Origin of the sequence: Candidatus Solirubrobacter pratensis, assembly GCF_000425945.1 — a bacterium.
In the GTDB taxonomy this organism is placed as follows: domain Bacteria; phylum Actinomycetota; class Thermoleophilia; order Solirubrobacterales; family Solirubrobacteraceae; genus Solirubrobacter; species Solirubrobacter pratensis.
Genome location: NZ_KE384480.1, coordinates 633,115 through 748,059, shown reverse-complemented (window position 1 = coordinate 748,059; position 114,945 = coordinate 633,115). Strand labels below are relative to the sequence as shown.

General features: G+C 73.5%; 98 protein-coding genes (1 of these 98 only partly in view). 22 read left to right on the top strand and 76 right to left on the bottom strand.

The genetic code is table 11. The features are described 5' to 3' along the window. The 5 genes from H958_RS0128075 to rsmB form a co-directional block, all read right to left on the bottom strand. Positions 1-752 carry the 5' end (the start) of a sensor histidine kinase gene (locus tag H958_RS0128075; protein ID WP_051324906.1) on the bottom strand. Its footprint begins 994 nt before the window's first position, so 752 of the gene's 1,746 nt are visible here — the first part of the coding sequence; its start codon is at positions 750-752; its stop codon lies off the left edge, out of view. Continuing rightward, positions 749-1,102 (bottom strand): response regulator, encoded by a 354-nt coding sequence (locus H958_RS0128070; protein WP_037411528.1) that lies wholly within the window; start codon positions 1,100-1,102, stop codon positions 749-751. The genes H958_RS0128075 and H958_RS0128070 overlap by 4 nt, the downstream gene beginning before the upstream one ends. 68 nt (positions 1,103-1,170) lie before the next feature. After that, the gene (gene rpe, locus H958_RS0128065) at positions 1,171-1,839 is read right to left on the bottom strand and encodes a ribulose-phosphate 3-epimerase (protein WP_037411526.1); all 669 of its coding nucleotides are present in this window, start codon (positions 1,837-1,839) and stop codon (positions 1,171-1,173) included. Next, positions 1,839-2,066 (bottom strand): YfgJ family double zinc ribbon protein, encoded by a 228-nt coding sequence (locus H958_RS0128060; RefSeq protein ID WP_028061087.1) that lies wholly within the window; start codon positions 2,064-2,066, stop codon positions 1,839-1,841. The genes rpe and H958_RS0128060 overlap by 1 nt, the downstream gene beginning before the upstream one ends. After that, the gene (rsmB, locus tag H958_RS0128055; RefSeq protein WP_255325462.1) at positions 2,063-3,487 is read right to left on the bottom strand and encodes a 16S rRNA (cytosine(967)-C(5))-methyltransferase RsmB; all 1,425 of its coding nucleotides are present in this window, start codon (positions 3,485-3,487) and stop codon (positions 2,063-2,065) included. The genes H958_RS0128060 and rsmB overlap by 4 nt, the downstream gene beginning before the upstream one ends. 301 nt (positions 3,488-3,788) lie before the next feature. Between rsmB and H958_RS44205 the strand changes: the two genes are divergently transcribed. Next, the gene (locus H958_RS44205) at positions 3,789-5,150 is read left to right on the top strand and encodes a hypothetical protein (protein WP_028061085.1); all 1,362 of its coding nucleotides are present in this window, start codon (positions 3,789-3,791) and stop codon (positions 5,148-5,150) included. Between the two features lie 4 nt (positions 5,151-5,154). On the opposite strand, the gene H958_RS47895 is transcribed toward H958_RS44205, so the two are convergent. From H958_RS47895 to priA, 3 genes are all read right to left on the bottom strand, one after another. Further along, a complete protein-coding gene (locus tag H958_RS47895) occupies positions 5,155-6,810 on the bottom strand; it encodes a formyltransferase family protein (RefSeq protein ID WP_081686344.1) in 1,656 nt (551 codons plus the stop codon). 38 nt (positions 6,811-6,848) lie between these two features. Then, positions 6,849-7,445: a peptide deformylase gene (gene def / locus H958_RS0128040; RefSeq protein WP_028061084.1), complete on the bottom strand. Its 597-nt coding sequence runs from the start codon at positions 7,443-7,445 to the stop codon at positions 6,849-6,851. A gap of 98 nt (positions 7,446-7,543) precedes the next feature. Continuing rightward, positions 7,544-9,718, bottom strand: a complete 2,175-nt coding sequence (priA, locus tag H958_RS0128035) for a replication restart helicase PriA (protein ID WP_051324905.1) — start codon at positions 9,716-9,718, stop codon at positions 7,544-7,546. Positions 9,719-9,997: 279 nt separating this feature from the next. Between priA and H958_RS0128030 the strand changes: the two genes are divergently transcribed. Together H958_RS0128030 and galK are read left to right on the top strand one after the other, a co-directional pair. Beyond that, positions 9,998-10,810: a DNA-methyltransferase gene (locus tag H958_RS0128030; protein ID WP_037411522.1), complete on the top strand. Its 813-nt coding sequence runs from the start codon at positions 9,998-10,000 to the stop codon at positions 10,808-10,810. After that, entirely contained in the window at positions 10,801-11,823 is a 1,023-nt protein-coding gene (gene galK, locus H958_RS40905; RefSeq protein WP_037411521.1) for a galactokinase, read from the top strand. Before H958_RS0128030 ends, galK begins: the two co-directional genes overlap by 10 nt. On the opposite strand, the gene H958_RS46915 is transcribed toward galK, so the two are convergent. From H958_RS46915 to H958_RS0127950, 15 genes are all read right to left on the bottom strand, one after another. After that, complete coding sequence (locus H958_RS46915) at positions 11,752-12,156, bottom strand: hypothetical protein (protein WP_156028338.1); 405 nt, start codon at positions 12,154-12,156, stop codon at positions 11,752-11,754. The two genes, galK and H958_RS46915, sit on opposite strands and share 72 nt — an antisense overlap. 3 nt (positions 12,157-12,159) lie before the next feature. Continuing rightward, positions 12,160-13,806, bottom strand: coding sequence for a sodium:solute symporter family protein (locus H958_RS0128015; RefSeq protein WP_028061081.1), 1,647 nt, complete (start codon positions 13,804-13,806; stop codon positions 12,160-12,162). Positions 13,807-13,840: 34 nt separating this feature from the next. Then, positions 13,841-15,070 (bottom strand): methionine adenosyltransferase, encoded by a 1,230-nt coding sequence (gene metK / locus H958_RS0128010; RefSeq protein WP_028061080.1) that lies wholly within the window; start codon positions 15,068-15,070, stop codon positions 13,841-13,843. Positions 15,071-15,082: 12 nt separating this feature from the next. Further along, positions 15,083-16,441, bottom strand: coding sequence for a ribosome biogenesis GTPase Der (gene der, locus H958_RS0128005; protein ID WP_028061079.1), 1,359 nt, complete (start codon positions 16,439-16,441; stop codon positions 15,083-15,085). Beyond that, positions 16,438-17,061: a (d)CMP kinase gene (gene cmk, locus H958_RS0128000; RefSeq protein WP_028061078.1), complete on the bottom strand. Its 624-nt coding sequence runs from the start codon at positions 17,059-17,061 to the stop codon at positions 16,438-16,440. The genes der and cmk overlap by 4 nt, the downstream gene beginning before the upstream one ends. Before the next feature lie 42 nt (positions 17,062-17,103). After that, positions 17,104-19,656: a S8 family serine peptidase gene (locus H958_RS0127995; RefSeq protein ID WP_028061077.1), complete on the bottom strand. Its 2,553-nt coding sequence runs from the start codon at positions 19,654-19,656 to the stop codon at positions 17,104-17,106. After that, a complete protein-coding gene (locus tag H958_RS0127990) occupies positions 19,653-21,440 on the bottom strand; it encodes a copper resistance CopC family protein (protein WP_028061076.1) in 1,788 nt (595 codons plus the stop codon). The genes H958_RS0127995 and H958_RS0127990 overlap by 4 nt, the downstream gene beginning before the upstream one ends. A gap of 6 nt (positions 21,441-21,446) precedes the next feature. Next, positions 21,447-21,902 (bottom strand): hypothetical protein, encoded by a 456-nt coding sequence (locus H958_RS0127985; protein ID WP_028061075.1) that lies wholly within the window; start codon positions 21,900-21,902, stop codon positions 21,447-21,449. Positions 21,903-21,950: 48 nt separating this feature from the next. Next, entirely contained in the window at positions 21,951-22,916 is a 966-nt protein-coding gene (locus tag H958_RS0127980; protein WP_028061074.1) for a multicopper oxidase domain-containing protein, read from the bottom strand. 15 nt (positions 22,917-22,931) lie between these two features. Then, positions 22,932-24,980: a multicopper oxidase domain-containing protein gene (locus H958_RS0127975; RefSeq protein ID WP_196807598.1), complete on the bottom strand. Its 2,049-nt coding sequence runs from the start codon at positions 24,978-24,980 to the stop codon at positions 22,932-22,934. Positions 24,981-24,985: 5 nt separating this feature from the next. After that, positions 24,986-26,338: a multicopper oxidase domain-containing protein gene (locus tag H958_RS40895; protein ID WP_196807597.1), complete on the bottom strand. Its 1,353-nt coding sequence runs from the start codon at positions 26,336-26,338 to the stop codon at positions 24,986-24,988. Between the two features lie 20 nt (positions 26,339-26,358). Next, the gene (locus tag H958_RS0127965) at positions 26,359-31,224 is read right to left on the bottom strand and encodes an SdrD B-like domain-containing protein (RefSeq protein ID WP_028061072.1); all 4,866 of its coding nucleotides are present in this window, start codon (positions 31,222-31,224) and stop codon (positions 26,359-26,361) included. Positions 31,225-31,355: 131 nt separating this feature from the next. Next, complete coding sequence (locus tag H958_RS44200; protein WP_051324903.1) at positions 31,356-32,417, bottom strand: sensor histidine kinase; 1,062 nt, start codon at positions 32,415-32,417, stop codon at positions 31,356-31,358. After that, positions 32,389-33,093 carry a response regulator transcription factor gene (locus tag H958_RS0127955; RefSeq protein ID WP_051324902.1) on the bottom strand — a complete coding sequence of 235 codons (705 nt, stop codon included), beginning with the start codon at positions 33,091-33,093 and terminating at the stop codon, positions 32,389-32,391. Before H958_RS0127955 ends, H958_RS44200 begins: the two co-directional genes overlap by 29 nt. A gap of 182 nt (positions 33,094-33,275) precedes the next feature. Continuing rightward, on the bottom strand, positions 33,276-33,905 hold the full coding sequence (locus H958_RS0127950) for a pyridoxamine 5'-phosphate oxidase family protein (RefSeq protein WP_028061070.1): 630 nt from the start codon (positions 33,903-33,905) through the stop codon (positions 33,276-33,278). A 24-nt stretch (positions 33,906-33,929) separates the two neighbouring features. On the opposite strand from H958_RS0127950, the gene H958_RS0127945 reads away from it, so the two are divergent. From H958_RS0127945 to H958_RS0127935, 3 genes are read left to right on the top strand one after another with little or no spacing between them, the layout of a single operon-like run. Next, positions 33,930-35,213: an aminotransferase class I/II-fold pyridoxal phosphate-dependent enzyme gene (locus H958_RS0127945; protein WP_028061069.1), complete on the top strand. Its 1,284-nt coding sequence runs from the start codon at positions 33,930-33,932 to the stop codon at positions 35,211-35,213. Between the two features lie 22 nt (positions 35,214-35,235). Then, positions 35,236-36,288 (top strand): aminotransferase class V-fold PLP-dependent enzyme, encoded by a 1,053-nt coding sequence (locus H958_RS0127940; protein WP_028061068.1) that lies wholly within the window; start codon positions 35,236-35,238, stop codon positions 36,286-36,288. Beyond that, positions 36,285-36,899, top strand: coding sequence for a cupin domain-containing protein (locus H958_RS0127935; protein WP_028061067.1), 615 nt, complete (start codon positions 36,285-36,287; stop codon positions 36,897-36,899). Before H958_RS0127940 ends, H958_RS0127935 begins: the two co-directional genes overlap by 4 nt. A gap of 13 nt (positions 36,900-36,912) precedes the next feature. On the opposite strand, the gene aroA is transcribed toward H958_RS0127935, so the two are convergent. The 4 genes from aroA to H958_RS0127915 form a co-directional block, all read right to left on the bottom strand. Next, positions 36,913-38,211, bottom strand: coding sequence for a 3-phosphoshikimate 1-carboxyvinyltransferase (aroA, locus tag H958_RS0127930; RefSeq protein WP_028061066.1), 1,299 nt, complete (start codon positions 38,209-38,211; stop codon positions 36,913-36,915). Positions 38,212-38,245: 34 nt separating this feature from the next. After that, a complete protein-coding gene (locus tag H958_RS48545; protein WP_051324901.1) occupies positions 38,246-39,313 on the bottom strand; it encodes a prephenate dehydrogenase/arogenate dehydrogenase family protein in 1,068 nt (355 codons plus the stop codon). Next, positions 39,310-40,338 (bottom strand): 3-deoxy-7-phosphoheptulonate synthase, encoded by a 1,029-nt coding sequence (aroF, locus tag H958_RS0127920; RefSeq protein WP_028061065.1) that lies wholly within the window; start codon positions 40,336-40,338, stop codon positions 39,310-39,312. Before aroF ends, H958_RS48545 begins: the two co-directional genes overlap by 4 nt. A gap of 205 nt (positions 40,339-40,543) precedes the next feature. After that, entirely contained in the window at positions 40,544-43,279 is a 2,736-nt protein-coding gene (locus H958_RS0127915; RefSeq protein ID WP_028061064.1) for an ATP-binding protein, read from the bottom strand. 62 nt (positions 43,280-43,341) lie between these two features. Between H958_RS0127915 and H958_RS0127910 the strand changes: the two genes are divergently transcribed. After that, the gene (locus H958_RS0127910) at positions 43,342-44,697 is read left to right on the top strand and encodes a TolB-like translocation protein (RefSeq protein ID WP_028061063.1); all 1,356 of its coding nucleotides are present in this window, start codon (positions 43,342-43,344) and stop codon (positions 44,695-44,697) included. 105 nt (positions 44,698-44,802) lie between these two features. Here H958_RS0127910 and hisC read toward each other — a convergent pair whose 3' ends face one another. Genes hisC through H958_RS0127895 form a run of 3 tightly spaced genes read right to left on the bottom strand, consistent with a single transcriptional unit; the run spans position 44,803 to position 46,988 of the window. Then, the gene (gene hisC, locus H958_RS0127905) at positions 44,803-45,882 is read right to left on the bottom strand and encodes a histidinol-phosphate transaminase (protein ID WP_028061062.1); all 1,080 of its coding nucleotides are present in this window, start codon (positions 45,880-45,882) and stop codon (positions 44,803-44,805) included. A 45-nt stretch (positions 45,883-45,927) separates the two neighbouring features. Continuing rightward, positions 45,928-46,293, bottom strand: a complete 366-nt coding sequence (gene aroH / locus H958_RS0127900) for a chorismate mutase (RefSeq protein ID WP_028061061.1) — start codon at positions 46,291-46,293, stop codon at positions 45,928-45,930. After that, on the bottom strand, positions 46,290-46,988 hold the full coding sequence (locus H958_RS0127895) for a pseudouridine synthase (protein ID WP_028061060.1): 699 nt from the start codon (positions 46,986-46,988) through the stop codon (positions 46,290-46,292). Before H958_RS0127895 ends, aroH begins: the two co-directional genes overlap by 4 nt. A gap of 21 nt (positions 46,989-47,009) precedes the next feature. Between H958_RS0127895 and rlmN the strand changes: the two genes are divergently transcribed. Next, positions 47,010-47,999 carry a 23S rRNA (adenine(2503)-C(2))-methyltransferase RlmN gene (gene rlmN, locus H958_RS0127890; protein WP_051324900.1) on the top strand — a complete coding sequence of 330 codons (990 nt, stop codon included), beginning with the start codon at positions 47,010-47,012 and terminating at the stop codon, positions 47,997-47,999. Positions 48,000-48,025: 26 nt separating this feature from the next. Here rlmN and H958_RS40880 read toward each other — a convergent pair whose 3' ends face one another. Next, a complete protein-coding gene (locus H958_RS40880) occupies positions 48,026-49,765 on the bottom strand; it encodes an arylsulfotransferase family protein (RefSeq protein ID WP_051324899.1) in 1,740 nt (579 codons plus the stop codon). A gap of 187 nt (positions 49,766-49,952) precedes the next feature. Here H958_RS40880 and H958_RS40875 point away from each other — a divergent pair, with 187 nt between their 5' ends. Further along, a complete protein-coding gene (locus H958_RS40875) occupies positions 49,953-50,882 on the top strand; it encodes a TerC/Alx family metal homeostasis membrane protein (RefSeq protein WP_037411520.1) in 930 nt (309 codons plus the stop codon). On the opposite strand, the gene scpB is transcribed toward H958_RS40875, so the two are convergent. The 17 genes from scpB to murC form a co-directional block, all read right to left on the bottom strand. Continuing rightward, on the bottom strand, positions 50,879-51,454 hold the full coding sequence (scpB, locus tag H958_RS40870; RefSeq protein WP_051324898.1) for an SMC-Scp complex subunit ScpB: 576 nt from the start codon (positions 51,452-51,454) through the stop codon (positions 50,879-50,881). The genes H958_RS40875 and scpB overlap by 4 nt on opposite strands. Then, positions 51,451-52,266, bottom strand: coding sequence for a segregation and condensation protein A (locus H958_RS40865; RefSeq protein WP_156028336.1), 816 nt, complete (start codon positions 52,264-52,266; stop codon positions 51,451-51,453). The genes scpB and H958_RS40865 overlap by 4 nt, the downstream gene beginning before the upstream one ends. 13 nt (positions 52,267-52,279) lie before the next feature. Then, positions 52,280-53,296 (bottom strand): tryptophan--tRNA ligase, encoded by a 1,017-nt coding sequence (gene trpS, locus H958_RS0127865; protein WP_037411519.1) that lies wholly within the window; start codon positions 53,294-53,296, stop codon positions 52,280-52,282. Positions 53,297-53,362: 66 nt separating this feature from the next. After that, the gene (locus H958_RS0127860) at positions 53,363-55,960 is read right to left on the bottom strand and encodes a M14 family zinc carboxypeptidase (protein WP_196807596.1); all 2,598 of its coding nucleotides are present in this window, start codon (positions 55,958-55,960) and stop codon (positions 53,363-53,365) included. Positions 55,961-56,067: 107 nt separating this feature from the next. Beyond that, positions 56,068-56,415 carry a DUF2255 family protein gene (locus tag H958_RS40860; RefSeq protein ID WP_051324897.1) on the bottom strand — a complete coding sequence of 116 codons (348 nt, stop codon included), beginning with the start codon at positions 56,413-56,415 and terminating at the stop codon, positions 56,068-56,070. A 40-nt stretch (positions 56,416-56,455) separates the two neighbouring features. Next, complete coding sequence (locus tag H958_RS0127850) at positions 56,456-61,138, bottom strand: HAD-IC family P-type ATPase (RefSeq protein ID WP_156028335.1); 4,683 nt, start codon at positions 61,136-61,138, stop codon at positions 56,456-56,458. 90 nt (positions 61,139-61,228) lie between these two features. Next, positions 61,229-61,375: a hypothetical protein gene (locus H958_RS46910; protein WP_156028334.1), complete on the bottom strand. Its 147-nt coding sequence runs from the start codon at positions 61,373-61,375 to the stop codon at positions 61,229-61,231. Next, the gene (locus H958_RS40855; protein WP_051324896.1) at positions 61,372-61,635 is read right to left on the bottom strand and encodes a hypothetical protein; all 264 of its coding nucleotides are present in this window, start codon (positions 61,633-61,635) and stop codon (positions 61,372-61,374) included. Before H958_RS40855 ends, H958_RS46910 begins: the two co-directional genes overlap by 4 nt. Before the next feature lie 313 nt (positions 61,636-61,948). Beyond that, complete coding sequence (gene gcvPB, locus H958_RS0127830; RefSeq protein ID WP_081686339.1) at positions 61,949-63,496, bottom strand: aminomethyl-transferring glycine dehydrogenase subunit GcvPB; 1,548 nt, start codon at positions 63,494-63,496, stop codon at positions 61,949-61,951. After that, positions 63,493-64,848 carry an aminomethyl-transferring glycine dehydrogenase subunit GcvPA gene (gcvPA, locus tag H958_RS0127825; protein WP_028061054.1) on the bottom strand — a complete coding sequence of 452 codons (1,356 nt, stop codon included), beginning with the start codon at positions 64,846-64,848 and terminating at the stop codon, positions 63,493-63,495. The genes gcvPB and gcvPA overlap by 4 nt, the downstream gene beginning before the upstream one ends. Positions 64,849-64,858: 10 nt before the next feature. Continuing rightward, positions 64,859-65,245 (bottom strand): glycine cleavage system protein GcvH, encoded by a 387-nt coding sequence (gene gcvH, locus H958_RS0127820; protein WP_028061053.1) that lies wholly within the window; start codon positions 65,243-65,245, stop codon positions 64,859-64,861. Positions 65,246-65,248: 3 nt separating this feature from the next. Beyond that, positions 65,249-66,325 carry a glycine cleavage system aminomethyltransferase GcvT gene (gene gcvT / locus H958_RS0127815; protein WP_028061052.1) on the bottom strand — a complete coding sequence of 359 codons (1,077 nt, stop codon included), beginning with the start codon at positions 66,323-66,325 and terminating at the stop codon, positions 65,249-65,251. A 68-nt stretch (positions 66,326-66,393) separates the two neighbouring features. After that, the gene (locus tag H958_RS0127810; protein ID WP_028061051.1) at positions 66,394-67,134 is read right to left on the bottom strand and encodes a 4-hydroxy-tetrahydrodipicolinate reductase; all 741 of its coding nucleotides are present in this window, start codon (positions 67,132-67,134) and stop codon (positions 66,394-66,396) included. A 22-nt stretch (positions 67,135-67,156) separates the two neighbouring features. Continuing rightward, the gene (locus tag H958_RS0127805) at positions 67,157-69,148 is read right to left on the bottom strand and encodes an HD domain-containing phosphohydrolase (protein ID WP_028061050.1); all 1,992 of its coding nucleotides are present in this window, start codon (positions 69,146-69,148) and stop codon (positions 67,157-67,159) included. A 57-nt stretch (positions 69,149-69,205) separates the two neighbouring features. After that, positions 69,206-70,279, bottom strand: a complete 1,074-nt coding sequence (gene ftsZ, locus H958_RS0127800) for a cell division protein FtsZ (RefSeq protein ID WP_028061049.1) — start codon at positions 70,277-70,279, stop codon at positions 69,206-69,208. Positions 70,280-70,427: 148 nt separating this feature from the next. Continuing rightward, positions 70,428-71,228 carry a cell division protein FtsQ/DivIB gene (locus H958_RS0127795; protein WP_028061048.1) on the bottom strand — a complete coding sequence of 267 codons (801 nt, stop codon included), beginning with the start codon at positions 71,226-71,228 and terminating at the stop codon, positions 70,428-70,430. Between the two features lie 53 nt (positions 71,229-71,281). Then, positions 71,282-72,577: a UDP-N-acetylmuramate--L-alanine ligase gene (murC, locus tag H958_RS0127790; protein WP_028061047.1), complete on the bottom strand. Its 1,296-nt coding sequence runs from the start codon at positions 72,575-72,577 to the stop codon at positions 71,282-71,284. Between the two features lie 20 nt (positions 72,578-72,597). On the opposite strand from murC, the gene H958_RS0127785 reads away from it, so the two are divergent. Beyond that, complete coding sequence (locus tag H958_RS0127785; protein ID WP_037411518.1) at positions 72,598-74,214, top strand: RecQ family ATP-dependent DNA helicase; 1,617 nt, start codon at positions 72,598-72,600, stop codon at positions 74,212-74,214. Here H958_RS0127785 and H958_RS0127780 read toward each other — a convergent pair. Further along, positions 74,193-74,483 (bottom strand): hypothetical protein, encoded by a 291-nt coding sequence (locus H958_RS0127780; RefSeq protein WP_028061045.1) that lies wholly within the window; start codon positions 74,481-74,483, stop codon positions 74,193-74,195. The two genes, H958_RS0127785 and H958_RS0127780, sit on opposite strands and share 22 nt — an antisense overlap. Further along, a complete protein-coding gene (locus H958_RS0127775; protein ID WP_051324895.1) occupies positions 74,480-75,301 on the bottom strand; it encodes an IclR family transcriptional regulator in 822 nt (273 codons plus the stop codon). Before H958_RS0127775 ends, H958_RS0127780 begins: the two co-directional genes overlap by 4 nt. A gap of 59 nt (positions 75,302-75,360) precedes the next feature. Here H958_RS0127775 and dhaM point away from each other — a divergent pair, with 59 nt between their 5' ends. Next, the gene (gene dhaM / locus H958_RS0127770; RefSeq protein WP_037411517.1) at positions 75,361-75,747 is read left to right on the top strand and encodes a dihydroxyacetone kinase phosphoryl donor subunit DhaM; all 387 of its coding nucleotides are present in this window, start codon (positions 75,361-75,363) and stop codon (positions 75,745-75,747) included. Further along, complete coding sequence (locus H958_RS0127765; RefSeq protein ID WP_081686338.1) at positions 75,728-76,078, top strand: HPr family phosphocarrier protein; 351 nt, start codon at positions 75,728-75,730, stop codon at positions 76,076-76,078. The genes dhaM and H958_RS0127765 overlap by 20 nt, the downstream gene beginning before the upstream one ends. On the opposite strand, the gene H958_RS40850 is transcribed toward H958_RS0127765, so the two are convergent. From H958_RS40850 to H958_RS0127710, 11 genes are all read right to left on the bottom strand, one after another. Further along, positions 75,998-77,650, bottom strand: a complete 1,653-nt coding sequence (locus H958_RS40850) for a putative PEP-binding protein (protein ID WP_051324894.1) — start codon at positions 77,648-77,650, stop codon at positions 75,998-76,000. The two genes, H958_RS0127765 and H958_RS40850, sit on opposite strands and share 81 nt — an antisense overlap. Continuing rightward, a complete protein-coding gene (gene dhaL / locus H958_RS0127755; RefSeq protein WP_051324974.1) occupies positions 77,650-78,255 on the bottom strand; it encodes a dihydroxyacetone kinase subunit DhaL in 606 nt (201 codons plus the stop codon). The genes H958_RS40850 and dhaL overlap by 1 nt, the downstream gene beginning before the upstream one ends. 46 nt (positions 78,256-78,301) lie before the next feature. Beyond that, complete coding sequence (gene dhaK, locus H958_RS0127750; protein ID WP_028061040.1) at positions 78,302-79,303, bottom strand: dihydroxyacetone kinase subunit DhaK; 1,002 nt, start codon at positions 79,301-79,303, stop codon at positions 78,302-78,304. A gap of 32 nt (positions 79,304-79,335) precedes the next feature. After that, positions 79,336-80,115 carry an MIP/aquaporin family protein gene (locus tag H958_RS0127745; RefSeq protein WP_028061039.1) on the bottom strand — a complete coding sequence of 260 codons (780 nt, stop codon included), beginning with the start codon at positions 80,113-80,115 and terminating at the stop codon, positions 79,336-79,338. A gap of 221 nt (positions 80,116-80,336) precedes the next feature. Beyond that, entirely contained in the window at positions 80,337-81,512 is a 1,176-nt protein-coding gene (locus H958_RS0127740; RefSeq protein WP_081686408.1) for a UDP-N-acetylglucosamine--N-acetylmuramyl-(pentapeptide) pyrophosphoryl-undecaprenol N-acetylglucosamine transferase, read from the bottom strand. Between the two features lie 10 nt (positions 81,513-81,522). Continuing rightward, complete coding sequence (gene ftsW, locus H958_RS40845) at positions 81,523-82,776, bottom strand: putative lipid II flippase FtsW (protein ID WP_156028333.1); 1,254 nt, start codon at positions 82,774-82,776, stop codon at positions 81,523-81,525. Positions 82,777-82,971: 195 nt separating this feature from the next. After that, complete coding sequence (locus tag H958_RS0127730) at positions 82,972-84,816, bottom strand: hypothetical protein (protein WP_028061037.1); 1,845 nt, start codon at positions 84,814-84,816, stop codon at positions 82,972-82,974. Continuing rightward, a complete protein-coding gene (locus H958_RS40840) occupies positions 84,813-85,121 on the bottom strand; it encodes an MGMT family protein (RefSeq protein WP_051324892.1) in 309 nt (102 codons plus the stop codon). Before H958_RS40840 ends, H958_RS0127730 begins: the two co-directional genes overlap by 4 nt. Before the next feature lie 97 nt (positions 85,122-85,218). Next, positions 85,219-86,184, bottom strand: a complete 966-nt coding sequence (mraY, locus tag H958_RS0127720; protein WP_028061036.1) for a phospho-N-acetylmuramoyl-pentapeptide-transferase — start codon at positions 86,182-86,184, stop codon at positions 85,219-85,221. Then, on the bottom strand, positions 86,177-87,592 hold the full coding sequence (locus H958_RS0127715) for a UDP-N-acetylmuramoyl-tripeptide--D-alanyl-D-alanine ligase (protein ID WP_028061035.1): 1,416 nt from the start codon (positions 87,590-87,592) through the stop codon (positions 86,177-86,179). The genes mraY and H958_RS0127715 overlap by 8 nt, the downstream gene beginning before the upstream one ends. Before the next feature lie 37 nt (positions 87,593-87,629). Beyond that, positions 87,630-89,063, bottom strand: coding sequence for a UDP-N-acetylmuramoyl-L-alanyl-D-glutamate--2,6-diaminopimelate ligase (locus tag H958_RS0127710; protein ID WP_028061034.1), 1,434 nt, complete (start codon positions 89,061-89,063; stop codon positions 87,630-87,632). A gap of 53 nt (positions 89,064-89,116) precedes the next feature. On the opposite strand from H958_RS0127710, the gene H958_RS0127705 reads away from it, so the two are divergent. After that, complete coding sequence (locus tag H958_RS0127705; RefSeq protein ID WP_028061033.1) at positions 89,117-89,881, top strand: GNAT family protein; 765 nt, start codon at positions 89,117-89,119, stop codon at positions 89,879-89,881. A gap of 30 nt (positions 89,882-89,911) precedes the next feature. On the opposite strand, the gene H958_RS0127700 is transcribed toward H958_RS0127705, so the two are convergent. From H958_RS0127700 to H958_RS40830, 9 genes are all read right to left on the bottom strand, one after another. Then, positions 89,912-91,462 carry an acyl-CoA dehydrogenase family protein gene (locus H958_RS0127700; protein WP_028061032.1) on the bottom strand — a complete coding sequence of 517 codons (1,551 nt, stop codon included), beginning with the start codon at positions 91,460-91,462 and terminating at the stop codon, positions 89,912-89,914. Continuing rightward, entirely contained in the window at positions 91,452-92,036 is a 585-nt protein-coding gene (locus H958_RS0127695; protein ID WP_028061031.1) for a TetR/AcrR family transcriptional regulator, read from the bottom strand. The genes H958_RS0127700 and H958_RS0127695 overlap by 11 nt, the downstream gene beginning before the upstream one ends. Before the next feature lie 28 nt (positions 92,037-92,064). Continuing rightward, on the bottom strand, positions 92,065-93,720 hold the full coding sequence (locus H958_RS40835) for a peptidoglycan D,D-transpeptidase FtsI family protein (RefSeq protein ID WP_037411864.1): 1,656 nt from the start codon (positions 93,718-93,720) through the stop codon (positions 92,065-92,067). Then, a complete protein-coding gene (locus tag H958_RS0127685) occupies positions 93,721-94,428 on the bottom strand; it encodes a hypothetical protein (RefSeq protein ID WP_028061030.1) in 708 nt (235 codons plus the stop codon). Next, a complete protein-coding gene (rsmH, locus tag H958_RS0127680; RefSeq protein ID WP_028061029.1) occupies positions 94,429-95,373 on the bottom strand; it encodes a 16S rRNA (cytosine(1402)-N(4))-methyltransferase RsmH in 945 nt (314 codons plus the stop codon). 1 nt (position 95,374) lies between these two features. Further along, a complete protein-coding gene (mraZ, locus tag H958_RS0127675) occupies positions 95,375-95,809 on the bottom strand; it encodes a division/cell wall cluster transcriptional repressor MraZ (protein WP_028061028.1) in 435 nt (144 codons plus the stop codon). 362 nt (positions 95,810-96,171) lie between these two features. Beyond that, complete coding sequence (locus H958_RS0127670) at positions 96,172-96,984, bottom strand: type II secretion system F family protein (protein WP_028061027.1); 813 nt, start codon at positions 96,982-96,984, stop codon at positions 96,172-96,174. 73 nt (positions 96,985-97,057) lie between these two features. Beyond that, the gene (locus H958_RS0127665) at positions 97,058-97,903 is read right to left on the bottom strand and encodes a type II secretion system F family protein (protein WP_231379386.1); all 846 of its coding nucleotides are present in this window, start codon (positions 97,901-97,903) and stop codon (positions 97,058-97,060) included. Positions 97,904-98,009: 106 nt separating this feature from the next. Continuing rightward, on the bottom strand, positions 98,010-99,182 hold the full coding sequence (locus H958_RS40830; protein WP_081686407.1) for a CpaF family protein: 1,173 nt from the start codon (positions 99,180-99,182) through the stop codon (positions 98,010-98,012). A 174-nt stretch (positions 99,183-99,356) separates the two neighbouring features. Here H958_RS40830 and H958_RS40825 point away from each other — a divergent pair, with 174 nt between their 5' ends. Next, positions 99,357-101,276, top strand: coding sequence for a primary-amine oxidase (locus tag H958_RS40825; RefSeq protein ID WP_037411516.1), 1,920 nt, complete (start codon positions 99,357-99,359; stop codon positions 101,274-101,276). Between the two features lie 89 nt (positions 101,277-101,365). Here H958_RS40825 and H958_RS0127650 read toward each other — a convergent pair whose 3' ends face one another. Beyond that, positions 101,366-101,629 carry a hypothetical protein gene (locus H958_RS0127650; protein WP_028061025.1) on the bottom strand — a complete coding sequence of 88 codons (264 nt, stop codon included), beginning with the start codon at positions 101,627-101,629 and terminating at the stop codon, positions 101,366-101,368. Positions 101,630-101,701: 72 nt separating this feature from the next. On the opposite strand from H958_RS0127650, the gene H958_RS0127645 reads away from it, so the two are divergent. After that, positions 101,702-102,223 carry a hypothetical protein gene (locus tag H958_RS0127645; RefSeq protein WP_028061024.1) on the top strand — a complete coding sequence of 174 codons (522 nt, stop codon included), beginning with the start codon at positions 101,702-101,704 and terminating at the stop codon, positions 102,221-102,223. A 19-nt stretch (positions 102,224-102,242) separates the two neighbouring features. After that, entirely contained in the window at positions 102,243-103,253 is a 1,011-nt protein-coding gene (locus H958_RS44195; protein ID WP_051324891.1) for an MBL fold metallo-hydrolase, read from the top strand. Here the strand turns inward: H958_RS44195 and H958_RS0127635 are convergent. From H958_RS0127635 to H958_RS40815, 4 genes are all read right to left on the bottom strand, one after another. Continuing rightward, entirely contained in the window at positions 103,240-104,331 is a 1,092-nt protein-coding gene (locus tag H958_RS0127635) for a ScyD/ScyE family protein (protein WP_156028330.1), read from the bottom strand. The two genes, H958_RS44195 and H958_RS0127635, sit on opposite strands and share 14 nt — an antisense overlap. Before the next feature lie 78 nt (positions 104,332-104,409). After that, entirely contained in the window at positions 104,410-105,078 is a 669-nt protein-coding gene (locus H958_RS0127630; RefSeq protein WP_028061022.1) for an RcpC/CpaB family pilus assembly protein, read from the bottom strand. Then, positions 105,075-106,091 carry a sensor histidine kinase gene (locus H958_RS47890; RefSeq protein WP_028061021.1) on the bottom strand — a complete coding sequence of 339 codons (1,017 nt, stop codon included), beginning with the start codon at positions 106,089-106,091 and terminating at the stop codon, positions 105,075-105,077. Before H958_RS47890 ends, H958_RS0127630 begins: the two co-directional genes overlap by 4 nt. After that, on the bottom strand, positions 106,088-106,477 hold the full coding sequence (locus H958_RS40815) for a winged helix-turn-helix domain-containing protein (RefSeq protein ID WP_051324890.1): 390 nt from the start codon (positions 106,475-106,477) through the stop codon (positions 106,088-106,090). Before H958_RS40815 ends, H958_RS47890 begins: the two co-directional genes overlap by 4 nt. Positions 106,478-107,095: 618 nt before the next feature. On the opposite strand from H958_RS40815, the gene H958_RS0127610 reads away from it, so the two are divergent. The 6 genes from H958_RS0127610 to H958_RS0127580 all read left to right on the top strand — a co-directional run bounded on the left by H958_RS0127610 (position 107,096) and on the right by H958_RS0127580 (position 113,755). Then, entirely contained in the window at positions 107,096-108,307 is a 1,212-nt protein-coding gene (locus H958_RS0127610; RefSeq protein WP_156028329.1) for a hypothetical protein, read from the top strand. Positions 108,308-108,537: 230 nt separating this feature from the next. Continuing rightward, the gene (locus H958_RS46900) at positions 108,538-108,810 is read left to right on the top strand and encodes a hypothetical protein (protein WP_156028328.1); all 273 of its coding nucleotides are present in this window, start codon (positions 108,538-108,540) and stop codon (positions 108,808-108,810) included. A 268-nt stretch (positions 108,811-109,078) separates the two neighbouring features. Continuing rightward, positions 109,079-109,924, top strand: coding sequence for a hypothetical protein (locus H958_RS46895; protein ID WP_156028327.1), 846 nt, complete (start codon positions 109,079-109,081; stop codon positions 109,922-109,924). Next, positions 109,924-110,301: a hypothetical protein gene (locus H958_RS0127595; RefSeq protein WP_156028326.1), complete on the top strand. Its 378-nt coding sequence runs from the start codon at positions 109,924-109,926 to the stop codon at positions 110,299-110,301. The genes H958_RS46895 and H958_RS0127595 overlap by 1 nt, the downstream gene beginning before the upstream one ends. Positions 110,302-111,078: 777 nt before the next feature. Then, positions 111,079-113,229, top strand: coding sequence for an esterase/lipase family protein (locus H958_RS44185; RefSeq protein WP_051324888.1), 2,151 nt, complete (start codon positions 111,079-111,081; stop codon positions 113,227-113,229). Positions 113,230-113,434: 205 nt separating this feature from the next. Beyond that, complete coding sequence (locus tag H958_RS0127580; RefSeq protein WP_028061015.1) at positions 113,435-113,755, top strand: hypothetical protein; 321 nt, start codon at positions 113,435-113,437, stop codon at positions 113,753-113,755. Positions 113,756-114,030: 275 nt separating this feature from the next. On the opposite strand, the gene H958_RS44180 is transcribed toward H958_RS0127580, so the two are convergent. Further along, positions 114,031-114,897, bottom strand: a complete 867-nt coding sequence (locus H958_RS44180) for a Crp/Fnr family transcriptional regulator (protein WP_028061014.1) — start codon at positions 114,895-114,897, stop codon at positions 114,031-114,033. Between the last annotated feature and the right edge of the window lie 48 nt (positions 114,898-114,945).

The window sequence follows — 114,945 nt, the reverse complement described above, 5'->3', positions numbered from 1 at the left end:
GCGAACGGCACCGACGCGAACACGACCTGGCTCGCGAGCGCGAGCGCGTTGGAGACGTTGCCGCCGCCCGTGACGGTCGTGGCGCTGAACGTGCCGGCCACGAGCACCATCAGCGCGACGCCGGACCACAGCAGCGGCGCCATCGCGCGGCGCTGCGGCGCCGTCGCGTCGCGCCAGCGCTCGATCAGCACCCACAGCACGTAGACGACGATGCCCGCGGCGAGCGCGTTGACCGCCGCGTCGAGCGCGTTGCCGAGCGTCACGCTGTCGGAGACGTCGATCACCGAGTTCGGGCAGCGGCACTGTTGGTTGCTCTCGTTGAACCCGAACATGAGCGCCGGGACCGGGCCGAGGATCGCGATCGCGTAGCCGCCGGCCGCCAACCGCCGGCGCGACGGCTTCGACACGCGCCCGTCCGGATAGGCGAGCAGCAGGTGCAGGAACGCCGCGAGGTAGACGTTCGAGAGGAGCACCGCGAGCGTGAAGACGGCCGCGCCGTTGGCCGCGGTGAACGCGTTCAGCAGCCACGCGAAGCCGACCCACGTCATCAGCGCGCCGAAGCGGTTCTCCGGGCGCCGCCACCAGACGTAGAGGCCGGTGCCGATCCAGGCCGCGCCGATCGCGAAGCCGAGCGCGGCGATCGCCCCGCGGTGGTCCAGGTGGTCGGATCCGAGGATCAGCGCAGCGCCGAGCAGCCCCAGCAGGAGGGCGGCGAGCGCCAGCATCGCCAGCGCGCGGTTGAGCGAGCTCAAAGGAGCAATTCCTGGACGCGCTCACCGGACAGCTCGGCCTTCGGCACGAAGCCGCGCGCGCCGGAGCGCGACACGAGCGGGCCGAAGTCCGACGAATCGCGGCTCGACACGAGGATCACGGCGGGCGAGTCAGGATGACCCGTGATCCGCGCCGCGACGTCGAAGCCGTCGATGTCCGGGAGTTGCACGTCCAGGAGCACGAGCTGGGGGCGGAGCCGGTTCGCCTCGGTCACGGCGCTGGCGCCGTCGACCGCCTCGCCGACGACCTGGAAGCCCTCGGACTCCAGCAGCACGCGTGCGCTTGCGCGAAAGGAGGGGTGGTCGTCGACGATGAGGACGGTGCAGTCCACGTTCACGATTCTCGTCAGCGCAGGGACTCCTTCACATACGGCTGGCCGTACATGTGCTGAAGCCCCGCTCATCCGGTGAGGGCGGCGCCGATCTCCTTGACCTTCTGGGCAGGGTCGCGGGCGCCGAACACGGCGGTGCCGGCGACGAACACCGTGGCACCGGCCGCGGCGCAGCGCCGCGCGGTTTCCGTGTCGATCCCGCCGTCGACCTCGATCGCGGGATCCGGCCCGAGCAGCGTGCGCAGGCGCTCGAGCTTGGCGATCGAATGCTCGAGGAACCGCTGGCCGCCCCAGCCGGGGTTGACGGTCATGCAGAGGACCATGTCGAGGTCCCCGGCAAGCTCGCTTGCAGCCTCGACCGGCGTGCCCGGGTTGAGCGCCAGCGACGCCAGGCAGCCCGCGTCGCGCACCGACTGCAGCGCGTATTGCACGTGCGGGGTCGCCTCGGCGTGGACGGTGATCGAGTCCGCGCCGCCCTGCGCGAACGCCTCGATCTGGCGCTCGGGGCGCTCGATCATCAGGTGCACGTCGACGGCCGCGCCGGCGGCATGGACCTGCTCGGCGATCGCCTCCACGGCGAGCGGGCCCATCGTGATCGGCGGGACGAAGTGCCCATCCATCACGTCGACGTGGATGACCTTGGCGCCGCCCGCGAGCACGGTCGCGACCTGCTCGGCGAGGCGGCCGAAGTCGGCGGCGAGGATCGAGGGCGCGACGCCCTTCAGCGGCTCGCGCATCAGATCGGCGTCAGCATCGAGGCCTGGCAGTGGCCGCAGATGTACAGCGCGGTGTTGGACATGCGGACGATCGTGGAGTGCTCGCCGCAGTTCGGGCAGACGGAGCGCAGCTCGAAGCGCTGCAGGCAGTTCACGCAGCGGTAGCGGCCCGGGAGGTTGGTCGGCCGCAGCCAGGGCTCGTGGCAGGAGGGGCAGATTGCCCCCAGATCGACGTCGGGGGTCGTCACCGGCGGGTCAGCCTCGCGATGAAGAAGCCGTCGGTCCTGTCGCGGTGTGGGAGCGTCTGGAGGGCGAGCGGCATGGTGGGATGCTTCCACGCCGGCACGTCACGTGTCAGGTCGCTCGCCTCGAACTCCGCGTGCGAGGCCAGGAAGGCCTCCACGACGCGCTCGTTCTCGGCGGGCGAGATCGTGCAGGTGGAGTAGACCAGGCTACCGCCCGGGCGGACGGCCTCCGCTCCGGCCGCCAGGATCCGGCTCTGGAGCTCCTGCAGCGCCTGCGGCCGGCCGGCCTTGCGCCAGCGCGCGTCGGGTCGCGACGCGAGCGTGCCGAGGTCCGAGCACGGCGGGTCGACGAGCACGCGGTCGTACGCCTCGCGCTCCTGCGGCTGCGACGCGTCGCCGGTGCGGACCTCGACGATGCTCGCGCCCATGCGGCGCGCGGTGCGGCGCAGTGCCTCGGCGCGGCCGGCGTGGCGCTCGACCGCGACGATCTCGCCTTCGTTGCGCATCAGCTCGGCGAGGTGGGTCGTCTTGCCGCCGGGCGCGGCGCACAGGTCGAGCACGCGCTCGCCGGGCGCCGGTGCGAGCGCGCGCGCGACGGCCATCGCCGCGCGCGACTGCGGCATGAACAGGCCCTGTTCCCACTCGGGGCTCGAGAACGCGTCGAACGGCGCGTCGAGGATCAGCGCCTCGCCGTCGACGTGCGCGGGCAGGCGCGCTGCAAGATCCGTTGCGGTCGTGCGCAGTGCGTTGGGACGCAGGACCGCCTCCGCGGGGCGGTTGTCGGCCTCCATCAGCGCGCGCGCCTGGTCAGGGCCGAGCGCGTCGAACCACAGCCGTGCGATCCACTCCGGGTGCGAGTGCTTGAGCGCAGCCTGCTCGGGCGTCGCGTCGGGCAGGGCGGCGACGATCCGGCGCGCCTCGCGCGCGGCGCGCCGCAGGACGGCGTTCACGAGCCCCGCGCCGCGCGGCGCGTCTGCCTTGGCGAGCTCGACGGACTCGCTGACCGCCGCATGCGGCGGGACGCGATCGAGGAAGACGAGCTGGAAGACGCCGAGGCGCAGGGCGGCGAGGACCGGCGGGTCGAGCTTCGCCGCCGGCCGCCGGGACAGGCGCTCGATCACGTGATCGAGCGTCGCGGCGCGCTGGACCGTGCCGTACGCGAGCTGCGTCGCGAGCGCGCGCTCGCGCGCGTCGAGGCGCAGTCGCCGGGCCTCGCCGTGCAGCGCCCGGTCGGCCCACGCGTCCTGCTCGAACACGCGCCGCACGACCGCGTAGGCGACCGCGCGCGCGGTGCCGGATCTGGGTTGCTCCCCTGATTGCGCGGGTACCGCCGACGCGCCAGCCTTTACGTGAGGCCGCCGTTCTGATTGGGTGTGCGCGTCGACGTTCGAATGCTCCGCCAGGGGGGCGGGGCCGCGCCCCACGGACGACGACGATTCGCCCGCCTCGTACAGAGGTCCGTTTTCCGGTCCCAGTCTCAAGTTCTCGAAGTCGGCTGCAACCAGCCGTTTTGCAGGATGCTCAAACGTTCGTCCAGAACAGCTTCAATCGGCTCAATCTCGTCGAACCGGGCTAATGGAACCCGTACAACATGCCGACACTGGCCACGGAAGGGGAAGCCAGATCATGTTGGACACTGACATTCAGAGGGCACAGATAGCGCGCACGACGCGCCCTTCGGCCCTGGGAGACCTTCGTCTCGCAGGCACCGTCGCCACCGGCCTGGTGGCCGGCACGCTCGGCCTGGGCGCGCTCGCCGCGCCGCTGGTCGGCTGGAAGGATTGGCCCTCGGGGCTGCAGGCGTCTGAGCAGGCGGGGACCGCGAAGCTGGCTCATCCGGCGATCGCCAAGGCTCCTCGCGGGAAGTCTCCCGTGCGCAATGGCAAGGGCGCCGCCGGCACGGCGACGCCGCTCCCGGGCGGCGCGACGGCGCTGGCCGGCCTGACGCTGAGCACTCCCGCGGGATCGCCGGTCCTCGGCACCGGCGGCATCACGCTCGGCGGTGGCGGCGGTTCGGCGAACGAGCGGCCGCGCGTGCAGCGCAGGTCGACGAACATCGAGGTCCACGCGTCCCCCTCGACGGACAGCGGGCAGTTCGCGACCCCCGGCTTCAACCCGCCGGACATAACCGACACCGACCAGGACGGCACGCCCGACTTCGTCGAGCCGACCCAGGGCATGAATCCGTCCGACCCAACTGACGGGAATGCCGACGTCGGCAACGGGCTGACAAAAAGCGTCTGGGTCAAGATCGCCAATGCGCAGCTGCCCACGGCGGACAGCAACCATGACGGCGTGGTCGACGGCACCGACGACTCCGATGGCGACGGCATCTCCAACGCCGACGAAGAGAGCCTCGGCACCGACGCCTGGAACGCGGACACCGACGGCGACGGCACTCCCGACGGCGACGACGACGCCAACGGCGACGGCCTTCCGGACAAGACGATCTCCGCGCCGCCCGCCCCGCCGACCGACACCGGCGACACCACGGTGCCGGCGACCGATCCGTCGGTCACGCCGCCCGCCGATCAGCCGCAGGAGGACCCCGGGACGACGCAGCCCGACGCGCCGGCCGCCACGCCCGAGGTTCCGGTCGAGACGCCGCAGACGCCGGCCGATCCGCCCGCGCCCGTCGGCGACGGCACGACGCCGGCCGATCCCGCGCCCGCGCCGGCTCCGGAGCAGCAGGCGCCCGAGGTCTCCGCCCCGGCGCCCGACCAGCCCACCAGCGCGCCCGAGCCGACGTCCGAGACGCCGCCGGCCGATTCCGACCCGGCGCCTGAGGCGGACGCCCCCGACGCGCCGGCTCCGGCTCCGGCCGAGGAGGCTGCGCCCAAGCCGGCCGCCGCGGAGTCCGAGCCCGCCGCTCCCGCTCCCAAGCCCGCGGCTCCCGCTCCGGCGCCCGCGGCTCCCGCTCCGGCGCCTCCGGCTCCGGCGCCCGCGCCCCCCGCTCCGGCCCCCGCGCCTCCGGCTCCGGCTCCCGCTCCCGCCGAGGCTCCGGCGCCCGCCGCGGCCGCGGCCGCGACGCCCGCCGCTCCGGCCGAGCCCGCCGCCGCCGATCCGGCCGCCACGCCGGCCTGGTAGCCCTCTACGTGAACCGTTCGAAGCGGTCGTCGTCCTCGGCGAGGACGGCGGCCGTCTCGTTCAGCAGCCTGCGCGTGTAGACGTCGTCGCGGCCGGGGTGCTCGAGCACGTCGAGCGCGGCGTCCCGGACGCGCGCGTCACGCCGCAGCGCGAGGCCGTGGATCGCCTCCAGCCGCGTGTCGCGATCCTCGTCGTCGACGCGGGCGGCGAGCGCGTCGCGCAGCTCGGGCGTGTCCAGCTCGGCGAGCGTGCCGAGCGCGAACGTCGCCCAGTCGCGCACGTCGGCGTCGGCGTCGCGCGAGAGCGCGATCAGCGCCCCCAGCGAGCCGTCCGCGGCGCGGCCACCGAGCGCGAACGCGACGCCCTCGCGCACGCGTGCGTCCGGATGGTCGCGCTGCGCCAGCAGCCAGTCCTGCCCGTAGGGCTCGCCGAGATGGCCGAACCCGCACGCGATCGCCTCCAGCACGACGGGGTCGTGCTCGCGGACCGCCATCGCCGACAGCGCCGCCGCCTGCTCGCCGGGGTACGCCGGCACCTCGGCGCCGAGCTGGCCGAGCAGGTACGCCGCGAGGCTGCGTACGCCGGGGTCGGCGTCGCGGGCGCGCGCGGTCAGCGCGTCGAGCACGTCGCGCCCGCCGCGCACGGCGAGCGCGCTGACGTACGGGTACCACTCGCGATCGTCGTCACGCCACTCCTGCACCGCGAGCTCGAGCAGCTCCGCAAGGTCGCGGTCGGGCAGCGCGGGATCGAGCCGGAACGTCGTCAGCGCCGGATCGGGGCGGCCGCGCAGCCACTCGCCGGCGCTCATCGGGCGGCCGCCGGGCGGGCGGATCCGCGTCAGCTCGAGCGCGCCGCCGAGGCAGTCGAGCAGCAGCCGATCGCCCTCGGTGCGCACGAGTCCGCCGGCGGGCGCGCGTGTCGGGCCGTCGACGCGCGCGGCGATGACGCCGAGGAAGCTGCCGTCGGGCAGCGGGAGGCGGGCGCCGATGTGCGGCCTGAGCGCGCGCACGCGGCGCTCCTCCTCCTCAGGCGGGCGCGTCGGATCCAGTGCGCGGTCGCGGGCGGTGATCTTCTGCGCGTACGTCACGCCGGCCTCGTCCTGCTCACGCGGGACGGGGCGCTCGTCGAGCGCCCGGACCAGGAGCTCGGCGCCGATCGTCTCCAGCCTGGCGGCAAGTGACGCGTAGTCGTCCTCAGGCGTGATCGGCGTGCGCTCCTGCAGGTAGACGGGGCCGGAGTCCCAGCCCGCGGTCACGCGCATGATCGAGACGCCGGTCTCCGCGTCGCCGGCCATGATCGCGCGCTCCAGCGGCGCCGCGCCGCGCCAGCGCGGCAGCAGCGACGGGTGCACGTTGATCATCTCGTAGTCCGAGAGCAGCGGCTCCTTGATCAGGACCCCGTAGGCGCAGGTCGTGAGGACCTCTGGCCGCGCCGCGGCGATCCGCTCGAGGATCTCCGGCGCGTGCAGCTGCTCGGGCTGGATGACGTCGATGCCGAGCTCGCGCGCGACGGTCGCCACCGGCGGGGGAAGGAGCCGCCGCCCGCGCCCCTGGGGGCGGTCGGGACGCGTGACGACCAGCTGCGGCCGGTGGGCGCTGTCGGCCAGGCGCCGCAGCACCACGGCCGCGAACTCCGAGGTGCCGAGGTAGACGTTGCGCAACTAGCGGTTCGGGACGTGGCTGTCCGCGCCGGCGGGCACTACGCGGCCGCGCGCGGCTCGAGCGCCTCGCGCAGCGCGCGCATCGCCTGCTTGCGCTGGTCGCGCGACGTGCGGTCGAGGATCAGGACGCCGTCAAGATGGTCGATCTCGTGCTGGATCACGCGCGCCTCGAGCCCCGACGCCTCGACGGTGATCGGCGCGCCGCGCTCGTCCTGGGCGCGCACGCGCACGTGGACCGGCCGGTCGACCTCGACGGCGACGCCGGGCAGCGACAGGCAGCCCTCCTCCGCGCTCTCGGTCTCCTTGCTCGACCACTCGATGACGGGGTTCGCGAGCGCGGCGATCACGCCCTCCATCTCGGTCCGGTAGACGAGCAGCCGGTGCACCACGCCCACCTGCGTGGCCGCAAGGCCGATGCCGTAGGCGTCGTGCATCAGCCGGCCCATGCGCCGGACCTCGTCGACCAGCGACGCGTCGAACTGCTCGATCTCCAGCGCCCGGGCGCGCAGCACGGGATCGCCGTACTTGCGCACGTGCTTGAGGGCGGCCTCGCGGCGCGCGCGCGTCTCGGGGTCGAGCCGCTCCTGCGGCTCGGCGACCTGCCCGTGCGCCTCGGTGTGGACGTCGTCCGACATCGCCGATGGAGTTTATTGCGGTTTCGCCCTCCCTTCGTCGAGACGCGCGAGACGGCGCTGCCGGCACGGCCCTCGGTCTCGCCGGACTCCGTGCGACGTCACACGGGGTCCACGTCCACGCTGAAGTTCACCTGCTTGAGCTCCTTCGCGCGCGCGGCGGCCTCCACGGCGGCGCCCGTCGCCGCGATCGCGGCCGGCCGCTCGGTGGTCTTGAGCACGACCTGGAAGCGCTCGCGCTGGCGCAGGCGGAACAGCGGCGCGGGACCGAGCAGCTCGGTGCCGTCCGACGTGCTCTCCGCGATCGCCTCGGCGACGCGCGCGGCGGCGGCGCGGGCCGGCTCGGCGTCGAGGGCGCTGCAGATGATGCGCACGAGGTCGGTGAACGGCGGGTAGCGCAGCGCTCTGCGGCGCTCGAGCTCGCCCTTCAGGAAGCCGTCGGAGTCGTGCGCGGCCGCGGCCTGGATGCTCGCCGCGTCCGGTGTCGAGGTCTGCACCAGCACGCGGCCGCCGCGCGGGCCGCGGCCGGCCCGGCCGGCGAGCTGCGCGATCAGCGCGAACGTGCGCTCCTCGGCGCGGAAGTCGGGGAAGCGCAGGGTGCTGTCGGCGTCGAGCACGACGCCGAGCGTCACGTCGGGGAAGTCGTGCCCTTTCGCGACCATCTGCGTGCCGAGCAGGACGCCGCGCTCGGCGGCGTGGAAGCGCGCGAGCAGCTTGGGGACGGCGTCCTTGGTCGCGGCCGTGTCGGCGTCGAGCCGGAAGACCGGCACGTCGAGCGCGCCCGCCAGCTCGGCCTCGACGCGCTCGGTCCCGGCGCCGTGGCGGGTGACCGAGAGCGAGCCGCAGTGGTCGCAGCGCTGGGGAACGCGGTCGCGGTGGCCGCAGTGGTGGCACGCGAGGAACCCGCCGGCGCGGTGCAGGACGAGCGCGACGTCGCAGTTCGGGCACTCCCACGCCTTGCCGCAGCTGCGGCACGTGAGGAAGTTCGACCAGCCGCGGCGGTTGAGCAGCACGATCGACTTGTGCGCCGAGCCCAGCGCCCGGCGCGTCTCGGGGTGCAGCGCGTGCTGCGCGTCGCGCATGTCGAGCACGCGGACCGGCGGCAGGGCCTGCGCGCCGCCCACGCGCTCGCGCAGGCGGACGCGGGTGACGGCGTGCGCCGTCTCCGGGCGCGGTGTCGCCGAGCCGAGCAGGAGCCGTGCGTGCGAGTATGCCGCGCGGAACTCGGCGACGTGGCGGGCGTCGTAGCGCGGGTCGCCCTCGTGCTTGTAGGAGGCGTCGTGCTCCTCGTCGACGACGATCAGGCCGAGCCGCTCGACGGGCGCGAAGACGGCCGAGCGCGGGCCGACCGCGATCCGCGCCTCGCCGGAGCGCAGCCGGCGCCACTCGTCGTAGCGCTCGCCCTCGCTCAGCGCGGAGTGCAGGAGCGCGACGGTGTCACCGAAGCGGGCGGCGAAGCGCGCGACGGTCTGGGGCGTGAGCGCGATCTCGGGCACGAGCACGATCACGCCCTCGCCCCGCTCGAGCGCCGCCGCGGCGGCGCGCAGGTAGACCTCCGTCTTGCCCGAGCCGGTCACGCCGTGCAGCAGCCGCGCCTCGCCGGGCGCCTCCTCGATCACGCGCAGCGCCTGCGCTTGAGCGGCCGTGAGCTCGACGGGCCGGTCGGGCGCCGGGTTCATGCGCGGCGCGCGGCGCGCGATCCGCTCCGTGATCGTCACGAGCCCGCGCTTCTCGAGCCGCCGCAGCGCGGCGAGATCGTCCCTCGCGGGACCGGGAAGGCGCGCCAGCAGCGCGCGCTGGTTGTCATTGAGCCGCCCGTCGGCGCCGCTCGCCTCCGCCCACAACAGCGTCCTGGTCTTGCCGGGCGGCGGCGCGACCAGGCTCAGCGCGCGCGCCGGAGTCGAGCAGTACTCGGCCGCCATCCACAGCGCGAGCTCCACGAGATCGGCGGGGATCGAGTCGCCCCGGACCTTGGTCGGCGTCTGGAGCCGCTCCTCGGCGAGGTCGGAGCTCTCGGCCAGCTCCACCACGACGCCGTCGAGCGCCTGATGCCCGAACGGCACGCGCACGATCGAGCCGACCTCGACGGGCTGCTCGGGGAGCAGGTAGTCGAAGGGGCCCGTCAGCCGGCGGGTGGTGGTCAGGGGCTCGATGCGCGCGATCACGGGCGGCGAGTGACGATAGGCGCGAGGGCGGTCGTTGCCGGGGGCACGCGCGCCGGCCGCGGGCGGGCGCGCGAACAGCAGGAGCACCTGGCCGCGCGGCTCCCGGGCCACACCGAAAAGCGGCGTGGTCGAGAAGTGGCGCTGTACGCGACTAAGCGACCACACGTGAAACCGGGGCAACGGACCCACCCCCTCGATGCCCGCCGTTCGCGATCACGCCGCCCCGGGGAGCACGGCGACGCGCCGCCGCGCCGGGGAGACGCAGCGACGCGGCTCGGCGGCGCGCGCCCGCCACCGCCGCCGGACCGCCCGGTACGCTCGATCGATGCCCGCCGCCGGGACCGTCGCCGCCCTCGCCGGACCGTGTCGCACGCCCGTGGGCGCGCGCTGATGGAGGGCGTGGTCCTCGGGGACAACCTGCCGCTCCTGCGGGAGCTGCCGGACGGCTACGCGCAGATGGCCTACGCCGACCCGCCGTTCAACACCGGCCGCACCCAGACACGGCGCAGCCTCCAGACCGTCGGTGCGGGCGAGGATGGCGACCGGACCGGATTCGGCGGCCGCCGCTACGCGACGAAGCTGCTCGGCGAGTCCTCCTACCGCGACACGTTCGACGACTACCTCGGCTTCCTCGAGCCGCGCCTGGTCGAGCTGCGCCGGATCCTCCACCCCACCGGCACGCTGTACCTGCACCTCGACTACCGCGAGGCGCATTATGTGAAGCTGCTGCTCGACGAGATCTTCGGCCGCGAGTGCTTCCTCAACGAGCTCATCTGGGCATACGACTACGGCGCCAAGCCGCGCCGCAAGTGGCCGCAGAAGCACGACACGATCCTCGTCTACGTCAAGGACCCGCGCGGCTACCACTTCGACAGCGAGGCGGTGGACCGCGAGCCGTACATGGCGCCCGGCCTGGTCACGCCCGAGAAGCAGGCCAAGGGCAAGCGCCCCGTCTCCGTGATGTGGCACACGATCGTCTCCCCCACCGGACGCGAGAAGACCGGCTACCCCACGCAGAAGCCGGAGGGCCTGCTCCGGCGCTTCGTGCAGGCGTCCTCGCGCCCTGGCGACCTCTGCCTGGACCCGTTCGCCGGCTCCGGCACGCTCGGCGCCGTCGCCGCCAAGCTCGGCCGCCGCTACCTGCTGATCGACGAGAGCCCGGAGGCCGCCCGGGTCATGCGCGAGCGTCTGGGATGCCCGTGACCGCCCGCGGCCCCGGCCGCGTGAACCTGATCGGCGAGCACACCGACTACAACGGCGGCCTCGCGCTGCCCTTCGCCATCGCCCGCGGCGTCACCGTGACGGCCGAGCCGATCGCGGACGGCATCGAGGCCGAGGCGCTCGACCTCGGCGAGACCGACGCCTTCCCGCTCGGCAACCGCGAGCCCGAGAGCGGCTGGCGCGCGTTCACGCGCGGGATCGTCGCCGAGCTGCAGGACGCCGGCTACGGGCTCAAGCCGGCCCGGCTGACCATCGAGGGCGACGTCCCGCGCGGCAGCGGGCTCAGCTCCTCGGCCGCCCTCTCCACCGCCCTGGCACTCGCGCTGCTCGGGCTCGCGGACCTCGCCCCGCCCGAGGACCTCCGCCACCTCGCGAAGCTCTGCTCGCGCGTCGAGAACGAATGGGTCGGCCAGAACACCGGCCTGATGGACCAGCTCGCCGCCCTCCTCGGCTCCGACGACCACGCGCTGCGGATCGACTTCCGCAGCCTCGAGGTGCGCGAGGTCCCGCTCGAGCTCGGCGACTGGCGGCTCGTGACCGTAGACTCCGGCGCCAGCCATACGCTCGCCGCCTCCGGCTACAACGAGCGCCGCGCCGAGTGCGAGCAGGCCTGCGAGCGGCTCGGCATCGCGACCCTGCGCGAGGCGACCGAGGCCGATCTCGAGCGGCTGGACGGCACGCTGAACAAGCGCGCCCGCCACGTGCTGACCGAGAACGCGCGCGTCGACGCGATGGTGGAAGCGCTCCGCGGTGGCGACCTCGAGCAGGCCGGCCGCCTGCTCGACGCCTCGCACGCGAGCCTGCGCGACGACTATGAGGCCTCGGTGCCCGAGGTCGAGGCGACCGTGGCCCGGTTGAAGGAGCTGGGAGCCGCCGGCGCGCGCATGGTCGGCGGTGGCTTCGGCGGCTCCGTGCTCGCGCTCCTACGTCCCGGCTCCGCCCTCCCCGCCGGTGCGATCGCGGTCACGCCGGGTCCCGCCGCTGCGCTGGTGTGACGCCAGGGCGGCGGCGTCGACGCCGCGCGGCGCCGCCCGGGCGGGATACTCGCCGCCCTCCTCCTCGGCGGCGTCGGCGAGCTGCTCCCCGAGCGGGCGCGTGAGCGCCCAGGCGATGAAGAACAGCCCGAGGAGGAGCATGCCGATCCCGGCCCACAGGTTGATGTTGATCCCGGCGGCCTTGTTGGCCTCGGCCTCGCTGTCGGTCGCCCCGAGGATGATCAGCAGGATCCCCCAGGCGGTGAACAGCCCGCCGATGATGCGGCGCAGGTCGAACAGGTTCGCGGCACGCGCGGCGCGGCGGGACGTCGATGGTGCTTGCTCAGTGGACATCTCTCACCAGAAGACGATCGTCAGGATGGCGGCGCCGACGAGCACGGAGCTGCCGAGCAGCTTCGGCGACTCCCACCATCGGTGGCTGACCTCGATGCTCTCGTCGACGTTGGCCATGCCGTAGACCAGCCCCTGCAACTCCTCCACGGGCTTGGGCTGCGTGCGCAGCGTGACCAGCACGGTGACGATCGCGTCGACCACGAACGCCAGGCCGGCCCCCCACATCGACTCGGCGAGATCGGACCCGAAGGAGATCACGCCCGTCTTGTAGAGGACGAACGTCGCGGCCGCCGTGAACGTGCCCGCGACCAGCCCCCACAACCCCGCGGCGGGTGTCATCCGCTTCCAGAACATGCCGATGATGAACGTGGCGAACAACGGCGCGTTGAAGATCGAGAACAGCGCCTGCAGGTAGTTCATGAGGTTGGAGTACGAGGACGCGATCAACGCCGTGAGGATGCTGATCGCGATGCCGCCGATCGTCGCGACGCGGCCGAAGCTCACGTACCAATGGTCCGACTGGCCGGGCTTGAAGTACGGCTCGACGAGGTCGGTCGTGACGACCGTGTTGAACGCGCTGACGTTCGCCGCCACCCCCGCCATGAACGAGGCCATCAGGCCGGTGAGCGCGATCCCGAGCATGCCGTTGGGCAGGTACTTGTTGATCAGCAGCGGGATCGAGTTGTTGTACTGCAGGTTCTCACCCGTCCCGAGATGCGGGATCACGACCAGCGCGATCGCGCCCGGCAGGATCATGACGAAGGGCAGGAACAGCTTCGGGACCGCGCCGATCAGCGGCGTGCGCTCGGCCGCCGACAGGTTCTTGGCCGACAGGGCGCGCTGGACCTCGGCGAAGTTCGTCGTCCAGTAGCCGAACGCGAGCACGAAGCCGAGGCCGAACACGATGCCGATCCACGAGACGCCGATCGGGTTGTCGACGCTGCCGACCCCGGTCCCGTGCAACGCGTGCAGGCCCGCCTCACCGACCTTGGTGCCCTTGAACTTGTCCTGCAGCCCGGTCCAGCCGCCGACGTCGTGCAGACCGACGATCGCGATCGGGATCAGCGCCGCGAGGATCACGAAGAACTGCAGCACCTCGTTGTAGATCGCCGACGACAGGCCGCCGAGCGTGATGTAGACCGCGACGATGACCGCCGCCACGATGATGCCGGCGATGATCGGCCAGCCCAGCAGGAACTTCAGGACCAGCGCCAGCGCGTACAGGTTCACGCCGGCGATCAGGATCGTCGCCAGGGCGAACGTCCACGAGTTGAACTGGTGCGCGGCCGGATTGAACCGCTGGAGCAGGTACTCAGGGACCGAGCGGACCTTCGAGCCGTAGTAGAACGGCATCATCACGAGGCCGAGGAAGACCATGGCCGGGATCGCGCCGATCCAGTAGTAGTTGACCGTCGCGACGCCGTACTGGGCGCCATTGGCCGCCATCCCGAGCACCTCCGTGGCGCCCAGGTTGGCCGAGATGAACGCGAGGCCGGTGATCCATGCCGGCAGAGAGCGCCCCGACAGGAAGTAGTCGAGGCTGCTCTTGATGTAGCGCTTGGCAGCGAAGCCGACGCCGAGGACGACGGCGAAGTACGCGATGACGATCGCGTAATCGATGAAGTTGGTGTCCAGCCGTATTTGGTTCAAGTGGGACCTCCCTCGGAGGCCCCACTACCCCGTTTTACGCGACTTCAGCAGCCGCGAGGCCGGCGGCCTCACGGAGAGCGGCGGCCTTGTCGGTCCGCTCCCAGGTGAAATCGTGGTCCTCGCGCCCGAAGTGACCGTAAGCCGCCGTCTTCTGGTAAATCGGCCTGTGGAGGTCTAGATAGGCGCGGAACGCGCCCGGGCGCAGGTCGAAGAACTCGTTCACGAGGGCGGCGATGCGGCCGCGGCCGATCTTCTCGGTGCCGAATGTCTCGATCATGACCGAGACCGGGTGCGCGACGCCGATCGCGTACGCGACCTGGACCTCGGCGCGGTCGGCCAGGCCCGCGGCGACGACGTTCTTCGCCACGTAGCGGGCCGCGTACGCCGCCGAGCGGTCCACCTTGCTCGGGTCCTTGCCCGAGAAGGCGCCGCCGCCGTGGCGCGCCATGCCGCCGTAGGTGTCGACGATGATCTTGCGCCCGGTCAGGCCGGCGTCGCCGACCGGCCCGCCGATCACGAAGCGGCCCGTCGGGTTGACGAGGAAGTTCTTGCGCAGCTTGTCGGCGTCGTAGAGGTCCTTCGGCAGGATCGGCTCGACGACGTGCTCCCAGAGATCGTCCGGGATCAGCGACTCGGCGCCCTCCTTGTGCTGCGTCGAGATCAGCAGCTTCTCGATCTCGACCGGCCGGCCGTCGGCGTAGCGGACGGAGACCTGGGTCTTGCCGTCGGGACGCAGGTACGGGACGACCTCGGCCTTGCGCACGTGCGCGAGGCGCGCGGCCAACTTGTGTGCGAGCGAGATCGGCAGCGGCATCAACTCGTCCGTCTCATTGGACGCGTAGCCGAACATCATCCCCTGGTCACCGGCGCCGGCGACGTCGAGTGCATCGTCGTCGGAGGCGTCGGTGCGCGCCTCGTAGGCCTTGTCGACGCCCTGGGCGATGTCGGGCGACTGCTTGTCGATCGCGTTGATGACCGCGCACGAGTCGGCGCTGAAGCCGAGGTCGGCGTCCGTGTAGCCGATGTTGCGGATCGTCTCGCGGACGATGTCCTGGATGTCGACGTACGTCGTCGTCGAGATCTCGCCGGACACGACGACGAGGCCGGTGTTCACCAGCGTCTCGCACGCCACGCGGCCGGTCGGGTCGTCACGCAGCACGGCGTCGAGGACGCCGTCGGAGATCTGGTCGGCGACCTTGTCCGGGTGCCCCTCGGTGACGGATTCGGAGGTGAACAGGTACTCGTTGTCGGACAGCTGGCTCATTGGGCAGAGAGCCTAGCGGCTTTCACGGGTTCCCCGTCCCGGGCGTTCGTTGAAGTCGATGATCACCGGTACGCCTTCCAGTCCGTAGCGCTCGCGCAGCCGGTTCTCGACGAAGTACGCGTAGTCGCGCGTGACGCGCTTGCGCGAGTTGACCTGGATCGCGAAGCGGGGCGGGCTGGTGCCGATCTGCGCGATATAGAGCATTTTCAGCCGGTGGCCCTGCTTGGCCGGCGGCTGGCGAGCGGCCACGACGTCGGCCAGGAAGCGATTGAGCTCGGGCGTCGGGATGCGGTGCGAGGCGCGGTCGGCGATCGAGAGCGCCTCCTGCAGCAGCCGCTGGATGTGGCGGCCGGTCTTCGCCGACGCCGTGAGCACCCGCGGCCGCAGCCGCAGCTTCTGGTTCACGCGCGCGCGCTCGCGGTCGAGCTCGGCCGCGCCGACGCCCCCGCCCGGCCCGAGCGGCTCGCCCTCGCCGCCGGTGACGTCCCACTTGTTCAGCACCAGCGCGGTCGCGCAGCCGGACTTCATCGCCAGATCGGCGATCCGCAGATCCTGCGCCGTGACCCCGTCCTGGGCGTCGCAGACCACGAGCGCGACGTCGGCGCGCTCGGCGGCGCGCTGCGAGCGCAGCGTCGTGTAGTACTCGACCGACTCGCTGACCTTCGCCTGGCGCCGGATGCCCGCGGTGTCGATCAGCAGCAGCGGGCGGCCGTCGACCTCGATCGGGGTGTCGATCGCGTCGCGCGTCGTGCCGGCGACGTCGGACACGATCACGCGCTCGCGGCCGAGGAAGGCGTTGACGAGCGAGGACTTGCCGACGTTCGGGCGCCCGATGACGGCGAGCCGGACGAGATCGGGGTCCTCCTCGGGCGCCTCGTTCTCGTCGCCGAGCAGATCGACGAGGCGGTCCAGCAGGTCGCCGGTCCCGAGCCCCTGGGACGCCGAGACGGCGAGCGGCTCCCCGAACCCGAGGCCGTGGAAGTCGTGCGCGAGCGCGAGCTGCTCCGGCGAGTCGACCTTGTTCGCCGCGAGCACCACCGGCACCTCGCCCTTGCGCAGGATGTCGGCGATCTCGTAGTCGCCGGGGCGGATCCCCGCACGCGCGTCGACGACGAACAGCGCCACCTGCGCGTCCGCGAGCGCGGCCTTGGCCTGGTCCTGGATGGACACGGCGAGCGGGTCCTCGTCGTCGAGGTCGACGCCGCCGGTGTCGATCAGCGTGAAGTGGCGCCCGTTCCAGTCGGTCGCAAGCTCCTTGCGGTCGCGCGTGATCCCGGGCCGCTCATGGACGACCGCCTCGCGCGACTGCGTGAGGCGGTTGACGAGCGAGGACTTTCCGACGTTCGGATAGCCGACGACCGCGACCTTCATGCGCCGACCTCCTTGGCCTCGGTCACAAGGGTCGCGATCTGCTCGATCACCTGGTCGAGGCTGAGCTCGGTCGTGTCGACGGGCGTGGCGTCGTCAGGCGCCTCGAAGATCGAGCGGTTCGCCGACGAGTCGCGCTCGTCGCGCTCCGCCTGGTCGGCGAGGATCGTCGCGTAGTCGCCGCCGGTCTGCTCGGCGCGGCGCCGCGCGCGCTCCTCGGGCGCCGCCGTGAGGAAGACCTTCACCTCAGCGTCCGGCGCGACCACGGTGCCGATGTCGCGTCCTTCGGCGACCCAGTCGCCGGTCGCCATGATCGCCTGCTGCTGCTTGACGAGGGCGGCCCGGACGTCCGGGTCGGCGGCGACCTTCGACGTCGCCGCCGTCACCTCGGGGGTGCGGATCGCGTCCGTGACGTCACGGCCGTCGAGGATCACGCGGTCGCCGAGCTGCAGGTCCATGCGCGCCGCCGCCTCGGCGGGCGGCTCGCCGGACTGCTGGGCCGCCAGCGCGACGGCACGGTACATCGCCCCCGTGTCGAGGTAGGTGAAGCCGAGGCGCTCCGCGACGGCGCGCGCGACGGTCGACTTGCCGGTCCCCGCGGGACCGTCGATGGCGATGACCATGTCGCTGAGACTAGAAGGCGGGGTGCAGCACCGTCCCGGTCGTCATGGGCGCACGACCAGCGTCAGGCTCGCGGCGTGCGCGACCGTACCGCTGCGGCCGGTGATCGTGAGCGTGAACGTCCCGCGCGGAGTCGTGCGCGCCGTGCGGATCGTGACGGTCGCGGTGCGCGGCGCCATCACGGGGTTGGGAGAGAGCGTCGCGGTCGCGAGCTGCGGCAAGCCCGCCGCCGACAGGCTGACGCTCCCCGCGAAGCCGCCGACCGACGACACGGTGACCGTGGAGGCGACGCTCTGGCCGGCGACGACCGTCAGCGACGCGGGCGCCACCGCGACGCCGAAGTCGGGCGGCGCCGAGACGACGAGCGTCACCCGGGCGGTGTGCGCGGTCGAGCCGCTGGTGCCGGTCACGGTGAGCGGGTAGCTGCCGGGCGCCAGCGACGCCGCGGGCGTGACCGTGAGCTGCGCGGTGCCCTTGGCCGTCACGCTCGCGGGCGCGAAGCTCCACGCCGCCTGCGCGGCCGAAAGCCCGGAGAGCGACAGCCCGACGGTCCCCGTGAAGCCGTTGATCGCGCCGACGGAGACCGTGTACGTGACAGCGGCGCCCGGCACCGTCGAGCGCGACGCCGGCGAGGCGACGAGCGAGAAGTCCGGCACGACCAGCGTGACGCCCGCCGAGTGGACGATCGAGCCGCTCGCGGCGGTGATCGTCAGCGGATACGTGCCGGGCGCGAGCGCAGCCGCGGGCGTGACGGTCAGCTCCGAGGCGCCCGCGCCGCCCGCGATCGCGGCGGGCGCGAAGCGCCAGCTCGCCTGGGCCGCCGTGAGGCCGCTGAGCGAGAGGGCGACGTCGCCGGCGAAGCCGCCGGCGACCGACGTCGACACGGTGTAGGCGGCGCTCTGGCCCGGCGCCGCCGTGCGCGAGGCCGGCGTCGCGGTGAGCGAGAACCCCGGCGGCTCGGGGATGACGAGCGCCACGCGCGTCGAGCGCGTGGCGGTGCCGCTCGTCCCGGTGATCGTCAGCGCGTAGGTACCGGGCGCGAGCGTGGAGGCGGTGGTGACGGTCAGCCGCGAGGAGCCGGCGATGACCGTGGCCGGGCTGAAGCTCCAGCTCGCCTGTCCGGCGGACAGGCCGGTGAGCGAGAGCGCGACGGCGTCCGCGAAGCCGTTCAGCGCCTGCACGCCGACGCTGTACGTGACGGTTCCGCCCGCCGCGGTGGTCGCCGGCGAGGGCGTCGCCGAGAGCTCGAAGTCCGGCGCGGCGGCCAGCCAGCCGTAGGACGCCAGCGCGTCGAGCCGACCGGCGCCGAAGTCGTTGTCCGGTCCCGCCGCGCCGAGGTCGGCCGCGCCGCTCTCCAGCGCGGCGGCCTGGCGGTCCGCGTCGAGGCCGGGGAACGCGGTCAGCAGCAGCGCGAGCGCTCCGCTCGCGTGCGGCGCCGCGATCGAGGTGCCGGTGACGTTCGCGTAGAGCCCATAGAGGTCGGTCGTGCGCACGTCCACGCCGGGGGCGGCGAGCTGCGGGAAGACCCCGCCGCCGCAGGCCGACGGTCCGCGGCTGCTCTCCGGGTCGATCGCATCGCCTGCATCCACGCCGCCGACGGCGAACGCCTCGGGGTTGTTCGCCGGGCTCATGCTCGTCCCGGCATTGGGACCCGAGTTTCCGGCGGCGAAGACCGGCAGGATCCCGGCGGCGCGCAGCGCTCGCAGATCGGGCTGGAACGTGAGGTCGCAGGTCGCCCCCATCGTCCATGCGTCGTCGACGACGTCCGGCGCGTCGTCGGTCGCGGGGTCGCCGTCGGGGTCGAGCAGCCATTGGAAGCCGGCGTGGATGCCGGCGACGGTGGCGCTGCCGCGGTCGTTGAAGATCTTCACGGCGATCCAGCGCGCGTCCGGCGCCATGCCGACCGCCGAGCCGCCGGCGTCACCGCCGACCATCGTCCCCATCGTCCACGTCCCGTGCCCGTTGACGTCGGTCGGCGTCGTGGGATGCTCGCCGTTCGGGTCGTACCAGCTGTTCGCTCCGCCGCGCCATCGCCCGGCGAGATCCGGATGGGTCGCGTCGACGCCCGTGTCCATGCTCGCCACGATGACGCCCTGTCCGCGGTAGCCGAGGCTCCAGAGCTCGGGCGCCGTCGCGCGCGCGACGTTCCACTCGGGAGCGAGCGAGCTCATCGGCGCGCTCGGCGCCTGGACGGTCGCGTTGGGCTTGATCTCCGCGACCTCCGGCAGTGCCGCGATCTCCGTCACGACGTCCGGGTCGGCGACGACCTCGAGCCCGTTGAAGACCCAGAACGGCCGGACCGTCGCGACGCGTCCCTGCAGGCGCCGGATCACGAGCAGCGCGAGCAGCCGCCGCTGGTCGTCGCCGGCGAGGGCGCGCAGCGCCCTGACGATCGCGGCGCGGCGAGTACCTCGCCTGGTCGGGAGAACGGCCTGGCGGCGCAGGACGACGAGCACGTCGACCTTGTCACCGGGCTTGGCCGCGCGCAGCGACTGCGCGACGGCGGCGTCGATCCGGCCGGCGGCATGCGCCCGTGGCGCGGTTGCCGCGCCGAGCAGCGCGAGCGCCGCGAAGGCGAGCGGCAGCGTGCGGATCATGAGGCCTCCTTGCCGAGTGGCTCGACGATCGAACGGGCACCGCGCCGCAGCCCGACGGCCGCCGCCGCGGCGCTCCCGATCAGGAGCGCGAGCACGGCGGCGGCGCGATCGAGCACCGGCGCGAGAGGGCGCGCCGAGTAGGTCACCGGACGGGCGGGATCCGGCGGGGCGACCGCCCAGGCGAACGGCACGGCGACGGGATGCGTCCCGCGCCAGATCAGCGCCGTCATGCGCCAGCGGCCGCCGGCGTCCAGGTCGGCGCCGCCGGCGAACCGCCCGGGCGCGACGGCGGCGAGCGCGACGGTGCGCCCGGGTCCGCCGCCCGGTGGCGTGAGCCGGAGCTCCGCGCGCTCGACCGGCGCCGGCGGCGGGCGCCGCGAGCTGACGGCGGCGAGGCTGAGCACGTTCGGCCCGGCGCGGTTCGGTCGCGCGGTCGCGGTGACGAGCAGGTCGCCGGAGCGGCCGGCGAGCGCCGGGGCCACGGCGGGCCGCGGCGCCGCGAACTCCGGCCCCTTGGCCGGGGGCGAGGCCGTCAGCACGGCGGCGGCGAGCAGCACGCCCGCGCCGGCCGCCGCCTCGACGCGCAGCAGCCGCGGAAGCGATCCCCGGCGCAGCGCCAGGGCGTTCGCACACCCGAGCGCGACCGCCACGGCCGCCAGCGCGGTCTTCGTGACGAGCGTGCGGCCGTAGTCGGTGGTGAGCAGCGCGTCGACCGACGCGACCTGCGCACCCGCGGCGACCAGGCCGGTGACCGCGAGCACGGCGAGGCTGATGCCGGCGGCGCGCGCGAACGGCCCCCGGCACGCGCGCGCCAGCGCCCCCGCCTCGCCGCGGGCGGCGGCGAGGGCGACGCCGAGCGCCGCGACGCCGCCCAGCCACACGCCGGCGGCGACGACGTGTGCGGCGGCGGCCGCCACGGCGAGAGCTGGCCCGGGCGCCGCCGCAGCATGACCGCCGAGCGCTCGCACGACGGCGAGCGCGACGACGAGCACGGCCGCCGCCGCGCCGGCCGGCCGCGCGCTGTTGGCGCTGGGCGCCGGCCCGGTCGCCCGCGCGGCGCGCCACCACAGGGCCGTCGCCGCCAGCGCCCCCAGCAGCGCCTCCCGCGCCAGCCAGAGCGCGCCCCAGCGCGTCCCGAGCACGTCCCCCACGCTCGAGCCCGGCGCGACCGTCGCGTGCACGCGGTCGAGCTGGCGGGCGAGCACGACGAGCCCGGTCAGCGCCGCGGCGCCCGCCGCCACGGCGGCCGCCGCGAGCAGACGCTGCCGCGCCCGCTCCGCCGGCCCCGCCGCCGAACCCAGCAGCGCCGCCACCGACAGCGCCCCGATCAGCCCGGCCAGCAACGCCAGGTCGATCGAGCGCAGCGATGCCTCCAACGCAGCCGGCGCCGTCCCGGGCCCGCGGGCGGCCGCGACCGGCCGCGCCGCCACGCCGAACGCCAGCGCGCCGCCCGTCACATGCCCGTCGTCGTCGGCGAGCACCTCCCACGTGACCTGGTACGCGCCGCGCGCCAGCCTCGGCACGTCCACCAGCAGCTCGCGCGCGCCCGAGGCGCGCACGCGCGCACCCGCGACCGCCCGGCCGCGCCCGTCGATCACCCGCACGACGCGGAAGCGAGGCGAGATCGCCTCACTGAACTCCAGCCGCAGCTGCTGCGGAGCATGCGCCAGGCGAGCTCCGTCGGCCGGCGCCGAGCGCGCGAGCACGGCGTGCGCGCCCGCCTCGGGGGCGAGCGCGGCGAAGGCGAAGGCGAGGACGGCGACGAAGGGCCCGCGGCGCGCCATCGCCCGTCACCGGACCGGCACGTGCGCGACACGGGCCGCCCCGAGCTGCACGGTCACGCGGCTCCCGCGCCGCACCAGGCTTCCCGGGTTGTCGAACACGAGGTAGTACGTCTGCGCCGCGTTCAGCCGCCCCTTGTGGCTGTGGCCCATGAGCAGGCCGCCGACCACTACGCCCGTACGCTCGTCGACGAGTTGCGGCGGGGTGGCGGCGTCATGGACCGACGCCGCGGCGTCCGCGTCGAGCACCTGGAAGCGCAGGTCGAGCAACCCGCCGCCGCCCGAGACCGCGACGCGCGCGATCCGGACGCCGGCGCGGCGCTCGAATGCAACCTTTGGCAGGAGGGGCGCCGGCGCCGCGATGCGCGGCAGCGACGCCGACCCCGTCGAGCCCGAGTGACGCGCGATCTCATAGCTCGTGATCGCGAGCAGCATCAGGGCCGCGCCCATGACGCCGCCCAGCACCCGAGCGCGCGTCGGAGTGGGCGAGGCGAATCCGTGCATCGCGCCCGCTCACGGCGCCTGGATGAACGTCATCATGCCGCCGGGGGCGGGCCCCGGAGGGGCGCCGTTGCCCAGGTGCAGCTGACGGTTGTAGAGCGGGAACCCGTGCGTGAGCCCGGACGAGGCGGCCGGGACCGTCGCGACGACGTCCTCCGTCGCCCCCGCCGGGATCGTCTCGGCGTGCGCGTCGAATGGGTTGCCCAGCACGTGGGCGTCCCTGGCGATCACGCGCTCGTCCATGCCGAGCAGCGCCATCGTCGTGTTGTCGTGCCCGGCGTTCAGGTACCGCAGCAGCACGCGCTGGCCCGTGCTCGCGTGGATGACGTCCGCGTCGGGATACGCCTTGCCGTTGATGAGCCAGTACGTGGCCAGGTAGCGGCGCATGTCGAAGCCGTCGGGGTCGTTGTTGAAGGCGGGGTCGATCGCGCTCAACACGAGGCGCGACTCGACGTCGTACGCGCTCGCGGAGGTCCCATAGGCCTGGCCCGCGGTCGCCGGGCGGACGATCAGCGCGCCGTAGAGTCCCATCGCCGTCTGGCGTTCGCCGTCGCCCACGCTCTGATAGAGGAAGGTTCCCGGCGAGCTCGCGGTGAACGTACGCGTGAGTGTGCTCCCGGGGGCGGCGTCGGTCGGCCCCGGATCGAAGCTCAGCCCGGGGACCTCGACGGAGATCGTGTGCCCGGGCGGGAGCGCGTTCGTGACGTTCACCGTCACGACGTCGCCCTCGTCGACGCTCAGCGCCGGCCCGGGGATCGTCGCGGTGCCGGCGACGTCGCTGCAGTCGGCGGCGGTTCCCTTGTGCACGAAGCCCCACACCGGGACGGCGAGGTTGCCGGGCAGCGTGACGCTGCCGGTCGTCGCGCAGAGGTCGATCGCCTGGTTCGCCGGCGACGCGGTCGTGACGCCGCCGGCCAGCGACGCCGCCGTCAGGAGCAGGAGGACCTGCGGGATCCGCCTGTACGCTCGCTTGCGCATCGGTGCCTCTCCTCCTTACGGCGCGTCGTAGACGAGCTGCATGACATTGCCCCAGGTCGAGAACGGAGCTGGGTTCGGCGCCGTCCAGCGTTGGGTGTGCACGAGCATCCGGACCTGGCCCTTGTAGGACCCGGTGCCGATGTAGGCGTTCGCGGAGCCGGGCAGCATCCACGTCGCCGGGGGGTCCTCCGTCGAGCCGACGCCCCGTGGCTGAGCCGGCGGGGGCGGCAAGGTGACCCACCCGCTCGAGGTCGCGGTCGAGCAGCCGGCCGCGCCGGCGATCGTCCAGTTGCAGACCCGGATGGTCTGCTGCGGAAGGTTGGTCGTCAGCGCCGCGCACGCGGTGCCGGTTGTGCTCGCGCAGTTGCGGCCCCTGAAGCTCACCTTCAGGTTCTGCGCCCCCGCCGGCAGTCCCGAGAAGCCGGCGTACCAGTCGTCGGCCAGCGCGGTGATGACGGCGCCCGCGGCGTGAGCCGCCGCAGCGGTGCCGAGCTGGCCGCGCTGGACCGTCCAGGTCGTCGTCCCCTGGCCGCCGGTGACCTGCACGACCTCGTTGTCGATGCGGACGTAGTACGTGCCCGCCGCCGGGAAGCCCGAGGCCGACGCGACGGTGATGGACGTCTGCGCCGCGGTGGTCGCCGTCGGCCGGGTCGTCGTCTTCGGGTTCACCTGGTAGTAGGTGCCGTCGTCGACCGCCAGGTCGCCGACGGCACCGCTCTTGAGCACGCCGCCGAGGATCGCCGTCGAGCCCGGGAACGCGTAGCAGCCGCCGCGCGGGTCGACGCGCAGCAGCGTCGCCATGCCGCCGAAGCCCTCGTCGAAGTTGGCGAACTCGTTCAGGGCGTGGCTGTGCCACGGGAAGTACCACTCGCCGCACACGTTCTGCGCCACGGTGCCCGTGGGCAGCGTACCCTTGCGGCCGAGGTACGCGCTGCCGCTGAAGAACGTGTTGCCGTCCTTGAAGGTCAGGTTGTGGTAGTCGATCGCCGCGGCGCCGTCGGGGAACTGACGGGTCGTGGCGTCCCAGAAGTCCTGGTCGGCCCAGGTCAGCAGGTAGTCCTGGCTCTGGCCGGCGCCGATCGTCTCGCCGAAGTGCTCCGAGGAGGCGTCACCGGCGAACGGCCGGCCGTCCTGCGCGATCTGCCGCAGATGGTTGCCGTGCGGATGGAACGGGTGGTTGAGCTCGCCGACGTCGATCATGCGGATCAGCGCCGGCAGCCTGTTCGCGGGCGACGTCGACGTGCACCCCGGCGGGTTCAGCGGGTCGCTCGGATTCGAGGGGTCGCAATACGGCTGGACGCGGATGAGCGACCCGTAGGGCTGGTTCGGCAGCCATGACACGCCGTTGTCCTGGACGGTGTCCGGGAACTCGCGCCCGTTGACGTTGAAGTAGCGGTTGTGCAGCGTGGTGAAGTCGTACGTGGCGCCCGTCTCGACCGCGTGGTGCAGGTCGGGATCGAGCTCGTTGAGCATGATCAGGAACTCCCGGCCCGCGGCGAACCGTGTCGAGGCGTCGCCGTACGCCTGATCCGGGTGGCCTGACGGGCGCACGACGAGCGCGCCGTAGAGGCCCATCTCGAGCTGCTTGGACGGGTCCGTGCCGCTCTCGTAGTGATACGTCCCCGGACGCCCCGCGGTGAAGCTGTACGTGACGTCGCCTCCAGGCGCCGCCTCGCGGGTGAACACCCCCGCGCTGCCGCCGGAGGCGGTCACGCCCTCCTGCCCCGGGAAGACCATCGACACGTTCTCGGGCACCATCGCCGGCGCGGCGGCGTGCGAGTCGAGGCCGTTGTGGAGATGGATCGTGACCGTGTCGCCCTCGTTGGCACACAGCACCGGGCCGGGCGTCTGGAACTCCCCGCCCGCCGTCGTGAAGCCCCACATGAAGACGCTGTTGCCGTCCGGGGTCGCGATGTCGCCCTCGTCCGCCACCAGGTCGAACGCCGGGCCGCCGGCGCTGCACACCATCCCGATCGGCGGCACCGCCGCCTTCGCGGCCGGCGTGGCGGCGAGCAGCGCCCCGAGCCCGATGAGGACGGCGAGCCGTCCAGTTGTCTTGGTCATCGTCATCACCGGACGTAGGTCAGGTTGGGTGAGATCCGTCCCGCCGAGTCGAGCGCCGGCGCCGGCACCGCGCTCGAAGGCCCGTAGACCCGCACCTCGGTCGCCATGCCGCCGAGGCCCGCGACGGCGCCGTTGGCGCCGCCGCTTCCCCGGGCGCCGTCGTTGGCGAGCTTGCGGTAGTCCCGGTTGCGGAAGAAGTAGCGGTTGTAGCTGCCCCAGGCGTCGCTGAACGTGGGGGCCGAGCCGCTGTAGTCCGGCGCGGTGAACAGCGCGTCGCGCGCCTCGCCGGGGCCGATGTAGAGCGTGTTGGTCGTGACGCGCCGGTCGCCGTAGCCGACGCCCAGGCTGGTGCCGGGGCCAAGGAACGTCGCGTCCTGCCCGACGACCCGCAGCGGGATGCCCGGCAGCTCCATCGAGTGCTGGAGGTAGCCGAGGTTGGCGAGCCGCAGGAGCACGCGCTCGCCCGGGTTCACCTGAATCAGCGCGGAGATCGGCTGGCTGGCCTCGTCGTCGCCGTTGTTGGCGTTCGCGGTACGGAGCCGCAGCGCGTCCGGCAGCGACGGGTCGTCATTGGGCAGCACCGTCTGCGGATAGCAGCGGCCGTTGAGGGTGAACCACTGCGGGTCGTAGTCGGTGGGGATCGTCTCCTGTATGTCGCGATCGCCGTCGTGGTAGGTCTTCCACACCTCGTTCAGCAGGACGGCGAAGTGACGGTCGAACGCCGTGGAGGAATCGCCGTACGCCCAGTTCGGGTGACCCGCCGGACGCACGAAGACGATCGAGGTCATGCCCATCTGGACGTGCTCGACGTCCTCGAAGTGGCAGTGGTACATGTACGTGCCGGGGTTGTGAGGCCGGTAGAAGTACGTGAACTGCCGGTTGATCGGCACGGCGACCGACATCTCGGGCACGCCGTCGAAGAGCGCGCTCGGCGTGCGGAAGCCGTGCCAGTGGAGCGTGTGCGAGTCGGTCAGGTCCGGCCGCTGGACCAACCCGAGGTTGGTCACCTTCAGGTAGACGTCCGCGCCCTCGGTCGTGTCGAGGACCGGCGCGATGTGCTGGGCGCGGCCCTTGAAGTCGCGCTCCAGGCCTGCGACCGCGTCGCCGGTCACGGGGATGAAGCCGAAGATGTACAGCGGGTCGTGCTCGCGTCCCGGGACCGTCATGTAGCCGTCGGTCGCGCCGAGCAGGATGTTCCCGCCGGTGAGCACGACCCGATCGCGGGCGCTTACGGCGGTGACCTGCGCCGCCGCCTCGCCGGCGCCGCGGGTGGCGGCGAGCACGCCGCCGCCCACGGCCACCGTCGCGGCCCCGAGGCCGGCCGCCTTGAAGAACTGCCGCCGCGTCGATCCGTCCATGGTCCGCTCCTCCATGTCGCTCACCCCACCGTGGGCCGTTCGTCGGCGCCGAGGTCCCAGGGGGTTCGAGCGCGCAGGGTCCGCAGCTGCGGACGCAGCTGGCCGTCGATGTCGGTCCCGAGCACCGGCGCCTCGATCCCGCCGGCCGGGCAGGCGCCGAGCGGGTTCGCCGGCGGCGGGACCGGCGTGTTGGAGCAGTGCACGCCGCGGTCCACCGCACCCGAGGTCTGGTTGGCGAGCAGTGCCGGCTGCAGGTGGTAATCGCCGGGGAGCCCGACCGGCGGGTCGGCTCCGGTGAGCGTCACCGCCGCCACCTGCGGATCCAGCCGCGAGCCGGTGACCGTCAGCTCGAGCGTCACCGGCGTCACGAACCCCGGATCGACGCCCGTGACGTTGCCGTTCTGCGCGGCATTGGCCGGGAAGCCGAGGATGGGCGCGCCGCCGCCCGGGATGGTGGCCAGTGAGCCGTCGCCGGCCAGCTGGTCGCCGTTGGTCATCAGCGAGTAGCGCGGCGCGAACCTGTCGGTGGCGTCGAGCGTCCCGTGCACCTCGAAGTCGAGGAAGCCCTGCGAGACCAGCGTCGCGCCCGGGCCCGGCTGCGAGAGCGTGAACGCCTGGTTGTTCCAGAAGATGTTGTTGAACAGCGCGACCGGCCGGGAGAACCTCGGCCCGTTCGGGATGCTCGCCTGATAGAGCGGGTCGTTCGCCTCGGAGGCGAGCCCGGCCGAATGGCGGCTGCCGTCCGAGGTCTCCGACGACGCGGTCGAGACGTTGTTCGCGATCGTGTTGTTGACGATCGCCACGTTGGTGCTGTCGTCGAGCATCACGGCGCCGCCGATGTCGGCCGCCCCGTTGGCCGCGATCGTGTTCGTGCGGATGTTGATCCGCGCGCCCTGGGCGTTCATGACGAACATCGCGCCGCCGTCGTCGCCCGAGTAGTTGCTCTGGATCCGGTTGCGGTCGACGTCGACCGCGCCGGAGCCGGTGCCGAGCACCGGCTGCCCGTCGACGGGGAGCGGCGTCTCCTCGGAGATCGAGATGCCGGCGCCCGAGTCGACCGACTCGTTGTAGTAGATCTGGTTGTCGTGGATGGACCCGCCGGGGCTGCGGCCCCAGTGGGAGATCCCGGCGCCGTACTCGACGCCGAAGTTCGAGCACACGACGCTGTTGGCGACCTCGTAGTTGTTGGAGCTGCGGAAGATGCCCAGGCCGCCGGAGCGCGTCAGTCCGCCGTTGCCGAGGACGCGGTCGTAGAGGACCTTGACGTTCTGGTTGTTGGTGTCGTAGTACGGCTGCCCGAGCCCGATGCCGCCTGCGAAGACGCCGCCGTTGTGCTCGAGCACGTCGTTGCTGAGTTGGAGGTTGCTCGCGCCGGCCTGGAGCTGGATGCCGCCGGCTCCCTCGCCGTGCCCGTTGGAGATCCCGATGCCGTCGATCCGTGCCGCGTTCATGCCGCTCGGATAGGCCCCGGTCGAGATGCTGGCCGCCACCGTCAGCGCGGCGCCCTTGAGCACCGGATGGTCGGCGTTGACGCCGGTCATCGCCCCGGCGGCAGACAGCGCGCCGTCCCAGCTCGCCTGGTTGTCCTGGAAGAAGGCGCCGTTGATCGCGGAGCCGTTGACCAGGAAGCGCGGGTCCTCGGCCGGCGGGCCGCCCGGCTCGACCGTGCCGACGGCGCCGCCCACGCCGAGCCCCTGCAGCTTGAGTGGCTTCCACATCAGGACGTTCTCGCGGTACGTGCCCTCGCCGAGCACGACCAGGCTGTTGGCCGCCGCGGCGTTGATCGCGGTCTGGAGCTGGGTGCCGTCGGCGGTCGCCGGCGGCACTTTGACGACCGGCGGGTCATAGCCGGAGCCGAGCACGTGCGCGGTGATGCCGTTGGCCGTCGTCAGGCCGGCGGCGCCCTGCTTCTTGATCATCAGCTGGCGCGGGCCGGCCGGGAACAGGAGCGTCTGCGCCGCCGGGACCTGGAGCACGATCGTGGTGTCGTTCCAGCTGACGATCCCGCCGGTGTTGACGCTGCTGAGCTGCGCGGCCGTCGCAAGCCCGGTGAACGTGCGCGACTGGAGCGCGCCGCGCGAGTCCGTGAGCGTGATCCGGCCGGCGTTGGCGCCGGTGCCGATCGCGCCGAAGTTCACGCCGTGCAGCGTGATCCGCCGGTTGGCCGCCGTCGTGTCGCTCGATCGCACGAACGGGCCCTGCTCGCCGAGCGCACGCCCGGGCTTGTCGACCTGCAGCAGCTCGGGCGTGCCGGTCGCCGGCTCGCAACCGGTGCCGGAGATCGGGTCCAGCGGCGTGTCGAGCTGGTCGGTCTGGCCGGGCCATACGTCCCACGCCGACGAGGCGGTCAGGTAGTTGGGGTTGTAGTTCGGGTTCGGATGGTCCTTGTCGCCGGGGTCGTTGACGACGACCACGTACATGCCCGGGCAGGGTCCCTGCGGGATGGGGCAGTTGAACGTCTCCGTCGACGGCAGCAGCGCCTCATACGCGCCGTTCTCGCTCGTGTCGACGGTCGTCAGCAGCCGCATGGCGTAGTCGCGGATGCCGATCGGGATGTTCGCGAGCGGTCGCGGCTCGCCGAACCAGATCGAGTGCTTATCGGTGTCGAAGTAGATGTCGTCGCCGACGAGCCCGACGATGCGCCCGGGCTCGGCGACGTCCTCGCCGTTGGCGAAGTTGGTCTGCATGAAGAAGTCGGCGTTGGCGTTCTGGTTGTTCTGCAGCACGACCAGGCGCTTGTCGCACAGCGGCATGTCCTTGCCGTCGTACGGGCTCCCGCGCGGCATGACGTCCGGGTCGATGTGCACGGTGTGCATGTCGCCGGCGCACGGCGGCGGCGGGATGGCCGGCACGAAGTCCGCGCCGAGGTCGACGTTGACGTCCTCCTCGCGCACGATGTGGTACAGGGCATGGCCGTCGACGTCGTGCGGCATCAGGACGTGCGTCACGTACGTGCCGGCGACGAGCTCCTGCGGGCCCAGGCCGTCCTCGCACACGGTGTCGCCGTTGTCGTCGAAGTGCCCGAAGCCGCCGCGCGACGCCGGGCAGTAGTCGGCGAACGCGTAGCCGCCGTCGAACGCGCCGTCCTTGGTCTCGGCGCCGGTCAGCGGCACCTCGACGCAGTGCGGCCCGACCAGCGGGTTCAGCTCGCCGCTGAGGTCGGCGCCCAGCGAGTCGAGCACGTCGCAGGACTGCCCGTCACCGTCCGACGGCTGGTGCCAGTGGTCGGTGACGTACTCGTTGAGCACCGTGCCGTCCTGGGCCTCGAGCCGCACGGTGATGTCCGGGATGCCGGGCTCGTAGGTCTCGTGCGCCTGGAAGCGCGCGTCGAACTCGTTGCGCGTCGTCGCGAAGTAGGTGACGCCGACGATCTGCCCCGGCTTGCCGGCCGCGTACTGCTGCTTGCCCCAGTCGACCGTGGCGCGGTGTCCCTCGGTGATGAGCTGGTTGGTCAGCAGCGCGCCGCCGAGGTCGGTCGGCACGTGACGGACGATGTCCGGGTCGTACTCGTCGTGCACGAACGCGCCCGGAAACGCCGAGAAGCGCGCGAAGCCCTGCTCGCCGATGATCCACTTGCCGAGCGGCCCGCCCTCGGCGGTCGGGTACTCGTAGTGCCCGGTGCTGTCGGTGAACGTCGTCTCCTTGATCGACCCGTCGCGCCAGCGCTGATCGACGTCGGTGTTGCCGATGCCGGGCTCGCCGGGGTCGCGCTGCCCGTTCTTGTTGGTGTCCAGGAACACGTCGCCGTCCAGCCAGCCGAACCAGCGCGAGACGCCGACGTCGCCGAGGTCGACGTGCTCGCCGGCGGCGACGGTCACAGGGAGGAAGCGGATGATGTAGCTCAGCTGCTCATCCCAGATCGCCACGTTGTAGGTGCCGGGCGGCACGTCGGGCACGGTGAAGTTGCCGTCGCCGTCGCCATGTCCGACGTAGACGGTGCGGTCGGTGGAGCTGTCGCTCAGCGCGATGTACGGGTTGCGGACCGGCTCGGTGGGATCCGGCACGAGGACGTCGAATGGCGGCCAGCCGACCCAGTTGAGCGCGCGGCCCGTGACTGCGCCGCTGCCGGAGCTCGCGAACCCCATCGAGGAGCAGACGAACCCGAACCAGTACGCCGTGCGCCGGTTGGGCGGCTCCCACAGCTGCTCGCCGGGCGCGCCGGTGCCGTCGCTGTTCTCCTCGACGCCGGCCTGGAGGCCGAGGCCGCCGTCGATCGTCGTCGTCTGCGTCCAGCGACTGCTCGGGTCGTCGCTGTTGCACGGAGTGTCGGGCGCCGTGACGTAGATGAAGTACGTGGCCGGCCCGAGGTTGTCGATCTGCACGAATCCGTCGTTCTCGGTGAGGCACGTGCCGCCGCACAGCGGATGGTTGAAGTAGTCGACGCTGACCTGTGAGTTGGTCTGCTCCTCGAGCGTGACGTGGAAGCCCTCGAGGCCGCCTTCCTCCGTGTCCGGCGCGCCGTTGGTCCACGCGTTGTCGGCGAAGACGAAGACGCGGATCTTGCCGAGCGGCAGCGGCGTCTTGCGCAGCGAGACGGTGACGTCGGTGTTGCCGGTCGCGGGGACCGTCACGTGCTTGCCCCACAGCTTGTGATCGGGCGAGCGCACGCTGACCAGGTAGCGGCCCGGGGCGAGGTCGGGCGTCGTGTTGGACGTCTGGTCGCCCTCCGCGACGATGGGGCTGTTGCTCTCGGTCGGGGCGACGCCGGTGCGGTCGAGCACGCTCGCGGCGTGCGGGTCGCGCGTGTTGTCCACGTTGACCAGGTAGGTGAAGGGCAGACTGGTCCCGGTGTTGCCCAGCTCGTTCGCCTGCACGGTGATCGTGGAGCCATGCGCGGCGGCCGGGGCCGCCAGCAGGAACAGGACCGCGAGCAACGACTTGATCATCCAACGACGCTCGTGCATTGCGCCCTCCGTAGATCGGGACGCGGCCATTCATCTCAGAAGCGCGACCGGCCACGCCAGCTTCCTGGCAAGACCGTCACGGACCGTCATCGGCCCGTCATGTCGCTGCTGCGTCAGCGCGCCAGCGTGGAGCCGGCGGCCGGCCCGAGGCCGGCGGCAGCGGGCGGGCGCACGCCGGGGAGCGACATGACGATGCTCGTGCCGCGCCCGAGCTGGCTGTAGGCGGCGACCTTCCCGCCGTGCGCCTCGATGATCGCGCGGGCGATCGCCAGCCCGAGGCCGGTCCCCTCCTTGCGGACGTCGCCGCGCGTGAAGCGGTCGAACACGCGCGGGAGCAGCGCCGGCGGGATGCCGCAGCCGGTGTCGGTCACGCGCACGACGACGTCCTTGCCCACGATGGTCGTCGCGACATCGATCGCGTCGCGCTCGTACGTGGCCTGCACCGCGTTCTCGAGGATGGAGTCGAGCGCCGAGTCCAGCCGCTGGCGGTCGCCGGCGATCGTGCCCTCGGCCTGCACCGCGATCCGCCATGAGCGCGACGCGCCGTAGCTCCAGCGCCGGACCGCCGAGACGACGAGATCCTCCACGTCGACGTCCTGCGAGATGAGGCTGTTCGGCTGCTCGGCGACCTCGAGCAGCAGCATTTGCTCGGCGACGCTGCCGAGGCGGTCCAGCTCGTCCACGAGGTCGGCGAGGTCCAGACGACGGTCGGGCGCCCCCTCCGTGTCGCGCAACAGCTCGGCGAGGCCCCGCGCCACCGCGATCGGCGTCTTGAGCTGATGCGAGGCGTCGCGGACGAAGTCGCGCTCGCGCTCGGCGGCGCGCCCGGCCGCGCCGAGCGCGGACTCGCGGCGGCGGGCGTACCAGACCGTGGCGAGGAACATCGCGCTCATCAGCGGGATCTCGGTCAGCTCGTCGATCGACGTGCCGCCGTTGTAGACCGCGTACCCGAGCGTCAGCGTGCTCGCGAGGCAGACGCACGAGAGCACCAGCAGCGTCACCTTGGGTCCCCAGACGCGCGCGCCATAGAGCAGCGTCAGGCTGACCCAGACGAAGTGGAACGGGACGGTCTGGTAGTTGAACAGCCAGACGAGGACGGCGAAGTTCGCGGTCGCGAAGGCGCCCCACGCGACCTCCAGCCGGTGGCTACGCAGCCGCGAAGCAGTACCCGACATTCCGCACCGTCACCAGGCAGCCGTCTCCGAGCTTGTGGCGCACGCGCCCGACGCACACGTCGACGACGTTGGTCCCCGGGTCGAACGTGTAGCCCCACACGTGCTCGAGCAGGTCCTCGCGCGAGCACGTCTCGCCGGCGCGCTCCATCAGGTACTCGAGGAGCACGAACTCGCGGGTCGTGAGCGCGATCGGGTTGCCGTCGTCGCGGCGCACCCGCCGGCGCTGGAGATCCAGCGCGACCGGCCCTCGCCGCAGCTGGTGGCGGCTCGGGACGCCGGCGCGGCGGACGCGCAGCCGGACGCGCGCGACGAGCTCGGCGAGCTCGCACGGCTTGGCGACGTAGTCGCAGGCGCCGAGGTCGAGGCAGACGACCTTCGAGCGGACGTCGGACACGGCCGACAGGATCAGCACAGGCGTGTCGGGCGCGATCGAGCGCGCCTTGGCCAGCACGGCGAGGCCGTCGACGTCCGGGAGCAGCAGGTCCAGGATCGCGAGCGCGTAGCCGCCGTCGCCGAGTGCGTCGAGACCGTCCTGACCGGTGTCGGCCACCGTGACGTGGAACCCCGCGGTGCCGAGCGCGCGATCGAGGATCATCGCCATCTTCGGCTCGTCCTCGATCACGAGGACGTCTCGCTGTCGCATCCCTGCCGACTCGAGGGCGCCCGCGGCGGCCATCTCTCGACTCCTTGTCAGCCCGTTCCAACTGGTCGGAGCATCCGTACCAAAAGGCGAGGCGACGCGTCAACAAGCGTGGCTTCGGCGCACTCGCTCGATACTCCATTGGTGAGCGGCTTGGACACCGGATTCTTGGCCCTCCGTGAGCGTCTCCTGGGAGCCAGAGGTGAGGATGGCTCAAGTCATAGCGTCAGATCTCTGACGTGAACGGGCAGCTCGATGTCCGGCCGCAACCTGGGATCCGGCTGTGGGGTCAGTGGCCTGACGGTGAGCGGGACGACGCCGGCCCACGTGTCGAGCGCGTAGTCCTCCTCGTCGTCGGCCGGCGGCCCCGTCCGGATCTTCGCGGAGCCCTCCTCGATGCGCAGCGCGAGCGCGGCCGTGCCCTTGAGCTCCTGCGGAGTAGGCCACCGGACGTGCTCCCAGCGGCCCGGGATCAGCTTCTCCGTGAAGATCTCGAGCGCGCGCTCCTTGTCGGGAACGTCGCGCAGCGTGCCGTAGAGGACCACCGAGCGGTAGTTGATCGAGTGGTGGAAGGCGGAGCGGGCGAGGACGAGCCCGTCGACGAGCGTCACTTCGACGCACGCCTCGAGGCCGTGCTGGAGCCCGCGGATCGTGCGGCTGGCGCTGGAGCCGTGGATGAGCACGTCGTCGCCGTCGCGGGCGATCAGCGTGGGGATCACGGCCGGGCGCCCTTCGTGGACCCACGCGACGTGCGCGATCAGCGCCTCGTCGAGGATCGCGTCGATGGTCGGACGGTCGTGGCGACCGCGCGAAGGGTTGCGGCGGACCTTGGTGCGTTGAGTAAGCATCTGTTCTGGTACAGTTCGGTTTCTGTGTCGGCACAGTATCAGCTCAACGGGCGCTCCGCGAGCGAGATCGCCGCGTCGGTCGAGCGCGGCGTCGCCTCGGGCGCGCTCGCGCCGGGGGATCCGCTGCCGTCCGTCCGGGCGCTGGCGTCCTCGCTCGCCGTCTCCCCCACGACCGTCGCCGCCGCGCTGAGCGAGCTGCGCCGCCGCGGGATCGTCGTCTCGCGCCCCCGCAGCGGGACCCGGATCGGCGAGCGACCCGCCGTACGCGCGCGCAGCGCCCCGGTCGCCCCGGCGGGCGCCCGGGATCTCGCCTCCGGCAATCCGGATCCGGCGTTCCTGCCGGACCTCGCGGCGGTGCTGAAGGACCTTCCGGCGCCGCACCGCCTCTACGGAGACGCACCGGTGCTGGAGGAGCTCGCGGCGGTCGCCGGCGGCCGCCTGTGCGTCGTCAACGGCGCGCTCGACGGCATCGAGCGCGTGCTCGCCGCGCATCTGCAGCCGGGCGATGCCGTGGCCGTCGAGGACCCGGGCTGGCCGGGCGTGATCGACCTCGTCCGCGCACTCGGGCTGCAGGTCGCCGGCGTGCGGACCGACGAGCGCGGAATGGTCCCGGACGGCCTCGATCGCGCGCTGCGCGGCGGCGCGCGGGCGGTCGTGCTCACGCCGCGCGGGCAGAATCCGGCGGGCTCGGCGCACGACGCCGCGCGCGCGGCTGGGCTGCGCGCCGTGCTGACCCCTGACGTGCTGCTGGTCGAGGACGATCACCTCGGGCCGGTCGCGGGCGTGGCGTGGCTTTCGGCGGCCGGCTCGACCGCCCGCCACGCCGTCGTGCGCTCGGTCTCCAAGTGGCTCGGGCCGGACCTGCGCTGCGCGATCCTGACCGGCGACGAGCTCACGCTCGCGCGCGTCGAGGGCCGGCAATCGCTCGGGCCGGGCTGGGTCAGCGGGCTGATCCAGCGCCTGACGGCGCGGCTGTGGTCGGATCCGGACGTGCTCGCGCTCGTGGCCCGGGCGCGCGAGGCCTACGTCGAGCGCCGTGAGGCGATGCTCGCCGCGCTCTCCGCGCACGGGCTCGAGGCATCCGGCGCCAGCGGGCTCAACGTCTGGGTCCCCGTCCCCGACGAGGATGCGGCGGTACGCGCCCTGCTCGCGACCGGCGTCTCGATCGCCGCGGGCGGCCCGTTCCGGCTCGCCACTCCCCCGGCCGTGCGGATCACGACCGCGACCGTGAAGCCGGCGGAGGCGCCGCCGCTCGCCGCCGCGCTCGCCGCCGCGGTCCGGCCGCCGCGGCGCACGCGCGCGGCATAGCGCCATCCGGCACCCTGTGTGCATGAGCGGCATCCGCGACCTCCCCGTCGCCGCGGCGCAGGCGCTGTGGCGGCCCGAGACCACGTACCTGAACACGGCCAGCTTCGGCCTGCCGCCCGAGCCGGCGTGGGATGCGCTGCAGTCCGCGCTGGCCGACTGGCGCGGCGGCCGCACGAGCTGGGAGGGCTGGACGCCGGCCACCGAGGCCGCGCGGGCGCAGTTCGCCGCGATGACCGCCGCGGACGCCCGCGACGTCGTGATCGGCGCGAACGTGTCCGGGCTCGTCGGGCTGCTCGGGGCCGCCGTGCCCGACGGCACGCGGGTGCTCGCGGCCGAGAACGAGTTCACGTCGCTGATCTTCCCGTTCCTCGCGCAGGAGGCGCGCGGGGTCGAGGTCGCGTTCGTACCGCTGGACAAGCTTGCCGAGGCGGTCGACGCGTCGACCGGCGTCGTCGCCGTGAGCGCCGTGCAGTCGTCCTCCGGGACGCTCGCCGCGCTCGAGGACATCGCGCAGGCCGCGCGCCACCACGGGGCGCTGACGGTCGTCGACGCCACGCATGGCATCGGCTGGCTGCCGTTCGACGCGACCCGCTTCGACGCCGTCGCCTGCGCCGCCTACAAGTGGCTGATGTCGCCGCGCGGGACGGCCTTCATGTACCTCGACCCCGAGCTGGCGGACCGCGTCGTCCCCCACAGCGCCGGCTGGTTCGCCGCCGAGGACATCCTCGGCACGAACTTCGGCGGCCCCCTGCGGCTCGCCGGGAGCGCACGCCGGTTCGACACCTCTCCCGCGTGGTTCAGCTGGGTCGGGACCGCGCCGGCGCTGGAGCTGATCAATCGCATCGGCGTCGACGCGATCCACGAGCACGACCTGCGCCTGGCGAACCGCTTCCGTGAGGGGCTCGGCCTGCCGCCGGGCGACTCGGCGATCGTCACCGCCGACGTCCCGGGCGCCGCGGAGGCCTTCGAGCGCGCGGGGATCCTCGCGTCCGTGCGGCTCGGCCGCCTGCGCGCCTCGTTCCACGTCTACAACACCGACGCCGACGTCGACGCCGCCCTCGACGCGCTCGCATGAGCGGCTACCGGGCGCTCAGGATCGGCGACGTCGAGGGCGTCCCCTGGCTCGCCGGGCTCACGTGGCACCCCGTGCGGATGGAGCTCGGGCTGCACGCGTTCGGGGCCGCGGGCTTCAGCGCCGAGCGCCGCGGGCAGCTGGTCGTCGAGCCGCACGTCGAGGATGGCGACGGCCGCGGGCACGAGGAGCTCTACGTCGTCCTCGCGGGCCGGGCGACGTTCACGCTCGACGGCGAGACCGTCGACGCGCCCGCGGGCACGCTCGTCTTCGTCGCCCCGGCGGTGCACCGGCAGGCGGTGGCCGAGGAGGCGGGGACCGCGGTGCTCGCGCTCGGCGGCCCGCCGACGTTCGAGGTCTCCGGATTCGAGTGGCAGATGCGCGCGCGGCCGCACATGGCGTCCGATCCCGCGCGCGCTCGCGCGATCCTCCAGCAGGGGCTCGCGGAGCTGCCCGGCAGTGCGGCGATCCCGTACGCGTTCGCGCTGCTGGAGGCGACGCAGGGCGACACCGTGGCGGCCGCGCTCTCCTTGCGCGAGGCGCTCGCGCGCGAGCCGCGGCTGCGCGCCGAGGCGGAGAAGGAGCCGCTGCTGGCGCCGCTGCTCGAGGGCTAAGCCTGGATCCAGGCTAAGCGGTGAGCGTCGCCAGGTCGCGCTCGAAGCCCGGGTAGGAGACGTCGGCCGCCTCCATGCCGTCGACCTCGACGCCCTCGCGGCTGGCGAGCCCGGCGACGGCGCCCAGCATGGCGAGCCGGTGATCGCCGTGCGACGCGATCGTGCCGCCGCGCAGGCCGCCGTCGCCCCGGACGACGAAGCCGTCGGGCGTCGCCTCGATGTCGGCGCCCAGCCCGCGCAGCCCGTCGACCACGGTGGCGATCCGATCGGTCTCCTTGACGCGCAGCTCGGCGGCGCCGCGCACGACGGTCTCGCCCTCGGCGAAGCAGCCCAGCAGCGCGACCAGCGGCAGCTCGTCGATCGCCAGCGGGACCTCGCCGGCCTCGACGACGGTGCCGACCAGCGGCCCCGCCGCGACGTCGAGCTCGCAGACGGGCTCCTCGGTGGGGATCTCGCCCATGCGCACCGGCTCGAGGTCGCCGATCACGACGGCGCCCATGCGCTCGGCGATGCGGATGAACCCGGTCCGCGTCCAGTTCGCGTTCATGTCCGCGATCACGATGCGGGAGCCGCGCACGAGCACCGCGGCGGCGATGTGGAAGGCGGCGGACGACGGATCGCCCGGCACGTGCAGTGCTCCCAGCTCGAGCTCGTCCTGGCAGGTGACGCTGATGCGCCCGCCGGCGCGCGAGATCTGCACGCCCGCGCGCGCCAGCAGCCGCTCGGTGTGATCGCGGCTCGGCTCGGGCTCGACGACGGTCGTCGTGCCCTCGGCGAGCAGCCCGGCGAGCAGCACGCACGACTTCACCTGCGCGGACGCGACCGGCAGCTCGTACTCGGTCCCGCGCAGCGGGCCGCCGTGCACGGTGAACGGCGCGAAGCGGTCCTCGCGCGCGTCGATCCTGGCGCCCATCGCCCGCAGCGGCGCGGCGACGCGGTCGACCGGCCGGCGGCGGATCGACTCGTCGCCGTCGAAGGTCCACGCGCCGCCGGGCTGGCCCGCAAGCCACGCGGGCAGCAGCCGCATCAGCGTGCCGGCGTTGCCGACGTCGATGTCGGCCGGGATCGCGTTGCGCAGCCCGGGCCCCCGGATCGTCAGCGAGCCGGGCTCCCCGCCCTCCTCCACCAGCGCCCCGCACGCGCGCACGGCGTTCAGCGAGGAGCGGGTGTCGGCGGCGTCGAGGTAGCCGGTGACGCGCACCGGGTCGGCGGACATCGCGCCGAGCAGCGCCGCGCGATGCGAGAGCGACTTGTCGCCCGGCGCGCGCAGCGTGCCGCGCAGCGGGCCGGAGGGGGCGAAGAAGCGTTTCACGAGCAGCGGGCCTCCGGTTCGACGCGACGACGGGTCATGCGCGAGCCGCCTCGAGCCCGAGCTCGCCCACGAGCGCCTCCGCCTGCCCGAAGTCCTTCTGCCGGATCCAGAGGGCGATCGCGCCGTGCGATCCGCCGCTCGTCGGATAGAGCGCCATGTCCACGATGTCGATGCTGGCACGCCCCAGGGCGAGCGCGATCTCCGCCACGATCCCGGGCCGGTTGGGGACCTGGACGCGCAGCTCGTGCACCTCGCCGCCGGCCAGGTCGGACTCCAGCAGCCGCCGCCGGTCCTCGCGCGCAGCGTCGTTCCAGGACGCGATCCCGTCGCCGTCGCCGTTCGCGAGCAGCGCGCGGAACGCGCCGAGCCGCTGCATCGCATCGTCGATCGCCCGGACGAGCGCGTCGCCGTTCGCCAGGTAGATGTCGCGCCACAGCGCCGTGTTCGCGCCCGCGACGCGTGTGAGGTCGCGAAACGACGGGCCGGTCGGCGGCAGGCGCTCGCCCTCCCCTGACAGCACGCGCGCCGCCTGCGCCACCAGCACGTTCGCCAGCACGTGCGGGAGGTGCGAGACCGACGCCATCACCGCGTCATGGGTGTCGGGGTCCGTCGCCGACGGCCATGCGCCCATGCGCGTGATCAGCCGGTGCAGGCGCTCGTAGACCGTCCCGCGCGTGACCGCCGTCGGCGTCAGGTACCAGGTCGAGTCCACGAACAGGTCCGCCCGCGCGAACTCGACGCCGGAGCTCTCGGCGCCCGCCAGCGGGTGCCCGCCGACGAACCGCGGGTCCTCGATCGCCGCGACGACCGGCCGCTTGGTCGAGCCCACGTCGGTGACGACGCAGTCCGGCCCCGCCGCCGCCAGCGCGCCCTGGACCGCGCCGGGGAGCGCCGCCACGGGCGCCGCCACGAACACGAACTCGGCGCCGTCCAGCGCCTCCTCGACCGTGCCGAAGGCCTCCTGCACCGCGCCCGCCTTCAGCGCCGCCTCGCGCGCCGCCGGCACAGGGTCGAAGCCGGCCACGCGCGCGTTGAGCCGCTGGCGCGCGGCCAGCCCGATCGAGCCGCCGATCAGCCCTATGCCGACGAGCGCGACCTTCACGCGGCCGCGCTCAGGACCTTCCCGGCGACCGCCGCGGCGCGCTCGACGTGCTCGACGTAGTCCGCGAACTGGTCGGCGTAGAGCTGCTGGGGGCCGTCGCAGATCGCCTCCTCCGGGTTCGGGTGGACCTCGACGATGATCCCGTCGGCGCCGGCCGCCGCGGCGGCGAGCGAGAGCGGGAGCACGAGATCGCGCCGGCCCGGGGCGTGGCTCGGGTCGACGATCACCGGCAGGTGCGAGAGCTCCTTGAGCATCGGGACGGCGGTGATGTCGAGCGTGAAGCGGTACGCGGTCTCGAACGTGCGGATGCCGCGCTCGCACAGCATCACGTTCGGGTTGCCCTCCTTGAGCACGTACTCCGCCGCCATCAGCAGCTCCTCGAGCGTGGCGGAGAGCCCGCGCTTGAGCAGGACCGGCAGGCCGGTGCGGCCCAGTTCGGCCAGCAGCGGGTAGTTCTGCATGTTGCGCGCGCCGATCTGGATCACGTCGGCGACCTCGGAGATCGCCTCGACATCGCGCGCGTCCATCAGCTCGGTGACGATCGGGAGGCCGGTCTCGGCCTTGGCCTCGGCGAGCAGCCGCAGGCCCTCCTGCCCGAGCCCCTGGAACGAGTACGGCGACGAGCGCGGCTTGTACGCGCCGCCGCGGAGCATCGAGGCGCCGGCGTCGGAGACCGCCCGCGCGGCGGTCATCAGCTGATCGCGCGACTCAACCGTGCACGGCCCCGCGATCAGCGAGAAGTTGTCACCGCCCACGCGTCGCCCGTCGATCTCGATCACCGTTCGCCGGCCATGAGAAAACTGGCTCGAGGAGAGCTTGTAGGGCTTGAGGATCGGCACCACCTGGCTCACGCCCACGTGGCCCTCGAGGCCGAGCCGCTGCACGTGCTCGCGATCGCCGACCGCGCCGATCACGGTCACCTCCTCGCCACGCGAGAGGTGGGCGCGCGCGCCGCAGCCCTCGATCCGCTCTACGACCGCCTGGATGTCCTCCTCGGTGGCCGTCGGCTTCATCACGATCATCATCTGCTGTCTCCTACCGTCGTCGAAAAGTTCGCAAGGTCCCGGCTTGGGCGTGGCGCTCGACCCTCAGGTCTCTTCTTCAGACGGCGACGAACGCCGGCCGAGCGCCTAGATAAATCGCCAGGTGCGGTAGGAGTAGATACGGCCGCCGGCCAGGGAAGAGGTGACTGTGGCGTTAGCGGCGGCCATGATCGCGCGTTCAGTTGTATCAGACGCCCAGTTGCGCAGCCAACTCGGCCCGGGCGCGGATGCCGAGCTTCCGGTAGGCGCTGGAGAGGTGCGCCTCGACGGTCTTCTCGGTCACGAACAGCGCCTGGGCGATCTCGCGGTTGGTCGGCCCGCGCGCGGCCATCCGCGCCACGCGCTCCTCCGTGGCGGTGAGCGCGGCGCGTCCGCTCCGCGCCGCCCGCCGCGGCCGCGCGCCGGCCCGCACGAGCGCGGCTCGCGCCTGGTCGGCGAGCGCGGGGGACGAGCAGCGCACCGCCAGGTCGAGCGCGTCGGCGAGGTGCTCGCGGGCCGCGGCGCCGGACTCGCAGGCGCCGAGGGCGAGCAGCGTGCAGGCGAGCTCGAGCTCAGCCTCCGAGTCGCGCAGGATCGCGGCCGCGTCCTGCAGCACCGCCCGGCGCGCGCCGGCCGGCGCGGTGAGCGCCCTGGCGCGGAGCGCCTGGCCGAGAAGCCACGGGTCGCCCCAGCGCCGCGCCTCCTCGATCGCCCGCCCGGCGAGTGCCGCGGCCTCGTCCAGCTCGCCCAGCGCGACCAGCGCCTGCACCGCGGCAGCCTGCCACGGCGCCATCGTGGAGTTCGCGACCTCCCAGCGCTCCAGCAGCCGCCCGACCTCGCGCAGCTCTTCGAGCGCCTGGCCGGCGCGCCCTTCGGCGAGGTGCAGCCGGCCGCGTGCGGCGAGCAGCAGCGCGTCGTTGAGCTGCGCGCCGACGGCCGGGGCCCGGGCGAGCGCTTCGCGCGCCTGCGCCAGCTCCCCGCGCAGCAGCAGCGCCTCGGCCTTGTACGCGAGCGCGAAGCTCGCCGCGAGGCCGAGCTCCTGCACCCCGATCGCGAGCTCGGCGTCGGCCAGCGCGTCGCCGAGGGCGCCGGCGCGCCAGCGCACCCCGGCGCGGAACGCGTGCCCCCAGGAGACCGAGATCACGTCTCCGCGCCGCGTGGCGCGCGTGATGAAGTCGTCCCACGCCGCGCGGGCGTGGGCATAGCGCCCGACGAGCATGAGGACGCTGGCCGGGTGGGCGTACTGGAACGCCGAGTCGAACAGCCAGCCGCCCGCGAGCGCGCGCTCGGCGAGCTCCTGCGCGTCGGCGCGCGACTCGCCGCGGGCGACCGCCTCGGTCGCGAGGGTGGCGTTGAGCATGCAGCCGGTCCGCCCCCCTTCGAGCCGCTCGGGCAGACGCGCGAGCACGTCGAGCGCGAGCGGGCGCGTCGCGACGTCGAGGCGAGCCATGTTGACGAGCTCGGCTTCGAGACTCAGCCGCAGGTCGGCGCGCCCGACGCCCGCGAGCTCGCGCTGGAGCACCTCGACGCCGCCGCGCAGGTCGCCGTTGACGCCGAGCATGCAGGTCAGCGCCAGGACGGCGGTCACGCGCGCCTCCGGATCGGGGGCGGCGTCGGCCGCCTCGCGCAGGTGTGCCATCGCCCCCGGGTCGCCCGCCTGCGCCTCCGCGCCGCCCGCGAGCATCAGCAACGCGAAGCGGCGCTCGGGCGCCGGCGGCTCGGCGAGCGCGCGCCGCAGCAGCCGCGCCGCCACCTCCGGCGCGCCGCGGGCGGCGGCCGCGTCGGCAGCGGCGCTGAGTGTGTCGACGACCCACGCCTCCCCAGCCGGGTCGACCTCGAGCAGGTGGGCGGCCGGGCGTTCCGGCTCGGCGCCGGCGGCCGCGAGCGCCCGGGCCGCATCGCGGTGCAGCCGGGCGCGGTCCGCGGCCGGGATGTCGGCCGCGACCGCCGCGCGGACGAGCGGATGCCCGAACGCGGGCGGGCGGCAGCGGGCGAGCACGGCGGAGCGCTGGAGCGCCTCGAGGGCGTCTCCGGCGCGCTCGACCCCGGCGAGCGCCGCGACGTGCGAGGGGTCGGCGTCGTCGCCGAGCACAGCGAGCGCCCGCGCCACCGGGGTCGCGTCGGGCCCGATCCGCTGCAGCCGCCTCCGGACGGCCGCCGCGAGCCCGCCGGGCACGATCCCCGACACCAGTCCCGCGGACGCCGCCACCGGCTCGACCCCCGCCTCGGCGAGCGCGCGCAGATGCACGCCGAGCAGCAGCGGGTTCCCGCCCGCCGCGGTGTGGCAGGCGGCGACGAACTCGGGGTCCGCGTCGCCCATGAGCGCCGCGGTCGCTGCAAGGCTCAACGGCCCGGGGCGTACCACGCGCGACGGCGCGGAGCGCAGCACGGCCGCGACGAGGGCGTCGTCGGCACCGGGTTCGTGCGGGCGCAGCGCGACGCACAGCTGCGCGTCGACGCCCTCGATGCGCGCCAGCACGTACGCGAGCGCGCGCAGCGACGGGGCGTCGGCCCAGTGCAGGTCGTCGACCGCGAGCACGAGCGGAGTCGCCGCCGCGAGGTTCGCGATCAGCCAGTAGAGGCCGTGCAGCACGGCGAAGCCCGCGGCGCCCGGCGGTGCGTCGAACACCAGCGGGGCGGGCGCCGGGCGCGGCTCGAGCGCCGGCGCGGCGAGCGCGGCGGCGCCGGTCAGCAGCTCGGGCGAAAGCGCCGGCTCGAGCAGCTGGCGGATCACCCCGAACGGCAGCTCGCGCTCGAGCTCGCCGGCGCGCGCGGTCAGCACGCGCGCGCCGCCGTCACGCGCCGCGCCGGCGGCCGCCAAGAGCAGCCGCGTCTTGCCGATCCCAGGCGCGCCCTCGATGACGAGCAGGGCCGCGCCCGCGCGGTTGCGCAGCCCCGCGCGCAGCGCCTCGAGCTCGCGTTCCCGTCCGACCAGCGCCGTCACGAAAGTTTGGGGGAGATCTTGGGGTTGCGCCGGTCGATCGCCGACGCGAGCATCGCCGCCCAATGGGACGGAACCTGCTCATCCTCACGGCGGCGCTGGCGCTCATCGCACCGGCGCCCGCCGCCGCCGACTCGCTGGTGTTCGTCAAGGACGGCGAGGTCTGGATCAGCCATGCGGACGGCGCCGGCGCGCGAGCGGTCACCCGCGCACCCAACAACTGGGCGTGGCCGTCGGTGGCCGACGATGGCACGATCGTCGCCGCCGGCGGCGCTCAGCGCGTCAATGCGGGCGGCACCGACTCCGACGGCGCCGGCGAGATCTATCGCCTCGACCAGGCGGGCCGGCAGCTCGGACCGCCGGTCGCGACGCCGGGCAGCAACTCGTCGCCGGCGTGCCCGACCTACTCGCCCACGAGCCTTCGGGTCTCGCCGGACGGCCGGCAGGTCGTGTACGACGCCTTCCACTGCGACTACCAATACCCCTTCCTTGAGGACCTCGCGACCGGTCACTTCGGCTCGTTCGCGACAGATTATGCGCGCCCGCAATGGCTCGACGCGACGCACGTGCTGATCACGCACATCGGGACCACGTTCGGCAACGCCTCGTTCGCCGTCTACGACACCGTCTCCGGGACGGGCCACGGTCCGAGCGCCGACCCGTACATGGACGACTACCAGGCGACCGCCGCGCGCGACGGCAGCCGCGTCGCCGTGCTCGAGGACGACGCCCCCGACTTCCTCGACGGTGTGGCGCGCCACGCCGACATCCGGATCTACTCGACCGCCGGCGGCGACGTCACGAATCCCGTCGAGCGCTGCACGCTCACGCTCGATCCCGCGCGGATCAGCCGGTTCATCACCGCCAGCCCGGCGTTCTCGCCCGACGGCGCGCGGCTCATGTGGGCGCAGGACGACGGGATCCACACGGCGCCGACGGCCAACCTCGACAACTGCGCGGCGGTGCAGGACACGCTGCTGATCGCCGGCGGCGCGTATCCGTTCTTCGGAACCGCCGCCGCTACCGATGCACCGCCGCCGGGCCCGACCCCCACGCCGCCGCCCGCGCCGCCCACCTGCTGCGCCGTGCCCGCCGCGTTCACGCTGGCGTCGCCGACGACGCGCGCGCGGCTGAGCCGCACCGGCCGGCTGTCGATCTCCGTCACGGCGAGCGCGAAGGGCGCGCTGCGGGCCACCGGCACCGTCAAGGTCGCCAAGCGGACGATCCGGTTCCGCGCCGCGCGCGCCGCGCTCGCCGCCGGGCGGCACGCGACGGTCGCGCTCACGCTGTCCAAGCGCGACGCGCGACGCGTGCTCGCCGCCCTGCGGCACCGCCGGCTGACCGCGTCGATCACGCTCAGCGCGACGGCGGCGTCGGGCGCCCACGCCGTCAAGCGGCTGAAGGTGAAGCTCGCGCGATGAGCGCCGCGGTGCTCGGATCGGCGCTCGCCGCGGGGCTGCATCCGGCGCCGCGCGTGACGAGCGCCGAGGAACCCGCCGGCGAGGCCGTCACCGGACGCGTGAGCGTCACAACAGGGCGGCCAGCGCCTCCAGGAAGCGCTCGTTCTCGGCCTGCGTGCCGACCGTGACGCGCAGCGCGCCCTCGCGCCCGAGCGCCCCGCCGGCGCGCACGAGGATCCCGCGCTCGGCCAGCCCGCGCATGACGTCGGGCTCCGAGCGCTCCTCGCCGAGGTCGAGCCAGACGAAGTTCGCCTGCGACTCCGCGGTCGCCAGCCCGAGCCCGCGCAGCGACTCCTCGAGCGCCATCCGCTCGGCCAGGTTGCGCTCGACCCGGCGCGTGACCTCGTCGCCGTGGTTGAGCGCCTCCAGCGCCGCCGCCTGCGCGGCCGCGTTGCAGAAGAACGGCTGGCGCACCTGGTCGACGGCGGTGCGGAAGGCCTCCGAGCCGCACAGCGCGTAGCCGACGCGCAGCCCGCAGAGCCCATAGACCTTGCTGAACGTGCGCAGCAGGACGAGGTTGGGGTGCTTGGCCAGCAGGTCGACCGAGTCGGCCGGATCCTGCAGCACGTTGAACTCCACGTAGGCCTCGTCGAGGATCACGGCGACGTGGCGCGGGACGCTCGCGATGAACTCCGCGATCTCGCTCAGCGGCAGCGCGGTCGAGGTCGGGTTGTTCGGGTTGCAGACGAGCACGAGCCGCGTCGCCGCGGTGATCTCCTCGCGCATGCGCGCCAGGTCGTGCCGGTGGTCCTCGGTCACGGCCACCTCGATCGCGCGGGCGCCGGACGCCGCGGCGAGGTGCGGGTAGACCGAGAACGACGGCCACGCGTACACGAGCTCCGCGCCCGGCTCCAGCAGCGCCTCGCCGGCGGCCAGCAGGATGTCGCACGAGCCGTTGCCGATCGCGATCCGGTTCGCGGGCACGCCGTGGACGTCGGACAGCCGGCGCCGCAGCGCCGCGTTGGTCGGGTCCGGATAGCGGTTGAGCCCGCCGAGCGCGCGCGTGACCGCCTCGATCACGGCCGTGATCGGCGGATAGGGCGACTCGTTGGAGGCGAGCTTGGCGATCGGCCCCTCCGACGCGTAGCCGTCGGCGGCCGGATAGACGGGGATGCGGCGGACCTTCTCGGCGAACTCCATCGGCATGGCCGCTCCCAGCTTAAAGACCTGAGGCCCGTAGGTGGGCGAGGGCTATTGCGCGCCCTGCAGATCGAGCCGCAGCTTGCGCGCCTCGTGCAGGTAGACGTGCTCGGCCGGGCCGGGCGCGTACGCGTGGATCAGCACGCGGATCACCTTCGGCAGCGCGCCCGGCACGGGGATCTCGCGCGCGCACAGAAGCGGCACGCTGGAAAGTCCCATCTTGCGCGCGGCGACGGCCGGGAACTGCGCATCCAGGTCGGGCGTGAGCGTGAAGATGCAGCTCACGAGGTCCTCGGCGGCGAGGGCGTTGCGGGACAGGATCTCGCGCATCAGCTCGTCCGTCGCGGCGAGGATCGCGTCGGCGTCGTTGTCATTGACCGTGGTGGCGCCCCGGAGCGCGATCAGCCTCGTGGTCATCGCAGGGAACGTAGCCGTTCCAGCTCTGCGCCCGTGAGCCGGCGCGTGTCGCCGGGCTCCAGCGGACCCAGCCGCAGCGGCCCGAACGCGACGCGCTCGAGCGACTTCACCGGGTGCCCGACCACCTCGAGCATGCGCCGCACCTGGCGCTTGCGGCCCTCGTGGATCGTCAGCTCCACGTGGTCGTTGCCGAGGCGCCGGACGCGCGCCGGCGCGGTCGGCCCGTCCTCGAGCTCGACGCCTTCGCGGAGCGCGCGCAGGGCCGGCTCCTTGAGCGGTGCGTTGCGCACCCGCGCCCGGTACGTGCGCGGGACCTCGAAGCTCGGGTGCGTGAGCCGGTGCGCGAGCTCGCCGTCGTTGGTCAGCAGGATCAGCCCCGTGGTATCGGCGTCCAGGCGCCCCACCGGGTACAGCCGCTCGCGGTGCGGGACGAGCTCCACGACGGTCGTCCGCCCCTGCGGGTCGCTCGCCGTCGAGACGACGCCCTTGGGCTTGTTGAGCGCGAACACCACGCGCTCGTGACCCTCGGCGTGCACCGGCCGCCCGTCGACGAGCACGCTGCGTGAGTCGTCGACGTCGCGCGCGGGATCGGTCACCACGGCGCCGTCGACCTTGACGCGCCTGGCGGCGATGATCGTCTCGGCGGCGCGGCGGGACGCGACGCCCGCGTGGGCGAGGTACTTGGCGAGGCGCATGAGGCTGCCACCATAGATTCCGTGGACCTCGCGCTGCTCGACGATACGCTCGCCGCCGCCGGCGAGCCCGCATTCCGCGCCCGCCAGGTGTGGCGCTGGGCGGCGAACGGCGCGGCCGGCTATGACGCGATGACCGACGTGCCCGCCGGGTTGCGGGACCGGCTGCGCTCGGAGGTCCCGTTCTCGACGCTCGAGCTGGTGCGCGAGGCGCACGCGTCCGACGGCACGGTCAAGGCGCTCTTCCACACCCACGACGGCCGCGCGGTCGAGGCCGTGCTGATGCGCTACCGCGACGGCCGCCGCTCGATCTGCGTCTCCTCGCAGTCCGGCTGCCCGCTCACGTGCACGTTCTGCGCGACCGGCACGATGAAGTTCGGCCGCAACCTGACGGCCGCCGAGATCCTCGACCAGGTGCTGCACTTCCGCCGCATCGAGCCCGTCGACCACCTCGTGTTCATGGGCATGGGCGAGCCGATGATGAACTTCGGCAACGTGATCGCCGCGGCGCGCCGGCTGCCCGACGTCGGCATCACGCACCGGCGCACCGGGATCTCCACCGTCGGCTGGGTGCCGGGGATCAGGCGGCTGACCGAGACCGACCTGCCGATCCGCCTCGCGCTGTCGCTGCACGCGCCCGAGGACACGCTGCGCTCGCAGATCATGCCGGTCAACGAGCGCTATCCGCTCGCCGAGGTGCTGGCGGCGTGCGAGGCGCACTACGAGCGGCGCCGCCGCCAGGTCTTCATCGAGTACGTGATGCTCGCGGGCGTCAACGACGGCTACGCGCAGGCGGTCCAGCTCGCGCAGCTGCTCGATCCGAGGATCTACAAGGTCAACCTGATCCCGTACAACCCGACGGACTCGGTCTACGACGGCTCCTCGCGCAACGCGATCGACGCGTTCAAGGCCGCGCTGGAGGAGCACGGCCTGCGCGCAACCGTCCGCCTCACGCGCGGTCGCGACATCGACGCCGCTTGCGGGCAGCTGGCGGCGAAGACCGCGGCCGCCTAGGCGCCGGGCGAGCCGGCGCCGGCGGCTTACCCGGCCTTGACCGTGGCGCTGCTGGCGAGCACGTTGCCCGCCGCGTCGAGCGCCCGCATCGCGACAAAGCCCTGCGCAGGGAGCGTGATCGCGGTCTCGAACCCGGCCGCCGGCGCCGTCCCGACGACGGCGAGCCCGGTCGCCGCCGGGCCGCCGAGCGCCTGCCAGCGAGCGACGCCGGTCGCGCCGTTCCAGCTCGCGCGCACGGTCGTCTGGCCGCCCTTGGTCTCCGCGACCACCTTGGGCGGCGCCGCCGGCGTGCCCGACCACGGGTAGCGGAACGCCCGGTAGGTGTCGTTGCCGCGCGCGAGCCGGCCGTCGAACACCATCTCGCCGGTGGGCGTGAACTCGCTGAAGTACCCCCGCGAGCCCCAGCCGACGAACTGGTTGCCGTTCGGCAGCACCTCGACGTCGCCCTGCGTGGCGGCCGACAGACCGCCGGGATGGATGCGGGCGGTCTTGAGGCTCGCGGTCTTGGACGCGCCGTCGAGCGTGAGCGTCAGCGCGCGCGAGCTCTTGCGCACGGGCTTGGTGCCCGCGTCGTTGTCGAAGATGGTCAGCGTCCCGTCAGGCTGCGGGCGGGCGCTGTGCTGCCACGCGAAGGCGACGCCCGGGCCGATCTTGTAGTCGGACTTCTTGCCGCCCAGGCGCCACACGACGTGCCCGCTCGCGCGGCCGATCTTGTACACGGTCCACGTGTTGCGGCCGGAGACGATGAAGTTGCCCTCGGCGTCCTCGGCGACCGAGTTGACGTGCATGTAGTCCCATTCGAACCCGCGCTTGGAGGGCGGCACGATGTAGGACTCCGAGAGCCCGACGTCACCCAGGCTGTGCCACTCGAACAGCACCAGGCCGGTCTTGACGTCGATCTCCTGGACGATGCTGTCGACGATCCGGCCCTGGCCGGTCCCGCCCCAGTTGCGCAGGTTCTTCTTGAACCGCTGATAGACCGTGATCAGCGCCGTGTCGCGCGGCGTGATCGTGAACTCGTGCAGGTCGAACGCGTAGCCGTTGCCCGCGTGCACGCCGGCGATCTTGCGGTAGCTGGAGTCGTAGATGACGCCCGTCCCGGCGCCGTCGCCGGTGAAGAGCTTCCCCTCCCACCACGTCAGCGCCGGCCTGCCCTGGTAGGTCTGGACGCGGAAGTCGGCCGCGAGGTCGCCCTGGGAGATCGGCCGGAACCACACCAGCCGGCCGGAGTCGTCGATGATCATCGGCCCGTCCTGGCCGCGGCCGGCCTTGGGCGCGATGAAGACCAGTCCAGGAGCGCGGCCCGGCTTGACGGTGTTGATCACCACCGCGGGCGGCTCCCACTTGGGCTCGGTCGCGTAGTGCTGGACGTTGCCGCGGCCGACGACCGGTCTCTCGCCGACGCGCGGGCCGAGCGTCGTCGGCTCGCCGATCGTGAGTCCGAAGTCGCCGTCCTTGGCGCCGTTGATGTCCAGGCTCGTGCGCACCGTCAGCCGCTCGCCGGCGCGGAACGGCTTCGCCGGCACCCAGCTCGCGCCCTGCCCGTCGGAGTGCGCCTTCAGCGTGCCGGCGTGCCTGCCGCTGCGCGAGCCGCTGACCGAGATCGTGCCCAGCTGCGCGGGCGGCGCGCCCCGGAAGCTGATCTGCGTGCCGGGCATCGCGGTCCGCGTGCCGGGCGGCGGGTAGGCCGAGATGGTGGCCGCGGCCGCGGGCTCGGCGGCCGCAAGGGCGAGCAGGAGGACTCCTGCGGCGATAGGCGTGCGCACGTTTCGTGCAACTCCTCATGCCGACCTAAGTTTCGGCCCATGTGGCCGCTGACGACGCTAGGCTTCGATGTGAAGGGGAGTATCCCTTGAGCGATGCCGCCGTCAGGACGGTCCGAACGGACCCGGTGGCGTCCGCCCATGCGGCGGGAGACACCTTCGAACGATAATCCGCACGTTCGGAGGAATCATGCACGTCTCCATCTTCGCCTGGATCGGCCTGATCGCCGCCGTCGGCGCCCTGCTCGTCGTCGACCTGTTCTTCGCCCACCGCCACGCCGACCGCATCTCGCTGCGCGAGGCCGCGGGCTGGAGCGTGCTGTGGATGGCGGTCGGCATCGTCTTCGGCCTCGTGGTGCTCGCCACGCTCGGCGGCGCCGCCGCCGGCGACTACTGGGCCGGCTTCCTGCTCGAGAAGGCGCTCTCGCTCGACAACGTGTTCGTGATCGCGGTGCTGCTGACGTCGTTCGCGGTGCCGCAGGCCTTGAAGGCCGACGTGCTGACGTTCGGCATCGTCGGCGCGCTGATCCTGCGGGCGGTGTTCATCGTCGCCGGCGTCGCGCTGCTGGAGGTCTTCCACCCCGCGCTGTATGTGATGGGCGCGCTGCTGGTCGTGACGGGCGTCCGGATCGCCTACAAGGACGACGACGGCGAGGGCTTCGCCGACGGTCGGCTGATGACCTGGCTGCGGCGCGTGCTGCCGATCGGCCACGAGTTCAAGGGCGACAAGCTGCTGGACCGCGAGCACGGCCGGCGCGTCGTGACGCCGCTGTTCGCGGCGCTGCTCGCGGTCGCGATGGCCGACGTGGTGTTCGCGATCGACTCGATCCCCGCGGTGCTTGCGATCACGACCGAGACGTTCCTCGTGTTCGCGGCCAACGCGTTCGCCCTGCTCGGCCTGCGAGCGCTGTACTTCCTGCTCGACGGCGCGGCGCAGCGCTTCCAGTACCTGCACTTCGGGCTCGGCGCGCTGCTGGTGTTCGTCGGCGCGAAGATGTTGACCGAGGATGTCCTCCACATCCCCACCGGCGTCTCGCTCGGCGTGATCGTCGCGACGCTCGGCGCCGCGATCGGCGTGTCGCTGTTGGTGACCGGCCGGCGCGAGCGCGCGGCGGCCTAGCGCGCGGCGGCGGCTTCGCCGCGGGCCTCGCCGGCGCGCAGCAGGCGGTCGCGCAGCGCGGCGGCCTCCTCCGGGCTCGGGTCCCACTGCGCGATGTCCGGCAGTTGCTCCGGCGAGTCCAAGCCGAAGAGCTTGAGGAAGAGCGGCGTCGTGCGATACAGGACGGCGCCGAACTGGCTGCGGCCGGCCTCCTCGATCAGGCCGCGGTCGGTCAGCGCGGAGGTGGCCGATTCGCTCGCCACCCCTCGGATGCGGGCGACCTCGGGGCGCGAGACCGGCTGGAGGTACGCGACGATCGCCAGCGTCTCGGCCTGCGCGGGCGTGAGCGAGGGCGTGCGCGGGCGCGCCAGCAGGCGGCGGGCGGCCTCCTCGGCGTCGGGGTGGCTCGCCAGCGCGACGCCGCCCGCGACCTTGCGCAGCACGAGCCCGCGGTCCTCGAGCTCCTGTCCGAGCTCCTCGAGCGCCTGCGTCACCGCGTCCTCGCCCGTCTGCAGCGCGTCGGCCAGCTCTTCGACCGAGACCGGCTCGGGGGCGAGGAAGAGCAGCGCCTCGATGTGGGCGGACAGGTTCACGCGGCCGCCACAGTCCCGCCTCGACCCGCCGAGCGGCGGGAGTCCGAGCCCGCAGGGCGAGAACTCCCATCGTCACGAGCCTCCAGGCGAGTGACGACGATGTCACCGAACGGCTCTTCCTGCTCCCACGCGGCCTCGCCGCGCTTGTAGAGCTCCAACAGCGCCCACAGCGTCACGCACACGGTCCCGCGATCGGCGTCCTTGACCGCATCCTCGAACGAGAAGCGGCCGCGCCGCAGCAGGGTGCGCAGCAGCTCCAGCCGCTCCCCCACCGACACGCGCGGCTGCGCGATGTGCGTGAGGTCCACGGGCGGCGGCACGCGCAGCAGCCCGCCCAGCGAGGCGCCGAGGACGGCCGGGTCGTAGGCCGCCGTGGCGTTGGCCAGGGGCACGCGGCGCAGGGCCTCGGGCAGCGGCGCGGAGCGGTGCAGGTACCCCTGGTTGTGCGTGAAGCGGCCCGCCAGGTGCTCGCCCGCGGCGCGGAAGCGCATGTACTGCAGCATCCGCTCGACCAGCTCCTCGGCCGCCTCGGCCGGCTGCAGCTCGTCGAGCTCCTCGACCTCCTCGCCGGGCAGCATCAGCCTCGACTTGAGCTCGAGAAGCGCGGCGATCAGCACGAGGAACTCGGTCGCGGCCTCGAGATCGAGCGCCTCGGAGGACTCCAGGTGATCGAGGTACGCGATCACGACCTCGGCCAGATCGACCTCCAGCAGGTCCAGCTCCTCGCGCAGCACGAGCGAGAGCAGCAGGTCGAACGGGCCGGCGAAGACGTCCAGGTCCAGCTCGAGGTCGGCGATCCGCGTCACGGGCACGTGCCCCGGGAGGCTAGGCGGCGCCCCCGACGGATCGCCGCAGCGCGGGACCCACGCCCATCGCCTCGCGCACGTCGGCCACGACCGGCGCGGCCAGCGCCTGCGCCTTCTGGGCGCCCGCCGCGAGGATGTCCTCGATCGTCGCCGTGTCGCCCTGCAGCTCGGCGTAGCGCTCGCGCACGGGCGCCAGCGAGGCGGCGACCTCCTCGCCGACCGTGGTCTTGAAGTCGCCGTAGCGCTGCGGGCCCGAGTACTCGCGCTCGATCTCCTCCGGCGTCGTGCCGCGCACGATCGCGAGGATCTCGATCAGGTTCGCGATCCCGGGCTTGTCCTCACGCCGCACGATCTCGTTGCCGGAGTCGGTCTGCGCGCTCTTGAACTTCTTCACGATGCTCGCGGGGTCCTCGTCGACGTAGACGGTGCCCTTCGGCGTCCCACCGGTGGTCGACATCTTCCGCTCGGGCTCCTGCAGGTCGCGCACGCGGGCGCCGACCTTGGGGATGTTGCCCTCCGGCACGACCAGCGTCTCGCCGAAGCGCTTGTTGAAGGTCTCCGCGACGTCGCGCATCAGCTCGATGTGCTCGCGCTGGTCCTCGCCGACCGGCACCTCGTGCGCGCGGTAGGCGAGCACGTCGGCGGCCATCAGGACCGGATAGAAGAGCAGGCCCGCGGACACGAGCTCGCGCTGGGCGACCGACTTGTCGCGGAACTGGTGCATGCGGTTGAGCGCGCCGAGCGGCGTCACGCTCGAGAGCAGCCAGCTCAGCTCGGTGTGCTCGGGCACGTCGCCCTGGCGGAAGAGCACGCAGCGCTCGGGGTCCAGTCCGGCCGCGACGAGCAGGGCCGCCGTCTCCTGGGAGCGCCGCCGCAGCTCCGCCGGGTCGTAGCCGACGGTCGTCGCGTGCAGGTCGACGATGCAGTAGATGGCGGGATCGCCGCGGTCCTGACCCTCCACGTACTGGAGGATCGCGCCGATGTAGTTGCCGAGGTGCTTGCGCCCGGTGGGCTGGATGCCGGAGAAGATCCGCATGGGATGCCCAGCAGGGTATCCCGCGGGGCCTCGGCGTCCGAGGCCCCGCGGGGGTTCGATTCCCGGCTACGACGCCGGCATCGCCTTCATCTCCGCCGCCGTCACCGCGGTCGAGGGGCCCTGGTAGATCGCGTTCGCCACGACCGTCCACAGCGCCCGCGGCCAGCTGCGGAACGTGATCTCGCTGCCCGACAGCGTCACGTGCCCCTTGTCGACGTCCAGCTCCACGATGTCGGCCTTGCCGCGCAGCTGGTCGGCGCCCTGCTCGTACCCGCTCGCCAGCAGGTTGCCGGTGCCCGGGTACGCGCCCGCGATCCGCGCCTTCGGATCGCTCACGTTCCACGCGCGGTCGGAGTCGAACCACGTGACCCACTCCGCCGGCATGCCCCACGCGGCGGGCACGCTGCTGTCGAAGCTCTCGCGCAGCAGCACGCCGCCGGCCTGGAACGGCGACGTCGTGGCGACCTTCTGGATCGGCAGGTTCAGCAGCGCCTGCGCGGTCTCGGACGCGCTGCCGAGCGCGACGAGGTTGCCGCCGCCGCGCACGAACGCGGCGAGCTGGCTCCAGCCGGCCTCGCCCACGCCGCGCGCCCACGACCACTCGGCCGGGTAGCGCGTCATGTCGAGCCCGTTGACGATCCGCGCCCGCGTGATGCCGTCGGCGAGGATGATCGTGTCGTAGAGGGCGTCGAGCTTCGGGTAGTCGTCGGCCGAGACGACCTTGTAGTCGATGCCAGAGTGCTCGAGCAGCCACATCATCCAGCCGCCCGGCATGTTGTTGGCGCCGCGGACGAGCCCGACGCGCGTCCCCGGCTTGAGCTTGAAGCCGGCGACCGCCGGGACGGTGTCGCTCGCGTAGACCGGGAGTCCCTCGCTCTTGGCCACGTCCTCGAGCACCATCCGCGAGCGCGCGGACGGCGGCACGATCACCGTGCCGGGCGCGAAGGTGCGCGCGCCCGAGCTGAACTGCGCGGCCGAGCGGAACGCCGGCACGTCCCACTTCTGCAGCTGGGCCAGCAGCGAGGCCACGCCGTAGGAGCTCGGCTCGACCAGGTACGCGCCGCTCGCGGCGGGCGCCTGCGGCAGCAGCACGCCCTCGGGCTTGACCTCGGTCACGCGTTCGGTGGGAGCGCTGAACGCCGCCTGCACCGGCTGGACGTCGACGCCGAACATCAGCGCGACGCTGTCGGTGAACTCGCTGTAGGGCATGGTCAGCGGGCAGGTCGCGCACGGCCTCGCCCAATCCGGGTACGCGGCGTTGTCGAGCAGCTGGTTGATCCAGCGCCCGAGCGGCTGCTGCGTGCGCAGGATGTAGGAGCCGGCCGGGTACGACTTGCCGCCGGCGGTGAACGGCGCGGTCGCGCGGTCGATCTCGGCCTTGCCGAAGTCGAAGATCTTCAGCAGCTCATACAGCGCGTACGGGTCGCGCTGGCCGGACGGCAGCACGTAGGCGTAGGGCCCGTCGCTCCAGGTGTAGCTGTGCTTGGCGACGAGATAGACGTTGTTGTAGAGCCAGTCCGACGAGTTGCGCGCGACGCTCTTGGTGGCCGCGTAGAGACCCAGCTCCGCGTAGTCGGACGCCTGCTTGAGCGTCCACGTGTTCCCCTTGTACGGGTCGGGGTTGTCCATGGAGCGCCCCTGCGGCCCGAGCGGCCCCGCCTGGGTGTACGGGTACGCGAGGTCGCGCTGGCTGGCCGTCTCGGTCAGGAACAGCGAGGTGCCGACGAACGAGGAGTAGCCCGCGACGTCGGCCGTGAACATGATCCCGTAGGAGTTCTGCGTGCCCATCGAGTGCTGGATGCCCTTGTAGCCCGCGGCCAGGAAGGACTTGCCGACCTCGAGGCCCAGCGCGTTGGCCGACTCGTGCGTGATCGGGTCCAGGTTGTTGGAGACCGGCTCCTGGTATGGCGGCATGAAGATGCGCGAGGTCGTCGCGTCCTTCTGGTGGAGCACGTGCTCGACGACCGGGTGGTACTTCTCCTCCAGCGACACGCGGGCGCGCGTCTCCGGCTGCGTGAACACGTACCAGTCGCGGTTGTCGTCGTGGCCCGCATAGTGGTGATACAGGTCCGGGTAGGTCCGCGTGTAGCTCGTGTTGGCGGTCTCGTCGAAGTAGTCGACCACCTTCTTCCAGCCGTCCGGGTTGCCGGACACCGCGACGACGAGCACGACGTTGTCGAGGACCTGCTTGGTGTCGGCCGACGTGTCGGTCGCGAAGTGGTGGATCGCGTCGATGATCGCGGGCATGTTCGCGACCTCGGTCGAGTGGATCGTCGACTCGATCAGGTACGTCGGCTTGCTCTGCGCGACGAGCGCCTTGGCGTCCTCTTCGGTCAGGCCCTTCGGGTTCGCGAGCCGCTCGTTGGCGGCGACGATCTTGTCGATGTTCGCGAGGTTATTCGGCGAGCTGATCAGCAGCACCGGGTAGTCGTCTCCCTCGGCGGTCTTGCTCTGGACGAAGTAGTCGGCCTTGTTGGACCGGTCCCCGATCAGCTTCGCGTATTGCTTCGTCTTCTCCCAGGTCGGCAGCTTGCCCTCGGTCCCCATCTCGAACCCGAAGAACTGCTCAGGCGTGGGTATCGCGGCCGCGTGGGCCACTCCAGGAGCCAGCGCGAGGCAGGCGACGGCGAGCGCGCCTGCGAGGCGCGCACGGCGATACGGCATGGAATCCCCTCCCATGAGGGCGGCCACACCCCTCGGCGGCCGCACACCCCGTATTCATATACGGACGGGCGCGTCGGCGACTGTCCGCGTCAGGACGAAGGCCGCGGCTACGGCGAGACGAGGCGCAGCGTCGTCGCCGCGACCTCGGGCGTCACCATGGCCTCGGTCGGCCGGGGCGAGCGCTCGCCGTACTTGGCGCGGAACGCGTCCGAGATGCGCTCGTTGAGCCCGGGGTCGCGCTCGGGCTCCACGCGCGCCTCGATCCCCTCCACCTCGACACGGCCGTCGCGCAACGCGCGCTGGTACCACGCGCCGCGCTCGCCGTGGAAGGAGCGGATGTAGGCGTCGCCGTCGACGACGACCGACCAGATGGGAAGGCGCTTGCTCGGCGTCGCCACGTGCACCTCGCGGGTGGTGTCGAGCACCTTCAGCGCGTCCGGGGCAAGGGAGGCCATGGGCACACGCTACTCCCGCGTTCATGCGACGCCGGGCGGCTCACGGGCTCGTGCCGTGAAGCGGCGCGCCGGCGCGCGTGAGCGCGGCCGTGCCGAGCGTCGCGGCGCCGATCAGTCCCCAGCCGGCCGGCCCGAGCGGCCCGAAGCCCAGGAACGCGCGCAGCGGCCCCAGCATGGCGGCGAGCAGCGCTCCGGTGGCGACGACCGCGCCGGCGACCGGCGCCGACAGGCCGCCGTCGGTGCGCCCATCGGCGATGGTCAGCGCGAGCTGCGTCGCGCAGATCGACCCGAACGCCACCGAGCCGGCGCCGGCGGGGGCGCGCCGCAGCGCGACGGCGTACGCGGCGAGCGACGGCGGCGCCGTCGTGGCGGCCCGGTTGAGGATGTCGCGCCGCAGCGGGCGGTCGAGCGCCTCCGCCCCCTCGCGCGCGAGCGCGCTCAGTCGACGGTGCTCCGGCGGCTGCATCGCGACAGCGACCGCCGGCAGCACGTCGGTGACGAGGTTCATGGCGAGGATCTGGCGCGCCGTCAGCGGCGAGGGAAGGCCGAGGATCGCGGCGCCGGCCAGCAGGCCGACCTCCCCGAGGTTGCCGCCGAGCAGCAGGGCGAGCGCGCGGCGCATGTTGCGCCAGAAGCCGCGGCCCTCCACCAGCGCCTCGGTGAAGACCCGCACGTCGTCCTCGGTCAGGATCACGTCGGCCGCCTGGCGCGCGACCTCGGTCCCGCCGCGACCCATCGCCACGCCGACGTCGGCGAGCCGGAGCGCCGGCGCGTCGTTGACGCCGTCGCCCGTCATCGCCACCGTGTGGCCGCGACGCTGCAGGCTCTCGACGATGCGCAGCTTGTCGAGCGGCGTGATCCGCGCCGCCACCGTGGCCCGCGCGAGCCGCCGGTCGAGCTCCACCGGACCCAGCTCGGCGATCTCGGGCCCGGTGACGACCGCACCGTCGTCGACCGGGAGGCCGGCCTCGCGCGCGATCGCCCGCGCCGTCGTCGGATGGTCGCCGGTGAGCATCAGGACGCGCACGCCTGCCTCGCGGCACCGGCGCAGCGCGTCGGCCGTGCCCGCGCGCAGCGGGTCGGCGATGCCGACGAAGCCGAGCGCCGTCAGCTCGCGCGGGTCGGCGGCGCCGGCGCTCGCCGGGCCCTCGGCCACCAGCAGCACGCGCAGGCCTTGGGCGGCCAGCGAGTCCGCGCGGGCGAGCAGCGCGGCGGCGTCGGTCAGGGGCTCGTCCTCCCCGCCGCGCCGGACCGCCCTGCAACGCGGGGTGAGCGCCTCCACCGCGCCCTTCACGCACAGCCGCCCGTCCGCCACCGCCGCATGGAACGAGCGCGCCGGGTCGAACGGCCACTCGCGCTCGCGCCGCGCCCGCAGCTGGTCGCCCAGCTCCGCCTTCTCGGCGGCCTCGAGCACCGCGACGTCGGTCGGATGCGCGCCGGCGCCGGACGCGTCGGGATGCGGGCTCGCGTGGGCGGCGGTGCGCAGGATGTCGCGAAGCGGCGGCTGGAGCCCGCGCTGCGGGCGGGCCTCGCTCTCGAGATCGGCGACCACCCGGACCGCCGGGCGGCCGACGGTGAGCGTGCCCGTCTTGTCCGCGCACGCGACGTCGACGCGACCGAGCGCGTCCACCGCCGGCAGCGAGCGCACGAGCGCGTGGCGGGCCGCGAGCCGGCGCGCGACGCCCGCCGCGCTCACCGTCGCCAGCAGCTGCAGGCCCTCCGGGACCGCGGCGATCGCCATGCTCGCGCCGAGTGGCAGCTGCGTCGCGAGCGAGCGCCCGCGCAGCAGCCCGGCGCCCGCCACGACGGCGCCGGCCCCGGCGACGACCGGCACGCCCTGGCGCATCATGCGCTCCAGCCTCACCGCCAGCGGGCTCGGGGCATCGTCGTCGACGTCGAGCGCCGCGGCGATCGAGCCGAGCCGCGTGTGGGAGCCGACGGCGACGGCGACGGCGCGGCCGGTGCCGACGGTCACGTCGCTGCCCTCCAGCACGATCCGCGAGTCCTCGGTCCCGTTGTCGGCGCCCTTGGCGACCGGCATCGACTCGCCGGTCAGCGCGGCCTCGTCGACCTGGAGCCCGTGGCTCGAGAGCACGCGCGCGTCAGCCGCGACACGATCGCCCGGCGCGAGCACCAGCACGTCTCCCGGGACGACCTCCTCGGCGGCGACCGTCACGGCCCGCCCGTCGCGCAGGACGCGCGCCTCCGGCGCCGTCAGCTGCTGGAGCGCCTCCGCCGCACGCCCCGCTCGCTGCTGCTGCCACGCCTCGATCAGCGTATTGGCGGCGATCACGGCCGCGATCATCACGACGTCGGCGGCGGCGCCGAACGAGAGCGACAGCAGCGCGCCGCCGGCCAGGATCGCGTTCGCCGGCGAGCGCAGCTGGCCGGCGACGGCGACGGCGAGCGGACCCCGCCGCGAGCGGACGGCGCGACGGCGACGGCGGCGCCCGGCCTCGCGCGCGCTCAGGCCGTCGGCCGAGGCGCCGAGCTCGCGCAGCACGGCCTCGGCCGGCAAGTGGCCCCAACGCTCCGGGCGCGGATCGGTCAGCCGCCCCACCGTCGCCCGTGCGCGTCCCCCGCCCTGCAGGCGAAGCCAAGCGAGCGCGAGGGCGGCCGCGGAGGCCATCGTCGCCGGGCGCGAAGCGGCCACCACCGTGGGCCGCGTACGCAGGCCCCAGACGGCGCCCACGACGTTGGCGAGCAGCGAGAGCGCCACCCCGTCGCGCTCGGCGCGCCCGGCGCGCGCGCCCGCCTCGATCGTCGCGGCGACGGCCGCGAGGTCGGGCGCGAGCAGGTCCGCGCGCGCGCCGAACGCGCCGCCGCGACCGCCGGTCACGCCGATCGCGAGGTCGCACGCGTGGAACGCGGCCCCCGCGGCGGGACCGTCCGCCACCACGGCGACCCGCGCGCCGCTGCGCTGCAGCGCGCGGACGGCCCGCGGCGCGTCGTCGGCATCCAGCAGCGAGATCTCCGCGCGCTCGGCCAGCGCGTGCGCGGCCCCAGGGGTCGACTCCCGGCGCAGCAGCGCCAGGCGGGCGCCGAAGCGCGCGCATGCGTCTGCCAGCACGCGGGCGCCGGCGGCCAGCCGCGGCCGCAGGACCAGCGCCCCGGCCGGCGCGCCGTCGCACTCGAGCACGAGCACGAAGCCGTCCGCCCCCGCGTCGACGCCGGGATGCCGGCGCGCCTCGAGACGGTACCGGCGGCCGTCGATGGTCGCCGCCGCCGCGCTCCCGTCGAACCCGGCGTCCTGCGCCGTCCGGGCGCGTGCGGCCGCAAGCCCGGGTCCCCACGGAGAGCCGGCCGCCGTCGCCACCTCGCCGGCCAGCGCGATCACCTCTGAGGCCGACAGCTCGGCGCCGGACGCCACGGCGCGCTCGACCTCGATGCCGTCCGCGAGCAGGCGGGCCTCGTGCACGAGCACCACGTCAGGGCGCCGCAGCCGGCGCTCGGGGCGCGTGCCCACGACCGTCACCCCCGCGCGCACGACGCGCGCGGCCGCGCCGTGATCGGCCGCGGCGCGCCCGTGCAGCGACGGGCGCGCGGTGAGCAGCTGAAGGGTGACGAGCGCCGCACCGGGCGACCGCGTCACGAAGCCGACCGCGGCGGCGGCGCCGATCGCCGCCACGCCCATGACCGCGGCGTAGACGTCGGCCGCGGCCGGTGGCGAGGGCCTGGTCTCGCCGGCGGAGAATCCGTCCGGCGCGCGGGCCTCGATCACAAACGGCCCGCCGGACACGCGCGCTCCGGCTTCGACCGGCGCGCCCGGCACGAGCGCAGACGGAAGCCCGTCCGGCCCGATCGCCGTGCCGGCGCCCTCGAGCACGACGCCGTTGGCGCGGGCGCGGTCGCCGCCTCGCAGCCGCAGCCGCGACCCCGCCGCCACCGGCTCCCCGGCGGCGTCCTCGTGGGCGGTCCAGGCAGACGCCCGCGCGCGCAGCGCCGTCAGCGCACGGAAGGACGAGCCGACGGCGACCGCGAGCCCGAGCGTCTTGCCCGAAAGCGTCTGGGCGGCGAGGCCGGCGCCCGGGAGCACCGTGTCGGCCGCGCGGTCGCCGACCAGCGAACGCGTCGCCGAGCGCAGCGGCGGAACGCCCTCGCCGACGCTCACGAGCGCCGCGACGACAGCCGGCTTCGCGGACGCGACCGGCGCCCCGGTGCGGCCGAGCAGCCCGCGCGTCAGCAGCAGGCCGAGGCCGAGCGCGGCGGCCGCAGCGCGCGTGGCGCTGGTGGTGAGCGCGACGGCGTCGACGGGCTCGCGCGGCTCCGGCGCGCCGGCGACGCCCGCGTCCGCCTCGAGCTTCGCCACCGCTTCGCACAACGTGGCGGCCACCGCCACCGCGGGATCGAATTCGACCAGCGCCCGCGCCGTGAGCGGGTTGGCGCCGACGTGGCGGACGCCGGGCAGCGCGCCGAGCGAGGCGACGACGCGCTCGGCCATCCGCGCGTCGGCCTCCAGCCCGCGCACGGCGATGCGAAGGCGCGCGACGGGCGGCGGCTGCCGGACCGCGGGCCGCCGCGCCGCCGGGCGCTGCTCCGGCGCAGGCGCGGTGCGCGACCCGCGCCGCTTCTCCGGCGCGGCCTGGCCTGCCAGCTCCGCGAGCGGCGCGAGGATCGCCTCGTGCGAGAGCGCGCCCTCCTCGAAGTGGACGAGCACGTTCCCCGTCGTCGCACTCGCGCGGACCTCCCGCACGCCGCGCAGCCGGCCGAGGGCGCGCTCCACGTCTTCGAGCGCCGCCCCGCGTGCATGAACGCGCACGCGCCCGGGGAGCGCGTGGAGGATCCGCGGCTCCGAGGTCGCCCCGCTCACATGTCAGCGCCGCCGCGCCGCCTGGGCCTCCGCCAGCAGGTCCTCTCCCTCTTCGCGTGCGCGTGCCACGAGCCGGCGGAGCCGCTCGACGACGCTGTCGATCGCCTCCTCCGCGCGGCGCCGGTTCTCGTCCCAGGACGTGTCGGTCATGTCCCGCTCCGGGCGCGTGACGACCGGCGGGCCCGGCCCTCGGCGGACGAGCCGTCGGCGCCGCCGCCGTTGCGCGACGCCTGCGCCTCGCGCACCGCTCCCCGCGCGACGCCCGCCACCGTGTCGCCCGCGGTCATGATCCCCGCGAGCCCGAGCACCGCGCCGCGGCGCATGACCCGGCGCACATTCGGGGACATCGCCGCCGCGGTCAGTCCGGCGGCGATCGCGACCTCGGAATCGAAGAAGTCATCCAGCGCCATGCTCGCTCCTCCCGTTCGCTTAGACCTACTTTGCCTGGGCGAGCGCCTTCCAGATAACGCCCCCGTAACAACACTGACGAGCACGGCGCGCCGCGGGGCGGACTGGGCTCGCCGCGAGCGCCCGTCCGCTCCGAGAACAACTCGATCACGAATTTTCAACAGGACGCCAACGGCGAGCCGCTTGAGTGCAGCTCATGCTCAAGCTCATGTTCGCGGTCGGACGCTTCCTCGTCCGCCGCTACCTCCCGGCCGTCGCGGCCCGGATCGGAATTCCCGCCCCGGTCGCGAAGCTCGTCGCCGCGGCCGTCTAGCTCTACAGCGGCTGGCGGATCACCGGGCGCTTCGCGGCGCCCGCCTCGTCGAGCCGGCGGACCGGCGTCTGGTACGGCGCATTGCGGGCGATCTCCGGATCCTCGGCGCCTTCGCGCAGGATGGCGGCGATCGCGTCCGCGAACGCGTCGAGCGTCTCCTTGGTCTCGGTCTCGGTCGGCTCGACCAGCAGCGCCTCGTCGACGATCAGCGGGAAGTAGACCGTCGGCGGGTGGAAGGAATGGTCGAGCAGGCGCTTGGCGAGATCCAGCGTGCGCAGGCCCAGCTCGCGCTTCATCGGCGCGCCCGAGAGCACGAACTCGTGCATGCACAGGCGGTCGTAGGCGGGAGCGAGGTACTTGGTCGCGCCGTTCTCCTTGAGCTTCGCGAGCAGGTAGTTCGCGTTGAGCACCGCCGTCTCGGACGCCTCCTGCAGCCCGTCGGCGCCGAGCGAGAGGATGTAGGCGTAGGAGCGCACGAACACGCCGTAGTTGCCCTGGAAGCCACGCAGGCGCCCGATCGACTTCGGCCGGTCGTAGTCGAGGTCGAACGTGCCGTCCTCGGCCTTGACCACCTGCGGCCGCGCGATGAACGGCTCGATCCGGTCCGAGACCGCGATCGGCCCCGCGCCCGGCCCGCCGCCGCCGTGCGGCTGGGTGAACGTCTTGTGCAGGTTGAAGTGCACGATGTCGAAGCCCATGTCGCCCGGGCGCGTGCGGCCCATGACGGCGTTGAGGTTCGCGCCGTCGTAATACAGCGTCGCGCCGACGCCGTGGACGATCCTGGCGATCTCCGCGATGTCCTCCTCGAACAGGCCCAGCGTGCTCGGATTGGTGAGCATCAGGCAGGCGACATCGTCGTCGGCCTTCGCGCGCAGGTCGTCGAGGTCGACGCCGCCGCGCTCGTTCGTGCCGACCTTGACGACCTGGTAGCCGCCCATCGTCACGGTCGCGGGGTTCGTGCCGTGCGCGGTGTCGGGCGTGAGGATCTTCGTCCGGTGTTCGCCGCGGTCCTCGTGGTAGGCGCGCGTCAGCAGCACGCCCGCGAGCTCGCCGTGCGATCCGGCGCTCGGCTGCAGCGACACGTGCGGCAGACCGGCGATCTCGCCCAGCGCCTGCTGGAGCTCCCACATCAGCTGCAGCGCGCCCTGGGCCCGCGAGGGGTCCTGCAGCGGGTGCAGCCGGGCGTTGCCCGGCAGCGCCGCCACGCGTTCGTGCAGCTTCGGGTTGTGCTTCATCGTGCACGAGCCGAGCGGGTAGAAGCCGGTGTCGAGGTCGAAGTTGCGCTTGGAGAGCCGGTTGTAGTGGCGGACGATCTCCGGCTCGGCGATCTCCGGCAGCTTCGGCGTCTCGCGGCGCTGGAAGCGCTCGGGCAGCGCGTGCGCGGGGACGTCCAGCTCGGGCGCGACGAACGCGCGCCGGCCGGTCTTGGACTTCTCGTAGATCGTGGTCGCGCGGTCGCGCTGCTGCTCGGTCTCGACGATCGCGGACCGCGTCGGATGCGGATGCGCCTCGATGCCCGGGTCCGCGTGGAGCTGATTGTTCGTCGTCATCGCGCTGCAACCGCCTCGCGCTCCGCCGCGACGGCGGCACCCAGCACCTCGGCCAGGCGGTCGATGTCGGCCTTCGAGCGCTGCTCGGTGATCGCCACCAGCAGGCCGTTGTCGGGCAGCGGGTGGCCGGGGTTGACGCCCTCGGCCGCGCAGCGCTCGATCACGCCGCGGACCGGGGCGTCCAGCGTCAGCGCAAATTCGCGCACGACGGGCTGGTCGTGCAGCGCGGTCACGCCGTCGAGCGCGGTCAGCGTCTCGCGCGCGTAGTGCGTGCGCGCCACCAGCAGCTCGCCGAGCTCCCGGATCCCCTCGCGGCCGAGCCAGCTCAGGTAGATCATGCCCGCGAGCGCGTTGAGCGCCTGCGCCGTGCAGATGTTGTGCGTCGCCTTCTCGCGCCGGATGTGCTGCTCGCGCGTCTGCAGGGTCAGCACGAAGCCGCGGCGCCCGTCGACGTCGGTCGTCTCGCCCGCGATGCGCCCCGGCATGCGCCGGATGTACGCCTGCTGGGCGGCGAAGAAGCCGAACGAGGGGCCGCCGTAGTCGAGCCGGTTGCCGAGCGTCTGCCCCTCGCCGACCGCGACGTCGACGTCGAAGTCGCCCGGGGGCCGCAGGACGCCGAGCGTGAGCGGGTCGCACTGCACGATCAGCAGCGCACCGGTGGAGCGCGCGACCGGCGAGAGCGCCTCGAGATCCTCGATCGCGCCGAGGAAGTTGGGCTGCGCAATCAAGACGGCCGCCACGTCGTCGTCCATCGCGCCCTTGAGCGCGTCGAGATCGGTCACGCCGTCCGCCAGCGGGATCTCCTCGACCGTGGTGCCCCAGCCCGCCGAGGTGGTCTCGAGCGTCTCGCGCGAGTGCGGGTGCAGCGCGCCGGAGACGAGGAAGCGCTTCTTGCCGGTGTGGCCGTGAGCGAGCCAGCCGGCCGCCGCGACCGCGCTCGGCCCTTCGTAGACGGACGCGTTCGAGACCGGCAGAGCGGTCAACTCCGAGATCGCGGTCTGGTACTCGAACATCACCTGCAGCCCGCCCTGGGAGATCTCGGGCTGGTAGGGCGTGTACGGCGTCAGGAACTCCGAGCGCGTGATGATCGAGTCGATCAGCGAGGGCACGTAATGGTCGTACATGCCGGCGCCGAGGAACGAGATCTCGTCCTCGGCCGACACGTTGCGCGCGGCCAGGTCGCGCAGGTAGGCGTAGACCTCCTGCTCGGGCTTGCCGGCGGGAAGGTCGAGCGCGCGGCCCAGGCGCACTCCCTCGGGGATCTCGGCGAACAGGTCGTCGATCGTCTCGACGCCGATGGCGGCGAGCATCTCGGACCGGTCCGCGTCCGTGGCGGACGTGTAGCGGCTCACATATGTGAGCTTAGGACAGGCTGCTCTGGTAGCTCTCGGAGTCCAGCAGCGAGTCGAGCTCGGACGCGTCGGAGAGCCGGACCTTCACGAGCCAGCCCTCGCCGTACGGGTCCTCGTTGATCTGCTCGGGCGAGTCCTTGAGCGCCTCGTTGACCTCGACGATCTCGCCCGACACCGGGGCGATGACGTCGCTGACCGCCTTCACGGACTCCACCTCGGCATACGAGCCGTCCTTGGCGATCGACGTGCCGACCGCGGGGGGATCGAAGAACACGACCTCGCCGAGCTGGTCCTGGGCGTACCAGGTGATGCCGAGCGTCGCGACGTCGCCGTCCACGCGCGCCCAGTCGTGCTCGGGGTGGTACTTGAGGTCGTCGGGGTAGCTGGCCTCGGCCACGGTTCAGGTCTCCTTGCTGTACAGCGGCTTGGAGCGCACCTCGGCGGGGCGCGCCTTGCCGCGGACGTCGATCTCGATCGCGGTGCCCGGCTCGGCCTTCTCGGGCGGAAGGTACGCCATGCCGATGCCGACGTTCATGCTCGGCGACAGCGTGCCGGACGTGACCTCTCCCCCGCCCTCGACCGGGTTGCCCTGGCGCGCGATGCCGGGGCCGGTGAGGACGAAGGGAGCGAGCTTCTCCTTCGGCCCGGCCTCGCGCGCGGCGCGGACCGCCTCGGAGCCGATGAAGTTCGTGTCCTCCTTGCAGCACCAGCCGAGGCCGGCCTCGATCGGGCCGCGCGACTCCATCAGGTCGTTGCCGTAGAGGTGGAAGCAGACCTCCAGGCGCAGCGTGTCGCGCGCGCCCAGGCCGGTCGGCACCGCGCCCGCCGCGCTGACCGCGTCCCAGACCTTGCCGGCGCCCTCGCCCGCGAGGATCAGCTCGACGCCGTCCTCGCCGGTGTAGCCGGTGCCGCAGACGAGCACGTCGGGCACGCCGGCGACGGTCAGCCGGGCGGTGCGGAAGCGCCTGGGCAGCTCGCCGCCGGCGAGCTCCGCGACGATCCCGCGAGCCTCAGGACCCTGGACGGCAAGCATCGCGTAGTCGTGGAGGCGGTCGTGGAGGGTGACGTCGAAGCCCCCGGCGTGGCGCCGGAACCACGCGAGGTCCTTCTCGTGGTTGGCGGCGTTGGTGACCGTCAGGAAGCGGTCGGGGCCGAGCCGGTAGGAGAACAGGTCGTCGAGGACGCCGCCGTCCTCCTTGCACAGGACCGAGTACTGCGCGCCGTCCTCGGCGATCTTCGTGACGTCGTTGGAGAGGATCCGCTGGAGGAACCGCTCGGCGTCGGGACCGGTCGTCTCGATCTCGCCCATGTGCGACACATCGAACACGCCCGCACGCTCGCGGACGGCCAGGTGCTCTTCGCGGATGCCGGCGTACTGGACGGGCATCTCCCAGCCCGCGAACGGGACCAGCTTCGCGCCCGCGGCGACGTGGCGGTCGTGAAGCGGGGTGCGCTTGAGCGTGTCGGCAGGGGCCATCGAGCGGCACCCTAGCGCGCCCGGGGCGCGGGCCGCTTGCGCCGCTCCTTCCGCTGGTGCGCCGGCACTCAGAACAGCAGGCGGTCCAGTCCGCGCAGGACGCCCGTGAGCTCCGGCACGCGGCGGATCGCGAGCAGGGTTCCGGCGATGTAGGGCTCGGCGGAGGCGCCGGCCTCGTGGCGGATGACCAGGCGCTCGCCGGGCGTCGCCAGGATGACGTCGGTGGAGAGCGCGTAGCCCGGCAGGCGCAGCGAGTGGACGCGCGTGCCGGCCACCGAGGCGCCGCGCGCCTCGCGTGGACCGATCAGGTCGGCGTCGTGGGCGGCCGGCTCGGAGGAGCCGAGCCGCTCGGCGAGCTCGCGGGAGGTTCCCGAGGGGACGTCGGGCTTGCCCACGGAGCCGTAGTCGATCACCTCCCAGTGCGAGACGTGCTGCGCCGCGACGGTCGCCGCGTGCAGGAGCGTGGCGGCCAGCAGCGAGAAGTTGCCCGCCGCGACCACACCGCGGCCGGCCGCCCGGGCCGCGGCGTCGATCTCCGCGTAGTCGGACTCCGTGAGCCCGCTCGAGCCGACCACGACGTGCGCGCCCGCGGCCAGCGCGGCGTCGACGTTCCCGCGCACGGCGGCGGCGCTCGTGTAGTCGACGACGACGTCGGCCGGGACGGCGGCGAGCGCCTCGGACACGGACGGGTGGTCGCCGCCGCGGCGCGCGACGCCGGCGGCGAGCTCGAGGTCGGGCGCCGCCTCGACGGCGCGCGCGAGCGGGGCACCGGTCCAGCCGGTCACCCCTGCGATGAGGACGCGGAGCATGTGGCCGGCATTCTGCCGGGACCTACGCGGAACGCGCGACGGCGAGCTCGGCCAGTGCGCCGCAGAACGCCTCGACGACGATCGCGTCGAACTGGCTGCCCGCGCACGCCCGCAGCTCCGCGACCGCCTCCTCGGCGCCGATCGCGCCGCGGTACGGGCGTCCGCAGGTCATCGCGTCGTACGCGTCGGCGACGGCGATGATGCGCGCCCCGAGCGGGATGTCGTCGCCCCCGAGCCGGTCCGGATAGCCGTGACCGTCCCAGCGCTCGTGCGAGGCGCGCACGAGCTTGGCCACGGCGCCCAGCGCCGGGGCGGCGGCGATGATCCGCTCGCCGGCGACCGGGTGGCGGCGGATGAAGCTCCACTCCTCGTCGGTCAGCGGACCTTCCTTGAGCAGGATGTCGTCCGGGATCGCGACCTTGCCGACGTCGTGCAGCTCGGCGGCGTGGCGCACCACCTCCAGCGCGTCGCGCTCGATCCCGAGCCGCCGCGCGGTCGCCTCCGCCAGCGCCGCCACCGCGTTGCCGTGGCCGCCCAGCTCCGGGCTGCGCTCCGACAGCGCGCGCAGCAGCACGTCCTTGCTCTGCCGCGACGCCGAGCGCCGCCCCGAGTGCTTCTGCGCGTACATGCGCTGGTCGGCGATCCGCAGCGCCTCGGCCGGCTCGGTCGCCTCCGCGGGCAGCGTGATCGCGCCGTAAGAGCAGCCGATGAAGAAGCCCTCGCCCTGCTCGGACAGGGCCATCGCGGCGCCGTCGAGCAGCGCCTCCACGTCACGGCCGAGCGGCTCGAAGAGCGCGCAGAACTCGTCGCCGCCCATCCGGAACACGCGGCCGCGAGCGTCGAAGTAGGCGCTCAAGTTGGCGCCGAGGCGCATGAGCAGCGCGTCCCCCGCCGGGTGGCCGAACGTGTCGTTGTAGGTCTTGAAGCCGTCGAGGTCGAACAGCGCGAGCACGAGCGGCGACTCGGCGCCGGCGTCCGGCAGCAGGACGGCGAGGTCGCGCGTCAGCGCGCGGCGGTTGCCGAGGCCCGTCAGCGCGTCGGTCATCGCCTCCGCGCGCGAGGCGCGCAGCATCGCCACGTTCTGGCGGAACGTGAGCGTCAGCCGGACCATCACCGCGACCAGCGTCCCGGCCGCGAGCCCGATGGCGAGCGCGTTGAGATCGCCGGTGCAGCCGTACACGAGCAGCTCGACGCCGACCGCGCCCGCGGCCAGCGGCGCCGCGATCAGCCGTAGGGCGTCGTCGCGCGGCCGGACGCGCGGGCGCGCCGGCGGGTCCTGCCACGCGGCGACGGCGATCGCCAGCAGCCCACCCCACCAGCCCGCGTCGAACCAGCCGCCCGACTCGTAGGTGCCCGCCGCGGTGCGCACGAGGTACATCGAGTCCGCGAACCAGAACATCAGCACGCCGGCGGCGATCAGGGCCCAGGAGCGGTCCAGGCGCCAGCCCGTGCCGGCCAGCGCGCCGACGCCGACCGCCAGCAGGACGAGGTCGGTGAGCGGGTACGCGAGGCCGGTCGCGACCGCGAGCGGCTCGCCCGACGCGTGGGCGAGGACGGTCTGGAAGACGATCGCGGCGCTCAGCGCCGCGACCGCGAGGGCCACGGTCACGCCGTCGACCAGCAGCGTGGCCGAGACCCGGGTGCGGGCGCGCAGCAGGCCGAGCAGGCCGGCGAGCGCGAGCACCGGGAAGAGCAGGTAGCCCGCGTCCGCGGGCGAGGGCAGCGGCGGCGAGCTCTCGCTCCAGAGCACGGCCGTGTAGTAGATCTCGCCGAACGTCCACGCCAGCACGCCGCCGCCGAGCAGCAGCCACGGGCCGCGCTCGCGCGGCACGAGCACGACGCGGGTCAGGATCGCCACGGCGGCGACGAGCAGCAGCACGTCGTGGCTGAACCGGGAGTCCAGCGGCCCCAGGCCGGTGCCGGGGAACACGACGACCCGCAGCTCGTGCACGGCGAGCCACGCCCCGCAGGCGAGGAAGGCGAAGCGCGCGATGCGGCGGGCCGCTGTGCCCATACCTCCGCTTATCGGCGCGTTGGCGTTCACCGCTTAGCGCGGCGTGCGCTCAGGGTGTCAGCGAAGGAACGGCGGGATGTCGAGATCGTCGTCGCGGATCACGAGCGAATCGCGCTGGCGCTCGTCGATCCGGGGGCCGCGATCGCGCGGCGGCCGCGTCCGCTCCTGCTGGGCGGCGCGCACGCCGCCGTGGTCGAACCCGGTGGCGATGACGGTGACGCGGATCTCGTCCCCCATCCCCTCGTCGATCACGGCGCCGAAGATGATGTTCGAGTTCGAGTCGGCCGCCGAGTGGATCAGCTCCGCCGCCTCGTTGACCTCGAACAGGCCGAGGTCCCGCCCGCCGGTGATGTTGAGCAGGATGCCGGTGGCGCCCTCGACGGACTCCTCCAGCAGCGGCGAGGAGATCGCCTGCTTGGCGGCATCGGAGGCGCGCGACTCGCCCGAAGACGTGCCGATGCCCATCAGCGCCGAGCCGGCGTTCTCCATGATCGCCCGCACGTCGGCGAAGTCGAGGTTGATCAGGCCCGGGATCGTGATCAGGTCGGTGATGCCCTGGACGCCCTGGCGCAGGACGTTGTCGGCCTCGCGGAACGCGTCGAGGATGCTCGTGCGGCGCTCGACGATCGCCAGCAGCTTCTCGTTCGGGATCACGATCAGCGTGTCGACCATCTCGCGCAGGCGGTCGATGCCCTCCTGCGCCTGGCGCGCCCGCTGGGAGCCCTCGAAGGCGAACGGGCGCGTGACGACGCCGACGGTGAGCGCGCCGATCTCGTTCTTGGCGATCTCGGCGATCACGGGCGCGGCGCCGGTGCCCGTGCCGCCGCCCTCGCCGGCCGTGACGAACACCATGTCCGCGCCCTTGAGCGCCTCCTTGATGTCGTCGCGCGACTCCGCCGCGGCGCCCTGCCCGATCTGCGGGTTGGCGCCGGCGCCGAGGCCCTTGGTGAGCGTCGACCCGATGTGCAGCTTGAGGTCGGCGTCCGTCATCTGCAGCGCCTGCGCGTCGGTGTTCGCCGCGATGAACTCGACGCCGGACAGGCCGGCATCGATCATCCGGTTCACGGCATTGGTTCCACCGCCGCCGACGCCGACGACCTTGATGACTGCGAGATAACCGCTGGCTTCCATGAAGATTTTCCGTCCGGGCCTCTAGTTAGGGTCGAGCGTTTTAGCAGGCTCAGCAAGGCGCGGATTACCGCAACTTACGGCGGTTTCGTTCCCGATGTCAACGTGAGCGAACCTCGGCAAGGATCGTTGCAAACGCCAAAACTCTCGACTACGGATTGACGGTTGGGCCATTCTCACCCTGAAGTTGAGCGTTCGGGTCGGGTGTCGGATCGGCGACCGGAGCGAGCCCTCCGGCGGCCACACGCCCGGGAACGGAGAGGTCGAGATACGTCGCGCCGGCGGCCGACGGCTCGGCCAGCACACGCGCCGCGGCGGTCCACTTGGCGAGCGCCTCCTGGCCGTTGCCGAACACCAGCTCGGGCCCTTGGCGCAGCTCGACGACCACGCCGCGCGGCTGCACGCTGAGTTGCTGGGCGGCGTGCAGGAGCGGAGCGGGGGCCGCCTTGGCGACCTCCAGCGCCCCGAGCACGCGCTTGTCGGTGATGCGCTTGCCGGCGACCGGCCGCGACAGCTGGATCGTCGGAAGATCGCGATCGGCGGTGATGCCCCGCAGGACGAACCCGCCGCCGGTGACCGGCAGCCTGCTGTCGCCGATCTCGAGCGCCGCGACCGGCTTGCGCTCGACGACCTGGATCGTCATCGCGTGCGGGAAGCTCGTCTTCACCCGTACCGACGCGACCGACGAATACGGCGCGACGGCATCCTCGAGCACGCGCTCGCGGACGTGCAGAGTCGACATGCTGCGCGCCGCCGCGTCGAGCGCGGCGGTCACCCGCCCGGCCTCCGAGGTCGTCGCCCCGGTCACCGAGACCTTCGTCACCTTGGCCAGCCCGGAGTCGCGCAGCCAGAGCCAGCCGCCGGCGGCGAGCACGGCGACGCCGATCGCGAGCAGCGCGAGCCGGAGTACGGCGACGCGGCTCCGGACAGGGAATCTCGAAGGGAACGTCATGGGCGATGGGCGAGGCTGGGAGGAGCCTCGCCGCAGTGCTTCGGCGCGGACGCTTATGTCCCTGCTACGAGCGCGTGGCCGAGGCGATTCACGTCGCCGGCGCCGAGCGTGAGCACGAGGTCGCCGGCGCGCAGCTCGCTCTGCAGGAAGCGCTCGGCGGTGGGGATGTCGCGCAGCCACGCGACGCGCTTGCCGCCCGCGGCGTCGGCCGTCGCCTCGGCGACGAGCAGGCCGCTGACGCCCGGGTGGTCCTCGGCGCGCTCGCGCGCGGGATAGACGTCCAGGACGACGGCGAGGTCCGCGGCGGCCAGCGCCTGGCCGAACTGGCGCGCCTCACGCTGCGTGCGCGAGTACAGGTGCGGCTGGAAGACCGCGATCACGCGCGCCGGCTCGAGCGTCCGGGCGGCGGCGAGCGTGGCGGCGACCTCGGTCGGATGGTGGGCGTAGTCGTCGACGACGAGCGCGCCGTGGACGGTGGCCCCGAGGCGCTCGAAGCGGCGCCCGGCGCCGGCGAAGTCCTGCAGCGCGCGCGCCGCGGCCGCCAGGTCCGCGCCGGCGAGGCGCGCGGCCTCCAGCGCGGCGGCGGCATTGCGGGCGTTGTGCTCGCCCGGCACCGGCAGCGCGACCTCTACGCCGTGCAGCGTGAAGCGCGAGCCGCCCGGCGTCAGCTCTGGACGCGCGTCGAACGGCGTCGTCTTCGTCGCGCCGGCGAGCGCGAGCAGGTTCGGGCGGTCCCAGATCACCGCTTCGCGGGCCTTCGCCAGGAACTCCCGGAAGGTGTCGTCGACGTCACGCTGGGAGGCGTAGGTGGTGTGATGGTCGAGCTCGGCGTTGGTCAGCACCGCGATCGCGGGCTGCAGCTTGAGCAGCGAGCGGTCGGACTCGTCGGCCTCGACGATCAGCCACTCCCCGCTCCCCAAGCCCGCGTTGGAGCCGGTCGAGCGCACCTCCCCGCCGACCAGGTAGCTCGGGTCCATCCCGGCGCCGCGCATCGCGTGCACGAGCATCGAGGACGTCGTCGTCTTGCCGTGCGTCCCGGTGACGGCGATCGTCGGCTTGATGCGCGTCAGCTCGCCGAGCAGGTCGGCGCGGTGGAGCTGCCGCTCGGCGACGGCGCGCTCCGGATTGTCGGGCGGGATGGCGCTGCTGTAGACGACCTCGGCGCCGGCGGGGACGTTCGCGGCGGCGTGGCCGACGGTGGGCTCGATGCCGAGATCGCGCAGCGGACCGGCGTAGGGCGCACGATCGGATCCGGTCACGCGCGCGCCCAGCGCGCTCGCGACCAGAGCGAGCCCGCTCATGCCGGCGCCGCCGATCCCGACGAAGTGCAGGATGCGATCGCTCCACACGGGCTGTCACTGTGGCAGGGATGGACGACGACTCCCGGATCGAGCGGGTCGCGCGCGAGGCGCTCGGCTTCAAGGCGCTGCGCCCGGGCCAGCGCGAGGCGATCGAGGCGGCACTGGCGGGCCGCGACACGCTCGTGGTGATGTCGACCGGCGCGGGCAAGTCGGCGATCTACCAGATCGCCGGGCTGCTCACGCCGGGCGCGACGATCGTCGTCTCGCCGCTGATCGCGCTGCAGCGCGATCAGGTCGACGCGCTGAGCGAGCATGCCGCGGGCGGCGCGGCGCAGCTGAACTCGTCGCTGCCGCGCGCCGAGCAGGACCGCGCGCTGGCCGAGCTGGCCGAGCACGCGCTGGAGTTCGTCTTCCTCGCGCCCGAGCAGCTCGCGCGCCAGGAGGTGCTGGACGAGCTGGCGGTGGCCGAGATCTCGCTCTTCGTCGTCGACGAGGCGCACTGCATCTCCGAGTGGGGGCATGACTTCCGGCCCGAGTACCTGCGCCTCGGCGCCGCGCTCGACGCGCTGGGGCGCCCGCCCGTACTGGCCCTGACGGCGACGGCGGCGCCGCCGGTGCGCGAAGAGATCGTCGAGCGGCTCGGGCTGCGCGACCCGGCCGTCCTGATCCGAGGGTTCGACCGCCCGAACTTCCGCTTCGAGGTCGCCCCGTTCTACGGCGAGCGCTCCGAGGACCGCAAGCTGCGGGCGCTGGAGGAGCGGATCGCGGAGTCGCCGGGCGCCGGCATCGTCTACGTCGCGACGCGCCGCCAGTCGGAAGAGCTCGCGGCGGCCGTCGGCGAGCGCGCGGCCTTCTACCACGCGGGCATGCGCCCGGCGGATCGCTCCGACGTGCACGAGCGCTTCCGCGCCGGGTCGCTCGAAGTCGTGGTCGCGACAACCGCGTTCGGCATGGGGATCGACAAGCCGGACGTGCGCTGGGTCTTCCACGCCGAGATCTCGGAGTCGGTCGACTCCTACTACCAGGAGGCCGGCCGCGCCGGGCGCGACGGCGAGCACGCCGAGATCGTGCTCTTCTACCGCCCGGAGGACCTGGGGCTGCGGCGCTTCTTCGCCGGCGGCGGCCATCTGGAGGTCGACGAGCTCGCGCGCGTGCTCGACGCGGTCGATCACGGCGTCGAGGACCCGGGCGCGCTGCGCTCGCAGGCCGGGCTGTCGGAGACCAAGCTTGCGGCCGCGCTCTCGCGGCTGGAGGAGGCGGGCGCGCTGCACGTCGAGGCCGACGGCTCCGTACACCCGCGCGAGCACGACGCGGAGGCCCTGCGCGCCGCGGCCGAGGCGGAGGAGCGCCGGCGCTCGTTCGAGCGCTCGCGCGTGGACATGATGCGCGCCTACGCGGAGACCGCCGACTGCCGGCGCGCGTTCCTGCTCTCGTACTTCGGCGAGGAGTTCACGCCGCCGTGCGGGCGCTGCGACAACTGCGAGAAGGGCCTGACCGGGCCGCCGCCGGCCGACGTCCCGTTCCCCGTGGGCACGCGCGTGGAGCACGAGCAGTGGGGCGCGGGCGTCGTGCAGCGCTACGACGACGACTCGGTCGTGGTCCTGTTCGACGAGGCCGGCTACAAGACGCTCGCGCTCGCCGTGGTGGTCGAGCGCGGGTTGCTTCAGCCCTCGTCTTCGGCGTAGGCGTCGGCGAGGATCTCCGGCAGCGTCGCGAGGAAGGCGTCCTCGAGCTCTTCCGGCACGAGGACCTTGACGCCCGTGACGTGGACGTCGGTGCCGTGCGAGTGGGCGTCCGGCTCGATCGTGGCGCCTGCCAGGGCGAAGAACGGCGTCAGCGAGAAGTAGTCGAGCCCGATGAACTCCTCGGGGTCGATCTCGGTGGCGTCGAGCAGCTCGCGCAGGCGCGGGTCGTACTCGGAGTGGCCCTGGGTGATGTAGGCGAGCTGCTTCATGTGGGCGGTAACCCTAGAAGCCCGCCGCGCGCGCCCAGCTCGCGCGAGATGCTGCGCGCGGCGTCGGCGACCGCGTCGGCGATGCCCTTGGCGGGGCCGCGCGGAAGGATCCGCCGCGTGTCGCCCACGACGCCGATCGCCCCGACCGCATGGCCCGCGTGGTCGGCGATCGGCGCCGCCAGGCTGGCCTCGCCGAGCACGGCCTCGTCCTTCTCGCGCGCGAGGCCGGTCGCCCGGACCTCGTCGAGCTGGGCGGTGAGCGCGGTCGCGCCGAGCGTCTTGTTGGTGAGCCGCGGGAGCGGGTCGGCGGTCAGCTCGTCGAGGATGTGCGCGGGCGCGTAGGCGAGCATCGCCTTGCCGAGCGCGCTCGCGTGCGCGGGCAGCTGGGCGCCGACCTCGAGCACCTGGAACGCGGCGTCGGGGCGGAAGACGTGGTGGACCACGACGACGTGCGCGCCGTGCAGCACCCCGACCCGGACCGCCTCGCCGGTCCGCTGCGCCAGCCGCTCGGCGTGGACGAGCGAGCGCGCCCGCAGCTCGTTGAGGTCGAGGTAGGAGGAGCCGAGGTGCAGCAGGCCGGGGCCGAGCTGGTACTTGTCGGAGTCGCGGTCCTGCTCGACGAAGCCGTGCTGCTGCAGTGTCTGCAGGAGGCCGTGGACGGTCGGGCGCGGGAGGCCGAGCTGGTCCGCGAGCTGACTCACGCCGAGGCGCCGCGGGCCGCCCGCGAGCGCCTTGAGGATGCGCGCGGCGCGGTCGACGGACTGGATCGTCCCCCGCCGCCGGCCCGCCTGCGCGGTCTGTTCGTCGACTTCGCTCATCCTGCCAGCCGATTCGGCATTGTCGAATTGCCTTCGGTAGTGTAGATTTGCCCGACAGAATGGTCGGCATCGTCGTTGTATCGCACAGCCGGGACATCGCCGTCGGGACGACCCGTCTGGCCGCCCAGATGGCGGGGCCGGACGTGGCCATCCACGGCGCCGGCGGCACGCCTGACGGCGGCCTCGGGACCGACGCCGAGCTCGTCTCCGCGGCGATCGAGGCGGCCGACAGCGGCGACGGCGTCGTCGTGCTCGGGGACCTCGGGAGCGCGATCCTCACCGTCCGCGCCGTGCTCGAGGCGGCGAACGGCACCGGCAACGTGCGGCTGCTCGACGCCCCGCTCGTCGAGGGCGCGGTGGCGGCCGCCGTCACGGCGTCGGCCGGGCTGCCGATCGACGACGTCGCGCGTGCGGCGGAGGAGGCCCGTGCCGTCCCGAAGCTCTGAGCCGGACGCGGGATCGCCGCGCCCCGGCGCGGCGGGATCGCCGCCCGCCGCCGCGGGATCGCCCCCCGCCGCCGAGGCGACCGTCGTGCTTCCCGCGGACGTCGATCTCCACGCGCGGCCGGCGGCGCAGTTCGTGCGCCTCGCGATGAGCTTCAGCGGCGCGCGCATCACGGTGGCCGCCGGCGGTCGTGAGGCGGACGCCAAGAGCCTGCTCTCGGTGCTCTCGCTCGGCGCCAAGGGCGGCACCTCGCTACGGCTGTCGGCCGGCGGGGACGATGCGGCCGGGGCCGTCGAGGCGCTCGCCGCCTGCGTGGCCGGCCTGACCGAGTAGGCGCTCGACCGCGGCCGCGTCCGGCGCGTTCGCCGCGGCGCGGACCAGGCGCGCGGCGTCGCGCGAGTCGACCGCCGCGACGCGCTCCCACGTCTCCCCCACGCGCGCCGCGCCCACGCTCAGCTCGGTGACGCCCGCGCCGATCAGCAGGGGGATCATGCGCGGGTCCGACGCCGCCTCGCCGCACACCTCCAGCACGCGGCCGTGGGCGGCGGCGGCCTCGCCCGCCCGGACGATCGCCCGGACCATGCGCGGGTCGTGCGTCGCCGTCGCGCCGGGCGCGAAGCGGTCCGCGCCGAGGACGTCGGCGGTCAGGTCGTTGGTGCCGATCGAGAGGAAGTCGGCGGCGGCGGCGATCTCATCGGCCGCGCCGATCGCGTCCGCGGTCTCGAGCATGGCGCCGATGGTCACCCGCGGAGCGAGCGCGCGGACGGCGTCCACGTCCTCCGCCCCATGCACCAGCGGCAGCAGCACGCGCAGGTCGGTGCCGGCGCCGGCCGCCTCGATCGCGCGCAGCTGAGCGGCGAGCGCCGCGGGCGCGGAGCGCAGGAGCGCGATCCCGCGGGCGTCCGTCCCGCGCAGGAACGGCGGTGTCTTGTCGCCGCCGAAGTCGAGCACGCGGACGGTCGCGGTGCGGCCGGCCAGCGCATGCAGGACGGGCTCCAGCGCGGCGCGGTGCGCGGCCTCATCCGGCCACGCGGGCGCGTCGAGGAACGCCAGCTCGGTGCGCAGCAGCCCGACGCCTTCGGCGCCGGCCGTCAGCGCCACGCGCACGTCCGCCGAGCCGGCGGCGTTCGCGAGGATGCGGACCGGTTCGCCGTCCCGCGTGCGTCCGGGGCCGCGCGCGACGACGGCGCGCCGCTCGGCGACCTGGCGCGCGGGCTCGGCCACCACCTCGCCGCGATCGCCGTCGACCAGCACGTCGCCGTCCAGCGACAGCACTCCGGCTCCGGCGCCGACGACCATCGGGATCCCGAGCCCGCGCGCGATCACGGCGGCGTGCGCCGAGGGGCCGCCGGCCGCGAGCGCGATGGCGACGACGTCGGGCGAGAGCTCGGCGACGTCGGCCGGCCCGAGGTCCTCGGCGATCAGGACCGTGGGGGCGCCGGCGGCGGGAGGCGCCGAGCCGCCGGAGGCGGACGCGCCCGTGGCGGCCAGGGCGGCGGCGCGGCGCCCGAGCGAGCGGACGTCGTCCGCGCGCAGCGCGAGCGTCTCGTCCCCGAGCGCGGCGATCGCGTCGGCGTGGATCGCGCAGGCTCGCACCAGCGCGGCCGCCGCCGCGAGGCCGTCCGTCAGGATCGCCGCCTCCAGGGCGGCGTCGAGCGCCGGGTCGGCGGCCATCAGCACGCCGGTCTCGACGATCTCCGCCTCCTCCCCGCGTCCCTCCGCACGCAGGCGCGCGGCGAGCGCCTCGAGCTGCGCGCCGGCCTCCGCGAGCGCGGCCCGGGCGCGCGCCAGCTCCTCGTCGCGGTCCGCGACCGGACCGGAGTCGATGGCAGCCGCGAGCACGCGCGCGCGGCCCGTGGCGACCCCCGGCGCGGCGGGCAGGCCCGGCAGGATGCGCTCGGCCATCAGTCGCCCGCGGTGATCGCCCGCCCGAGCGCCGCGACGATCAGGGTCGTCGACGCCGCTCCGGGATCCTCATGGCCCATCGAGCGCTCGCCCAGATACGACGCGCGCCCCTTGCGGGCCTGCATCGGGACCGTCGACCGGGCGCCCGCGGCGGCCGCGTCTGTGGCCGCGGCGATCGCGTCGGCGAGCGACGAGCCGCCGTCGACGGCGGTGCGCAGCGCCTCCACCGCCGGCCCGAGGGCGTCGACCATCGTCTTGTCGCCCGGCTCCGCGGCGCCCAGCTCGACCACGCCGGCCAGCGAGGCCTCGAGGGCGCCGGCGAGCGCGGGCCCGTCGAGCGTCGCCGCGTCCCCGAGCGCCCGCCCGGCGCGACGCAGCGCCGTGCCCCAGAGCGGCCCGCTCGCGCCGCCGACGGTCGACACGAGCGTCTTTCCCGCGAGGATCAGCTGCTTGCCGGGCGGCGTGCCGTCCTGATCGGCGAGCGCCTGCTCGACCGCCCGGAAGCCACGCGTGAGGTTCACGCCGTGGTCGCCGTCGCCGATCGCCGAGTCCAATTGCGTCAGGTGATCCGCCTCCGCCGCGACGGCAGCGAAGGCCTCATGCATCCAGGCGGTGACGGAGACGGCGTTTCCCACGGCGGTGTCCACTCGCTCAGACCCCCCAGCGGAGACCGGCGGTGTGCACCGGAGCATCCCACAGCGCGGCGAGCTCGTCATCGAGCTCGAGCACAGTCAGCGACGCGCCCGCCATCTCGAGCGAGGTGATGTACGGCCCGACGAGCCGCCGCGCGGGCCGCAGCCCGCGGTCCACCAGCGCGCGCTCGATCTCCCCGTGCAGGACGTAGAGCTCCAGCTGCGGCGTGCCGCCCATCGAGTTCGTGAACACGAGCAGCTCCGCGCCGGCTGCGGGCGCGAGGTCGGAGATCACCGCCTCGACCATCTCGGCGGCGACGTCGTGCGCGGTGCCGAGCGGCTCGCGCCGCCGTCCCGGCTCGCCGTGGATGCCGATGCCGACCTCCATCTCCCCGAGCGGCAGGTCGAAGATCGGCTTGCCGGCCGAGGGCGGGATGCACGACGACAGCGCGATGCCGAACGAGCGCGCGCGCTCGTTGACGCGCCGCGCGACCGCGGCCACGGCGGCGAGGTCGTCGCCCCGCTCGGCCGCGGCGCCCGCGATCTTCTCCGCCAGCACCGTGGCGCCCACGCCGCGACGCCCGGCGGTGTAGAGCGAGTCCTGCACGGCGACGTCGTCGTCGATCAGGACGGATTCGACGCCGATCCCTTCGTCGGCGGCGTCCTCCGCCGCCAGCTTGAAGTTCATGACGTCGCCCGTGTAGTTCTTCACGAGGTGCACGACGCCGGCGCCGCCGTCGACCGCTTGGGTGGCGGCGAGCATCTGCTCGGGCACGGGGGAGGTGAAGACGGCGCCCGGGCACGCCGCGTCGAGCATGCCGAGGCCGACGAAGCCGCCGTGCAGCGGCTCGTGGCCTGCGCCGCCGCCGGAGACGAGGGCGACCTTGCCCTGGCGCGGCGCGTCGGCACGCACCACGATCTGCGCGCCGGCGTCGACGCGGAGGATGTCGCCATGCGCGGCCGCGAGGCCGGCGAGCGACTCCTTGACGATCTGCTCCGGGTCGTTGAGGAGCTTGCGCATCGGTTGGGTCACGGTGGCCATGATGCTCCTCTTCAGTGGGTGACCGCCACGCGGTCATCGGACGACACGGCGGTCTTGACCGGCCGCTGGACTTTGCGCGGCTCGGCGAGGTAGTCGTAGAGGTAGGCCGCGAGGCCGGAGCCGACGAGGCCGGGCAGGACGTAGACGGGGATCAGCTGACCCCAGTGCGTCGCGCCGCCGCCGATCGCGGAGACGAGCTCGGGCCCGAACGCGCGCGCCGGATTCAGCGAGGCGCCGGTGATCGGCCCGATGACCATGATGATCGCGACCACGGCGCCGCCGATGACGAGCCCGGCGAGCTCTGACGGCGAGCGGCCGTCGACGATGCCGAGGATGGCGAACATCAGCATGAAGGTGCCGAGGCCCTCGGCGACGATCGCCGCCGCCCAGCTCGTCGTGTCGCTGTTGAACGACGTCATGCCCATGCCGAGGTCGATCGCCTGGTGCGCGAAGACGGCCCAGATGGCGAACGCGCCGATGACGGCGCCGAGCACCTGCGCCGCCCAGTAGGCGGGGACCTCGCGCCATGGGAAGCGCTTGGTCAGCGCGAGCGAGAACGTCACGGCCGGATTGATGTGGCAGCCCGAGACCTTCCCGAGCGCGTACACGACCGCGGCGATGATGAGCCCGAACGCGAACGAGATGCCCAGCAGGTCGGCACCGGTGATCGCGGGCTTGGCGTCACCCGCGAGGGCGAGCGTCGCCACCACGGACCCCGGTCCGACGAGCACCAGCAGGGCGGTGCCGAGCGTCTCGGCCGCTGCGCGCTGGCCGAGCGAGTATGTCTCCATCTCTCCTCCCCCGTGGGACTTCGATTCGACATTGTCGAATCGGGTTTGGAGGAACGTACTCCTCGCCGGCGGCGCCGTCAAGGGCGGGCCAGCGGCTGTGGGATCGGGCGTGTTGCGGAGTCGGGCAGCGGCACGCCGCGGGTTCACGCCGGGCCGGCGCTCCCACGCCCCGCGGTCACTCGCCGGGACGCCGCGCGTCGCGCAGCGTCGCGGGCCTCTCTCTACGCCTCGTGACGCGCCGCCGCGAGCACTTCCGCGGCGATGTCGTTCGCGGCGTGCGGCTTCGCGAGCGCGAGTGCGGCGGCGCCCATCGCCTCGCGGCGCGCCGGGTCGGCGATCAGCGCGTCGACCTCTTCGCGCAGCCGTGCGGGCGTGAGCTCGGCGTCGGGGACGATCACCGCGGCGCCGCGCTCCGCGAGCCAGCGGGCGTTCGTGGTCTGGTGGTCGGCGGACGCGTGCGGGTACGGTACGAGCACCGAAGGCAGCCCGTGCTGGGCGAGCTCGAACACCGAGCCGCCCGAGCGGGCCACGGCGAGGTCGGCGGCCGCGAGCGCGACGCCGAACGGCGACAGGTACTCGAGCAGCTCGTATCGCTCGCTCGGCGGCGTGATCGTGGCGTAGTCGCGCGCGCCGGCGACGTGGACGACGCGGTAGGGCGCCGCCGCGAACGCCTCCGGCGCCGCGAGGTTGATCGAGCGCGCGCCGAGCGAGCCGCCGAAGATCAGCACGCACGTCTCCTCGGGCCCGATGCCGAGCTGCGTGCGAGCCTGCGCGCGATCCGTGTAGCGCGGCGGCACGGGGCGCCCGGTCACCCGGTAGCGCTCGCCCTCGCGACCCTTCAACGGGAACGCGAGGCAGACGCGGCGAGCGCGCGGCGCGAGCAGGCGGTTCGTGAGGCCGAGGTGCGAGTCGGCCTCGGCGAGCACGAGCGGGATCCCCAGCGCGACCGCCGCGGCGCCGACCGGTCCCGCCACGTATCCGCCGCCGCCGAGCACGACGTCCGCGCCGCGCTGCTTGAGGATCCTGCGGGCGGCGTTCAGTGCCAGCCCGGCGCGCCCGACGGCGCGGGCGGCCTTGAGCGGGTTCGTGCGGCTGATGCCCTCGACGCGCAGCGTGTCGATCGGGTACCCGGCGGCGGGCACGAGCTCGGCCTCCGCCCGCTGCCCGCCCACGAACGAGACCTCCGCCCCGGCGGCCCGGAGCGCGTCCGCGACGGCGATCGCGGGCACGACGTGCCCCGCCGTCCCACCGGCGGCGATCACGACGCGCACGGGAGCGGCCGCAGGCCCCGCCGCGGCACGCGCCTGCACCGACGCGGCGCTCGACTCGCGGGCGTCCGCCGACGCGCCGGTCTCGCCCGCGGGCGCCGGCCCGCCGGGGTGCTGCGGCGATGTCATCGCGGCGCCTTCAGCTCGCGGCGCGGCGTGGGCCGCGGTGGCCGCCGTTGCGGCCGCGGGGGCGCTCCGCGCCTGCGCTGCGGCGCTGCTTTCGCTCGGCCGCGGCTCGGTCACGCGAGTCCTTCGGCCGTGCCGGGACGGCGCGCAGGTGCGCGGAGCCGCCCGCGGCCACGTTGAGCAGCAGCCCCATCGCGGCGAGCAGCACGATCAGCGACGTGGAGCCGGACGAGATGAACGGGAGCGGGACGCCGGTGAGCGGCGCGAGGCCGAGCACGGCATAGACGTTGAGCAGGGCTTGGCACAGGATCAGCGAGGTCAGACCGCCGGCGAGCAGCTTGGCGTAGGCGCCCTTGGCGTTGCGGGCGGTCCTCAGGCCGGCGTACCCGATCATGCCGTAGAGCGACAGCAGCGCGAGGATGCCGACCAGGCCGAGCTCCTCCCCGATGACGGCGAGGATGAAGTCGGTGTGGGCCTCCGGAAGGTAGGACGTCTTCTGGACGGAAGCGCCGAGGCCGTGGCCGAACAGGCCGCCGGAGCCGATCGCGATCTGGCCCTGCACGGCCTGATAGCCGGACGCCCCGTGATCGGCCCACGGATTCAGGAACGCGGTCAGCCGCGCGCGCCGGTACGGCTCCACGATCGCGAACATGAGCACGAGGAACCCGCCGACACCGGCGACGAGGCCGAGCTGGCGGATCGGCAGCCCGGCGGCCACCAGCATCGCGGCGAGCGTCGCCGAGATCACGAGCGCGGTCCCGAGATCGGGCTGCGCGGCGATCAGCAGCAGCGCGCAGCCGCCGACGCCGAGGATCGGGCCCGCGACCGTCCGGAGCGAGCGCGCGATCCTCGGCCGCGCGGCCAGCATCCCCGCCGCATGCAGGATGAGCGCGAGCTTCATGATCTCGCTCGGCTGGAACTGCAGCGGGCCGGCGCCGATCCACCTCCGCGCGCCGTTGATGCGCAGGCCGAGGCCCGGCATCAGCACGAGCACCAGCATGCCGAAAGCGACCATCAGCAGCGCGGGCGTGTAGCGGCGGAAGACGTCCAGCGGCATGCGCGAGACGATGTTCATCCCCAGCAGCCCGACCGCTCCGTACGCGACGTACTTGAGCAGGAACCCGGTCCCGTCGCCCTGGCCCTGCAGCAGCGTGCGCGCCGATGAGGCCGAGTAGACCATCACCGCACCACCCGCGAGCAGGCAGAACGTGGCCGTCAGCAGCAGTCGGTGCTCGAGTGGCTGCTGCTGCTGGCGGCGTGGGCGCATCCACTCGCCATTCGACACCGCGAGGCGGACGCCTTCCGTGGAATGCGGCCGCGACCGCGGCACCTCGCGAGGGCCGGCGCGCGGCGCCCGTCCGCGGTTCTCGCCGGTCAGAAATCGCCGTCCGGGAGGCGGGGCGGGCGCTCGCTGCCCGCCCGCCCCGGTCACGAAGCGCACCGCAGCCCGGCGCTGCCGCGCTCACTTCCGGCTCGCGCCGGTCAGGAACGGCCATCCGGGCTCGGCGCGCACCACGGCGCGGAAACTCCGGGCCGCCGAGCGGGTTCGGTATCGGAACGTCGCGCCGGTCCGCGCGAGGCGGGTGGTGGCGAACGTCCGCCACCCGCGCCCGGAGCGTGCCTGCAGCTCGACCCGCTTGCGGAGCCCGGACGGCGCGCCGACCACACGCCCCGAGAGGGTCACGACGCCCGCGGCCCGCGCGACGCGGAGGACGACGTGCGGGATCACGCGGACGCTGACGGTCGCGCTCGCCCCGTGCGCGGAGAACGTGACCTGGCGCGAGACACCGGCTCCGAGCACGTACGTGAAGCGGCCCGCGGCATCCGTGGTGACGGGGCGCTGGGCCAGCGGCAGAGCGCCCACCGCGCGGGTGCTGATCGCGACCTTCGCGCCGGCGACGGGGTGCCCGTCGGAGCGGTGCAGCGTGCCGGCGATGCGCCGCGTGAGGCCCCAGCGGAGCGTCGCACTCGTCCGGCCCGAGGCTTCGAACGCCGCCGTCAGCAGCGCCGCCGGCTCGGCCGTCGGAGATGCCACGGGCGGCGGCACGGGAGAGGCGGACGGAAGCGGGCTCGGGCTGGGCGCCGCGGTGGCCGTGACCGGCGCCGTCGGCTCGGAGTACGCGTCGGTCACGCCTTCGGCGTTCGCCGCGACCACGCGCAGCCGCAGCCGGTGTCCGGCGTCGTCCGCCGTCGCCGTGTAGGTCGCGCCGCCGGCGCCGGCGACGTCCTGCCAGCCGCCGTCCTCGTGGCGCTGCCAGCGCCGCGTCAGCGTGAGGCCCGAACCGCTCCACGCGCCGTCGGAGCCGACGAGGGTCGCGCCCTGCGCGGCGGTCCCGGTGATGCGCGGCGGCGCGGTGTTCGCGGGCGCGGGCACGTTGTCGACGACGATCGGGAACGGACCCTGCCGCGCGCGGTTGACGCCCGTGGCGTCCCAGACCGAGAGCTCCACCTCGTGCGCGCCCTCGGCGAGCCGGGTCGTGTCGAGCGCGAGCGTGCTCGACGCCGAGAGCGGGCACGGGACGAGCGCGGTGTAGGGCGTGCCGGAACCGTCGCCGGAGCATCGCGCGGGGTTCACCGCGCGGTCCACGACGGCCCACCCGTCGACCAGCAGCTGCTCGCGCAGCAGGCCGCCGCCGCGGTCGGACGCGCCGTAGGACAGCGAGCGCGTCCCCTTCAGCGGGCCGCCGGCCAGGAGCGTGCCCGACACTGCCGAGATCACCGGCGCGATGTCGTCGCGGAGCTCGATCCGCGCGGCGTACACGCTGACGCTCGAAGCCCCGGTGCAGCGGTCGCCGCCGCCGCAATGGACCCACACCGAGAGCGTGCGCTGACCGGACAGCCCTCCCGCGCTCTCGCCGAACAGCGCGCCGTAGAACGCGCCGCCGCCGAGGTTCGAGTAGACGTCCTGGTAGCCCTGGCCGGGGCCCTCTGTGCGCAGCACGAACTCGGAGGCCCCGAACGGGCGCACGGCGGCCAGCGCGAACGACCGCGCGACGCTGAAGCCGGCGATCTCGGTGTCCTCCGGCGCGGTGAAGCGCCAGCCCGCGAGGTCCAGCGGACCGCCGGCGATGCTCGCCCACATCCCGGGCCCGCCGCTCGCGCAGCCGTCCGTGCCGGCCGCCGACGCGTAGCCGGAGTTGAACGACGACCAACCCGGACGGGCGCCGCCGCCGCAGGTGTCGACGCGGTAGGTTGCCGCGCCGGCGGCCTCGGGGGCGCCGAGCCACGCCACCGGCGCCAGCAGGATGCCCAGGAGCCAGACCACGGGGCGGCGGCGCGGGCCGCGCGCTGACGGCGCCGTGCTCACGCCGCGGCCTCGAGCGCCGGCGGCCGGATGCGGGACTCGCGGCGGGCGCGGCCGCCGTCGAACTCCACGCCCTCTGCCTCGAGCCGGCGGCGGACCTCGGCCGGGTCTCCGAGCGCGGTGCCGCCGATCGTCCCGTCGGACTTCAGGACGCGGTGGGCGCCGGGCAGCTCCTCGCGGATGAAGCGCTGGTTGAGCGTTCGCGCGTGCACGTCGCTGCCGCCGGCGGCGGCCGCCACGTCGCCGTAGCTCATCCAGGCGCCGGCCGGGATCGCCGCGACGATCTCGCGCATGCGGTCCAGATCCATCTCATCCTCCTTCGGGGTCGGTTCACGACCCGGAACGAGACCGCATGACCGGCGGGTCCGCGCCCGGCGCGCGTGAATCGATACGAAGAAGTCGCAGTTACTGCACAGACTGCTGGTACAGCGTGAATCCGATCGCCGCGCAGACCGAGGCGACGATCCAGAAGCGCAGGATGATCTTGGTCTCCGACCACGCCTGCAGCTCGAAGTGGTGGTGGATCGGCGCCATCAGGAAGACGCGCTTGCGGAAGGTCTGGAACGAGAAGACCTGGATCAGCACCGACAGCGCCTCGATCACGAAGATCCCGCCGAGGATGATCAGCAGCACCTCGGTCTTGGTCATCACCGCCATCCCCGCGATCGCGCCGCCGAGGCCGAGCGAGCCCGTGTCGCCCATGAAGATCGACGCCGGGAACGAGTTGAACCAGAGGAAGCCGACGCAGGCGCCGACCAGGCAGCCGGCGACGAGCGCGAGGCTCGTCTGGCCCGTCGTGAACGTGATCGCGATGTAGGCGAGCAGGACGATCGCGGCGCAGCCGGCGGCCAGGCCGTCCAGGCCGTCCGTGAGGTTCACGGCCGACGTCGTCCCGGCCACGACCAGGTAGATGAAGACCGGGTAGAGGTAGCCGAGGTTGAGCGTGTAGTCCCACAGCCGCAGGTTCAGCGTGTCGGGCAGGTCGGCGCCGCGCGTCGCGACGAGCCACAGCCCGACCGCGATCATCAGCGTCACGACGAGCTTCGTCCGCCCGCGCAGGCCCAGGGACCGCCGCTTGACGAGCTTCGTGTAGTCGTCGGCGAAGCCGAGCAGCGCACAGGCGAGTGCGGTGCCGAAGACGCCGATCGCGCGCCAGTCCCAGTCGGTCAGCAGCAGGAACGGGACCGCGATCGCGGTGAAGATGATGATGCCGCCCATCGTCGGCGTGCCCGCCTTCGCGTGATGCCCCTCGGGGCCCTCCTCGCGGATGTTCTGCCCGAACTCCCGCGCACGCAGGAACGAGATGAACTTGGGCGAGAGGAAGACGCAGATGAGCAGCGACGCGGTCCCCGCGATCAGGACCTCACCCACGGGCGGAGGCCTCCGAGCCGGCGGGCGAAGACGCGCCGGCGCCCGGAGACGCCGCGGGCGAAGACGCGCCGGGGGGCGCGCCGGCGCCCGGAGACGCGGCGGCCGCGAGCGCCTCGGCGACCGCCTCGAGCCGCACGCCCCGCGACGCCTTCACGAGCACGACGTCGCCCGGCCGCACCAGCTCGGCCGTCAGCGCGGCGGCCGCGGTGGCGTCGGCCACGGCGTGCGCCGCGCCGCCGAACGTCTCGGCCATCGACGCCGACAGCGGACCGACGGCGACGAGGACGTCGACCCCGTGGGAGGCCGCGTACTCCCCCACCGCCCGGTGGTCGGCGACCTCCGACGGCCCGAGCTCCAGCATGTCTCCGAGCACGGCGACGCGCCGCCCGTGCGGCTCGTGCGTGGCGAGATCGTCGAGGGCGGCGCGCATCGAAAGCGGGTTGGCGTTGTAGCAGTCGTTGATCACGAGAACGCCCGACGGCAACGCGATGGTCTCACCGCGCAGCGGCCCGAACGACACGTCCACGCGGCCGGACGGCTCAACGCCCACCGCCTGTACCGCCCCCACCGCGGCGAGCAGGTTGACGAGTTGGTGGCGCGCCGTGAACGGAACCTCGAGCATGACCGCGAGCTCCCGGGCGCGGATCCGCGCCAGCGGCGGCGTGAACTCCTCGAGCACCACGTCGCCGGCCGGCCCGAAGCGCACGACGTCGAGGCCCGCGAGGTAGGGCTCCAGCGCCGCCTCGCCGGCCGGCACGACCGCGACCGGCACGTGGGCGAGCAGCTCGCCCTTCGCCCGCGCCACGCCCGCGAGGTCGCCGACCAGCTCCAGGTGCACCGGCCCGATCGTCGTGATCACGCCGACGTCGGGCTCCGCGATCCGCGCCAGCTCGTCGATCTGCCCGAACCCGCGCATGCCCATCTCGAGCACGAGCACCTCGGTGCCCTCCGGCGCCGCGAGCACGGCCAGCGGCAGCCCGATCTCGGTGTTGAAGTTCGCCGGGTTCGCCGCCACGCGCCGGTGGGGCGCCAGCAGCGCGGCGATCAGCTGCTTCGTGGAGGTCTTGCCGACCGAGCCCGTGACGCCGATCACGGCTGCGTCCAGCGCGCGCCGCCAGGCGGTCGCGAGCCGCTGCAGCGCGGCCAGGGGATCGTCGGCGACGAGCACGGCGCCGCCGGAGAGCCCTTCGGCGTGCTCGGGGGCGACCAGCACGCCCCAGGCGCCGGCCGAGAGCGCCGCGGCGGCGAAGCGGCCGCCGTCCACGTGCTCGCCGCGCAATCCGGCGAAGAGATCGCCCGGCTCGAGCGCTCGCGTGTCGATCGCGGCGCGAGCGGGCCCGCCGTCCGCGGCGGTCACGAGCTCGGCGCCGGCGGCGGCCGCCACCTCGGCGGCGCTCCACGAGATCACGCCGCCCCCTTCGGCGGCGGGACGGCGGTTGGAGCGCTCACGCCCGCGACCTCGCGGCGGCCTCGATCGCCTCGCGCGCGACCGCCTTGTCGTCGAACGGCTCGACCCGTCCGCCGGCGAACTCCTGCCCCTGCTCATGCCCCTTGCCGGCGATCACGACGACGTCGCCCGCCGCCGCCATCGCCGCCGCGCGGAAGATCGAGGCGCGCCGGTCCGCGTCGCGCTCGACCACGGCGTGCGCGTCGGGCGCGACGCCCGCAGCGATCTCGTCGATGATCGCCTCCGGCGCCTCCGAGCGCGGGTTGTCGGACGTGATCAGCGCGACGTCGGCCAGCCGCGCCGCGATCTCGCCCATGACCGGCCGCTTGCCGCGGTCGCGGTCCCCGCCCGCGCCGAACACGACGATCAGCCGCCCCGAGCAGAGCTCGCGCGCCGCCCGCAGGACCTGCTCGAGCGCGTCCGGCTTGTGCGCGTAATCCACGACGACCGAGAAGGGCTGCCCCGCGTCGACCGGCTCGAAGCGCCCCGGGGCGACGCCCGCGTCGCGCAGCGAGCTCGGCGAGACCGGCGCGCCGACCGCCCGCACGGCCGCCCACGCGCCAAGCGCATTGAGCACGTTGAAGCGCCCGGGAAGCGGCACGCGCGCCTCGAACTCGCCGTCGGGCGTCAGCGCCCGGAAGTCCGAGCCCGTCCCGTCGAAGCGGACGTCCACCGCCCGGTACGCGGCCTCGCGGTCGATCGCGAACGTCACGACGTCCTCGAACTCGTCGATCAGCCGCCGCCCGTAGGCGTCGTCGGCGTTGGCGATCCGCGCGCCGGTCAGCTCTGAGGCGAACAGCCGCCGCTTGGCCTGGAAGTAGTCCTCCATCGTCGGATGGAAGTCCAGGTGGTCCTGGTTGAGGTTGGTGAAGATCGCCGCCGCGACGTGGATCGCGTCCGCCCGCCGCAGCTCCAGCGCGTGCGAGGAGATCTCCATCGCGCAGGCCGTGTCGCCCGCGTCGAGCATCGCGCGGAACGTGCGCTGGAGGTCGATCGCCTCCGGCGTCGTGCGCGCGGTCTTGCTCTCGCGCCCGCCGACGACCGACTTCACGGTGCCGAGCAGCCCGCACCGGCGCCCGCTCGCCTCCAGCAGGGCGCGCGTGAGGTAGGCCGTGGTCGTCTTGCCGTTCGTCCCCGTCACGCCGATCACCGTCAGCGCGGCGGTCGGATCGCCATAGAAGCGGGCGGCGGCGCGCGCCATCGCCGCGCGGACGTCGTCCACCACGAGCTCCGGCACGCCGAGGCCCAGCGGGCGCTCGACCACCAGCGCGGCGGCGCCGCGCGCGACCGCGTCGGGCGCGAAGTCGTGCCCGTCGCGGGTGAACCCGGGAACGCAGAAGAACAGCGTGCCGGGCGCGACCTCCCGGTTGTCGAACGCCAGGCCCGTGACAGCCACGCCGGGACCGTCCCCGAGCAGCTCGCGGAGCATCATGCGACCGGAGTCTACGAACGCGTCCGGCGGCGAAACGGCATCATGCGCGGCGCATGCCCGCCGTCCAAGACCCGTTCCGCCCTGGCTGGCAGGTCCTCGTCGACACCGCCGGAAGGCGCGTCGGAAGCTTCGTGCGGGCCGAGCGCGACGGGCGTCCCTCGGCCGAGCTGTTCGAGCTCGAGACCCCGGTCGAGGACGCCGTCCCGATCGTCCTCGCCGAGCTGCCGGGCTGGCGCGTCGTCGCCGGCGAGGAGCTCGGGCGCGCGCTCGTGGACGCCGGCGGGCGCCTGTTCCGCCACTCCTACGTGCTCACCCGCGACCTCGTCGCCCACCCCGCCTCGCACGCCGGCCCGCCGCCGCCCGGGCTCGAGCTGCGAGCCGCCGACCGGCCCGCCGCCGACCTCGTCGGCGCCTACCGCGCCGCCTTTCCGCCCGAGCATCCCGACGGCGCCGCGCGCGTCGACGAGGACCCGCTGGAGGAGATGCGCCGGATCGTCGAGCTCCGTGTCGTCGGCCCGGTGCTCGACTGCAGCGGGCTCGCCGTCGACCGCCAGGGGATCGTGCGCGCCGCGGTGATCATCACCGACTCGGGCGGGACGCCGCCGTTCGGCGGCCCGTGGGTGGCGGAGTGCTTCCGCGATCCGGATCCCGCCTACAAGGGCGCCGGCCGGGCGCTGCTGGAGCGGATGCTGGTCGACGCGACCGCGGCGGGACTGCCGGCGATCGGCCTCGCGGTGACGCATGGCAACCCCGCGCACGAGCTCTACCTCGACCTGGGGTTCAGCCTCGTGTTCTCGGCGTACTCAGTCGACCTTTGACGGTTGAGCCCGCGGTCGCCGGTCGTGGGTTCAGCCGTCTAGCGCCCGGGCGACGATCGCGCCGCCGTCCGCGCCGGCCGGCAGCGTGCCGTAGGCGCGCCCGCCGCCGCCCAGGCGGGAGGCGCAGAACGCGTCGGCGACGAAGCTCGGCGCGTGCCGCACGAGCAGGGAGGCCTCAAACGCGAGCGCGAGGTCCTCGACCGCGCGGCGAGCGCCCCACGCCCCGGATGGCATGGTCAGCGCGTCCAGGTGGGCGTCCAGCCGCGCGTCGGCGCCCCGGGCGAGCGAGCACTCGGCGACGAACGCCTCGCCCGCGTCCGGCTCCCGCGCCAGCGCGCGCAGCACGTCGAGCGCGATCACGTTGCCCGAGCCTTCCCAGATGCCGTTCAGCGGCGCGTCGCGCAGCAGCCGCGGCATCGGCGACTCCTCGACGTAGCCGTTGCCGCCGAGGCACTCGAGCGCCTCGGCCGCATGGCCGGCCGCGCGCTTGCAGATCCAGTACTTCGAGACCGCGGTGGCGAAGCGGCGCAGCGCGTGATCGCCCTCATCGTAGGCGCGCGCGAGCCGCATGGCGGTCGCGGTCGCCGCCTCGGACTCCAGGGCGAGGTCGGCGAGCACGTTGACCATCGCGGGCTGCTCCGCCAGCCGCGCGCCGAACGCGCTCCGGTGGCGGGCGTGCCAGACGGCCTCCGCGACCCCGCGCCGCATCCCCGCCGCGGACCCGATCACGCAGTCCAGCCGCGTGTGCGTGACCATCTCGATGATCGTCGCCACGCCGCGCCCCTCCTCGCCGAGCAGCCGCGCCGGCGCGGCGCGGAACTCGACCTCCGACGACGGCAGCGAGCGGGTCCCCAGCTTGTCCTTGAGGCGCTGGAACTCCATCCCCGCGCCGCGCTCGAGCACCAAGCAGGACAGGCCCGCGGGCGCCTGGGCGAGGACCAGGAAGACGTCGCACGGCGGATAGGAGCAGAACCACTTGTGGCCGGTGAGCTCGTACCAGCCGCCTCCGACGGGCTCGGCGCGCGTCGTGTTCGCTCGCACGTCGGAGCCGCCCTGCTTCTCGGTCATCGCCATCCCGCACAGCGCCCCGCCGATCAGCCGCGGCTCCCACTCGGCGGCGATCTCAGCATCGGCGCGGAGGGCGGGCACGGCTGAGTAGGTCATCGAGACCGGGCACATCACGCCTGCGTTGGCGTGCGTCCAGAGCAGCTCGAGGGCCGCGCGCGCGACGTGCGCGCCGGGCCGCGGATCGCCCCACGGCAGCGCATGGATCCCGCGCGCCACCGCCCCGTCGAGCAGCCAGTGCCAGCTCGGATCGAGCTCGACGCGGTCGACGCGGTGCCCGTAGCGGTCGTGGGTGATCAGCCGCGGCTCGTTGCGCTCGGCCCGCCGCCCGTGCTCGAGCGCCTCGGCCGAGCCGGCCACGACGCCCGCCTCGCGCACGCGCTCGACCGCCCATGCCGCACCCTCGCGCGAGAGCGCCTCCTGCAGCGCGACGTCGAGGCCGAAGAGGTCGACGTCCTCGAACGGGACGGACTGGTTGAAGACCTCATGGGTCCCTCGGACGGTCTCAAGCGACACGAATGGGCTCCCGGACGGCGGACAACACGAAGGATTGGAGGTTGGCCACGAGCGCGGTGGGATCGCGGTCGCGGCGCGCGAGCGGCCCGACCATCGCCTCGGCCAGCGCGCCGACGATCGCCGCCGCCGCGAGCTCGACGTCGAGCGGCCGGCCGCACAGGATCGCCGCGAAGATGTCCGTGTACGCGCGCCGGAACGCGAGCCGCTCGGCCTCCACGGCGGGATCGACGGGCTCGGCGATCAGCGCGTAGGCGCGCACCGGCTCGGCGAGGGCGCGCCGCACGAACGCCTCGACGCAGCCCGCGAGCCGCTCCTCCGGCGTGTCGCCCTGGACCGCGGCGAGGACGTCGACCTCGCGCTGCGCGGCGACGCGGAAGACCTCGGCGAACAGGTCCGCCTTGGAGCGGAAGTGGCGGTACACCGAGCCGGTCGCCAGGCCGGCGCGGCGCGCGACCGCGGCGATCGAGGCGGACGCGTAGCCGCCCTCGGCGAGCTGGTCGAGCGCCGCGAGCAGCACCGCCTCCCGCGCGGCGGCGGCGCGGGCTCGCGTGTTCTCCGTCGGCCGGTACGGCACCAACAGAGTGAATCATGGTTCACATCTACTACGGGGAGATCTTCAGGTACTGCAGCGCGAAGTTCATGATGTCCTTCCACGCCGGCGCCGCGACCTGGCCGCCGTAGATCTCGCCCTTGGGCTCGTCGACCATCACGGCGGCCAGCAGCTTCGGGTGCTTGGCCGGGGCGAAGCCGACGAACGAGGCGACGTACGCGGTGTCGGAGTAGCCGCCCTGGGGGTCCGGCTTCTGCGCCGTGCCGGTCTTGCCGGCGAGCTGGTAGCCCTTGATCGCCGCGCCCGAGGCCGTGCCGCCGGGGCCGAGCACGCCCTCGAGCATCGAGCGAACCGACGCCGCGGTCGCCTCGGAGATCACGCGCCTGCCCTTGGGCAGCGGCCGCTTCTTGCCGCCGACGGCGTCGACGATGTGCGGCGCGCGCAGGATCCCGCCGTTGGCGATCGCGGAGTAGCCGGCCGCCATCTGCATCGGCGTGACGGCGATCCCCTGGCCGATCGGCAGGTTGCCCATCGTCGAGCCCGAGTACTGGTCGAGTGGCGTCACGATCCCGCGCTCCTCGCCCGGCAGGTCGACGCCGGTCCTCTTGCCGAAGCCGAAGCGGTGGATCCACGCGTCGAAGGGCTTCGTCTGCACCCGCCTGGCGATCAGCACGGCGCCGATGTTGGACGACTGCTTGAGGATGTCGCTCGTCGTCAGGGTCTCGTAGCCGTGGTCCTCGGCGTCATGGATCTCGCGATCGGAGAACTGGAGCACGGGCGGGATGTCGAAAGTCGTGTCCGGTGTGACCTTGCCGTCCTCCAGCGCAGCCGCGACGGTGAACGCCTTGAACGTGGACCCCGGCTCGTAGGTGGCGCTGATCGCGCGGTTGCCGCGCGCGTAATCGGGCGCGTCGCCGGGCGCGTTGGCGTCGACCCGCGGCCAGTTGGCGAGCGCGAGGATCGCGCCGCTGTCGGGATCCATGACGATCGCCGTCGCCCCCTTGGGCTGCCAGGTCTTGCCGACGTCGGCCAGCACCTCCTCGGCCCGGTCCTGAAGGCGCTTGTCGAGCGTCAGCCGCACGGTCTCGCCGCGCTTGACGGGCGTCGTGTCGCGCATCTCGAGCGGCGTGCCGAGCGCGTCCTTGACCATCCGGCGCTCGCCGTCGGCGCCCTTGAGCTTGGAGTTCAGGCTGTACTCGAGCCCGTTGAGGCCGTCGCCGTCGGTTCCGACGCTGCCGAGCAGCTGGGAGGCGGTCCAGTCGAGCGGGTACGTGCGGCGGTACTCGGGGATGAACTCCAGGCCCTCGATGCCGAGCTTCTTCGCCTTGTCCGCCTTGGCCGCCGGCACGCGACGGGCGAGGTAGGCGAACCCGGTGTCGCGGCGGGCGAGCTGGCGCAGGAGCTCATCCTCGGGCCGCGCGAGCAGCGGGGCGAGCTCGGCCGCCACCGCAGGCGCGTTCTTGATCAGGTACGGGGTCGCGGCGACGTCGACCGCGGGCTCGGAGACGGCCAGCTCGATCCCGTGGTCGTCGGTGATCGAGCCGCGCCGCGCGGGCACGACGACGTCGGCCTCCTGCTGCGTGGTCGCCGCGCGCTGGAGCGTGCCGGCTCTCACGACGCCGAGCCAGGCGGCCTTCGTGGCGCCGATCGCCAGCAGGCCGAGGAAGACCGCGAAGAGCAGCCCGATGCGGCGCTCGATCAGGCCCATCTAGCCCTGCGGGGCCATCGCGGCGCCCGTGCCGGGCACGGCGGTCTGGACCGGCGTCACGACGGGCGTGGCGGTCGGCACCGGCGTCGCCGCCGACTGCACGGCGGTCGGCGTGGGCGTCGCCGCGGGCGAAGCGGTGCTCGTCGTGGAAGCGGCGGGCGCGCCGGTCTGGGCCGTGACGGTCGCGACGGCCTTGCCGCGGTTGTTCATCACGCCGATCGCCGCGTCGCTCGGCGGCGTCATCCTCTTGACCGCGAGCCGGGCGTCGATGCCGGGGCGCGCGTGCAGGAACGGCGTGTCGCCCGCCGGCGGATCGATCATGCCGTCGTCGGCGGCCGCAACGCGCAGGCGGTCGGCGGACGTCGAGCTCGCGATGGCGCTCTCCAGGTCGGAGTTCTGGCTCTCCAGCGTCGACGCCGTGAGCACCGCGCGCGAGATGCCCGCGTTCAGGCGCAGCAGCGAGACCTGCATCGCCACGATCCCGCCGAGCATCACGCCGATCACCCAGATGCACAGGCGGCCGCGCAGGAGGCGGTCGACGACGCGCTGGTCGGGCAGCGCGCGGATGCGCTCGAAGACGCCGGTGCGGCCGCGCCGGGGCGCCGGAAGCGCGACGCCGGCGGTGACCGGCCGGGGCCTTGCGGGTCCGGAGACGCGGCGGTGGTGCAGCGGCGTGGCGCGGCGGCGGACGGGGGCATGTTGAGGCATCTAGCGCTCCTCCCTGAGCTTGCGGGCCGCCCGCAGGCGGGCGGACTTCGAGCGGGGATTGGCCGCGACCTCTCCGGGCGTCGGCACGATCGAGCGGCGGTGCACCAGCTCGGCCTCCGGCTTGGAGCCGCAGACGCACACCGGGAGGTCCGGCGGGCAGACGCATTCGCGCGCGAGGTCGGCGAGGAAGCGCTTGACGCGGCGGTCCTCGAGCGAGTGGAAGCTGATCGCGGCGAAGCGGCCGCCGACGCGCAGGACGCGCCAGGACAGCGGCAGCGCGGCGTCGAGCTGCGCGAGCTCGCCGTTGACGGCGATGCGGATGCCCTGGAACGTGCGCTTGGCCGGGTGGCCGCCGGCGAAGCGGGCGGGCGCGGGAACGGCGGCCGAGATCGCGTCGTTGAGCTCGAACGTGGTGGCGAGCTCCTTGACCGCGCGGCGCCGGACGATCTCGCCCGCGATCCGGTCGGCGAAGCGTTCCTCGCCGTACTCGCGCAGCGTGCGCGCGATGCGGCGGCGGTCCCAGGTGTTGACGATCTCGGCGGCCGTCAGCTCCTGGTCGGGATCCATCCGCATGTCGAGCGGCGCGTCGTACGCGTAGGAGAACCCGCGCACGCGCGTGTCGACCTGCATGGAGCTCATGCCGAGGTCCATGTAGACGAGGTCCGCGCGGACGCCCTCCTCGATCAGCTGCTGCAGGCCGGTCGCGAAGTCGGCGCGGACGAAGCGGGTGTGGCAGGAGACCTCGGCGGCGAGCTCGTTGAACGCGGCCTCCGCGGTGGGGTCGCGGTCGATCGCGATCAGCGTCCCGGCCGGGCCGAGGCGGTCGGCGACGAGGCGCGCGTGTCCCGCGCCGCCGAGCGTGCAGTCGATGGCGACCTGGCCCGGCTGCGGGTCGAGCGCTTCGATCAGCTCGCCGGCGAGGACCGGGACGTGGGTCTGGGGCATGTCAAGCAGGATGGCCAAGTGACTCGGTGAGGTCAGGCGCTCGCGCCGCGAGGTCGGTGTCGTAGGCCTCCCAGGCCGAGCGGTCCCAGAGCTCCAGGCACTCGCCGACGCCGGTGATGACGACCTCGCGGCCGATCCCGGCGTGCTCCAGGAACTTCGGGCCGAGCATGACCCGGCCAGCGGAATCCAGCTCGGTCTCCAAGGCGCTCGCGTACAGCACGCGCCGCAGCTCGCGGCCCTGGGTGGAAAGCGGGTTGATCCCCGCCAGTGCGGCCTGCGCCATCTCCTCGTACGTCTCCGACGGATACAGGGAGATGCACTTCTCGACCCCACGCGTGAGGTACACGCCCCCGCTGAGCGCCGTCCTGAACTTCGACGGAATGGTCAGCCGGTTCTTGGCGTCGAGGTTGTGTTCGAAGGTGCCGGTGAAGGCCAAGGCGCATGAGTCAGAGGGAGGTCAGTCGATCCGAGGTGGCGGAGTGGGAGGAGCCCCGCCACCCCGGACCGGCTTCGCATCGGCAAAGTACCCCACTTCCTCCCACTCTGCAACACAAATCGCGTCCAGCGCCCCACCGCAGGACTTCGCGGTCACGTCCCGGACCACGAAGCGGGCGATTTGCAGCGGATTCGCGGTGGGAGATTTCTTTCCTCCGCAGGCGGCGGATTCCGCACGAGCGCGTGCAGATCGCCGTTCTGCACGCGGAATTGCGTCAGCGGGGGCCGGTGGGGCCCCGTGGGGGACGAAGTGGGAGGAATCGGGCGACGCGCAGCGGGCCGGCTCGCCGGCGAACGCGGTCGTCAGCCTGCCAATGCGGGGATCAGGGCCGCGGCGACCAGCAGCAGGACGGCCGGGACGAGCAGGAGCGCGACGACGAGCTGGATCTTCGGCGCGGCCTTGGCCGCCTGGTCGGACCGGCGCGCCGCGCGCCGCGAGCGCGCCTCGGCGGCCTGCGCGGCCAGCGTCTGCGCGAGCGGGGCGCCGTGGCGCTCGGCGCGGTGGAGGGCGGCGACGAGCGGCGCGACCCCGTCGGCAGGGCAGCGGCGGCCGAGTTGCTCGAGCGTCGCGTGCACAGGCTCCCCGAGCTGCGCGCGGGCCGCGGCGCGGGCGAGCTCGCGCGCGAGCGTGCCCGGATGCCTCCGCCCCACCTCGGCGAGCGCCCGCCGCGGCGCGAGCCCGGCGGCGACCGCGACGCGCAGGAGGTCGAGCACGTCGGGGATCTCGGCCTCGATCGCGCGCCTGCGCGCGCGGGCGCGACGGTGCAGCGTGACCTCGGGCGCGAGGAAGCCGGCGGCGGGCGCGAGCGCGAGCAGCGCGAGCCCGAGCCGCCCGGGCGCGGCTGGGACGAGCGGGAGCGCGACGAGCCCACACACGACCGCGAGCCCCGTCTGCATCGCGACCACCTCGGACATGGGCACGTCGACCCCGGCCGCCGCGATCCGATCCGCCAGCCCGCGCGGCGGATCGATGCCGACCCGCTCGCCGAGCCGCGCCACAACGGCGGAGAGGACCCGTCGCCGCGGCGGGCGGGCCTGCCGGAGCGCGGCGAGCTCGGCGAGCGCCACGGCCGCGATCGCGCCGGCGAGGCCGGCGAGAAGGGTCGCGAAGGTCACCGCGAGGCTCCGCCCGCCCTCACCGGATCACCGCCCGCGGCAAGCGGGCCGTCACTCGCCGGCAGGTCGCCCGTCACCGGATCACCGCTCGCGACAGGCGGCGGACCGCGATCGCCGCGACGAGCTGCAAGAGGGCGGCGAGGGTGGTGAGCCAGGCCGAGAGCGGGTTGGCGAGGAGGCGCCCGATGAAGCCGGGGCTCCCGAGCTCCGCGAGGACGGCGGCGGCGAACGGCATGCCGAGGACGAGCCGGGCGGTGAAGCGCGCCTGGGCGGTCGCCGCGAGCGCCTCGCGGTCCTGACGGGCGGCCGCCTCGAGGCCGGCGGCGAGATCGCGCAGGAGCGCCGGGAGGTCGCCGCCCGCGTCGCGCTGGAGCAGGATCCCGGCGACCATCGCATCCCACGCGCGCGCGCAGGCGCGCCGGCGCAGGCGCTCGAGCACCGCCTCGGTCGGCGCGCCGAGATCGAGCGCACGTGCGGCGGCGCCGACCTCGTGACCCGCCGGGCCCGGCACGCCGGAGGCGACCAACGCCACCGCACCGCGCACCGAATGCCCCGCCGAGAGCGCGTCGGCGAGCGCGCGGGCGACGCTCGGCGCGGCCTCCGCCAGCGCAGCCCGGAACCGCCGCCGCCTCGCCCGCACCGCCGCCATGGCGAGCGCCGGGCCGGCGGTCGCCGCGATCATGCCGGCCGCGGCGCCGCCGGCGAGCCACCCGGCCGCCGCGAGCCCCGCTGCCACCAGCACGGCGAGACGTCTGCGCTCCGGCACTGTCGGCCCCACCCCCTCGCGGCCGGCGCGGACCAGCGGCGCGACGGCGCGCGCGAGCGCCGCGACGACGCGCGTCCGCTCGACCGCCGCCAGCGCCTCCCACGCCCCGATCACGCCGCAGACCGCGCCGGAGAACGCGAGCACGACCGCCACGGTCACGAGCGGCCCCGGCGACGCCGCCTGGGCGCGGCGACCGGGGCGGCCGGGAGAGCGGCAACGAGCTGGCGGGAGGCCCCGAGCGGCGGGGGCGCGGCGAGCATCATGCCGCCTTCAGCCTCGCGGCGAGCGCGTCGCCGACCGGTGCGCGGCGCTGTCCCGCGCCGTCGTGCCACGTGTACAACTCGCGCGCTCCGGTCCCGGCCGCGATGCGGACGACCTCGGCGACGGACGTGACGCGCCGGGTTCCGTCGGACAGCCGTGACTGGCAGACCACGAGGTCGAAGGCGTCGGCGACCTGCTCTCGGATCGCGGCGTGCGGGAGGCCGATGTCGGCCATCAGCGCCAGCACCTCGACGCGCCGCAGCGCCTCGGCGGGCGAGCCGGCGTGGACGGTGGAGAGCGAGCCGTCGTGACCGGTGGACAGCGCGGTCAGCATGTCGAGCGCCTCCGGCCCGCGCACCTCGCCGACGATGATCCGGTCCGGCCGCATCCGCAGCGCGTTACGCACCAGCCGGCGGATCGTGACCTCGCCGCGGCCTTCGAGGTTGGGCGGGCGAGCCTCCAGCCGGACGACGTGCGGCTGACGCAGCCGCAGCTCGGCGGCGTCCTCGATCGTGACCACGCGCTCCCCCGCGCCGATGAAGCTCGACAGCGCGTTCAGCGTCGTCGTCTTGCCGGACCCGGTCCCGCCGCAGACCAGGATCGTGCAGCGGGCGCGCACCGCGCGCGCGAGGAAGTCCAGCAGCGGCTGCGTGAGCGTCCCGTTGACGACCAGGTCCTCCGGCGAGAACCCGCGCCGGCGAAAGCGGCGGATCGTGAGCGCGGGGCCGTCGAGCGCGAGGGGCGGGAGTACGACGTTCACGCGCGAGCCGTCGGGCAGCCTCGCGTCGCACAGCGGCTCGGCCTCGTCGACCCGCCGCCCCAGCGGCGCGAGGATGCGCTCGATCGCGTCGCGCAGGTCCTGCTCGCGCGCGAAGCGCACCGTGGTCTCCTCCAGCCGCCCGCCGCGCTCCACCCAGACGGGCGCGACGCCGGAGACCATGATCTCGTCGACCTCCGGATCGCCGAGCAGCGGCTCCAGCGGGCCGAGGCCGAACGCCCGCTCGGCGATCCGCGCCGCGAGCTCCGCGCGCCGCGGCTCCGGCAACACGCCCGCCTCGCGGTCCACGAGCGCGCGGATGCGCCCAGGCAGGTCCGAGTCCTCCCCTGGCTCGCCGGCACGGGAGAGCAGCCGTTCGCGGAGATCGGCGGCGAGCGCGTCCAGGGGATCCATGGCGCGTATAGGCGCGCCGCGCGGAACCTCGCCCCCCGTCGCGGTGCCGCCGGTGGCACGGGCACGTCGGGCGCAGCCGCCCATCTGCCGGAACGATGGCGCGCCCTCGTCGACGAACGCGGGCTGCGCGCCGGAGCGGGATGATGTGAGGGCGTCGCCTGAAAGGAGCTCCGCGTGACCCTCGAGACCCGCACCGCCCATCCGCTCGATCCCCTCGGCGCCGGGGAGATCGAGGCGGCGGCCGACATCGCCCGGCGCGAGTGCCCGCCCGGCGCGGCCGTGCGCTTCGTCAGCATCGACCTGCGCGAGCCGCCGAAGGCGGAGGTGCTCGGCGGCGCGGTCGCCGACCGCCAGGCGAGCATCGTCCTGCACCTGCGCGACGAGCGCGCCGTCGTGCAGGCGATCGTCTCGCTGACGCGCGACGCGGTCGTCTCGTGGCGGCGCCGGACGGACGCCCAGGCGCCCCTGACGGTGGGCGAGCTGCTGCAGTGCGAGCAGACGGTCAAGACCGACGAGCGCTGGCAGGAGGCGATGCGCCGGCGCGGCATCGAGGACTTCGCGCTCGCGATGGTCGATCCGTGGCCGACCGGCTACAACGGCGAGGACGACGCGCCCGAGCGCGGGCGCACGCTGCGCCCGCTGACGTGGATGCGCCGGTTCGAGGGCGACAACGGCTACGCGCGACCGGTCGAGGGGCTCGTCGTGCGCTTCGATCTGGACGCCATGCGCGTGGTCGAGGTCTCCGACCACGGCATCACGCCGCTGCCGCAGCGCGACGGCAACTACTCCGAGGACGCGATCTCGCGGCCCGAGAACTTCCCGCACTTCCCGGACGGCCCGCGGCGCGACGTGCGCCCGCTCGAGATCGTGCAGCCCGAAGGCCCGAGCTTCGAGCTCGACGGCCACGCGCTGCGCTGGCAGAAGTGGTCGCTGCGCGTCGGGTTCACCTACCGCGAGGGGCTCGTGCTGCACACGGTCGGCTACGAGGACCAGGGCCGGACCCGGCCGATCGTCTATCGCGCGTCGCTGGGCGAGATGTTCGTCCCCTACGGCGACCCGAGCCCGACGCACTACCGCAAGAACGTCTTCGACCTCGGCGAGTTCGGCCTGGGCATCTGGACCAACTCGCTCCGGAATGGGTGCGACTGCCTCGGCGAGATCCGGTACCTCGACGCGACGATCAACGACGAGGACGGCCGCGCCGTGGGGATCGAGAACGCGATCTGCATCCACGAGGAGGACGCGGGCCTCGCGTGGAAGCACACCGACTTCCGCACCGGCCGGGTGGAGTCACGTCGCATGCGGCGGCTCGTGATCTCCTCGATCGTGACCGTCGGCAACTACGAGTACTGCTACTACTGGCACCTCTATCAGGACGGCTCGATCGAGTACGAGGTCAAGCTCTCGGGCGTGATCTCCGACGGCGCGATCACGCCCGGCGAGGTCCCCGCCAACGGTGCGCTCGCGGCCCCGGGCGTCTACGGGCCGCACCACCAGCACTTCTTCGGCGTGCGCCTGGACATGATGCTCGACGGGCCCGGCAACTCGGTCTACGAGATGGACTCCGTGCCGGTCCCGCGCGGCGAGGCGAACCCGCACGGGAACGCGTGGGAGGTGCGCGCGACGCTGCTGGCGCGCGAGTCGGAGGCCCAGCGCGTGGCCGATGCCCGCAAGGCGCGCTACTGGAAGATCCTCAACCCGTCGCAGCGCAACGCGCTTGGGCAGCCGGTGGGCTACCGCCTGCACCCCGGCGACGGCGTGCTGCCCATGTACGACGCCGAAGCGCACGCGATCAAGCGCGCGCGCTTCGCCGAGAAGCACCTGTGGGTCACCGCCTACGACCCGGACGAGCTGTATCCGACCGGCGACTTCCCGAACCAGCACCCCGGCGGCGGCGGATTGCCCGAGTACGCCGCCAAGGACCGGCCGCTGGAGGACGCCGACGTCGTCGTGTGGCACACGTTCTGCGCCCACCACGTCGTCCGGCCCGAGGACTGGCCGGTGATGCCGATGACGCGGGTCGGCTTCACGCTCAAGCCGGACGGCTTCTTCGACGGCAACCCGGCGCTGGATCTACCGGCGCCGCATCACTGAGGCGGCGGTTCTCGGTGTGTCCGGAAGCCGCTTGAAGTCGCGAAGCACGCGCACGTCGCGTCGGGACCGGTGAGCCCTCTGACGGCGTCCTAGCCGCGCTTCAGGCGCAGATCGAACCCCAGCTTCACCCTGTCCTCGACGCTGACCGCGCCGGCGACGCTTGGCGCGGTCACGCGGATGCGATCGTCGCGCAGCGCGCGGTCGCTCTTGAGCGTGGACACGTCGATCGCGATCGTGGCCTTGGCGATCGTGAGCGTGCCGCGCGACTCGGTCGACTGGGCGGAGCCCGTGATCGCGGAGGTGCGGCCGACCGCGTCGCTCTTGGCCGGGAGGAACGCGAGCTTCTCGCGCACGCGGTAGCCGGCCTCGGAACCCTCGTCACCGTCCAGCGCGCGACGCCGGCCGCGATGAGAAGCTTGCGCCGCATGCTGGAGAATCTTGACGAGCGCAGGCGCGGCGGGCGATCCTCGCGCGCGATGCCGACCTCGCAAGAACCGCAGACCCTGGCCGAGAGCCTCGAGGAGTACATCCGGGCCGTCCCCGAGAAGGACCGGCTGGACGCGCTGCACCGGCTCTTCTACGGCTTCTACAGCCGGATCGCGATCGTCGACCGGACGACGTACGAGCTGGCGCGCTGGGCAAAGGAGGATCTCGGCGACGTGCCGGACCTCTCGCCCTCGCTCGCGGAGGCGCTGCGAGACAACGCGCTGCACGTCGGCCGCGACCTGTTCGCGTCGCGCATGCAGACGATGACGGCGCTGCGCCTGATCTCCGGGCGCCTGGCCGACCTGCGCCCGCCCGGCGCCAACCCGGCGTTCACGCAGCGCTACGCGGTCGCGTTCGACGAGGACTGCGGCAAGCTCCGAACCTACGACCTCGCGAAGCCCGGCGAGCATCCCGACCTCCCGTACGACCCGTTCAACTACGACCCGGCGGCTGAGGAGTAGTGGGAGAGCGGCACGCCTAGTGGTCGGGCCGCCTCCGCCGACGTGGGCCGTCGACCCGGCCGCCGCGCGGGCGTTCGAGCTGCGAGCTGGGCTGTGGCAGCTGCGGCTACCGGTCGCGTGGACGCACATGACCCACGTCAACGCGTACGCGCTCGACCGTCCCGGCGGCGACGGGATCGTACTGGTCGATTGCGGCGGCGCGGGCCACCCGAGCGCGTGGGCGGCGCTCGAGCGCGCGCTGGAATTGGCCGGCCGCACGCCGCGCGACGTGCGCGACATCGTGCTCACGCACTACCACAGCGACCACATGGGGCTCGCCGGGCCGCTCGCGGTCGAGTCGGGCGCGACCGTCTGGGCGCATCCCGCGACCGCGCATCTGCTCGACGCGGTGCGCGAGCCGCAGGCCGTCTACGCGAAGCGGCTCGAGTTCGCCCGCGCCGAGGGCGTCCCCGAGGCGTGGCGGGACGCGACGGCCTCCGTCGCCGAGGAGGTCGACGGCATCGAGGATCCGCCGGAGCCCGACCTGCCGCTGCTCGACGGCGTCGCGGTCCCGACCGCGCTCGGGCCGCTGGAGGCGATCGAGACGCCGGGGCACGCGCCGACGCACGTCTGCATGCATCTGCGAGAGCACGGGCTGCTGTTCGCCGGCGACCTGGTCAGCCCGGTGTTCACGACGTTCGCCGACCTCTTCTACACGCCCGACCCGATCGGCGAGTACCGCGCCTCGCTGGACCGCGTCGCGGCGCTCGACGCCGAGCTCGGGCTGCTCGGCCACGGGCGCCCGACCGAGGACCTCGGCGCGCTGCTCGACCTCTACCGCGACGGGTTCGAGCGACGGCTGGCGGCCGTCGAGGCCGCGCGCTCGAGCGGCGCGTGGGCGGTGTCATGCGAGGCGTTCGGCGAGCCCGCCTCCGACGCCGCCCGGATCTGGAACGTGTTCGAGGCCGCCGGCTACCTGATCCACGCAGGCGTCTCGCCTAGGGGTCTGTTGAAGAACGGTCGGTTCAACAGGCCCCCTAGAAGCCGGTGATCTTCAGGATCTGGCCGCCGGCGCCCCTGAACGGGCTCTTCCTCGGCGTCCGCGCCGGGAGGATCGAGAGGTTCGAGACGTACAGCGCGCCGTCCGCGCCCACCGCGGCGCCCGACGGGAAGACCAGGGCGCTGCGCTTGAGCAGCGTCCGCGCGCCGCCGCCCGGAGCGAGCTTGACGATCGCGCCCGGGGCCGTCTCCTTCTTGAAGTTGGTCGTCAGCTCGGTCGCGTACAGCGAGCCGTCGCGGGCGAAGGCCAGGCCGGTGATCGCCGTCAGGCCGGTCGCGTAGACGCTCGGCGCGCCGCCGTCGAGCGGGATCCGCCAGACGCGCGCCTTGCCGGTGCCCGCGCCTTCAGACAGCTCGCCGGCGTACACCGCGCCGTCCGGCCCGAGCGCCAGCGAGGTGGGAACCGGCTGCGCCTTGCCGTTGGAGGGAAGCACCGCGAGCACCGAGACGTTCCCGTTCGGCGCCACGCTGAGGATGGTGTTCGCGCCCGCGTCGGCGACGATCACGCGGTCCGGCAGCGCCAGCACCGCGTACGGGTTGGAGTTGCGATCGCCCTTGATGCGGTCGAAGTTGTTCTTCCACTCCAGCTCGTCGAGCGCCGCGATCGGCCGCAGCGTGCCCGAGCCGATCTCGAACAGCTTGCCCGCCCCGTCCCGCACCCGCTTCGGCGCCGACTGCAGATCCTTCCGCGTCCCGGACGTGGTGACCGCGTAGACCTTGCCGTCGGGCGCGACGCTGACGCCGTCGGCGCCGGTCGTGAACGTGCCGTCCCGGCCGCCGGCGGAGATCAGCCCCTTGGCGACCGTGCGCCTGGCGCCGCCGGGCGCGATCGCGAGCACGCGGCTCGAGAAGCCGATGCAGTTCTGCTTCTTGGCATCGAGGCACTTCGGTCCGGCGTGGCCCGCGGAGGCGACGTAGAGCGTGCCGTCGGGGCCGATGGAGAGGCCTCTCGGGTTGTCGACTCCCCTGGCGAACAGCGAAAGCGCCGGGGCGGCCGCCGCGTGGGCGGGCGCCCAACCCAAGGCCAGGCCGGTGGCACACGCCAGTGCACCGAAAAGCGTCCGTCTCATGCGGCGACGCTACCGACCGGCCTCCACCCGGTCATCGCGCCGGGTCCGGCTTCCTACCGCGACCGAGCAACCCGGTCCTCACAGCCCATCGTCGACGCTGAGCGCGCCGACGCGGCGGCGGTCGCCCGGCGCGCGCGCGAGCAGGCGCACGTCGGCGGCGAACGATCCCGCCGCCGCGAGATAGACGGCCTGAGCGGCGGTGACGCGGAGCGTCGCCGCGACGCGCGGCGCCTTGTCCTCCCCCGCGGCCGCGCGCGCGGCGAGCACCTCGACGTTCTCGAGCGCCAGCCGGGCGCTGCCGGCCGTGCCGCCGCGGCGGTCGGTGGTCACGACGACGTCGACGTGCGCGCCCGCCACGACAGCCTGCGGCGAGCCGCTCGCGAGGACCTCGATCGCGCGCTCGCCGCGTTCGACCGACGCCTCGGGCGTCGCCGGCGCGCGCTCGATCAGCTCGCCGGTGACCACGCCGCCGGACGGCACCGGGACCGCGAGCCGCCGGCCCGCGAGCGCTCCCGCGAAGGTGGGCGGTCCCGCGGGCGCGTAGCGGGCGGGGAGCCGGCGGACTCCGAGATCCTCGAGCCGGACGACGTGGCCGGCGGCAAGCGCCCTGCGCGCCACGACCACGTCGGTCAGCTCTCCCACCTGCGCCCGCAGCGCCCGCTCGCGCCGCGAGACGTCCGTCGCCGCCAGGCCGCCGAGCGCCAGCGCGAGGCCGAGCAGCAGCAGCGCCCGGCGGCGGCGCGTCACCGGGCCGCAGGGAGCTCGAGGACCAGCCGCGCGCCCGCGCTCGCCGGCATCGCCGCCAGGCGGCCCCCGAGCCGCTCGGCGATGCCCAGCGCGATCGCGAGCCCGTGTCCGCGGCGCCGGTCGCCCGAGCGCGCGGCCAGCTCGCGCACGGGCGCAGGCAGCCCAGGCCCGTCGTCGGCCACCTCGACCCGCACGTGCTCGCCCGTCGAGCCGACGCGAACGCGAACGGTCCCGCCGCCATGCTCGGCCGCGTTCGCGACGAGGTTCGTGATCGCCTGGGCGAGCCGGAACGGATCCGCGAGGACAGTCGCCGGCGGCGGAGCGAGCGGCATGGGGCGCGGCGTCGCGGGACGGCGAGACGACCCGGCCGCCGCGCGCTCGAACGGCCACGGCGCCGGCACGGCGACGACCTCGTTCGGCGCCCCCGTGGCGGCTGACGCGCGCGGCGCGGGCAGAGTGACGACCTCGCACGAGCAGCGCGGCGCCGGCGGGGCGAGCGACCAGGCAGTGGTCAGAGGCGGCGGTGGCCCGTCGGTGCGCCACCTCGGCGCCGGAGCGTCGATCGGCTCGCCGAGCGCTGGGACGGTACGGAGGTGGCGCCGCCGCGGTGCCGGTGCGGCCGCGGCTGGAGGAAGTGGTGGTGTCGGCTCGGCGGTCTCGAGCCGGAGCTCGGCCCCGTGTGCGCGAGCGAGCGTGGTCCAGGCCGGGACGTAGGCCCTGGCGAGGGCGGTGACGTCGACCAGCTCAGGGCGATCGGGGCGGCGGGTGCCGGACGGGGCGGCCGCCAGGTCGTCGAGCGCTCGGCCGGCGCGGGCGAGCTCGAGGTCGATCGCGGCGACGCGGCCGGGCTCGGCGGCGAGGGTGCCGAGTCCCAGGCGCGCGGCGCACAGCGGCCCGCGCACCTCGTGGCCGGCGCGCGCGACCAGCACGAGGCGCCGGCGGGCGCGGAGCAGCAGCCCGCCGAGGAGAGCGGCCGCGCACCAGCCGAGCGCGGTCAGGAACACCGGCGTCATGGCTCGACCACCCCGTCCACGAGCCGGTAGCCGACCCCCCACACATTCACGATGAAGTGATCGCCGTCGCGCGCCAGCTTGCGGCGCACGCGGCAGGCGTGCGAGTCCAGCGTGCGCGTGGCGCCCTGGGCGCGGAAGCCCCAGACGTCGCGCAACAGCTCCTCCTTCGTGAAGACCCGCGTCGGAGCGCTCGCGAGCGTCTTGAGCAGCGCGAACTCCTTGGCGGCGAGCTCGACCCGGCGCCCGCGCAGCGTCGCCACGCGCCCCGCGGGATCGATCTCGAGCGCGCCGATCCGGATCCGCCCGCGATGGACGCGCTCCCGCGTGCGCCGCAGGACCGCCGCGATCCGCAGCCGCAACTCGCCGTAGCCGAACGGCTTGCCCACGTATGCAGTTATCGGTGCACTCTCTGCCGTGATCGCGATGCCGACGCCGCCGACGCCGACCAGCCGAACGTGCACGAAGTGTGGCCGCGACTTGCCGTTCGATGGGTTCAACCGAGACTCGCGCATCCGCAACGGCTATCGCGCCGACTGCCGCGAGTGCCAGGGCGCGCGCTTCGCCACGTGGAAGGCCAAGCGAGACGGCGCGCGCTAGCCGGGGGCGAACTTCACGAGCACCCGCCGGCGGCGTCTCGGGTGCGCAACCCGGTCCGGGTCGCAGTCCTCGACTCCGGCGTGGACGCGACCCGCATGCCCGCCCGGCACCGTTGATCCCCTTCTCCGACATCCCCGCAAGACTCCGTCCTCGCCTTCAAGCTCGGTGATTGCGTGATCTGCAACGTCCCACGCGAGCCATTGAAGGGTCAACAGGCGGCCGTTTGTCTTGACATCGGTTGCAGTGCGGGAGGAAACTTGGCCAGCTGCGCGGCGACCTCGGCCCTGTACCGCGTCTAGTCCGTACCAGCGGGCGGACGCGGCCACGCGGACCTCCCGCAGCGTTTCCCGGCAGGAAAGGGGGGAGCCATGCGCTCTGCTCACTCTCCACAGTGCCGCGCGCGCCAGATGGCAGGCTCGGGCCGACTGCGCGCCCGTTTTGCGCTGACGAGTTGCGCCGTTGCTCTCGCGCTGTGCGGCCCCGGCGTGGCGTTGGCCCGCGCCGACACGCCGATCGCAGAGCCGAACGACAACATCGTGCAGGCGTTCGGTCCCCTAAGCCCCGGTGAGACGTACAGCGGCAGCCTCGATTCCCCGAATGACGTCGACCGGCTGTTGCTGTACGTCAATGGCGCCAAGCAGATCGACATCGCCGTCACCAAGGTCGGTGCCGGATGCAGCGGCTCCCTCGACGCCGAGCTGCGGAACGGCGACGGCGGCTATATCGGCAGCGGCTCGCCCTCCTCCGACGGGACTGCGCATATCGGCGTAGGCGCTCCCGGCGCCGGGATTCTGCTGCTGACCTTGACAGGCACCTGCGCCGGCAACCCCTACCAGGTGGTCGCCGGCCCGGCTGACGCGATCACCACCGTCCCGTCTGGTCCCATCCCGCGCCCGTCGGCGTCGCCCAACTCGACCGCCGAACCCAACGACGACGTCGCACACGCCTCAGCCCCCGTCGCGGCAATGCAGTGGTACGGCGGAGAGATGGCCTCGCCCAACGACGTCGATATGTACGCGATCGACGTGAACGGTGCCAAGCAGATCGACGTGGCCGTCGCCAAGGTCGGCGCCGGGTGCAACGGCACTGTCGACGCCGAACTGCGGAACGCCGACGGCGGCTATATCGGCAGCGCTTCGCCGTCCTCCGACACGTTCGCGCAGATTCAGGCGACGACCGCCGCCGCCGGACGGATTTACCTGAAGGTATCCGGCACGTGCGCCGGCAATGCCTACGAGGTCCTCGCTGGCCCCGCCGACGCGATCGGGGGCAATACCGGCGGCAGAGACGGTCCGTCCGTGAAGCCCAGGGTGTTTGGGCCCGGCGGGATCGTCGTCTCGCCATCGAACCGTCGCTGCCTGAGCCGGCGCAACTTCCGCATCCGCATCCGCAACATCCATGGCGTGACGGTCGCCGCCGCAGCGGTATTCGTCAACGGCCGCCGGGTGCGTCTCATCCGCGGGCGGCGGCTGCGCGCCCCGGTCGACTTGCGCGGCCTGCCGAAGGGCCGCTACACCGTCCGCATTCGCGTATTCACCACCGACGGGCGCACCCTGACCGGGCAACGCAAATACCGCACGTGCAGCCCCAGGCGCCCGGGCGGCTCTCCGCCGTTATGAGAGGACGACGACGCGTGATTCTCGCCGCGGCGGTCCGCGGTGCTGCTGGCCGCCGCGTGGGGTTCGTGCTGGTGGCCGCCAGCACCGATTCGGACCGGCAGCCGAGCGCGACATCGCGTGATTCAACGGTGCGGCCGTCGCGTCCGGCGCTCGCCGGCGTACGGTTCCCGTCTCGGCGCGTCCGCTACCCGGCGGCGTGGCCGCGAGAGCTTCGCTTTCCGCGGGAGTTCGTGCCCGTGCACGCCGCGGCGGGCCGCTTTGGCGGCGGGCCTGGTTACGTCGCGGCGCTGCGCCGCGGCGGCAGCGCCCGCGCCGCCGCGGCGGCGGTCGCGGCGTTCTTCCGTCAGCGCGGCTGGCGGATCGCGCGCCGGACGGCGCTGAGCACGGGCGGATACGTGCTGACGATCGCCGGCCCCTCTGGCCAGGACTCAGCGTCGGTGGTCATCGACCGGCACGCCGGGCGCCAACCAGTCGCCCGCATCGTCGCGGCGGTCCTGACGTGACCGGCACGGCTGCCCTCGCCGCGCAAAGTACGCTGTAATGGTCGCCATCTCGCGGGTGCCGCGTTCCACACTCATCGGCTGGCCGGTCACGGGAACTGAGTGCCATGTGGCGCACACGATTCCACGCTGCGTTACCGAAGTCGCGGAGCAAACTGGTTCTCGGCCTGACTGTCGGGATGGTGACTGTGGGTGTCGCGGTCGGAGTGGCGGTGACGCTGCTGTCTGGCGGCCACACATCGGCGACACCGATTCCGCAGGGCAGCTACCAATGTTCGCCACCGCAGGGGTCAGCGCCCGCGACGGAGGTACGGTGCGCGTCGCCGGCGCCACGTTGTCGGTTCCGCCCGGCGCGGTCGTCGGCAACGGCCGGTTGATCGCTCGGGTGCGGCGTGCAGGCCGGGTGTCTTCGACGCGCCTGGGAACGCGGGGAGCGACGCTGGCGTTCGCCGGACCTTCGGTGTCGTTTCGGATCGCCGGCGCCAGTCTCCGCCGCACCGCCAAACTGACGTTGGCGGTTCGCCGCGACGCGCTGCCACACGAACGGAAGATCTCCAGTCGCGGCGATGTCGCATGGTTGGTGTTCCATGACCAGGTGCGGCGCCGCTGGAGAGCGGTTGCCAGTCGCTACGACGCCTCCTCGTCCACGGTGACTGCCAGCGTTAGCCATCTGTCGACGTGGGCGCCGCTGACGTTCGACTGGCAGGGCATCGCGCTGCGTGTGCGCCAGGCGATGTCGGCGTTGGGCTCCGGCCGCGCTCCGCAGAAGATCTGCTCGACGCCTTCCGGCTTGTCGGTCAGCGACGCGGGCGGCCGTGACCCGCCGGTGTACGGGTGCGTGAGCGATGTGTCCGGCAACCGGCTGGCCGTCGATGTCACCAGCAACCGCGGCTCTGCCATGGTGCTGCGCCCGCCCGACGAAGCCGCCGCGGGCACACCCTCCTATGCCGGTTTCGAAGAGTGGTTTCGTTCCCGCGATCAGGTCACACAGTCACTCGGCGGCCGTTACCTCGCCGGGGGGTTAACACGCTGCATTTCACGGCGCCCGCCTACGGGCCTGCGATCACGTTCACCGCCGAGAAGACCCCGAAGACCGTCGCGGTCGACACGGCGGTGATGCTTGCAAACGCGGGCTTCGACGTCCGGACTGCCGGCTACGGCAACTGCATCTTGGACGCGGTTACCCGCAGCGAACCCGCGTCGCTGCGCGACGCGCCGGGGGTGGCTGTCGAATGCTTGCCGGTGCTCGCCCAGCTGGACACGATCTTGGTGGACGCGTGGCACGCGCTGCAGGCCGTCGTGTTGGGGGTCATCAACACCTTTGACGGGGTGGGTGACTGGCTGACCGGCGCGCACGGAGCGGTCACCGTGGGCTCAGGCTTCTCCGACCCGACGGCAAAAGCAAGGGCAGCTCCCAGCGCATCCTGCCGATCTACGGCAGGTAACGGACACTCCGTGCGGCATGCGCAGCGCCGCGAGCGAGCCCATCCGTAACCCCGATGGTGTTGCGGCATTGGATGTAGAAGGCCGGGGCGCGCCCGTCCCGTTCACGCGAGACGGGCGTCGCTCTTTAAGCCTGCTGATCGAGCATGCAACGCGTCGGCGGTGGCCGGCGCGTCGGGCTACCCGCCGACCGCAGATCTTGACGCCGTGCGAGTGCGGGTGGACACTGAGCATATGGTTTCGGAGCGCTCCGGTCGTGCCATAGGTGCAGCCCCAGTGCGAGGCCCAGCGGCCCACCAGGAGGGGTAAGGCCATGGCTACGCCAGATGCGGGCGGCGAAGCGAGGCGCGCATCAACTAAGCGCCGTCTAGGTGGGCGTGGCGCGTTGACTGCTGCGGCCGCGGTTGTGGTGATCGCCGCGGTGCTAGCACTGACGCGGCCGTGGTCGGGAGAGACAGGTCCAGCTAAGCGCGTCGGGCCTCGGACTGCCGGAGGAGACCAACAGCAGCAGCTGCGACAGATTCAGCGCGGTCTGAGCTCGGGGTCTGCTCGCGCGCTGTACTCCTTGTTGGCGCGACAGACGCGCGGAGGCCAGGATCTGTCTGCGTTCGCGGGTCGCGTGTCGCGCCAGCAGCGACGCACCGGCCCAGTAACTAACGCCCGGTTCGTCGGAAGGCCGCAGCTCGTGCACACCGCGGTCGGACCAGTGATGACGGCTCGGCTGCGCTTGGCCTACGCCCATGCCGGCGCCGCTGTGTACACCGCCTATCTGGTGCGTGAAGGAACGAGGTGGAAGCTGTGGTACACGCGGCCGTTGAAAGCGCAGCGATGAGCGGGAAGCTGCGAACGCTGATCGTGCTCGTCGTTGTCGCGGTCTGGGTGGGATCCACCGCCGACCGCGTCGTTGCGGCACCGAGCGGCAACCCGCCGGTCATCTACCTGCACGGCATCAGGACCGACGCTTGCGACCTACAGCACCCGCCGGCTCTCATTGCCCGTATCGCGGCGAAGCTGCCGCAGGACGGACTGTCCACGCAACCGGGGATAAAGCGCCCAGGGTGCGAGGACACAACCAACCCACTGAGCTTCCACTACGTGCCCGACAAGTCAGGGATCGCCGACCAGGACATCGCCGAGGGTGGCACGAGCCTCAGCGGGGCGGACAAGAACGCTGACGCTCTTCACGCTTACATCGCCTCGCTGATTGCCCACGGGCATCCGAAGACGCTGCTTGTCGGATATTCCTTGGGCGCGCTGATAATCCGCCGCTACCTCGCCAAATACAGTGACGAGGCCGACGCGCATATAGCGGCCGTCGTGTTCACCGAAGGGGCGGTGCAGGGGTCGATCTTGGCGGCGGTTGCCGGAACAGCGGCGCACCTGCTGGGGACGTCAAATCTCGTTGACCAGTTGCGCGCCGTTGAAGATGTGTGCGGACTCGGCAAGGCGGCGACCGAGGCGATGGGCGGCGGCTTGCCCGGAGCGGGCCTGTGTCTTGCCGCCGCGGCCCAGTCCGCGACCTGGATCGACCAGCCCAGCTCTAACGCTCAACGTGACCTGACGCCTCGCAGCGCCATCATCGCCTCCAACGCCAAGACGCCGCTGCCTAAGAGCATCCGCTACCTGAACCTGCCAGGCAGTATCCGGCTGATCTACCCGAGCCTCTCCGTAGGGCTGTGGAAGTTCCAGCCCGACGCGGTTGATGTAGGCGACACCATATTGGGACCGGGCATCGACGATCCGACTGCCACGCCGCTGTGGGGCGGCGCGCACTTCTGGCCCCAGGGCGACGGGTATGACGCCCAGCAAGCGCTGATCCGCACTGACTGCGAGCTCTCGCGAGTCAGCTTCAACGAGATCTTGGCGGCCATAGCTGCGATGGCTGTCGACGCGACCGCCGGCGTCCGAAACGTCGACGCCACCATCCGGCAGTTGACCGACCTCCAACGCTGCGTCTTCGATGCGCCCGCCAATCACATCCACCTGCCCGAGCTCCTCGACACGGCAACCGACGAACAAGGCCAAGCGGCGTCGGACCGGGTCGTCGACTTCCTCGTCGAAACATGCCGAAAGGCGCAGCTCGGCAACTGCGGCGCCGACTGGCGCAACCACAACTACACCACAGACTGCCCCGTCAACAACAAGGTAACGGTCAAGCTCATTAACGGGCGAAGCCGTGAGATCGACCGAAACAACGCGAAATTCGTCGTCAGTGTCGAAGCCCTCGCCACCGGGGATATGACGAACGACGGTCTCGCTGAAACCGCGGTGATGCTGTTGTGCGCGCCCCCTGGAAGCAGAGACGGCAGCCAGGACGTCCAGGTCTTCGCGGGCGATACCGCCCAGATGTTTGCGCATCTACCGCGGCTGCACGGCATAAACGGCTCCTCGCTCCCAGCCGAATACGTGCCCGTGCACCTCAATGTTGCTGACGGCTTTGAGATCAAGGACGGCCGCCTGGTAACCGACATGGTGTTCCCCGAGTGCCCTGACGGTCACATACTGTACACCACCCCCGTGTCGTGGGAATGGAACGGCAGCACCTTCGTCACTAACGACCAGCCGCCCGACCACAGCGAGACGGACTGCAACGCGACGGCCGGTGGCACTGGAAATACGGGCGGGACCGGGTCCTCGACCAACGGAACGGGACGACGCAGGGGCAGCTGGTGGTCGGGCGACATGACCGGCTCGGGCCAAGTGGCGCTTCAAAACAGCATCCGCGAGGTCATCCAAAAGGACCTGGACGCCGATCCGCAGGCGGCGCGTCAGGTCACCGTCAAGCCTGTTAGCTGCGCGGAACAGCCCGTGAATGACCTAACCCTGTGCGGGATCACGCTGTACCGCGACGCCACCCACGTCATCCCGATGCTGGTCTCCGTCGAATTGAACGGCTCGCATTGGCAAATCCTCGGGATCCCAGGCCTCGACCCTGGCGTTAAATCGCCGCCAGGTGTCAAGAACCCATGGGGCCCCTGAATCAGAAGCGGCCTTCGACGTCGGTGTGCTGCGGACGATCAGGCGACGCTGCCGCGGGCGGACATCGACTACTGGCGCGACCTAGACCTCGGCGGCGTCTGGCACGGCGAGAAGACGCACCACCTCATGGAGATGCTCTACGAACCACAACGCCGTCGAGCACCGCTTCCTGGACCCCGAGCTGGAGGCGCTGCGCGTCGAGCTGATGGACGCCGTGGACTGCCTGATGGGCAAGTTCGCGACCTACTACGGCGCGTCGCACAAGACCCTGGACGCGGTCTTCGAGTTGGGCGACGCCGAGTGGAGGCGCGACAACCCGCCGGAGGGCGAGCGGTATGAGCGCTTCGAGGCGCGCCGCGAGGAACTCAACGAGGCGGCCGCCGACTCGTCCGCACCTATGACGTGCTCATGGTGGCGGCGCAGCCCCTGCTGCCGGGTGCCTTCAACGCCCCGGCCTGACCACTGGGTGCGAGCGTGTCTTTGGCGTCAGCTAAGCCGGGCGGTACGAGCGGTACGCATCAGCTAAGCGAAACCGGTCGCGGATCCGGGTGACGCAAAGCGCCTGTTCACGGGGGATTCGACTCCCGGGGAGACTGTAAACCGGACCGGGCCGGCGGGGCGAGGGCGGCCTCGAGGCTGCTTTCGGAGCACTTAGGAGGGAGATCGGAGGTAAGCCAGCCGGCCTTGGGAGGGAACGGGCCGTCGCGCGGGCTGATGTGGTCGCGCAGGCTGCCGGTCAGTGGGTCGACCCCGTAGGGCTCGCTGGGCGTGATGTCGTCGTTGGACCGGCGGTCGACCAGGTCACGCAGCTCGCCCGCCGCGAGCGCCTTGCGTGGGGGCCGTGATCGCGGCGGTCGGCGCGCGGCGAGCGAACGGGCTGGGTGCCGGGGCGACGCGCGTGGCCGGGCGCGTTGGGTCCTGCTGCGGTCGCTGCGCGCTCGAGGCGCCGCGGGGGAGCGCGTCAGCGTCAGGTGGGTCGCCCCGCAGCAGCCACGAGCCGTCCCGCCGGCGCACGAGTTCGCCGCGGTCGGCGAGCTCGGACAGGGCGCTCGAAACCGTGGGCCTGCGTGCACCGACGAGCTGCCCGAGGGTGCGGTGCGTGAGCGCAAGCGGCAGGATCACGCCGTCGCCCGAGACGCGCCCCCAGCGCTCGGCGAGGTGCCAGAACAGCGCGAGGAGGCGGCGGTCAACGCGCGTGAGCTGCGATATGGCCTGGCTGGTCGCAAGACGGCGCGAGCGCTCGCTCAGGCGGTCAAGCAGCGCCGCGGTGAGCTCGGGGTAACGCGCGGCCTCCGCCGCGAACCGCCGGTCGAGTACCGCCACCATCGAAAGCGAGAGCACCGACCACGTGCCGCGCACGGGCACGAGCGTCGTGCGGCTGGCAGACGGCCATGGCCGAACGAGATCGCCGGCGCCAAGCAGCTCGGTACTCACCTGGTCGGTGACCACCAGCTCGCGCGAGAGCACGCCCCGGAGGATGAGCAGCCCCAGGTGATCAGCCGCGGCGACGGCCAGCCGCGAGACGTCCCACGGTCCGACCGCGAGCCGGTGCGTGCGGACGACGAGCTCTCGCGTCGCCTGTTCGCGGCGGGTGTCGCTGAGCAGGGCGCCCAGATCGGGGTCGGCGTCGAGCAGGCAAAGCGTCTCAGCGGTCCGCGGCTCCGGCATGACGCCCTCCTCTTAAACGACGGTAACGGGCGGGCCAAGGCTATACCG

Excerpts from the sequence above, each read along its gene's own strand:
- rpe (WP_037411526.1), bottom strand. The coding sequence starts at position 1,839 with ATGCGCGAGCCGCTGAAGGGCGTCGCGCCCTCGATCCTCGCCGCCGAC.
- def (WP_028061084.1), bottom strand. The coding sequence starts at position 7,445 with ATGTCGGACGACGTCCACACCGAGGCGCACGGGCAGGTCGCCGAGCCG.
- H958_RS0128030 (WP_037411522.1), top strand. The coding sequence starts at position 9,998 with ATGGAGGGCGTGGTCCTCGGGGACAACCTGCCGCTCCTGCGGGAGCTG.
- galK (WP_037411521.1), top strand. The coding sequence starts at position 10,801 with ATGCCCGTGACCGCCCGCGGCCCCGGCCGCGTGAACCTGATCGGCGAG.
- H958_RS46915 (WP_156028338.1), bottom strand. The coding sequence starts at position 12,156 with ATGTCCACTGAGCAAGCACCATCGACGTCCCGCCGCGCCGCGCGTGCC.
- metK (WP_028061080.1), bottom strand. The coding sequence starts at position 15,070 with ATGAGCCAGCTGTCCGACAACGAGTACCTGTTCACCTCCGAATCCGTC.
- der (WP_028061079.1), bottom strand. The coding sequence starts at position 16,441 with ATGAAGGTCGCGGTCGTCGGCTATCCGAACGTCGGAAAGTCCTCGCTC.
- cmk (WP_028061078.1), bottom strand. The coding sequence starts at position 17,061 with ATGGTCATCGCCATCGACGGTCCCGCGGGGACCGGCAAGTCGACCGTC.
- H958_RS0127995 (WP_028061077.1), bottom strand. The coding sequence starts at position 19,656 with ATGATCCGCACGCTGCCGCTCGCCTTCGCGGCGCTCGCGCTGCTCGGC.
- H958_RS0127990 (WP_028061076.1), bottom strand. The coding sequence starts at position 21,440 with ATGGCGCGCCGCGGGCCCTTCGTCGCCGTCCTCGCCTTCGCCTTCGCC.
- H958_RS0127980 (WP_028061074.1), bottom strand. The coding sequence starts at position 22,916 with ATGCGCAAGCGAGCGTACAGGCGGATCCCGCAGGTCCTCCTGCTCCTG.
- H958_RS0127975 (WP_196807598.1), bottom strand. The coding sequence starts at position 24,980 with ATGACCAAGACAACTGGACGGCTCGCCGTCCTCATCGGGCTCGGGGCG.
- H958_RS40895 (WP_196807597.1), bottom strand. The coding sequence starts at position 26,338 with ATGGACGGATCGACGCGGCGGCAGTTCTTCAAGGCGGCCGGCCTCGGG.
- H958_RS0127965 (WP_028061072.1), bottom strand. The coding sequence starts at position 31,224 with ATGATCAAGTCGTTGCTCGCGGTCCTGTTCCTGCTGGCGGCCCCGGCC.
- H958_RS44200 (WP_051324903.1), bottom strand. The coding sequence starts at position 32,417 with ATGTCGGGTACTGCTTCGCGGCTGCGTAGCCACCGGCTGGAGGTCGCG.
- H958_RS0127955 (WP_051324902.1), bottom strand. The coding sequence starts at position 33,093 with ATGGCCGCCGCGGGCGCCCTCGAGTCGGCAGGGATGCGACAGCGAGAC.
- H958_RS0127950 (WP_028061070.1), bottom strand. The coding sequence starts at position 33,905 with ATGCTTACTCAACGCACCAAGGTCCGCCGCAACCCTTCGCGCGGTCGC.
- H958_RS0127940 (WP_028061068.1), top strand. The coding sequence starts at position 35,236 with ATGAGCGGCATCCGCGACCTCCCCGTCGCCGCGGCGCAGGCGCTGTGG.
- H958_RS0127935 (WP_028061067.1), top strand. The coding sequence starts at position 36,285 with ATGAGCGGCTACCGGGCGCTCAGGATCGGCGACGTCGAGGGCGTCCCC.
- aroF (WP_028061065.1), bottom strand. The coding sequence starts at position 40,338 with ATGATGATCGTGATGAAGCCGACGGCCACCGAGGAGGACATCCAGGCG.
- H958_RS0127910 (WP_028061063.1), top strand. The coding sequence starts at position 43,342 with ATGGGACGGAACCTGCTCATCCTCACGGCGGCGCTGGCGCTCATCGCA.
- hisC (WP_028061062.1), bottom strand. The coding sequence starts at position 45,882 with ATGCCGATGGAGTTCGCCGAGAAGGTCCGCCGCATCCCCGTCTATCCG.
- aroH (WP_028061061.1), bottom strand. The coding sequence starts at position 46,293 with ATGACCACGAGGCTGATCGCGCTCCGGGGCGCCACCACGGTCAATGAC.
- H958_RS0127895 (WP_028061060.1), bottom strand. The coding sequence starts at position 46,988 with ATGCGCCTCGCCAAGTACCTCGCCCACGCGGGCGTCGCGTCCCGCCGC.
- H958_RS40875 (WP_037411520.1), top strand. The coding sequence starts at position 49,953 with ATGCACGTCTCCATCTTCGCCTGGATCGGCCTGATCGCCGCCGTCGGC.
- trpS (WP_037411519.1), bottom strand. The coding sequence starts at position 53,296 with ATGCGGATCTTCTCCGGCATCCAGCCCACCGGGCGCAAGCACCTCGGC.
- H958_RS0127860 (WP_196807596.1), bottom strand. The coding sequence starts at position 55,960 with ATGCCGTATCGCCGTGCGCGCCTCGCAGGCGCGCTCGCCGTCGCCTGC.
- H958_RS40860 (WP_051324897.1), bottom strand. The coding sequence starts at position 56,415 with ATGGCCTCCCTTGCCCCGGACGCGCTGAAGGTGCTCGACACCACCCGC.
- H958_RS46910 (WP_156028334.1), bottom strand. The coding sequence starts at position 61,375 with ATGACCGACACGTCCTGGGACGAGAACCGGCGCCGCGCGGAGGAGGCG.
- H958_RS40855 (WP_051324896.1), bottom strand. The coding sequence starts at position 61,635 with ATGGCGCTGGATGACTTCTTCGATTCCGAGGTCGCGATCGCCGCCGGA.
- gcvPB (WP_081686339.1), bottom strand. The coding sequence starts at position 63,496 with ATGACGACGAACAATCAGCTCCACGCGGACCCGGGCATCGAGGCGCAT.
- gcvT (WP_028061052.1), bottom strand. The coding sequence starts at position 66,325 with ATGGCCCCTGCCGACACGCTCAAGCGCACCCCGCTTCACGACCGCCAC.
- H958_RS0127810 (WP_028061051.1), bottom strand. The coding sequence starts at position 67,134 with ATGCTCCGCGTCCTCATCGCAGGGGTGACCGGCTGGACCGGTGCCCCG.
- H958_RS0127805 (WP_028061050.1), bottom strand. The coding sequence starts at position 69,148 with ATGGGCACAGCGGCCCGCCGCATCGCGCGCTTCGCCTTCCTCGCCTGC.
- ftsZ (WP_028061049.1), bottom strand. The coding sequence starts at position 70,279 with ATGGAAGCCAGCGGTTATCTCGCAGTCATCAAGGTCGTCGGCGTCGGC.
- H958_RS0127795 (WP_028061048.1), bottom strand. The coding sequence starts at position 71,228 with ATGACGTTCCCTTCGAGATTCCCTGTCCGGAGCCGCGTCGCCGTACTC.
- H958_RS0127785 (WP_037411518.1), top strand. The coding sequence starts at position 72,598 with ATGGACGACGACTCCCGGATCGAGCGGGTCGCGCGCGAGGCGCTCGGC.
- H958_RS0127780 (WP_028061045.1), bottom strand. The coding sequence starts at position 74,483 with ATGAAGCAGCTCGCCTACATCACCCAGGGCCACTCCGAGTACGACCCG.
- H958_RS0127775 (WP_051324895.1), bottom strand. The coding sequence starts at position 75,301 with ATGAGCGAAGTCGACGAACAGACCGCGCAGGCGGGCCGGCGGCGGGGG.
- dhaM (WP_037411517.1), top strand. The coding sequence starts at position 75,361 with ATGGTCGGCATCGTCGTTGTATCGCACAGCCGGGACATCGCCGTCGGG.
- H958_RS40850 (WP_051324894.1), bottom strand. The coding sequence starts at position 77,650 with ATGGCCGAGCGCATCCTGCCGGGCCTGCCCGCCGCGCCGGGGGTCGCC.
- dhaL (WP_051324974.1), bottom strand. The coding sequence starts at position 78,255 with ATGCATGAGGCCTTCGCTGCCGTCGCGGCGGAGGCGGATCACCTGACG.
- dhaK (WP_028061040.1), bottom strand. The coding sequence starts at position 79,303 with ATGCGCAAGCTCCTCAACGACCCGGAGCAGATCGTCAAGGAGTCGCTC.
- H958_RS0127745 (WP_028061039.1), bottom strand. The coding sequence starts at position 80,115 with ATGGAGACATACTCGCTCGGCCAGCGCGCAGCGGCCGAGACGCTCGGC.
- H958_RS0127740 (WP_081686408.1), bottom strand. The coding sequence starts at position 81,512 with ATGACATCGCCGCAGCACCCCGGCGGGCCGGCGCCCGCGGGCGAGACC.
- ftsW (WP_156028333.1), bottom strand. The coding sequence starts at position 82,776 with ATGCGCCCACGCCGCCAGCAGCAGCAGCCACTCGAGCACCGACTGCTG.
- H958_RS40840 (WP_051324892.1), bottom strand. The coding sequence starts at position 85,121 with ATGGATCTGGACCGCATGCGCGAGATCGTCGCGGCGATCCCGGCCGGC.
- H958_RS0127710 (WP_028061034.1), bottom strand. The coding sequence starts at position 89,063 with ATGATGCTCCGCGAGCTGCTCGGGGACGGTCCCGGCGTGGCTGTCACG.
- H958_RS0127705 (WP_028061033.1), top strand. The coding sequence starts at position 89,117 with ATGCCCGCCGTCCAAGACCCGTTCCGCCCTGGCTGGCAGGTCCTCGTC.
- H958_RS40835 (WP_037411864.1), bottom strand. The coding sequence starts at position 93,720 with ATGGGCCTGATCGAGCGCCGCATCGGGCTGCTCTTCGCGGTCTTCCTC.
- H958_RS0127685 (WP_028061030.1), bottom strand. The coding sequence starts at position 94,428 with ATGCCTCAACATGCCCCCGTCCGCCGCCGCGCCACGCCGCTGCACCAC.
- rsmH (WP_028061029.1), bottom strand. The coding sequence starts at position 95,373 with ATGCCCCAGACCCACGTCCCGGTCCTCGCCGGCGAGCTGATCGAAGCG.
- H958_RS40830 (WP_081686407.1), bottom strand. The coding sequence starts at position 99,182 with ATGGATCCCCTGGACGCGCTCGCCGCCGATCTCCGCGAACGGCTGCTC.
- H958_RS0127645 (WP_028061024.1), top strand. The coding sequence starts at position 101,702 with ATGCTGGAGAATCTTGACGAGCGCAGGCGCGGCGGGCGATCCTCGCGC.
- H958_RS0127635 (WP_156028330.1), bottom strand. The coding sequence starts at position 104,331 with ATGAGACGGACGCTTTTCGGTGCACTGGCGTGTGCCACCGGCCTGGCC.
- H958_RS47890 (WP_028061021.1), bottom strand. The coding sequence starts at position 106,091 with ATGACGCCGGTGTTCCTGACCGCGCTCGGCTGGTGCGCGGCCGCTCTC.
- H958_RS0127610 (WP_156028329.1), top strand. The coding sequence starts at position 107,096 with ATGGCAGGCTCGGGCCGACTGCGCGCCCGTTTTGCGCTGACGAGTTGC.
- H958_RS46895 (WP_156028327.1), top strand. The coding sequence starts at position 109,079 with ATGTTCGCCACCGCAGGGGTCAGCGCCCGCGACGGAGGTACGGTGCGC.
- H958_RS0127595 (WP_156028326.1), top strand. The coding sequence starts at position 109,924 with ATGCTTGCAAACGCGGGCTTCGACGTCCGGACTGCCGGCTACGGCAAC.
- H958_RS44185 (WP_051324888.1), top strand. The coding sequence starts at position 111,079 with ATGAGCGGGAAGCTGCGAACGCTGATCGTGCTCGTCGTTGTCGCGGTC.
- H958_RS0127580 (WP_028061015.1), top strand. The coding sequence starts at position 113,435 with ATGGACGCCGTGGACTGCCTGATGGGCAAGTTCGCGACCTACTACGGC.
- H958_RS44180 (WP_028061014.1), bottom strand. The coding sequence starts at position 114,897 with ATGCCGGAGCCGCGGACCGCTGAGACGCTTTGCCTGCTCGACGCCGAC.